The organism is Pseudomonas sp. SG20052 (assembly GCF_031766055.1).
Taxonomy (GTDB): Bacteria; Pseudomonadota; Gammaproteobacteria; order Pseudomonadales; family Pseudomonadaceae; genus Aquipseudomonas; species Aquipseudomonas mandelii.
On sequence record NZ_CP134498.1, the window covers coordinates 5,037,252 to 5,151,836 of the forward strand.

A 114,585-nucleotide genomic window follows, 5' to 3' on the forward strand; every position below is an offset into this window, starting at 1 on the left:
TGACGCCTTTGTTTGAGAGCAAGATTGGGCCTGGCCCGTTTTGTATTGGCCGGCGCTGTATTCGTCCGGATACAGCGGGCAAGCGATTCAGTGATGCTGGAAAAGCTTTGAGTGGGTCCGGTAAAACGCGATATTTCAGTTACGCGAACGTCCGGGTAACTGCTGAAACGCTGATGGCTGCACTTGGAATTACAAAGGAAATCCGTAGCTGGCTGTTATCTCACGGACGCAACGATGTGCAATCGATTCACTACGATCGATACAGCTATCTACCAGAGAAAAAGGCTGCTCTGGAGTTATGGGGTAGATACCTAGACTGTTTGTATGCGGAGAAAGAGTGGGATCAAGGCAAGGTTATTTTGCTCAGCCGAAAGCGGCCTCAGGAGATCACAAAAAGCTGACGCCGTGATTCGACTGACCAACAGGCGCAGTAGTAAAGACCGACAGAGAGCGGCCAGAAGGGGACGATGGCTTAACTGATACCCACCATCTTTTTAGGATAGGATGGCGAAAATTTAATCGCTTCTCCCTCCATACGGTTGTCGGTACGAGTGTGCACTGCGTGCGCAGCACATCCACCTCTGTGTTGCCCTGCTGATCTGGCGCAGAAGATTGAATGGAGTGTTTCAGCGATTGCGAATTAACCACTGTACGTTTACAGGAGGTAGACGATATGAGTTCGGCTCGGCATGACTACCAGCAATTTCTTGCTTGGCTTCACACACCGGACCGCGGGGCCTCTGAAAACACTCGGCGACTTGCGAATCTAGTAGATCAGCACTTCGACGTCGTGGCTGCAAGTTCGCGCACTCAGAGCCGTCGATCGGCGGTATTGTCTGCGTTCGCGAGAGAGTCTTTACTCCAGACAAGCTCGCGCCCAACAGCCGTCGCGGGTACGGGCACTGCTGGCGAGTGGGCATGGAGTTCATTGGACAGTCTTACCGTGGGCCCTTTCCGGGGCTTTCGAGTGCCCGAGACCTTCCATTTCCCTCAGCGAATCACCATGTTTTATGGGCCCAATGGCAGTGGCAAAACAAGCCTTTGCGAGGCGTTAGAATTGGCCCTTTTGGGTTCAGTGGATGAAGCTTCAGCTAAGCGCATTCCACCTCAGCGCTATTTCGCAAACCTTCATGAAAATAGGTATGCCCCACCAGCCCTCGCTTCGCGTGACGCTGAAGGTCAAGTGTCAGCCGTGCAGGCGAACTCAGAGGCGTATCGATTCTGCTTCGTCGAGAAGAATCGCATCGATAATTTTTCGCGCATCGCCGCTAAGACGGCGGGCGAAAAGAAGGACCTGATTGCTTCTCTGTTCGGCATGCAGCAGTTCCATGACTTCGTCGGTAACTTCAACGAGTCGATGGACTCACAGCTCGGTCTGGTTGCAGTCCGGCAGCAGGAACTGGATACGCAACGCGCAGCACTGCAGCGCGATCATGAGACAATAAATGGCGAAATCCTGGCAATCCAGGCGATCGCACAAGATGAGGCGGCCTATGCCGAGGCATTCACCCTCGGTCTATCGTATCAGCAGCTACTTGCCCTTACTGGCAGTGACGCAGCACCAGGCCACCTGCATCAACTCAACGCACAACTGGATGGGCAATCACCCGGTCTTTATGGCGTCAGCAGCAATGCGTTTGTTGAGGCTTACCGTAGCGCGGATCTGGAACAGCAACGACTCGAGGATGTGGACAGAAGACTTGCCGCGAAGACTGGTGAGACCTCATTCCAAAGCCTGTATAACGCGGTCCTGGGATTACAAGCCTTAACACCCGATAACTGTCCCGCGTGCGGCACGCCAATCGATGGTGAGTATCGCGTTACGCGCGATCCCTACGCGCAGGCGCGAGAAGGTCTCGCCCAGCTTCAGGATCTCGCCAACCTGCAGACCGAAAAAAACAACATTCGACGCACATGGGAAGACGCATCCCGCGGCCTTGAAACTCTGCTGACACATTTCGCTCAGCGGCTCGGTGCCGACATCAGCAATCCCGATGAAAGAATCTGTTATCTCGCTTTCCCTGGCGTTGATCATACGGTGCCCTGGTGGCGATCGAGCTATGTAAGCCTGGACGGTACGCCTTCGATGGCTCAGAAAATCGTCAATTTTGCAGACGAATGCGAACGGATCGACATCCAGACAAACCAAGCACTGGCCGCTCGCACGCAAATGGCACAAGAACGCGCTCGCCTGGTTCAAGCGTCACAAGCTGTGACCGGCTTCCAGACCCGGCGGGCCGAAGTAGCCCGGCAAGTCGCGGCAGCTAGGCAGACCATCGCCAATTTCGAAGAAGCGAACGCCTTACTCATCGAGGCGGTGCGGCAAGAAGCTATGCAAATAGTGCTTGGCCAAAGTATTAAAGCGGCATACGACGAATTCTTGAGGCTATTACGGCAGTTCAGGGCCGAGCTACCCGGTACTCTCATAGCGGGACTCAACACTGCAGCATTAGAGATCTACAATGAATTCAATAGACGTGATCACGAGGGAGACAAGCTAGCTGCACTCCACCTCCCCACCAGTGAGGATGACCGCATCGAGCTCGCTTTTTGTGCCGCACCAGAAACAAGGGTCGATGCGCTGCATGTCCTCAGCGAGGGTCACGTTCGTTGCCTGGGTGTCGCAATCCTTCTTGCCAAAGCCCTGCATATTCAAGCGCCAACGATTATCTTTGACGATGCGATCAACGCGATTGATACAGAGCACCGTGAAGGCATCAGAGAGGCGATCTTCCAGAGCGATCGCTTTGCGACAACTCAAATTATCGTCACATGTCATAGCAGTGAATTCATCAAGGACTTACAGAACCACCTCGCTGCAGGCCAATGGACTGCCTACTACTTCATGCCCCATATCGGAGACCATCGACCGCGGGTAAGAGGCAACGAGTACACCTTGAACTATTTAGCTCAGGCTCGTGCAGCCCTAGACATGGGTGACTGGCGAAATGCTCTCGGCGCCTCCAGGCAGGCCCTGGAGATGATTACGGAGAAGATATGGAAGTGGCTGGGCAAGAACGAACTCGGACAGATCACTGTGCCGTTAGCTGGGCGCGGAGCGGAACCTGGGCTGAGAAATCTCTGTGAAGCGTTGAAGAGGCGACTCGAGGACGCACGAACATTTGTGCACCCAGACAAACCCGCCGTCGTACAGTGCCTGAGTGCTGTCATCGGAGTACCGGCGCCATCCAACGTATGGATGTATCTGAACAAAGGGGTCCATGAAGAGGCAGATCGTGATGATTACGATCCGAACCTTGTCCGCACTATTGTGGAAAACCTTGAAATGATGAATCAGCTACAGTTCCGCACGATGTCTAGAGATTTGGCCGCAGTCGCACAAGCGGCGCTCGCTGCTGCAATCGTTACCGAACCGGCTTTAGCCAATCAGAGAAACGAACGACCTGCCCCATAATTACTCAACGTTTTGGATCAGCCACCAGATTTTGCTGATAAGGGCCCTATAACTGTACCTTTCAGTGCGTCTATGGGGTCGAGAATCACATTTATCTGGGGCTTGCCCACTATTGCAATGATCATGAAGCAGTTTTGCTGCGATGTGCACGTAAACGACCTTGCATCGGCAGATGCACGGACTTGCCCACCCATTTGCATTCGACCTGACCAGTCATTTGCGTCGGATTTGACCAGCACGATTCGTGGGCATGATCGGCAGAGAACGGCCATAAGCAGTCAGTAGGGTATGTCCACGAAACCATGGGCGATTCAGTGCTTTCCAACTCGGTGTGACCGAGAAGGATCTGTACTGCTCTGGTGTTTTTCGTTCTCCGATAGATCAATGAAGTCTTGGTCCGACGCATCATATGAACTCCAATGCCTTAGCAATCACTTAGACATTCATGTGAAGAAGGCTTAGTGGCTTTGCTCTCAAGCTTTGAGCGCTCAAAATCGTCGCAATTCGCTCCTGATGCGTATCCGGAAAGTAGATTTTTCCAGACGATCTTGTGATCGCGGTGTACAGCAATGCCAGCTTTTTTGACAGCTCGGTTTTACTTCGCAGGTCAGCAAAATAGTACAGGTCCTCAGAAACTGCCATTCTCGGAAACTCGTAGTTTTTCACTGTAAATACTGTGGCCAACAACGGACGTGACGGTTTTCCATCAGCGAGCTCAGCCAATTTTGCGCATTGGTAAAGCCCGGAAACACCAAATTTGGTACCCACAACTTCAAGCCATTGCTCAACCCTGAGAAAGGCATCGTTCCACCTCATTTCCGCATGCAATTGTTCCCAGCTTCGGAAACGAGCAATCGCCCCGTGGCTCGGACGCTTGTCATGCATGTATAAATCAAGACACCCCTCTAGGAATGGTTCGAACTGATTGGTCCAGTCAATGACCGCAGCACCTTGGCTCAAATCGCGATTGCGAATTAACCAGTCGAAAATACCCCAATCATCGGCCACCAGAATTACTGAGGGTTCAGGAGGGAATGAGCCCGCTCGGTATTCAGCCACCACCGTGTCTTTCGCCTTATCAGCTACAAACGGTAACGCGCTTACGTCTGGGAACTCAGCTAAAAGTGGGTTGATGTAATCGACCAATGCTGGGCCTGCTCGTAACGAAATAGCCATTTCACGATGGCGAATCCTCGCGTTATGGGGCATGTATCGTCCTTGCAGATTTTGGAACTGGTCCCCCAAAGTAATTACAGTTTGAGGTGACCTGTCGAGGATATCGACCATTGGCCCGCTCAAGTCATGGCCTTCGTCGACGATTACAGTATCAATAGATTCAGGTAAATGAAGCCTCGACAAAGCCAGTTGTTTCACGCGGTGGTAGCCACGGACCGGAAGGGGATCCGCCTCTTCTTCAAAGCTTGTCATCTTGAACCAAAGCTTTCCGGCCGCGGCCGCTACTATTTCTTGTTCCGAAGTCGAGAGCCAGCGGACCTGGTCGGAAGGTATATGACTGATGGTGATCCGGGCATCGTTTGAAAAGCAAAATTTGGCGATTATCGACCAGCAAAGAGCCGCCACACGGGCAGCATTACGATTACCGATGGGGCTGATCCCTGCCTTTTCTGCGAGCGCTGAATACGAGAGTGGCAGTCTCGAAATCGCGTCCAGCCGTGTCTCAAGAGTCCTGTTCCCACCCGCCAGAAGTCTGGTAGCCATCCACCTGAATGTGACCGCCCAAACCTGATCCTTGGAAAATCGAGCCCGTATGGGTTTGAGCTTCGCTTCCACATCGGCGAGGAACAGGATTCTACGCTCTGGCATAAGAGCCAATATCTCGTTCAGCACAAAGGACTTCCCAGTGCCCGCGTGAGCTTGGGCATCGATGGAATCCTCCATGTTTGCCCTAATGTTCTGAACCAACCGAAGTTGGTGATCGCTTAGCTTTACTACCAAACCACTGAGGCGAACATGCTCATGTTTGATGGCACCTAATGAACCCGTGTGCTGCTTCGCATAATCGAAATTCCAGGTGCCCTCGGGATGAATGTACTGACGGCGAGCAACCGACTCTTTGTCCATCAGACCGATCTCGACTGCAGATGCTTGGAGAAGTCCCGCTTCAAAATCAACCTGGCTGTAGGCCCCAGCCAAAGCCGATCTCAGCTTATCGGAGTGATGAGTCAGCAGATTTGCAAACACCCGCTCCATTTCCAGAGGCGAGCGCACGGGCAGCTTGGGCAGCTGGAGCACGTAGAGAATCGCCGCTACCTCATAGCGAGACAGACGCACCACATCTGGAGCAGTCCCGATTGAAAGCGCAGCGCTGAGGTTTTCACTGAGAGGCAGGTACCAGCGAGGTTTCTTCATGAAAATCTATATCCCTAAAATTTAGCGCCGAACTTACCAGAGCTTTAGGCTACCCCAAGACGCGTGCGATATAGCAATAATCAACTCGAACAAATGCTTTCGGAGCTGGATGAACGCTCATGGTTCGCTCAAGTGTTGCCGCCGACGCCAAATTGACCCAGTTGCCGAGATATCATTGACCCAGTCAGACTTCTCGCGAACCACTACCTTTACTGGAATTGTGCCGATTTCAAGGTGGGGCAGTCGTACGTCAGCACATGGGTCAATTTGGCATTGGCGTCAACACAGCAGGGCAAGATCGAGCCACAAGTTCTCGAATACGTGCCAAAAAGCTCCTGGCTTGTCTAGCGATAACTTTCGTTCGCCGTCAGCCTGTGGTAACGGACGGCCAAACTGTATAGCGATTCATCGGGAAATGACCGGGGAAAAACAAGCAAGCGCTCCATTGAATTGGGCTCACGCGAACAATGTCACCAGGCAGAGTCCTTATCGACCCAACCATGCTGCTCGAGTTGATTCTGCAAGTCCTCGCCCTTGCAAAAATGGACACTAGGTGCTGCATCAACGCGAATAACATCTGCACCGAATTGAGCCAGTACCAAACCAGCCAACGGCGCCGGCACGAATGCCGAACTTGGATAGCGCTACGTTCTGAAGAAACGGTTAAGGTATGTCTAGTCTCGCACTTGATGATTTGTTACGCACCGGCATACCTGACTGACCCGTGCGTGGCGGGCAAGCAGATAAGCCGGGACGCAAACCTAGCCCAGCTCGCGCTTCAGTTGTTCCCGATCGAGAACCCCCTCCCATCGAGCCACGAATAGTGTTGCAACGCCGTTGCCAATCACGTTAATCAACGCACCACCTTCGGAAATGAATCGGTAGACACCCAGGACAAGGACGAGGCCAGCCGCAGGGATCACGTCGATGGAACCAAGGGTCGCCGCCAAAGTGATAAATGCACCGCCTGTAACACTTGCTGCTCCTTTGGAGGTCAGTAGCAAGATGAGAAGCAGAGTGACCTGGTGGTAGATAGACACATCAATATCGAGAGCCTGCGCGATAAAGATCGCCAACACAGTCATGTTGATACAGCTGCCATCGAGATTGAAGCAGTAACCAGAAGGAACGACCAATCCCACTGTCGACTTTTCACAGCCAAGCTTTTCCAGCTTGCCCATCAACCGTGGCAGTGCGGACTCGGACGACGATGTACCAAGCACAAGGACCAGTTCCTCCCGGATGTACTTCAGAAACTTCCAAAGACTAAAGCCAGCGAGGTGTGCAGCCAGATTGAGCACCACGAATACGAAGACTAGGCCCGTCACGTAATAGCAAATCAGTAGATTGCCATAGGAAGCGAGTGAGCCGATGCCGTATTTTCCAACCGTGAAAGCCATACCACCGAAAGCGCCAAGCGGAGCAACGTACATGACTATTTTCAGCATCCGGAAGAACGCTTGAGCAACTAGATTGATCGTGTCCAACAAAGGCTTGCCGACTGGTCCGAGCAACTGCAGTCCAAATGCGAACAATACAGAGATAAACAGAACTTGAAGAATATCCCCTTCGGTAAAAGCGCCGAAGACAGTTGTCGGAATGATATGAGTCAGGAACCCGACCACGCTCTGATCGTGCGCTGCCTTTGCATAACCCGCGATAGCGTTGCCATCAAGAGTTGACGGATCGATATGCATTCCAACGCCAGGCTTAAAGAGATTCACACCGATAAGGCCAATCACCAGAGCCAACGTGGTCAGAACCTCGAAGTAGACCAACGATTTAAAACCGATCCGGCCGATCTTTTTGAGGTTCTGCATGCTGGCGATACCGCTGACGACGGTGCAGAAGATGATCGGAGCGATAAGCATCTTGATGACTTTAATGAACGTGTCGCCCAAAGGCTTCATCTGCTCACCTAAAGTTGGACTCAGATGGCCCAGTAAGATGCCCAGAAGGATCGCCGCCAATACCTGAACATAAAGGTGGTTGTAAAACGGTTTCCGTTTAGCCAGTTGAAGCTCTGGTAATTCGGACGAAGAGCTGGTTTTTGTTGTCATAGCGCTCTACCTATAAATTAGTTGTTGGTATTGATCTGTGAATTACGACACCACGTTCACAGGCTTCCCTACGGCGAAGCCTTCAACAATTGAAATCAGTGTGCTTTTCAACCGAGCAACGCTACTTTGGCTAGCCCAACCAACGTGTGGAGTTACGATGAGATTCGGCAGATTACTACGCAGGAATGGGTGATCAGCCCGGGGGGGTTCGTTGTCCAGTACGTCTAGTGCCGCACCGCCGAGATGACCACGCTTTAGAGAGTCCAGCACTGCATCCTCATCAACTAGCGCTCCTCGGGCCGTATTGATTAGGAGCGCACCGGACTTCATTTGGGCCAACTGATCAGCAGCAATAAGGTGGCGGGTTTGAGGTGTCAACGGACAATGCAGGGAAATGGCGTCGGCCTGTTCGAGCATCGTGTCGAACGACACATACCCCCGCCGCACGGTAGCGGCACCACGATGCTCCGCAAAGATCACCTTCATATCAAGGGCGCTGGCCAGCCGAGCGACGCGGCTACCAATATCACCACGTCCAACAATTCCGAGCGTGGATCCTTGAACATCGAGGATGGGCGTGCCATGGACGCAGAAATGGTTGGAGGTTGGCCACTGAGTAATCGCAGCCTCCCGGTATTCAACCAAGTGGCGGCGCAGAGCAAACAACGAACCGATGACCGATTCTGCAACACTGACAGCGGAGTACGCCGGGACATTGCAGACGGTAACGCCGAGTTCGCGACATGCTGAGATATCGACACAGTCAAAGCCGGTCGCTGCAACACATATCAGCTTAAGCTGGGGCAATTGCTCCAACTCAACGCGTCCGATTTTAACCTTGTTCGTGATAGCCACATCCGCGTCCGCGAGTGCCTCTACGACTTCCTGCGCATTGGTACTCTCGCGAACAGTCCAGACATCAGCGAACGCTGGCCGCTCAAGAGGAGAGGGCAAGCTCGCGCCATCGAGAAAAACGATGTTCATGGTGTACCTCTTATTGTTCGACAGTGATGCGTGAATCAATCTGCTCGGCAACTTCAATCAGGTTCAAATCCGGGTCCCGGACATACACCGATCGAATCGGGCCCATAGCTCCAGTCCGTTGCACTGGCCCCTCTTCAATCGGCCAACTTTCAGCTTCGAAATGGGCAACAACTCTCTCCAAGCTCGTACTGGCAATGAAGCAGAGATCCAATGCACCAGGCACTGGCAGGTGGGCCTTCGGCTCGAACTCACGGCCACGTACATGTACGTTGATCTTCTGCTCACCAAACTGAAATGCGATCCGATTGGCACCGAAGGTTTCAAGGCGCATACCCATCACACGGATGTAGAAGTCTTTGCAGGCATCCACATCGATGGTGGTGAGCACGAGGTGATCCAGGTGGTCGATCATTTATTTGCTCCCGTAAAAGCCGAGACCACCTGCTTGCTGAGGGTGTGCAGGTGTTCCGGAATCGGATGAAGATCCAGTCGTTTACCTGCCGTCAATATCTGGCTCGGGGTAGGGTGACCAATGAGTCCAGGAAGTTTCGCGGATGCTGCGAGAATCCCATCCAGATTCACTCCAGTGTCATAGCCCATCAGTTGGAGCATGTGCACAAGGTCTTCGGTGCAGACGTTGCCGCTGGCACCCGGTGCGTAAGGACATCCACCAAGCCCCCCCAAAGATGAATCGAACCGGTCAACACCCGCTTGTAATGCGCCCAAGGTATTGGCTAGCGCCATTCCGCGAGTGTTGTGGAAATGCAGCGTGATTTGAAGTTCCGGAAAGCGTTGAATCACAGCTAAAGAAAGCGCCTGCACCTGAGATGGATAAGCCATACCAGTCGTGTCGCAGAGCGTCACGCCACGCACGCCCAGGCTGGCAAATCGGTCCACCCAGCCAAGGACTTCATTGAGAGCGACATCGCCCTGCATGGGGCAGCCGAATACGGTCGACAAAGAAACATTCACTGCCACCGGTCCTTGACCTATGACTGAAATAACCTCTTTGAGTTGTGCGAAAGACTGCTCACGCGTCATGCGCAGGTTTGAACGGTTGTGCGGCTCGCTGACCGACATTACCAAGTTCGCTTCATCCACCCCGCAACCAAGGGCGCGTTCGGCCCCCCGTAAATTCGGTACCAATACGGTGTACTCGACACCCGGTTTGCGAGTGATGCTATGCATCACCTCCTCTGCGTCGCGCAGTGCCGGGATCGCCTTTGGCGAGGTAAAAGAGGTCACCTCAATCTTGGCATAACCGCACTGACTGAGCGCATTAACCATCGCGATCTTGTCAGCGGTATCAATAAAGGTCGCTTCGTTCTGGAAGCCGTCACGGGTCGCGACTTCCTGCATATATAAACGCTTCATCTGTCTGCTCCGTACTTCAAATTATTCCGCGGCTACGCCATTCATCCCGGGTTGGAGCGTCAATACCGTGGGCGGCGAGCACCTCATCGGTATGCTCACCCAAGCTTGGAGCCTTCGAGCGCAGTTGCCCTGGAGTAGACAGAAGCTTGGGGACAATGCCAGGTAATGTGACAGGAGTGCCGTCTTCCAGAGTGCTGGGAAGCAACATGCCGCGAGCCTGATAGTGGGGGTCATTTGCGATATCGGCGGCATCGTAAATTTTCCCTGCAGGAATACGTGCCTCCTTCAGAGCAACCAGCACTTCCTCAAGGGACCGCTCCGCCGTCCAGGTAGAAATTGCAGCGTCAATTCGCGCAACATGGCTTACTCGACCATCGTTCTGTTCAAGTTCCGGATCGTTTGCCAGATCGAGACGATCTATCTTTTCCATCAAGCGACGGTAAATGCTGTCACCGTTCCCGGCGATCAAAGCGAACTTCCCGTCTTTGCAACGGTAGGCGTTCGTCGGAGCAATGCCTGGAAGGCTGCTACCAGCAGGCTGGCGGATTGCCTCGAACACGGAATACTCGGGAATCAGGCTTTCCATCATGTTGAAGACCGACTCATAGAGAGCCACATCAACCTGCTGCCCATCACCGTTGTTTTGTTCACGGTGACGCAAGGCAAGCAACACGCCTATAACACCGTGCAGCGCGGACAATGAGTCACCAATCGATACGCCGACTCGGACCGGTGTACGACCAGGCTCACCCGAAAGGTGGCGTAACCCCCCCATCGCTTCGCCAATCACGCCGAATCCTGGAAGGTCGCGATAAGGACCGCTTTGTCCGTAACCGGAAACGCGGAGCATTACGAGTCGAGGGTTGATTTCGCGCAGGACATCCCAGCCCAAACCCCACTTTTCAAGCGTGCCTGGGCGGAAGTTTTCGATCAGGATATCTGCGTCTTCGACCAAGCGTTTAACCACTTCATGAGCTTCGGTTTGGCGCAAGTCGAGGGTTAAAGAACGCTTGTTACGAGATTGGGCTGCCCACCAAACGGAAGTACCGTTATGGAGCATGCGCCATTTACGGAGAGGATCACCAATGACTGGAGGTTCGATCTTGATAACGTCTGCGCCGAACTCAGCGAGAATTTTGGCTGCAAAGGGGCCCGCGATCAGTTGGCCCATTTCGATAACCTTGATGCCTTGCAATGGAAGGTTCATGGCGTAACCCGCTTTTGTTGTTTGTTATGGTGCAATGATCTCCTCGCTTTCCGTTGATGAAAATTGCGAAATTCTCCAGTACCCTTTCCAAAAGCGAAAGGCTAGGTGCTCGTAATGAACCTTCTTCATGTCGATTTGGTTTCGCTCCGCCTGCTGGTATTTGCAGCGGAAACCCTGAACCTTACTCAGGCGGCCAATCGAGCAAATATGACGCTCTCGACAGCGAGCAAGCGTTTGACGGAGCTTGAGCGAATCACCGAATGCGCCCTATTCGTGCGCTTGCCACGTGGGGTGGAGCTGACCGCCGCCGGTCGCGGAATCGTCGACCATGCGCGTCACATCCTCGACAGCGTGAATCGGATGGCATGTGATGCGAACGACTTCGCAATGGGAGTGCGAGGAAATGTTCGCCTGACCGTAAACACATCCGCAGTAGTTCAGTTCCTGCCGCAAGATCTAGCCATGTACTTAGCGAACAATCCGTTCGTGCGAATCGGCATGGAAGAGGCGTTGAGTGATGACATCGTTGCGGCGGTGCATGATGGTCGTGCGGATATCGGCATTTTTGCAGACAACGTGGCTTCCTATGAGCTAGTCAAACGGGTATACAGACGAGATCAGCTCGTATTGCTCGTACCCGTGAAACACCCTCTTGCAGATTGTCACGAGCTCGCATTGGTAGAGGCGTTAGATCATGACTTTGTCGCGCTAAATCAGGGTAGTTCGCTGCTGCGACGCCTTACTGATGCAGCTGTAGCCAACGGCAAAATGTTGAAGGTTCGGATTCAGGTGAGCAGCTTCGATGGCATCTGCAGGATGATTGAAGCAGGCCTGGGGATAGGTGTGTTGCCGTTAGCTTCAGTGAGAAAGGAATTACTAGGCACTCAACTAGTAGCCATTCCACTGTCTGATGCCTGGGCTCGGCGCACACTATATGTGGGGGTGTCGAACGAGGCGCTGCTGTCGCCAGAAGCGGCCAAGCTTTTTGACTACTTGGCCCGAATGGAGCACGCGGGGGATGAGCCAGACAAGTGACTATGTCAGGTTAGGGTTTTAGGCTTTTGTCTTTGCGGCACGACGAATTGAGGGAAGTGCAAACGTAAAGAGTTCAGAGATCACGAAAACGCCAGTCATGACGAGTAAAACGACCTGATATCAGTAGCTCCTTTCGTCGCACGTCTTGCTTAATGATCAGCGTTTGTCTGGGAGTAAGAAGTCTACCTCGTAGATACCCCCGCGCCGCGCGGACGGCCACTGAGTGTGTGACTGGCCTTAAGTCACTCAACTCCCATGCGAGCCAGCCGTCTTCAAAAATAACTTGCGCAAGTCGCTTGCATGCTAGCGAGGACGAATGGACGCACGGCTTTCACGCGCGCAATTGCGACGGCAATACCGTTATCGTTTTCGTCACCATCTCTATCAGCAAACGCCCCCTAGGTTTTTGAAACCATTTTTTCCATAGCTACAGGCGACCAGAAACCTACCAGCCAGTGCAGGCGAGTGGGTTTCGGACGCCACAACAGCGAGCTAACGAGGACCGGTGGCAGTGAGCGATGATCGTCGGTTAGTTCACGCCGCAAGCGACACGGTCGCCGCCACCACCTAGCGGTTTGGGCATATCCGAATGGTTATCGCTTCCGGCGTGGATCATCAGTGCGTGGCCTTTGATTTCCGAGATACTTTTCAGACGCGGAGCAAGCACCGGATAGTTGGCAATGCCGTCAGCTCTCACGTAGACCGCAGGTAAGTCACCCAGGTGCCCATCGGCGTAAGGCCCAAGATGCTTCCCGGTTTTTTTCGGATCGAAGTGCCCCCCTGCCGCCAGCGCGGCGACTTTGGCACCGTCCTTCACGCCCGCTTCGCAACTGCCGTTTTCGTGCACATGGAAACCATGCACGCCGATCGGAAGAGATTTGAGATTCGGGGTGAACAACAGGCCATAGGGTGTCTCACTGACCGTGATCGTTCCAATCTCTTGTGGCGCTCCGTCCGCGCTCACCAGAGTCATAGGGACATCGAGGGACGCGGCGTTGGCCGCTCCCATCGCGAGAGTGCCGATCAAACCAAACCACAGAGAGCATTTCATAAGCTTTTTCCTGAATAATTATATGTCTGTTTAGGGGGATTAACTAACTTAGGGACTCAAGTGGTTGCGCGCCATCGTCAGTCGTGCATACAAAACTCCCTGATAATAAAGGGGAGCGGCGAGCGGAACACTTAGTTTATACGTACACCTAATGAGAGACGTATTGCTAAAAACAACTTGCCAATAACACTACATCATACTCGCCATATAAGGCACGAATAAACCATAACAATGTAGGTTTTTTGACATCATGGGTTTGCGGATCTCACCCTTTCCATCAAATACCTGACCAACTCTAGATCCGGTATTTGCGCCTGACTTACCTGCACCGTCTGCCTTTGACTCGGTGCTAGACGCATCTGCTGGTCACCGTAGATAAACCCATATCTAATATGTGGATGGTCCTCACAGAACGCCAATAAATCTAGGTCTACTCCGACAGTCAGAGAGGTACTGATCAACACTAGATCGAATGGCTCGCAGCCGTATTCCACCAAGGTTAAAAGATCTTCAATGGAATGCACTGGGGCGATGCGAAAATACCCCAACTGATTCAAAATCCGCTCGATCTTCATTCGATGGAAATGCTGATCGTCGGCGATCAAAATACGTAACGCTTTATTCGACATCTTAGACAATCCCACAATGACATACCAACAAGCATCTCTACACAGCAGATAATCGGCGGAACGCCATTTTTGTGAAGCTGAAGTAGTTTCTCCGGATAGCAACTCAATACGAGTAGCGGGCTACGAACTATCTGTTTATGCTATGCCTTGAATCGCCCCTAGTTTTTTAGACACATATCATTCGAGCTCCACTGAATAACCTATGTGACCTCATCAGATGGAGAGCAACTGTGCTGCACGCAAAGCGCGCGGCGACAATCCATAGCGCTGACGGAAGCGGACGGAAAAGCGCGACGCGGAAGCATAACCGCAGGCTTCAGCTATCTCGCCAATAGGTCGAATAGTAGATTGAAGCCATTGCAGTGCCAGCCCCATTCTCACTTGCTCTAGGATATGACTAAAACTACTGCTCTCATTGGCAAGCCTGCGGCGTAGTGTAGATGCGCTTAAGTGTAGGTGCTCAGCAACACGAGCCACAGTCCAACTGGCAGCTGGATCGAGCATCAATAATTGTTGTACCCGCGCGCCGAGCGGGTCGCGGCGATCAATCAGCAGTGGGCCAGCATACCCGGCGAGGCTGAGGGCCAGCAGCACCCCCTCTCCATAATGGGTGCGCAAGGCTTGCGGTGCATCGGTGGTAAGGCAAGCCAGCAGGTTCTCCCAAGCGTCGGTAGTATGACGATCAAGCGGCACACATAGCTCGGCGCTCGATGCGTGACTTAACCGGGCATGGATTTCCACCCCGTGACGAGCACGGAAACTGCTCAATAACTCTTGCGAAAAGGTGACGGTATCAGCGATGTAGTTCCCTAGCGCACCTGGTTTGTTAGTGACACCTAGCTCACGGCCTGCCGGCATCAGGATCAGGTCCTGAGGGCCGGCACGCATCTCGCGATTATCCCATTGCACCAGCTTTTCGCCTTGCCGAACACGGCATAAGGTGGGTACAAAGATAGGCACCCTATGTATGGCGTGTACATGCCGTGCCTGGATGACGCCAGCCTCTAAGTATTTTTTATAGTGTCTGATCACGGCAAGTCCATTTGTAACCGTTTAGCGTCCGTAGATTGCGGTTAGCTTGGCCTTAGCCAATACATTGGCGTTCAGCATATAACCAACCATCGCGCCGCTGGATTGCTCATCGAGCGGCAGTTTATCAACCTTCAGAGCCCAAACAGTGAACTGGTAATGATGCGGCTTAGCGCCGGCCGGTGGGCAGGCTCCACCAAAACCAGGATGACCGAAATCTGTGCGGCCCTGCGTTGCTCCCGTGGGCAGTTTTCCTGCTGGGCTACCAACACCGGCCTGTAAATCCATGGTAGACGGCGGTAGGTTGACTACCGTCCAGTGCCACCAGCCGCTACCAGTCGGAGCGTCCGGATCGTAGACCGTGATAGCGAAGCTTTTTGTGCCCGGCGGCGCGCCGCTCCAAGAGAGTTGCGGTGACGTATTGTCACCGTCGCAGCCGAATCCTTGGAACACCTGATGCGTAGTAAGCGGTTTGCCATCAGCGATATCGCTACTAGTTAGCGTAAATTCGGCCGCGTTGGCTGCAAAGGCAAGGGGCAATGATAGGGCGATCAGAGAGAGTTTGATTTTCATAATGGCTTTCTTCTTTGGCTTGGAATGAAGAGAGTATAAATTCGAAGAAAACATCTTATCGTGCAGGGATGCTCAAAAATTGTGCGCAAATGCTCATAGACATAACTCCCTACGGAGCACTAAGCTGCGCTGAATAGGTTTGCTACGTTTCCCACCCGACCTGCCTATTAATCTTAGAGGGTCGCTGTTAAATTATTGGAACTTACAGTCTACGGCTCACTCAACCATTACTGATAGTTTGCCAGTAAAGTCTGTCATTGCTCAAGATGCCCTACTTTTAAAGCAGCAGAAGCTATGTATTTTTCCAGCAACGGACTTCAGGAATGCATCGCTGCTCACGGAGTTCAATTGATAGCGCATCTACCCAAATACCTAGGACGACTCGACTATAAGCGTTTCAATTTACGAAAAATTTAAAAGTTTGCACAAGTAGCAAATTTAGAAACTTCTTGGCAGTTGAAGAATATGCTCAGCCACATATGACAGAATCAGATTGGTGGAAATGGGGGCAACTTGATATAAGCGAGTTTCCCGGAATTTTCGCTCGACATCATATTCGCAAGCGAAGCCAAATCCACCATGTGTTTGCAGACAGGCGTTAGCAGCTGCCCAGGACGCCTTAGCAGCGAGATATTTGGCCATATTTGCACTGGCACCAGCATTCTGACCGCTGTCATATTCGTAGCATGCACGCCAGCGCATCAAGTCCGCCGCTTCAATTTCAATATGCGACTCCGCTATTGGGAATTGCACACCTTGGTTTTGCCCGATTGCACGCCCGAAGACAACACGATCACGAGCATAAGTGCTGGCCTTTTCCACAAACCAGCGCCCATCACCGATGCACTCGGCAGCTATAAGCGTACGCTCAGCGTTCAAACCGTCCAGAATGTATCGGAAACCCTTCCCTTCTTCACCGATTAAACTCTCAGCGGGCAGTTCGAGGTTGTCGAAAAATAGTTCATAGGTCTCGTGATTAACCATATTCGCGATGGGCTGAATGGTCAGTCCCTTGCCAATGGCTTCACGTAAATCAACGAGGAAGATCGACATACCGTCCGATTTCTTTTTAACCTCAGTGAAAGGTGTGGTGCGAGCAAGCAAAATCATTAGATCAGAGTGCTGAACTCGAGAGATCCACACCTTCTGTCCGTTGATCACGTACTTATCACCGCGCTTGACTGCGGAGGTCTTGATCTTGGGGGTATCGGTGCCGGTAGTGGGTTCGGTCACCGCCATCGATTGAAGACGCAATTCGCCTGCTGCGATTTTGGGAAGATAGTACTCCTTCTGCGCCTCACTTCCGTTCCGGAGCAACGTGAACATGTTGTACATCTGACCATGAATTGTTCCGGAGTTACCCCCGCACCTATTCACTTCTTCAAGAATTATAGACGCTTCAGCGAGACCAAGTCCTGAACCACCATATTCAGTTGGAATCATTGCCGCGAGCCAACCAGCATCAGTGAACGCTTTCACAAATGCTTCAGGAAAGCCTTTTTCCTTATCAATTTTTCGCCAATAGGCTACATCAAACTCTCCACAAAGGGCACGAACACCTTCGCGGATAGCGTTTAGTTCTTCATTGGAATTAGGATTCATATTGTGTTCCTAGGCATAAGAATGACCAAATCTGACTTCTGTGGTCTGACAAATTCAGGATTCATCACCTGCACAAAGTTTCGCGCACCCTGGACTATCGATTCGCTCACAGCCGAAGCAGTTCGCTGCCAATAGAGAATGAACACCTCGACAAACAAACTTCCGAAACTTTATATTTAGAATTGCCTATAGAAATGCAGATATATTTAGCATCGTAATCAAAGGCCCGTTTTACGCACCGAATTGATGTTGATCACAGCGGAAATTTTTGATCATGAATTTCTCAACTGGATAATAAAAGCACCCTCGTACGCACTGTCGTGGGCAGGCGCCGAGAGTGAAAACTAGATTGGTTTCAAGTAAGCAGCAGCCAAACACATCTCACTTTACAGATAGAATGGCCTTGGCTTTGATGATCACTGGCAGGTCGATCATGGCCCCGTCAAGCACCGTAACTCCACCTTTGCTTACCTGAGCAGCAACGAGAACTCTACGCGCCCATTCGCATTCTTCATCAGTAGGCTTAAAGGCCTCGTGTACAGGTGCTACTTGGCGAGGATGAATACATAATTTCCCGCCGAAGCCAAAGCGTTTGGCCATTTTTCCGGCGGCCTCAATAGCTGCAAAATCATCCAATGCTGTCGTCACACCATCGATCGGGGATCCAATACCAGCAAGTACCGACGCCAGGGTAATTTGGGCTCTGAATGAATTCAGCTCAACATCTTCACATTGTGTCCCCAAATCGACCTGAAAATCGATGGTGCCGAACATTAGTCGCTGCACTGAACGACTACTAGTGATCTCTTGCATCGACGCAAAACCAGCTGCTGACTCAATCATTGGCAAAAGAACTAGATCAGCATGTCCTAAGGCAGCTATCGCGTTGAGATCACGGCTGTTGCTTGCTTTGGGCACCACCAACCCCGCTACACACGGATGGTGTGCGAACGCAGCGATATCTTGTTCGTACCAATAGGTGTCAGCAGCGTTGACCCTGATATAAACCTGCGAAGATGAACCGATCCAATCCGCGACCAAACTTCGGGCAAGCTCCTTATCCTGCGGAGCTACAGCGTCCTCCAGATCGATGATGACTGCATCGGCCCCAGACTCCACCGCCTTCTGAAATAGTTCAGGTCTATTACCCGGAACAAAGAGATAGCTTCGAGGCAAGCACTTGACATTCTCTGGCACTGACATTTTTCTTCTCCGTTGAGGGCAAAGCTCCTCACATGAATAACCACATCTCAGTCATGAAGTGGCTGTCGATGTATTTGAGGACCTAAGGTGACTGTAAGCTGTTAATTCATATAGAAAAATCATTTACCAACATCTATAGATTCGTGCCTGCCCACTCATTCTTATACCAACTCATTGATACTTAATTTATAGAGCGTGTGCACCCGCACTTCCGATATCAAGAGCGCTATAGATTTCATTGTAAATCTTTCCAATCAAGACCATTAATGAAATCAAGTACCACTTTTTTCAAGGGCCGCTCCAGGCGAACTAAAGCCCGTATTTTCCTCGACAGTTCCATTGCCATCCAGGTATCCATGCTTACGTAAATCAGGCATTAACATAGCCGCTATGAATGTAACGCACGCCAACGCAGCTACGTAATAAAAGAAGTAACTTTCAACTCCCATCGTTCGTAGCGTCAATGCCGTATACTCTGCAGTCCCCCCAAACAATGCATTTCCAATTGCATATGGAAGGCCAACTCCCAACGCCCGAACCGAGGCTGGGTAGAGATCAGCTTTAAGTACTCCCGTGACCGGCGTATAGAAGGCGGCAATGATGAGGCCAGACATAACCAACGCAAATGCAGCATAGGGGCTCGATACCGTTTTAAGTACCGTCAAAATTGGAACAACTAACAAGGCCGCCAATCCGCCAAAAATTAACATGCTTTTTTTAACGCCAATACGGTCTGCTAACATACCGACAAATGGCTGACAGATCATGAAACACACGAGCGCAGAGGTCATGATAAAACTTACAGTACCGGCATCTATCCCCACCGACAGCACCAAAAATTTTTGCATGTAGGTGGTGAACGTATAGTAGTACAACGAACAACCGCCAGTGATGGCGACAGTTAGCATCACTGCTCGCTTATGTTTGAGCAGCGCTTTAATAGACCCCGCCTCTTTACGCTTCATGTCTTTTGCAGAAGCAGTTTCTACCATCGACCGACGTAGATATACAACCACGATAGCGCTTACCGCTCCGATGAAGAAAGGAATTCTCCATCCCCAAGCCTTCAACTCCTCTGGTAATAATGTGTGCTGAAGAGCGGTCACGGTCAGCAGTGCAAGTAATTGGCCTGCAATGATTGTGGCATACTGGAATGAACCGAAGAATGAGCGCCGGCCGGGAGTCGAAATTTCACTAATGTAAGTAGCACCGGTCCCGTACTCAGCTCCGACAGAAAGACCTTGCATCAGCCTAGCTACTAATAGAAGAGCAGGCGCCGCAACACCAATAGTTTCATATGTAGGCATTACCGCGATCATCAAAGATCCACCACACATCATGAAAATTGAAATAATCATTGAAACTTTTCGACCACGCGTGTCAGCAAGATAACCGAATATCCAGCCACCGAGGGGGCGCATGAAAAATCCGACAGCAAAAATCCCAGCAGTCGCTAACAACTGACTACCTTGATCTCCAGACGGAAAGAATAATGACGCGAAATAGATAGACGTATAGGCATAAATAAAAAAATCGTACCACTCGACCAAATTTCCCGAGCAAGCGCCAAGAATTGCACGCACTCTCCCTTTATTTGTCATCGAAGAAACTTCAACAGCACCAGACTTATCAACACCACTTATTTTTGTCATTATAATCTCCACGAGCGAATATATCTGCGGGCGCGTTTAATACGCCAAACCGCTAAGCCGGCGGCAGGCGAATAGGGGCCGCAACATCATTCATATGAACTGTCGACCAAGCCACATCATCAATCTAGGCAAAACATTTTGAGCAAAATACTAGTGCCAGTGAGAGATGCAGATAATTACAACTGCTACTCATTGACACACTTCATATAACACCTTCACGACTACTATCTCAGTACAAGTTGATCCACATCGAGTGTTGCTTGCAACACTCGATGCTTTGGCATTCATTACAACTATTAGGGTGGTGTATAGGCCGAGAAACTAGAAACTTGCGCGTGCCTGCATCGAGACTGCGCCGTCAGGTAAGCTGACCCATAACAGCAAGTCATCACCCTCATGCGCGGCATTTAAAGTCAGCTTCGCGCCAAGTAAGGCTGGTTGAACTCCGCGATAATTAAAGTATTTGATCGGTTTGCCCGCGATTCTCTCGGCATAGCCCGCAAGCAGAGTCGCATTGAGCGGGCCATGTATCACTTGACTCGCGTAGCCTTCAACGTCTCGGCAATAGTCAGCATCGTAGTGAATGCGATGGCCATTGAAGGTTAGTGCTGAATAGCGGAACAAGGTAGTTGAGGTAGGCAAGAACTCACGGGAGTGAATGGCTTCCGGCATGGCGGTAAATGTCTTATTGGAGCCCGGTGGAGTCGCTTCCTTGTAAACAATGTCATGACGTTCCGAGATAGCCACTTCACCAGCATGCGACACCTCATGCTGCACTGTGACAAATACCAATTCACCACTACGGCCTTGCTTGTGCTCTACCGAAACAACACTCGAGCTCCTTTCGACCTTGCCGTCCAGAGGCAACGCTTTCTTGAATTCGAGCTGCCCACCTGCCCACATCCGATTTGGTAGCGGCACTGGCGGCAAGAAACCACCTAGGGCCGGGTGGCCATCACGACCTAACTCCTCAGGCGGTAACCCTTCCAGGAAATACAGCCAATGCCACAGTGGGGGCAACGGATATCCTGAGGTCAAGTCGCTCTGAGGAATGCCCAGCGTCGCAGCCATCAACCGTGCATGGCGCGAAGACAAGACATCATGATCGACGTGGGACTTACCAACCCATTGGCGTAGATGTTGAAGATCAATAATGCTCATATGGATACTCCTTGCTGTTTGACACTAGGTATCGGCAACTGGAATTCTTCGCGCAAACGGTCACTGTGTTCGCCTAAGAGAGGGGCTTTCTCGAAACGTTGTTCATCCCATGGAGCCCGCACGGGGGGAGCGACCATTTCTACTTGACCGGATTCAACGTCCATAGGCCACTTGCGCAGGGCCGGGTGTTCCGCCATCTCAGCTACCGAGCGAACTTGACCGTAAGCGGTATTTGCCTCACTTAGTTTTTGAAGAGCTTGTTCAGCGTTTAACTTGGCGAAGGAAGCATCGATGAGCGCATCCAGTGCTTCTCGGTTATGAACGCGTTCTGTGTTAGATGCAAAGCGGAGGTCAGTAGAAGCACCGGTACCCTCCAGGAAGACCTCGCAGAATTGTTGCCACTCTCGTTCGTTTTGGATGCTTATTACGATGTCTCGTTGATCGCCAGTGGTATATGCGCCATATGGAGCAATCGATGGATGGCGAAGTCCTTGGCGTGTTGGAGCGCCTTTGCCATAAGTCTCGTGTAGATAGGGAATGGTCATCCAGTCCGCAGCTCCATCAAACAGCGATACTGCAATCCCAGAGCCTGTACCGGTTTTCTCACGTAGCTGCAGGGCAGAGAGCACCCCGATTGCAGCGTTCATACCGGCGCCGATGTCGCAAATCGACACACCGATTCGTCCATATCCTTCAGGCGAACCGCTGATGCCGGCCAAGCCACTTTCGCATTGGACCAAAAGGTCATATGCCTTCAAAGAACTGGCCGCGCCACCAGCTCCATAGCCGCTGATGTCACAGGTGATTAGCTGTGGATTCAATTTCCGAAGGTCTGCACTGTCAAATCCAGCGCGAGTGAGAGCACCTGGCGCAAGATTTTGAACAAAGACGTCAGCGCTGGAGATAATGCGCTTCAGCAATGCGGCGTCTTCCGTTTTTTTGAAATCCAACACCAGCGATTCTTTACCTCGGTTGGTCCACAAAAAGTATGAGGAGTTGCCCTTGGCTGCGTCGTCGTAACCCCGTGCAAAATCCCCTTCTGCACGTTCGACCTTGATGACCCTCGCCCCCATCTCAGCCAAGCGGCAAGTGCATAAAGGTGCTGCCAGTGCCTGCTCGATGGAGACGACGGTAATGCCTTGCAGAGGTTTGATGATCGACATTAGGTTTTCCCTTTGACAAATTTCTTACACGAGTATGTGCAAAGAACGGTCAAGGGAGCAGCGAGATTTTACAAAGCCTGTGTTTGTTAAAGGCAAACGCCTGGCCTATTTCATGTAGTGAATTTGAAAAAGCAACCCATGATTTTGCCGTAGACTAACGAAATACTGTATGACTTAACTTATTTAAAGGTTTTTCTAGCCGTCTCTGTGGAGGGAAATCTGGCGCGAGGGACGGAATTTTGTATGAGTCGCCCCGGATTCTCTAGACACCTCGCAAGCTCATTGCGTAACGCTTTTCAAACTCTATCGGTGACAGCTGATTGTTGAAACCATGACGGCGTTTTGCGTTGTAGAACATCTCGATGTAATCGAAGACATCGCTACCCGGGGCGATTCAAAGAACAGTCAGGTGAGTAGCAAGCTTTTACAAAGCCTGTATTTGTTAAAGACAAACGCAAGGTCTATTTTATGAAGTAAACTTGCATAAAAATCTTATAATTTTGCCGGAGACTAACGGAATGCTGTATGACTTAACTGATCTGAAGGTCTTTCTAGCCGTCTCTGAGGAGGGAAATCTGTCGAGAGGGGCGGAACGTTGCAACCTTGCTCCATCGTCGGTCAGTCTGAGAATAAAGAGGCTGGAGGACAGTCTCGGCACGCACCTACTAGTGCGACAATCTCGGGGGGTGAGCCTTACCCCGGCGGGTTACGTTCTAGTAGAGCATGCAAGAAGATGTATAGCGCAGCTGGAACAAATGACGTCTGACCTCCAACCCTTCGCCAGTGGCTTGATCGGACATGTCACATTTTTTGCCAACAACAATGCCATTAGCTCCTATTTACCTGATGACCTTGGCCGCTTTTTCTCTTTGTACCCAAACGTCCGCATCAGCCTCGAAGAACGCTTGAGTCATGACATTATTTCTGCTGTGTCGTCCGGCCGTGCAGATATTGGTGTTGTGGCGATGGAAACGGAGCATCCCGAGCTGGATTTCTTTCCGTACAGACAGGATCAATTGGTACTCCTGGCCCCCCTAAACGGACGGTTCGACGACCGACATTCTGTGAGCTTTGCAGAGTGCCTGGGGCTCCCGTTTATAAGCCTCCAGTCAGGTGCAGCGCTGCATACTTTTTTGATGAATCACGCCAGTGCTCTGGGTGGTCGATTGGATGTGCGTGTCCAGGTTTCTGGCTTCCGAGCGATTGCGAGACTGGTCTCATCAGGTGCAGGAATTGGGGTTGCCCCTCGCTCGGCTTTAGAACCAGCAGACCTAGACCGACTTAAAGTTATCGAAATATTAGAAGGCTGGGCTCGACGGAACTTACAAGTATGTGTGCAGCGCCACCCTCGAGAGCAAAATGTATTTCGTGACCATTTGATAAAAATTCTGTGCCCTCCATGAAAAATGGTCAGCCTATTAACTATTAAATTTTACGCGCTCGCGACGCAAGGTTGGCGGCGGCGTCGAATTGACCCAGTTGCCGAGAAATCACTGACCCAGTTTGATACCTCGCAAACCATTAACTTCATTGGATTTTTACTGATCTAGAGGTGGGTTAGTCTTGCGTCAGCACGTGGTTGAACTCGGCGATGGTGTCAACACATCATCCTGTGGTAACGGACTGCCAGGCTATACACAATCGCCCACTCCATCAGTAGCGCTCTCATGGTGCTACCTATCCTCCTTATACTTAAGAATCAATGGTATTGAGCCTTTTGAGTAGTTCATGCTCACTAAATATTCATCAAGGCCCTTTTTCCCAGGCAGATCTAAGAGGCGAGGATGATCAACAGCGCCCGGAACCCTCCGGGTGTTGGCGCTGATGCGATTTTTACCATACTGTCGGAACTCATTGGCCCGCCCAAATACTCAGCATACGATGGCCTTGCCTAGGATTTCAGAGGCTGCAAATAGGTCAGTGAAAATCAGCAGACTGGACTGCTGTGATCCAGACAGGCCTGCCCAAGAATGGTCTGCACTATCTCGACATCGCCGGTGGCGTCCATACCTTCACCTAATCCGTGCCGATAGCCCTTAGTCTGCTCGCAAGTACACCTCAGGCTCGATGGCACCGCTGGGATACAACACGTCGCCAATCTCCAGCAAGGCCAACTCGATGACACGAATACCGGTGGTGTGCGTGAGCCACAACAGCATCACGTCACGCTCCGGGAGACGTCCGGTGACACTGGCTATACGGATCAGGTGTTTGAATTGTCCAGGGCGAAGGGATGCAGCACGACGAGGATTCATGGGACGGGCTCTCTGTCAGGATTAGTCGCAACAAAGAGAGTTGGCAGCAGACCTCCAGCAAAGCCTACCACCAGCGATTTCGCAGTGTTCACGGAAAATTGGAGAGAACGTTGCTCCTCCCCGCCATTCGCTTCGTCTAGACACTCTCAGCCAACAGGTTTAAATCTTGCCATTCCGAATGCCAGTCACGCTTGGCGAGCTATGCACCGTGCATAGCTATGGGAGGTTTAAGGATCCAGTTTGTCATTCGCTTTAGCTAGTTATGCACCGTGCATAGGTACGTCACCCGCGACATGGATCAGCCCTGGTTTTGTGGCTCGACTCAATCTGACGATTCTGCATCCACTGCTGGCTTCATTGCAGCGGCAACACTTTCAGCCATTTCCACCAACACGTCGACAATGCGTGAGTGCTCCCATGGATCGTTTGGCGCAACAGCGGTTGCGACCACCCTCGGGTTTGCCAGCACGGCCTGCAGAGCATCGAAGTCATTTGCATTCAGGTCTAAGCTGAAGCTCAAGCGTTTAGTCATGATGTAACTCCAAAAGGGGGGTCTGGATGCCGATGGCCATCACTTGACCTAGACGCTCGGCATGATGGGTATAGCTGAAGGCTTCGACTCGGCTGACTACCGAGCGAGGGCCGTCGTCGAAGAATCGATTACGGAGATTGATCAGGTCGATCTCATCAGGGGTATTTTCCAGAAATAGCACAAGATGCCAGCCACCATTTCCTTGCCAACATTTCCCATCAGATAGCGGATGGGGAACGACGTACGCCTTTTTAATCGGCAACACCTGCTGAGCGATAGCTACCAGGAGTACAAAAGGACCAGCGTTTTCGTTGGGAAGCGAAGCGCGAAGCTGTTCAAGCTGGGTCGCGAGATTGGAGATCTCTAAAGCACGCATCTGCTTTGCAAGAGTTTGAATCTGACAGAGGACTTTTTCAGCATTCCGAAACATTAGATCGATCTCCCGCGGCTATAAACTGCTTCATCCTCGTCATGCGAAGACTGGGTTTCTGACTGGGCAACCGGCCTTATTGTCGGTTCTGCCAGAGCAACGGTTTCAATATTCTGCATTTTTCGCTGGACGCTCATCTCTTCGATACGCTTCAGGGCCTCGTTGGGATCTTCTCCAGGTAGCAGACCAATACGCTCACGAACATCCTCAATCTGCGCTCCAGGAAACTGGCCGACGAGTCGAGCGTGACGCTTCACGGTTAAGTTATCGCCGCCTTGGTCACGGTCATAGGCCGTACTGAAATGCTCGATGTGGTATTTCTTGGCCAAGGCAGTAATTGCTCCCTCAGTGTTCGGCCCCGGTTCGCCAGTAGTACCTACGAAAAGGATCCGCTGCCGTTCTTCCAAGCTGGCAAGCTGGTACGCGCTCAGGGTGTCGACGCCCCCCTCAGAAAAGCGAATCTCTGTGGGGGTCAGGCACTTGGGATTGGCCAAGTAGATGCCTTTTTCGGTGTCCTTCGAAAAGCCTTTATGTTCCTTGCGATGTTCTTCGCCCTTAACCCTGGTGATCTCCACACCTCGGTACTCGTAGCCAGAGAACTTGCCTTCAGAGTTGATATGCGGGAAGACGGCAGATCCATATCGGCTCGACTTCCAGCGAGTTTCGGCTAGCACTTCGGCTGAGATTCCTCGCTCGGAGGCGAGATAGTTGTCGCGGCGCGACATAAGTCCAAATGTGCGGTAGGCATCAGTGGTGCCCTTTTTGATCTCTTCTGCTCGGGCCTGCTCTTTGGCTCGTCGCTTGATCTCTCGATCACGATCAATGCGAGCTTGCTCGTCAGCTGATGCGCCGTGACTAGGTAAATCGCCCTTAAAAGCTCGAATGTCCTCCTTCGCCTCAGCGAAGCTACCGCCCTTTACTTCTTGATACAGCTTGAAAATATCGCCGTTGCGGTTCCCGTGGCGGTCATGCCAGACCCAGTTTTCGTCCGGGGCCTGATAGATGTCGTACTTGCCGCCAGCATGACGAAAAACAGCATGCCCCTTGTACGAAGCCTTCTTGTCGTACTCCATCCCGAGGCTATTCGCATACTCCACCAGATCCACATCCCGCTTCATGGCAGCGACTTCGCGAGCGTCGGCAGCTTTGTCGAAATTCATCCTGCGGCGCTCCCTCCGGTCGATTACTTCGGCACCAGGAATCTTCCGTCGCACTCCACCAATAGCTTGTCGATCAGCGAGTGCATCACCAGGCAATACACCCTCACGTCGCCCTCCGGCACTTGCTGCCAAATTGCATGAGGACAGCGTGCGCAAACCGTCGCCGGCGGCTCGTCCTGAAGGGCGTTCAAAGTTGCCGATCGGACGTGCGAACTCTTCTGCGTTTGCGGCAGTATCGCCGTCTGCACCGGCACGGCGCTTGAAACGGCCGAGGCTTCCGGCAACGGATTGGGATCGGGGAATTCCATCACCGGAGGCAGTAGCTCTTCCGTCGAATCTTGGGTAACGGCCGAGGGTGGCAGAGGGGGGAGATCCGGCAGAATCATTTCGTCGGACATAGCTAACCTCCAGGGGCACGGGCTTTATGATTTTCAGTTTTGGTGTGAACAGCGCCGGCTGAATTGCCTTGAGGTTCTGAACCAGGTCGGGGCGGTTTTCAGCGGGTACAGATGTGCCTGGATTTTTCCAGACAGGTACGGAAACACCGATCGGCGGATTATTGGGGGCGATAACAGCGACGGATGCTTTCTTAATGGGCCAGGCCTGGCCATCCTCTCGAAGATCAACAATGCCCCGTCCAAACGCATTTGCGAGAGCAATCTCATCGTCGACCGGAGGTAGTACCTGGACAGATCTCACCCTTGGCTCAGAGGCCAGGGTGTGCTCGGAAAACTGGAACCGTTCGGAGCTCCCCTGCAGGCGCTCCAGAACCGAGAGAGTCTGGGCCTTGAGAGCAAGGGACTGGCCTGTCTGAATGGTTGAGCGGATCGCTTCGCGAACCTGAGGCATTAGGTCGAGGGCATTTTGCTTATAGCGATACTGCTCGGTCGCCTTCTTAAAATCGGCCCAGTTCACCTCATTCAGGTAAACCTTGGCCCCATAAATGCCCCGGGTATAGGAGACATAGAGGGACTGGAGCGAAGCCATTTGGCTTGGCAGGTAGAACGTTTGCGAGACGGTCATACACTGAGCTTTTGTCGAAGTCATGGCATAACCATGCTGTAGCGCATGGTACTCACTCGTGAGGATTTTGACGGTCTTCCCATCGTCGCGGGCGACCGTAAACTCCATATCATCGATCCGCTCGCCGTCGATATCCCGGGTGACTTTTCGAAAAGCGAGAACGGTTCCCAGATCACCGTTAAAGATCGGCTGGCTCTCAGCATCCTTGGCGTTTTCGCGCAATAGCAAGCGATCGCCAATGCCCACGTCAAGGGAGAGTAACTGGCCCCCAAGAACCTCTGTTTCGATCGTTACCCTGCTCGCAGGATCAAGGGAAAGTTCGCCGCGAGCGAACCGCTCCTCTCGAACCTTGTCATTCAGCGACCGGACCTGCTCATTGGTATCGGCCAAGATCAGCACGTCCTTCCAGCCAAGCTCACGGACAATTCCATCTTTACCGGGCTGACCATTTTTCATATCGGCGAGCGCTTCCTGGACTAGCTGGTCAGCTTCGTTCACCCCATCCCGGAAGATTCGCAGCTGATCCTTTGCATCCATCATCGCAATTGCTTCCGCCGACTTGCCTTCGTAGAAGGCCTGCGCGATCGGTCGGAACTCGGGAACCTGACGGGCAATTGTCTCGATCCGGGCTACGCGGTCTTCAACGGCATCGTGCATCAGCCCGAATAGGCTCGCCGTTGCGACTGCTCCATGCTGGTTCCTATCGCCTGCACAGAGCAGACGGGCGCCCGCCTGATGACATGCAACAACCAGGCTGTGCATCGTGTAGGTGTCGAGCATCCCGGCTTCGTCGCAAACGATAATGTCGCCCGATCGGATCAGGCTAGAAGCCTTGTGCTGCTTACCAGTCGACTTGGCTGCAAGTGCTTCCTGGTGCTTGATTAAGAGCGAATGGACTGTCTGCGATTGGATGCCGGTCGATGCCTGAAGCTCGGTCGCCTGCTTATTACCAGGTGCCACGCCCATGATCCGGCGCCCTTCGGCTTTGAAGGCATCGTTGTAAGCTCGAAACATCGGAGCCAGAGTCGCGGACTTACCCACCCCGGCCGCACCCTTGAGGAAGCTGAACTGTCCTACGTCGGTCAGCGCATACAGGGCGTTACGCTGTTCGTCAGTAAGCGAAAATGGCTTTTCTCCGGGCTTCTGCTTGTTATGTTTCTCAGCTTCGTAGCGGGCGATAACTTCATCCACGCTAGCGCGATCAAGCTTCCATCGCGGGTCGTTCATTCCGGCATAGACGGCTTTGAGGCAGTCAGCCTCAAGCAAAATCATCTCTTTGGTGGTGTAGCGTTTGCCCGGCACACGCCCCTTTTCATCGGGCTGCTGCGGGATTTCGACCAACCCGAGCTGCTTGAATAGCTGGTCTTTCCTCTGAGCAATCGCGCTAATCCCTCCCCTCCCAACTGTAAGTTGAGCTGCCACGACATCAATGGAATGTTCCTCGACAACCGACTCGCCGCGAAAAAGCATCTGCTGGACTTCAAGTAGAGTCGGCGCCTTACGTTCCTCCTCTGTCGAGGCATGAAGCTCTATGGTCGGGATTGATTCCCGCCAATGCAGGTCGAGCCCTTCACCAAGTGCAACGTCTTTGCCATCGCGGCTACGCATGGCGACCGCTTGGGTAGCCCCCTGACCAGAAACGGCCAGGTTCTTCTTCTCCGCACTAATCTGCTGGCTTCGCTTCGAGAATTCCTCAACCGTCTGGCGAGAAACACTGCGATCGTTGAGACGCAGGCCGTGACCAGCCCAGTCCACCACAGTGGCAGACGCCAGTTGCGGCAGACGCTCCTGGATTCGCTGGAAGAAAGACACATCAACTACCGCGCCGAATTCGCGCTGGGTTTTGTATAGGTGGCCGGCATCCAGAGTGGTGAACTTGCCACCCGGGAGCATCACGAAATTGGGACGCTCGACATGCGCGTGAATCTGCGGATCGGGGAATTCCGCGCCCGGAGTGCGGCGGGCAGTACAATGCAGATAAGTCAGCGCGACAGATTCGCCGCGGACGGACTCAGCGCCCTGGGCCTTCTCACGACCGCGGATGCGCCCATTATCATGCTCATACTGAATGGCGTCGTCGACGGCCTGCATCCAGCACTCCTGAATGACGCGCCGCGTGTCTTCATCGGCTTTCGCCCAGTAGAGGGAAAGGCTCTTTTGCATCGACACACAGGAGGAGAAACCGAGTACCTGGTCCTTGTCCTTCTCCTTTTTTTGCTCTGCTGCCTGGGTATCCGCCTCATTAAGACTGAGCCGATCCCTCGTTGACTTACCCTCTTTCCTGTCGCGGGCCAAGACTTCGGCTCGGGCGATAGATTCATCGATTTGCTTCTGACGGCTATCACCTAGAAAACATTCACCTGTGCGCGGATTGATACCCCGGAACAGCGCTAGGTAGTCACCATCCTGAGGGCGATCGCCTAGGCCAAGGTGCTTGCCAAGAGGGCCGGACACATTAGAGGCGAGCGTGTCATTGCCGGACTTATGGTAGTAGTCCTCGCGTCCGGTGCCCTGCTCACTCGATTCGACCTCGCCAACAACCCGGGCAATTTCAGCGTCTACACGGGCCAGCTCCTCGGCCATCACCTCATTGGCCAAGCCTCGGTCAGCCCCCAGGGCGATACGCTTATCCTGGAGCGCCTTTAGTTCCTTCAACTTCTTTTCGAAGTAGCTGGCTTTTGCAGCGAAATTCCCGGCTGTCGTTTTGGCGTTCGAAATCCCGTAGTGACTCATCGCTCAGACATCTCCAAGCCTGTCTGCTCGGCAATCAGTCGATCCAGGACCATCGGCACGAGCCGATCAAGGATCGGCTCAACAGTGCCGGCCAAGAGGTGCGGCCGACGCTCCGCCTGGCTCGCCAAAACCGCCAGCACAACATCCGGGAGAGCAGAGCCCAGAAGGGAAGAAACGGATTGAGTAATAGCACCGGCCATTGAGGCCACTACTGCGCCATCGAGCAAAACGGGAACTGCGCGCGATGGGTTACTCCGGAACTGCTGCGCCTCGACAAAGCCTACGATCTCCTCCGCCGTCCGAACGGATAGGAGGGCATCGAGTACGCGGCCTTGGGTAATTCCAAGGCAAACAGCAACCCGCTCCAAACGCTCAGCCGCGGCTTGCTCCATGTACTGAGTCGAAGATTTCGCCCCCGCCTTCTTACGTGCCATTCCTTTTCCCTTCTGAGAGCTTTTCTCATTGAGCCGATTGAAGACGGCGTACCTTGCTTTTGCTTTTCTGGCTTTGCCGGCTGAAAGCCTTGCGCAGCAAGACTTTCGGTTTAACGCGAAGCACCCGAAGGGTGCAGACGTGTTATCAAAACGCTTTTATATACAAGCATCTCGCAGCTCTTTGTGCAAGTTTTGCTTGACTCGCATTAGTTTGCAACTATTCTAGACCTCAAGCGACTGACGTTTGCATCTTGTTTGCAACAAACAGCCACTTTATGGCGAGCCCTTTGGTAGAGTTAACAATCAGTTTTCAACAAACTCAGAAACCTAAGGGGATCGCCATGTATGACCGACGCACAGACGCAGAGCGCGCCCGTGATGAGCAAGACGAGCTGGAGTGGATCCGGATGCAGCAGCAGGAGGCCGATCGGAAAACAGCGGCTTTGAAAGCCGAGCTGGAGCGTATGAAGGCTGCCGCCGAATCTGGTAGCGGCCAGAAGAACGTAAGAGGGAGTGTCACTAAGGCCTTATTGCCACGAATCGAAATCTTGCGTGAGGCAACCCGCCTGGGTACTCCGATTACACAGCAACAAGAAATGCTGGAAAGGGCAGGAATCGTTGTCAGCTACAACAGCCTGCGCAAATTCATCCAGAAATTTCTGGCCCGCGAGTATCGAGAGTTCTTGGCAAACGTCCGCACGACAGGTGCCGACCCTGATTTCGGACGGGAGCTACACCCTGACGTGATAAGCAAGAACACCCCTGATGTGGGTCTAACGCCTCCAGCAAAGGCTGAGAGAAACACGAAAGAAGTCAAACCTGCCGAATCGTCAGCAAAGAAACCACCTCTTACCCCTGGTGATCTCCGAGCGATGACAGAGCAACTTGACCCAGATAAGTACCGGACCGACGAGTAGTCGGGACAATAACGAAAGGAAGAGAAAAATGCGCGTAGCACTCGTCAACCTTGGCGGCAACCAAGGCAAGACAACCCTCGCAGTAAACCTGTTCGCGCCGCGTATGCCGGAAGCGAAGATCTTGGCAGTAGAAACGATCAACGCCGCGGGTGGTGATCTGGGCGCTGCCGTTGAGCAGTTGAAGGGCGAGCAGTTCGCCCGGATCTATGCGGAACTTGCTTCCGCCGACGATTTGATCCTGGATGTTGGCGCATCGAACATCGAAGACTTTCTGGTCGGCCTTTCCCGTTTCGAGGATGGCCACGATGAAATCGATCTGTTCGTCATCCCCTGCACTTCTGATACCAAGGAACGCACTGAGGCCATGAAAACGGCCCACATGCTCAGCGCTCTTGGTGTTCCTCCGGAAAAAATTCAGTTCGTGTTCAACCGCGTCGTTGATGGCGTCGAGGCTGAGTTTGCGGATGTGCTGAACTTCGCGAAGAAAAGCGGTGTGGCTTTTGCCAATCCGGCATGCGTTGTCCCTGAGTCGGAGCTTTTCGCCCTGCTCTCGGATAAGAAAATGAACATCGTCCAAGCACTGAGTGATATCACCGATTACAAGGCCGAGTTGAAGGCAGCAACTCGCTCCGACGACAAGAAGGCTTGGCGTCGTGCCATGGACATGCTGGCCATCACCAAGCAGTCCAAATCGATGGATCGACAGTTGCAGCATGTTTTCGAACTGCTGACTTCGACGGTAGAGGCCTGACGATGAGCGCGCGCCCGATGAATGTCAGCGAAGCTGCTCTCACACGGGAGCAACTGATGCTGCGCGAGCTCTTCCGCGATCACTTTGAGTTGGCTGATCGTTTCGAGGCAACAGCAAATCAGATGGCAGCCGTCGATCGATCCCTGCACGGTTCTGGCGAGCAGCAGGGAATTGCCGAGCTGCTGCTCAATGCTGCAGAAAATATCCGTGGCGCCGCATCATCGATCGACACCATGAACTTGGATGGCTTCTCGCGAGCGCTCGACTCCCTCAGCCGGCAGATCGCCGGTCTACCAGGTCGTTTGCTCAAGCCGGCCGATGAGATCGACTTCCGAGCTTCACTGCGCGAGGGGATTGCTCAGGTGCTAGCTGGGGCGATCATCGAGGCCAAGCTTCAAGTTGAGCAGGAAGCGGTTGAGGTCTCCATCAATGACCTAGCTGGGCGCGTTAAAGCGGCGATGGCGCAGCTAGGCGAGAGTTCAGCGAACTACTTCGCAGAGCGTAACCAACTGCGTGGCCAACTCGACACAGAGAAAGTTAAATCGACTGCACTGACAGAGCGACTGACGTACTTCGAACAGAACAAAGACAACGCCTTTCGCCAGATGACCGCCGACTTTGCCGCCGCGAATCAGCGAGCGGGTAAGGCTCGCTTGATCGACTTTTGCTCAGGCCTGGTGATCGGCGTCGTCGTTTCGCTCAGCGCCCTGGTGCCGATGGCCAGCCAATACCTCAACCAACAAACCCACACCAGCCAACAGCGCTAACGCGCAACCACTACTACTGACGGAGAAGTCGCATGACCAACCATAGCGATGACGGGGATTTTCGTGCCCGAAAAAAGAAGGTGAGCCTGCTCGGCAGTGACGCGGAGGCTTTTATCCGTGCACGACACGAGGAGCGAGAAGAGTTCAAACGCCTTGAGGGGCGAGACCTCGATGGCCTGGACACACTGGCCAAGGATCCGCGCATGGAGGCGCTGCATAAGCAACATCAGCAGAGGGACGACGCTCCAGCATCCCACGATGAGCAGCGCAAAGATGCCCAAGAGGTAGTCCAGGAGGAGCAAAAAAAATTGACTGATCAGCAGGTCAACCAGGAAAAACAGGGCGAACACGCCGGGAGATCAATGTGATGGATAACAGAACCCTCATTGCAGCATCGGCACTGGTCGCAGCGTTCACGGGCCAGGCGAGCGCTTGCCCTCTTGAAGATTGCCTGCCTGGATTGAGCGAGCCTCAGTTTCACTCTCGTGACCAAGACATGCTCGGTTTGTATGACCTGAAGCAGTCCGGACAAGCGGCAATGCACGTTGGGTTAATCGCCGCTGATTTCAGAATCGCGCTACTCGAAACGGAGAACCGCGCTCTTCGTGTCGCTCTGGCAACTGGCACTCCACCGGACAACAGCAGCCTCAGGTTTTATCCGAGCCTGAACAGCTTTCTGGACGCAATGAAATCGGACCTGATTCAGATGGAAACAACTGGGCGGATGCCGCAATTGCGTCATTTTGAGCAACGGGTCCGCAATGCGGACACCCGAGCAAAAATTGCTGATGCATCACGGGCGCTGACAATCGAGAGCGCTCAAATTGCTGCGGCGGCGAACGCAACTAAGCAAGCGAAGTGAAAGGGTGGCTCACCTGAGCGGCAACTCAGGTGAGCCGGTTTCGCGGAAGGAAAAACCCACGAAAGGAAGAAATTGTATGGTAACGCAATTCCGTAATTACATGGAAAATCTGCTTCTCTGGTTCACAGATCCTGAGGCAGCCAAACGCGCCTGGCGCGAGCGGCGCACCACGGCGCTCCGTACGGCACTGGCACCACAACTCAGCACCGATACTTTCGGCTGGCCGATTGAGCAAATCATTCATGATGATGTGATCGACCCCATCCCCGCCGATCGTGCGGCGATCACGCGTCGAGCGTATTACGGCCGTGCGGCGTATCACTCCGGCGCTCGTTTGCAGAAGCGCATGCGCGCTCGCAACTTCGTAATCAGCATAGTGTCGTTCCTGGTGGTATGCGCCACAGCCTACCTACTCGGTCGCAACGGTTCCAGCCTCGCCTGGCAGTGGGGTTCGACAGCTGCCGGTGCCTGCATGGTCATCGCTGGCATTTACCTCTTCGGTTGCGCTCGTGGGCTAACGGCTGATAGCTGGCGTCTCATTCTTCCTGCCGGCCCGTTGCTCACCGAGGAGGAGATCGAGGACGTTAAAGAGTTCGGCGCTCGAGTACTGCTGCGTGTGACACCACCCCAAACGCCTTCTGACCTGGTGGGCTCGTACCGGGCTTGGACTTATGATCGTGACGGCAACCCGGTCGACGGCCAGATTGTTCCTGACGATCTGTCGGTTTCATATCTGCGCAAAGCGGCGGTCGATGAGTCGGTCCCGATGGCTGTTGCGGGGATTGCGTTCTCTATGGCCGGCGCGTTCGTGGCCACCGACTCAATTAGCTGGTTCTTCGCCCCCATTGTTGCGGGTGCCGCTGCTGTGTGGTCGCTCCTTTCGATTTTCGATTTGAGCTCAATTGCAAAAACTCGCGCTGCTGCAGCTCGTGAAGCGCTAGCCGTCAGCGCATACCCGAAGCTTATCGAGCAGGAAGGAAAGTCTAAATTTTCGGACTTTGATCGCGCTCTTGACGAACAGATTAAACGAGCCATTTCGGAACAATCGCCGTTCATCCAGCTGGGCATCTCAACCGATTTGTTTGCCGAACGCCGTGATCCATTCAGCCCGGCAAAAGCCGGCGTGCCGTTCGGAATGACTGTCGCAGACCTATCCACTCACCTGTTAATTGTGGGCCTCACAGGTACGGGTAAAACGGCGGCTTGCATTCGCCCCGTTGTCTGGCAATGGCAAGCAGCGAAAGCTGGAGGTCTGCTTGTACTCGATGGCAAAGGTCAACTGCCGACTGAGTTGGTGGATCTCCCGGGCTTCCAAGTAATCAGCCCAGGCAATGCCTCGTTCAACGCTATCCAGAATCTGCGCCCAGATGAAGTTGCCGACACACTGTTCAAGTTGTTTTCGTCGGACAAAGGCAATGCTGGCGACGTGTCCGGCAACGAATGGGAGCAGTTCGCACGAGAGTTGCTGCGCAGCGCCGCAAAAGTTCTGGCCCTACTGAATGCTCTTGAGCCGACAGAGTGGCCCTGGACGCTGGGTTCGATCTACGCACTCGCGTTCGAGCCTGGTAGCCGTGAGCGTGCAAAGGTAATTATTGAAGAAGGCAGTGCCTGTGGCCACCTTATGCCGGGGCATGTGCGACGTGCCTACAATGGTTTCATGGTGCGCCACATTGAAAAAGCCGATGAGACTCGATCGAGCATCGAACTCAACCTTGAAACCTGGCTCGGTACTCTGATCAACGACCAAGATCTGGGTGCGTGGGCTGATACCGAGGAAGGCATCGAGATCGAGGACTGCCTTTACGGCGCGATGTTGGGGCTGGCTCTGCCAGATACTCAAACTGGCGTTGCCATCTCTGCCCTGGCCAAGCGCCGCTTTTACTCGGCGATCAAACGCCGCGGCGATGGCTGGAAAGCTGATGGCCAGACAGCTGTCTTGCTGGTTGTCGATGAGGCTCAGGACCTGGTGTCACATGAAGAATTGGCGATTTTACCCAAGGCTCGCAGCCTCGGTCTCTGCGCGGTCTACTCGACTCAGGGCCTAGATGGGCTCCAGGTCGCGCTGAAAGATGAACAGGCCACCATCATGCTTCTCGACCAGTTCCGTTCAATTGTGAGCGCGCAGATCGGCTCTGACATGACTCTCGCTTATGTGTCGAAACGAATTGGAGCCTCGCCCCGGGTTGTATTCTCTGAAGTCGCCGCTAATTCCACTGATCCGGTTGCTATGGCGAACTCGTACGGCGTAAACGCTGGTGGCTATTCGGCTGGCACCTTAGCCGCCCGCGCGCAAACCTCGGACGAAATGCTGAAACTCAGCAGGTCCTATGGTCACGTTGGCCAGGCCATTCAAACCATGTCCGAACTTGCCAAGAAGTTCGGTGCCGAGCAGGCTTGGCAGCAACTCCCAGCAGTAATTCGTCGCGAGCGCCCTGCAGGCAGCGTCAAGATCGGCGAAATCCCTCTCGTCGCCGTCGAAGAGATCCACTCTCTCACCATGAATAAATTCACCGCTCTGGCAGCGATCAATCGCTGCGGGACCATCCGCCGTTCCCAGATCCGCCTGATCCCAATGTTTCAGTTTCCGACGGAGGAGAAAGCAGCATGAACAACCAATCCACTCATCTGCTGGCCCAGCACGGTGAACTCCTTCAAGTCGGATCCGTAACGACGGCAAGCGCACAAGGTGTTAAATCGGGGCTGGTCCTGAAGGCAATGGGGGCTGCAATCATGTGCATCGTAGTTGCTGCCGGCGCAGGCCATTTCACCCAAAGTATTCGTGAGGAGGCCGCTCGCGTTGCTGCAGCGGAAAAGGCTGCAGCAGCTCACCAGACGGAAGAAGCGCGAATTGCCGCAGCGCAGGTTGCCGGTCTGAAGAAGCGTCTGACCGCAATGCAAACGCAGATCAGCACGCAACGGGATAACCTGCTCACCGACCTCCAAGGAATTATCGTCGCGGGGGAAAAACACTCTGATATTGCCGAAATGCTTCGCCGCTATCCAGCGCCGTACAAGCCTCTTCAGGCCATCGATCCGGCAATGTTTGAAAGTTTCCTGGTGACCGACCGCCAAAGCTGGGTTGCCACAGGGACCAGTCCCCAGCTTGAGCAGCACTATCAATCTGAGCTGGCGAAGCTGAAACGGGCCGATGAATACTTGAAGAACTTCGAGCAGGCTGTGAACCTGATCGACCGCGGCCAACCGTTGCCTGCCTGGATGGGGTATGAACGCTTTGCCATTGGTCCCAAGGCAGAGCCTCGGGAGGTGGAAGCCCCCGTCGCCCCGGCGCCCGAACAGCCTCGCTCTACACCAAGTGTCCCTATTGCTCCCGAACCGGTCATGCCGCTAGACACTCCAGCGGCACAGAAACGGGTGCCGGCGGCGAAGCCGCGCACAGCGGTAACCGGCGAGCCAGGAAAGGTTCAAGTGCTGGATTGGTAACCTGGTCGGCTCGCGCCTAAAAGGATCCCGGCCTCGGCCGGATTCTTTATGCCCGCTTCGCGGGCGGAGCCCAAAAGGGAAAACGGTGTGCGCCGGGGCGGGACATTTCCCTGCACACCAGGGATGTTACTTGCTTCTGGGCCTCGCCTCGATCACCTACCCTTATGTTCCCTTGCATTACGACCGCCATTGCACGAGACTTCTCACAACAACTAACCCTCATGACCGGTGTGGCTTGACCATCTGGTTGGAGGGGGGAAAAGCCGGCGCTAGCCGGTTTTTTCGTATCTGGAGTACGAGAAATGCTGGAAACGCCTGAGCTAGAGCTTCTGTGCATCGCATCTACATGGCGAACTTTGTCACGGGGAATGAAGGCTTTGAAGGATTGCTGGTAAATTCGGCGCCAGAAACGAAAAAACCACCGTAAGGTGGGTTCTTCGTTAAGCACTTTCATATGTCCGCGGGTGGAGGCTTTCGCCCTCGTTTCCCTCGGCTAGTGGATTCAATCTAAGGATATTCGCGGTTGTCGTCAATGCTTGCTCAACCTATCGCGCCTCGATTGCGAATCTGCTCAGTAGCTGGGCCATTTGCTCCTGGTACTCGCTGTACTCGTCCAGGAGCACTGGGTCGCCGGCTAACCCTGGTAAATAATCAGGCCCGTACTCAGCCGCAAGAGCACCTTGAAGCATCCAGTCCAGATACAAGGGGCGCAGCACCCTCTCAGCCAGCCCTGGTTTGCCGTGCGCCCAATAGAATTGATGCTCGGGGGTAGAGACGAAAGCGCAGCCTTTCGCCCATGCAACATAGTCAACTTCCCAGTAAATTCCGATCGCATCAAGGTGGATCGCGAACCAAAGTGAACCACTGGGTTCTTTCGATACCTTGGCTCTCCAGGATTGCGGGTAGGCGTTGCAGGCCAGGCCGGCGAACGCAGAGCCTGGATAGTAGGCCATACGATCATGCCCGATCTGCAGGACGGGAACGGAGTTAATGATGTGATCGAGTAGCAGATCATTCAGGTGAGGTTTCATGACTTGGATGCTACCGACCTACCCTCCTCGCCTCAATTCCAGCAGGTTTGAAAATTATCAATAAAATACGTTATCACCAATTAAGGAAGCCCTTTATGCCGTTAGGAATTAGCACCGGATTCGATCAGCGCTACGACTGCAGAACGTGTGACGTGACCGATATGGATTGGCATGATGATTTTGATCGCCGCACCTGGCGCTGCAGCACCTGCCATGAACCGATTTGGATTCACATGGCGAACGAGGCCGGGGATACACAATTGGTGGAGCGTCATCCTGCTTGCGAACTCATCGCCGGTGACTACATCGTCCTGGAGCATGACATCTCACTGGGATTGTTTGAGGTGAAGGCTTCTCAACCGGCAATGGGCAAGGGAAACAAATGGTATTTAGGCATTGAGCAGAACGGCCATCACCGCCCTCCGCGTGACCAGTACTACAACTGCATGCCGAGAGGGTAGCTTGCGCTTGCTGGGGATCATGTCGTGACAGCAACGTGTGGGGATCAAACCATACGGAGCTTCCTATGTACGATCCCAATATTTGCCTGGACTGCGGCCTGCCCATCGAGCCTGTGGAATGGAGCGAGGATCTCTCCGGTATCGGTGATGACTGCACCAACTGGGTGACCTTTGTAGACGATGAAGTGTGCCAGTGCGCCGCCGAGGATAACGATGACTGACCTGATGAATAAGCCTAGCGGCGACCTGCAGGTCGCCGGCGAACGGCGCCTCACCGCTGCCCAGTTTCAGCTTTCTACGGAGCAGGAGCCGATGGAAGAATTCGAGCCGATCCGCGATTTTTTCCAGCGTCGCCAAGCCAAACATCTGAGTGAGCGTGCGTCGACGGTGCAAATAGTGACTGAGCGCGCCGCAGCCTACCGCGGCCATTTTGTTTTTCCAGGCATCGACACCTTTGCCGGCATCGAGGTCGATGGCCAGCGTGTCGGTTATGTCGACTACGGCATCAACCCGCTGGGCGACCGGCTCTATATCAACAAGATTGAAATCGAGGACCAGCATCAACGTGGGGGAGTGGGTCTATCCGTGATGTGGTTACTTTGGCGCACGCATCAGGTGCCCTTGGTGCCTATTCAAGAGTTCTGGAGTTCAAAGGGATTTTGGTCCAAGGCTCGCCAGCGGTTGGCAGCAGCAGGCGCACTGATCGAGCCTGAACTCCATACGGGTGATCTGGAGCAAGCCCAACAGCGCTGGCAGCATCGGATTCTCGAGCTTCCACACGAACGGCAGATCCGCGAGATGATGGCCTCGCCGAAGTGGCCCGAGATCGAGGCGGGATTCAACGCGAGGCAAGTGTTATGAGCTGGGGGCATGCCAACATCAGCACCACGCGCATATACGATCGGCGAGCTTCCAGACCGGAAGATTCGCCGACATATAAAGTGCAGTATTAGGCACCGCCCCCCTGTGGGGACTGTGGCGGTCGGAATGGAGTGATCGCCCTGCTGATAGATCCAGTCAGCATCTGCCGGGTACTCATAGACAGTCCCCCCATAATCCCCTGCATAGAGTTCTCGTAAGGATTTAAACCAGGTTCAGACAGACTAATCATGTTGAGCACGCTACGCGGGAATGAAGTGATCAGTTGAGCGCTGGTGACAACTACGTTCCATGACAGCAGGATGATCACTACGACCATCAGCAAGCCGCCGATCAGGATGCCGCCGAGGCTTTCCAGCGGACGCCCGACATCGGCGACACCAGGATCAAACATCCCCCAAAGTCCCATAGCCATCGCTTGGACCATTGCCAGGCCGACAGCGCTAATCACAATCGCTGCTGCCAGGCCACCCACGGCCAAAGCAGGATAGAGGAAGATGAAGATGAAGGCGTTCCACCCTTTGGCCGACAATTGAGAGGTGTGTTCTTCGCCTTTCGGGGCGGCCATGCCAGCCGACCAGAGCGTCACTCCGAAAAAGGTCGTAGCAACGGCTACGAGCCAGCTGATTGCCCCCATCAGTCCATAGATAGCAAACAATAGAGGCATCACGTAGCCAAGCAACCCGCCGGAGACAATCATTACTCCTCCGATTGCTTTTGGCAGCGTCCCATCAGTGATTGAGTTAAGACCGGGGATGTATTTCGCGATCGTCCCTCCCGCAAAAAATCCAATGCCAGTGCCAACGAGCGAGCGTCCCCAGGACGCAATGTTGTGGATATTCTGGTTCGAGGGCCCGGTCGTGGACTTGAGGATGTCGAGCGAAAAAACTCTAGCCAGCAGCGACTTTTCAGCACCAACATTTCCAGGTTGAATCTGTGCCAGGGCTTCACTTTCGACCAATTTTGAGAGCGAGTCGCCCGGAGTCATCGCTGAAAGCGTGGATTTTGGCATCATCTGTGCAGTCGCGCCCTCTGCGTAGCTAGCAGCACGTGAGAAGTCGCTCGCTGCGCGCAACACGAAAGTGCCGCCGAGCATCCAACCCCAGTTCTTTACTTCGTCAAAATACGCTTCACTACGAGCAGCCTGGTCAGTTGCAATCGTGGTGCTGATGGTTTGCTCAACAATGGTTTTGTACCAGTCTGCGGACTGACTAGCCCATGTGATACTTTCCTCAAAAAACGTCTTCGCATCCCCTGCCCCCACAGTCCCGTCTCGAGCCAAAATCGCCTGCTGGACGGCATGCTCGACCAGACCGATCCAGATCTGACGCTGAGCCGAGGCTATACCGACCTCGATAGAGGCGGCATTGTTTTTCTTGACCTGTTCATACTCATCACTGCAGGTCATTGACGACAACCAACCGGATTGGCAAAACCACCCCTCGGTTTCCATCTCCCCCTCGACCGTGCCAGTAACCGCGTCGGGCTCGATCAATCGCTGGACACCCATGCTGACAGCACGGGCCAATTCGTCGCTCGGAGGGATTAACGGTATCTGTAAAGATCGGCCCGCGTTTGCGATATACACGCCTGCAGCAGCGGCTTCAGTCGAGCCCGCAGCTGGATACTTACCGCTGTAAACCTGATTCCATTTTATTTTTAAAGCCTCATTCGCAAGGTCACGACTCGATAGCGAATTTAATTGATCGTTCGGATCTCTGAATATTTTCAGACCAGCGAGTTGGACCGCTGAGATTTTCCAACTGTTTAGCATGTCCAAAGCGACTTTCGCGTCGACTTCAACTCGGAATTTCGGATCACTAAATAGATTATGGCGATGCATCAGTTCAAATGCATTGTGTTGCATCGTGTCGCCGAATTCGGCCGCAGATTTGGAGACACCGGCGACAAGAGCGTGTCCTGGCGTCAAAGTGATCTGAATCCCGCCGGCACTAGAGACAGGAATAACCGGTGCAATTAGAGTCAAGGCGAAAATCACCCGCAGCGGGTAGAAAAAAGCCTCGTTCCCATCTTTTGCACCGAAAAAATTCCCGTTGTTTTTGAGTCGGAAAATTCCGAGAAATATAGCCCAGGCCGCGAGGGCGCCGAACATGGCTAGGCCGAGTGTTGAAAAAGCGGATGCAAATATCGTCAGTGGTGTTACGTCCTGAGCACCTATTCCAGGGAGTTCTGCCGCATCAAATATCCAACGACCGAAAAGCCATGTCAGTACAAGTGCGGAGAAACTATTCATTCGATAGCCCTCACCCGCACACAGTAATCATTAGGGAGCACTCGCCCTATCAACAATGACGGACGTTTAAAAATCTCTCGCAAAAATCGCAACGGGTGTGGTGCGCTTTGCGTATAAGCCATATGAATGCGGTAGGCATTCTGAAAAAGCAACATCAGCACCATATTCAGAAAAACACCATTAGCGAAAAGAAGAATTTTGCCCTGCCCCCAGCTTGCGACAAAATAAGCAAGCACAGCCGCCACACTAAGAACCAGTACAAAATTGACAAAAATAAGCGACTTATAAGCCCGCCGCAGTGACTCATTCGTAACTTGACTCTTCAAACAAATGTCATCCCACAAAAGCTCATCATCAAGCTCTGCGAGATGGCGAGTAGCTTTCGCCTGTATCCGTACTTCACTGACCCAATGGTAAATATTTTTAATAAAATAAATCGGAAGAGTAGCGGCATTTTTAAGCTCACGACCAGCATTGACAGTCTGACGGTAACCACTCAGGTAACCAAACGCCGTTTTAATCTTACTCATGATTACTACTCCCCATATAAACAGGAGGAATTGGAGTTTCTGGAGCCTTGATTTGCATCGTGCTTTCGCTTCTATCAAGCTGCGGTATTTCACGAGCCGGCAAGACCAAACCGAAATAAACAATTAGAAAAACGCCGATAGCTCTTGGAATCTTTACGCTTGCCTCTTTAAACATAGTTCCCGCCCTCCGTCGAAAGAATTTCCTCTACAGTTCCAGCAAGGGCTGAAATAATATAGCCGTCATGCATGCATGATTCTGGCAACTCACATGCTTTAACCTGTATCTCTCGCAGTATTGCGAGAACCTTTTTTAGCTGCTCATACGACATAACCAAAGCCTCTTCATGTTCACACACATAATTCTATGTCCCTAAAGCTCAGCCATCTAATTGATTGTTCACAAACATGAAAATGCTTTTGCAATTACATAAGAATAAATTGGATGGCTATTAGCTTGATTTTCAGAACACAAAGAAAACCCATCATAGAGCCAACCTATATGCCAGCAAAAAGCCCCAATGAAGGGGCTTCTGAACAAGCACCTAAATCAATAATGTCGAAGTATTTGCGCAACCCCCGCAAAAAACTCTTCGGGATGGTTGGAATGTGTCTCTATATCATTTTCCGAAACATACGCTGACCACTTGCCATTTTCATATACAAATTTAAAAGCGTCTGTCCCAGCAGTTTGGCGGCTGTAACCGCCGACATTGTCTATCGGACGCACCTTCTGAACGCCATTTATCAGCAGTGACATATATCCGGTGTCGCGATTGCCTGGCTCATTCCAGAAAGTGAGTTGAATACTTTCTGCCTTCGGTCGCCCTACAGCTTTATCCAAGTATCGAGAGGTCTTTTCGCTGTACACAGCATCAGCCGTCGCAGTTGCCGGCATGACCTTATTCATTTTAGGTTCGCCACAGCCGACAAGTGCAGCCAAAACCATGGTGACAACGATGATGCTCAGCTTTTTCATAATCAGATTCCCTCAATCTAATGTGCCAGGATCTCGTCCTGCTGTAACAGCGGGCGGTATCGAGACCTGGCAAAGGAGCCAGACGTAGATTCGTTACTGCGTCCGCTCCATAGCCACCGGCTGCAGCGGCGCCTTCAGCTTGATCTCCACACGACGGTTCTGCGCCCTCCCCTGCTCCGAGCTGTTGCTTGCGATCGGCTGCGACGGACCGGCACCGAACACCTGAATGCGATTCTTATCAATGCCCTGGCTCATCAGGTGCTTACCGACGCTAATAGCGCGCCTCTGGCTCAGCTCGATGTTGCTAGAGTTGCTACCGACACTATCGGTGTGGCCAGTGACCTCAATGTTGTTTTCTCCGTACTGCTTGAAGGAACCAGAAAGTTTGTCTAGATTAAATTGGGCAGCAGGAGACAGTTCGGTCGAGCCATTAGCGAACGTGATCGCACCAGGCATCACCAGCTTGATGCCATCGCCTTGGCGCTGTACGTCGATGCCAGTGCCAGCAGTCGCTTTGCGGAGTTCAGCCTCTTGACGGTCGGCGTACACGCCGTAACCTGCGCCGGCCAAGCCACCGATACCAGCGCCAATAAGTGCGCCTTTACCACGGTTGTCCTTGTTGATCAGCGCCCCTGCTGCGGCTCCTGCGATAGTGCCGATGGAGCCCCAGGTCAGGGTCTGGTTGCGGGAACCATCCTGATCCTGCAACCCAGTACCAGCGCAGCCAGTGAGAGAGAAGAGAATGCTGGTAACCAGCACGGAGGTAATAGCTTTTTGCATGTCGAGGCCTCTAATTGTTAGTCGTAGAATGGAGAAAGTGCGTCCGAGCCAGTTGATAGAGTCAACCGGATATATACGAATAACAGCGAGCACCCGACCGGGCTATTTTAGTTATTGCCTCCCTACCCCTATCGCTGCTCGGGGGTAGTTTGGTACGCAGCGATTAACTGCTACTTACTTTCTAAGTATAATTATCTACCAGCACTACCGCGCATACAAGTAACAACCGCCAACTTCTTCATCATAAATATATATCACAAGACCAAAAGCCATATATAATTAACGACAACAAATAGCCGCTGCAGACCAACGATGAAAACTTTCGAAAGAGACAGCTCGCTTGATCTAATTAAGTGGATCGCACTATTTACGATGATCATCGATCACACCTGGTTCGTGCTACCAAATGAAATCCAGGAAAATCTGTCCTCGATGCGGATTATCGGTCGACTTGCATACCCCTTATTCTGTCTCGCAATTGCGGCAAATGTTGTCCGGCAGCCAATCAGTTGTCCAGTCGGATTGAAATATCTGAGTGGGATATTACTATTCGCCATCCTAAGCCAATGGCCGTATTCGAGATATTTCGATAATGGGAATTTAAACATTCTGTTCGTCATAGCACTTGGGCTAGTTATCGCTCAGGCGATGCATCATCGAACTCCCGGACTGATCTTATGCGGGATCCTAGCCCTGATGACCACAGTCGCGCTCCGTCCGATACTGAGCTACGGCCTAACTGGAGTGTTGTTACCTACTGCACTAGTAATCGCGCTTCAGGCACGGAAGCTAGAGATTAAAATCGTAAGTTGGTCCCTATCCGCTCTCCTCGCCGCTATCGCAAATGTCGGCAGCTCGATTTTGCTGTTGCCTGATCTGCCCACGATGGATCATGCGGTAATCATCGCAGCCGCATTGGCACCAGTGCTCGGACTGACTCTGCTGCAGGTCCAGGTGCCACCGTTACGCTCCGTCAAAGGATGGCTCTACCCAGTTTATCCGATCCACTTACTACTTCTCAGCTCCCTATCAATATCGTTCTGATGCCACCTAGCAAGCGCTTGGACGTTGAGGCTTCACTAGATCGCGCGGTATCTCTTCGCCCTTCGCCTGCCACTTCACAGTCTCCAGGATGCGTGTCGATGCTTGAACTAACTTCCTTCCCTTCCGGGGTCTCAAGCGCCTCAGGCGCTTGATCAAAGATTGGGCATGCCGCCTCGCAGGCGCGCAGATACCCCGAGGATAAGCACTCTTATGGGTCGATAGCGAATACGAAAAAATCGTGCGCTAAGCGTGCGGCCTGCAGGTTGAGTCCATAGAGCTTGAAGCCTTGAGGGAATGCCAATCAAAAAGAAGGGGTCAGCATTTTCAAGGTCGCGGCCGATTCCCAGAAAAAGCCACAGGGTCAGTGTCCGAAAGAAGTCCGGAACCGGCCCAAAACGTAATGAGAGGAAAATCGGGAGCCAGAAACGGCGAATCCCTCTCTAGGAGGGATTCTCAGCCATCGATTGCGTACGTTCGACGGGGCAGGTCGTTCTTGCGTCGCGCTAGGCGAACTGCTTTCGCAGTAACGGGGTGCGATCCTTTCGGATCCCTGTAACCACCCTGTGGTACACGACTAAGTCGCAAGTTAATTATGCAAGGATCTACAAGCGTCCAAAAGGCCCATTGATCATTTTTGTTCATCATGCTTCACGCTGAATAATGGCCCTTGCCTTGTTCAAAGCTCGCAGCCACGAACTTCAACTCATAGGCCAGAGTCGCTGGCCTAGTCGACTCACACAGCGTCTCAACCTGACAGGCCGCACGCTTAGCGTTCGATTTTATCCAAATTCTTTTGGCTTCCCTTCATAGTCTCCAAGCTGCACGCCGATACTCGAACTCACTTCTTTCCCTTCTAGGGGGCATTTCGGGTTCATAGCTATTCTCTCGGCGCTTGAGTGTTTGCACAATCTATAATCCAATGTTTGACGTCGCCTGGATTGTTTCTGACCTGTGGTGCAGGGCGCAGCTCTGCCGGGGTCGAGAGGGGCAGAGCCCCCGGCATCCTTGTCTACCCCCACTTCCCGCGAGTTGCTTTTCAAAGCCCACGTCAAAGGGGCGGTTACCTGATGGGCACCATAATTAACATCCAAGGTTGCGCTGGTAGGGGCCGCGGAATAATTGCATTCGCGTCCTTGATCGCTGGTGCCAGCGACGATTTGTGATTGCATGCAAGGGGATTTAGCCGCGCCCAGGACGGCTATGATCTGCGGCCGCGAGACTTCATCCAGGACGTGGCCATAGTTGGCCACCGTCTGCCGGGAGAGACCCGCAAAGCTGGCTATCGAGGCTTGAGTCAGCTTTTCACCGCGCTCCTGGAGTCCTCTGTACGCCGCTCGGATCTTCGATTCGGTAGCCTTATGCCGCAATTCGTGGGTGCGCCTGGCTGCGAGGCTCTGACGCTCGTTTAGTGGTAACGACTTGTCGAGTTCCATCGCCCCCCGGCAACACCTGGCGCTGCCCTCGTAGCGCGTCCACGTCCAACGTGCGACGGATCTGACCGTCGCTCTTACTGAGGACAGCATTAAGTCCTGGGTAAAGCCATTCCTAGCGAACTTGTTATGGTTGTGAGCGAAGGCTTCCAGTCGCCGTGTGAACGTGGCAAGCGTCCCGCGCTCGCGCTCCTGGTTCACGATGCTGTAAGCGAAATAGCGAAGCTGTTCAAACAGGATGCAGTGTCTGGAGTGCGGGAGGTCTTCCAGCTGTGGCCCCGTCTTCCAGGGCGAAACCTCCAGCTCCACATAATCGGCCAGTTCGCCTAGCTCGTAGACGTGGTTATGCAACTCTGAGGTCGACCACCACGGATGCCCTGGAGTCTTGGCGACTGGGCCGCTGTTGTAATCGGTATCGGCCTTTAAGCGCAGGGCAAAGGCGGTATAGACCGCCTTCATGTACTGAATCGGCTTGTCTCGGGCGTTCTCAGTCGTGCAGACCGGGGGAATGGCGTAGAAAAGGTGTGAATGGCCATTATTCCTGTTCCGCACGATCAGGTTCGGCGGCGGTAGACCTTCGTCGTCCCAGGCAAGTGAATTAATGTGATCGAGGTCGAAGATCAGCCAAGACACCATCCCTGGACGATTGATCTGCATGTATGGATAGCGAATGGCGTGCTCGCGGGGGCGAACTCGCGCGGCGGTTTTGTTGTCGCTACAACGAGCCTGATAAGGGGCTTCCATCAACACGCGATTGAACACACCGCCCGGCTCAAAGAATCGGGATGGAGATGTATCGATAAGTGAAGATGTGCCAATACCATGAACTATTGCCGCCATCGACCACCGCCTGATCGGCGGTGAACGCGCACGCAGAATTGATGCTTGCAGATCTGCAAAGGCATATACATACTGTGTTCACCGATTGCGTTCCGCAGGTTTCCGCCAAGAAATCAGCTGCTGAACGTAATTAAGGAAAGGCCCGCCTCGTGCGGGCTTTTTTATGCCCGTTTTTGCGAGGCGTGACGCTGCTGCGCGTAGAACTCACAAATATCTGCGAGGTTCCACCGAATTGCGCGACCGAAATGCAACGGCTGTGGAAAGGCGGGATCGTTTTTCGATAGTCGATAAAGCGTTGATCGTGAAATCTTAAAGATCTCGCAAACCTGCTCGGTAGTTTGAATTTGCATCGCATATGTCTCGTTGTCGAAGCCTGTGACGCTGATCATTCGCGACACGAGCTGACACGTCAATCCATCGAAAATCGGCCCTAACTTCCTGTTTTTCGAGTCGTTTTTCTATCGCAATTGCATCTGAATATATTTATGCGGCACCACAGAGAGGTGCCCACAATCAAAACGACAGATCAGAATTAAAACAACTAAAAATATAACCAATTGATCTAGTTAAATTTAGATTTGCATCGCTTTTGAGCATCAGGTTTTGCAAGTCAGTAGAGTCCCCAAAAGCGATCCGCCCGCAAGGGGATACAATCTCGGAAAAACTGCTATTTGATGTATTTACAAAATTTGGGGGCGATCGATACATCGTCCAACGCGCACTGTTTGAGCCCGCAGGAAGCCCTGACTCTCTGCTCCCCAAAAGCAAATATCAGTATGGCCTCAGTGAATCGATTCCTTGCTCCCACTCTCCCCAACTGGTCACCGTTTTGGCCAATTCGATCATCTGTTCAATGTCTACACCACGCTTCATGCAATCCGCCACCTGCCTATCAAGCCAAGCTCCTTTCATGTTGGGTAAGCGCTTATTCAAAATTCCAGCAAGGTACGCCCGTCGAGGTATTAACGTGCCCTGTTTGGCAACCATCCGCTTCGACACCTGCTCGATGATTTCCCCATCTGCTATTGCTTCCGGCTTCTTTGCCCAATCCGCGAGTTCCTGCAGTAATGCCGGGGCGCCATATCGTTGGGTTTGCTTCAAGACCTTGTCTTTTCCGACCTCATTGAGCACTTGGCCGGCGAGCGCCAACACTTGGTTGTATGCCAATTCCACCGTATTCGCACTAGCAGCCAGAGAGACAGCATCCTTGTTCGATTGGGCAAGCCGCCCGACGCTAGCGAGAACGTAGATCAAGTCGGCCGGGGAAAGGTCGGGCATGGCCGCAGCTAAGCCAGCCAAATGCATCCGGATGGGCTCTGGTAATCCTTCGCCTTCAATCCGTCGCTGGAAATCGAAGGTTACGGACGACGTGCGTGGCGGCGAGGTCGTATTTGCAGCATTTGGAAAGAATCCCCATTCCCTAAGGATGGCCAAGGCTTGGCTTTGGGAGACAGCTTCAAGCTTATCCAACTCAACTTGAAGGCAGCCTTCCAAATTTAGAGCCAGGACACGGGGTTGTTGCTCGTCTTCAAATGGTTGCACGGCCTCGTCCTCGAGAGCGTTCTCGCACACGAGTTTGGCTATCAAAGCTTTCGGCAGCTGATCTAGGACAGTGCTACCCCAAATGTTGTAGAGGAGCATGCTCGACGGTTCAAAGTGGAATGCCTCCAATAAGTACGCATCCAGTGAAGGATCTTGGTCATACCCAACGGCGGAACTCAGATAGACGCGCGCCCTAAGCTCACCAGGTGGAAGGAGTTCCAAAACCTCTTTAAATCTCATATCCAGAAAATGGCGAGGATCTGGCCAAGTGTCAGGGCCATATGGGAGATTGAAGATGCTCAGGTAGCTCTCGCGCAGTTGTGCCAAATTGAAGCTCAGATGTTTTCCTAGCGCCTGCAAGGCCAATGCTGCATTTTCACCACTGCCTTCATTGATCGCAGCAACGAGCAGAACCTCTGGAAAAGCGCGTGCTGCTACTCCTAAGCCTTCAGGCAGAGTGTCAATGAGACTCAAGTCGTCGAACTCGACTGCAGCACTGGCAACGGTGGGCGTTAGATCTTCGTGGTCTTTATAACGACGACAAAGTTCGGTCAAGGCTCGAATGGCTGACTTTTTGTCCTTTAATCGGGCTGCCGCGTTGAACGCCGGTGCCAGGATCGGACTGCGCTCGATGTTGAGTTTGGACAGAGCATCAGCAATTTTTTCTTTCTGCGCCGGATCGTGGTATTTCCGGTAATCACTCAGCAGTTCACATAAAGCCAATACGTCGACCCAGGCTGGAGCTTTGGCACGGAGTACCTGCATGGCAGTGCTGCAAACTTCATCCGCTGCTGCACTGCCATCAGAAGTATCACGGCGTCGGTCCAGCGCCAGATGGAACGCGCCGGCGAGAACATTTACGTCCCGACGAGTGAGTTCAGGAAGCGCCGCTAGGTGATCTATCAATCTTCTGATGAGATCAATTCGATCAAACCGTTGCGTCTCGCTGGTATTTCGGTAATAGCTGTTGCTGTAATCGATAATAGCGCGAAGCTGTACCACCCTGCCGGCCCCGGTTGCATCTGCCAGGTCCAGGCCAAGAGCATGAATCGAATCTTTGTCGTTTGAAAGCTGCATGGAGTAGGCGAGCTTCTCAAGGACCTTGCGGTCCGCGTTCGGAATCTGACGATACAAGGCGATAGCCTCTTCAAACTTGTCGAGCAGCAAGCAGTTATCGGCCTCTACTTCCAAGCCCTCCCCGGCGACGCGGGCTTGCACTTCAAGCTCTGCAAAGCTATCCATCGTCAGTGGGGCGGACAAGCTCAAGATTTGGGGAGATTCTTGCTCAGACATTGAACACTACCTTGTGATTCGTAACGGATGGACAGAGCCCGTTCGCCAAGATAATGGGCCGAATGGGCAGTCGGCAGCATAGTATCGTCGATCACCTCTACATGATGGACGATCCGTGCGGGGCAGAATTGTCGACCGATGACCTTTCTGGAGCAAAGGATGCCATAACACAAGCTTCCTGCTTATGAGGGATTGACCGGCCTGAATCGAACATGCACGAGAGCAACGTCGATTGAGATAGAAAACAAGCACCTCATAAAAATAGCCGAGCAAGCAAAGTAAAAAACTTCGCGATTGACGACAGGACGGAAGTGAATCGCTCGAATGCTTTAGACACATCCATGACTGCTGCTAGCAATAGCCTCTCGCCACGAACGGCAGTTGTCGACCCTAAGCTGCCCTTGATGTCTGTTTGTTGTCGTCATATGTTACGGGCATTCATGGAGGATTCTGACTGATGGCACGCGTGGGTTTGATACTGACACCCGGATTTGCGGACTGGGAATATGCTTTCATCGCTGGTACGGCGTCCCCGTTTTACGGGATCGACGTCAGGTTTTTCGCTCCTACTACGGGGCAGTTTCGTTCGCAGGGTGGATTAGCTGTAACGGTCGATAGCAGCTTGCAACAATGTCTGGACTGGAAACCGGACGTTGTCGTCGTCATTGGAGGAATGGTCTGGGAAAGTGCAGAAGCCCCGGATATTCGAGACTTTCTTCATGCCAGTCGTTCAAGTGGAGCAACCATTGCCGGTATCTGTGGAGGAACGCTGTCACTTGCGAGGGCCGGGCTTCTAGACACGGTTCCTCATACCTCGAACAGCGCTGACTTCTTACAGAATGCCGTCAGTTATGAAGGCTGCACGCTTTACCGAAGCAGCTCAATAGCGGTGATGGCAGACCGCATCATTACTGCTCCAGGCACCGCCCCCGTTAGCTTCACCTGCGCAGTGTTTGAAGGTGCCGGGCTATCTTCAGAGAGCATTTCTCAGTTCAGGTCAATGTTGGCAGCGGAACATGGGTGATCGCGTCGTCCCGGCATGTCGGGCACATTCTCAGGAGATAATTGATGAGCGCTGGCGATGTACCTGTGGGGCAAAGACGAAAAGGGGACAGATTTATTTTTCTAAAAATAAATCTGTCCCCTTTTTTTTCCTTTCCGGTCCCCCGTGTCTGCGAGCTAAAGCCATTTCTTAGCGTCCGAGTGAGGGCGGCCCATAGAGCTCGGTTTCCCAGTCTTCAAGAGGCGGCGTTACTTTGAAAGAAGGGTCGCAGTATGACCTTAAGTAGTCAGTCGCTCTCCTTTGGGCGTAGGTGAAATTGAGCACGTTGTCTTCGCTGTCCATCTCTATTACGTTCGCGAATATCGCGAAGACCATCTCAATTTCACTCGGCTCAGATCCATAAATGTCGAGGTACTCTACGTTTTCAAGCATGTAGTGGCTTCCACTTGCCATGAAGTACGCAAATGTTCGGAGTGCTACACTGAAATCATTACTTAGCTTCTTCATGTACATTTTCTTTTAGTAAATATTCTGGATTTAACTGCTTCATAATCAAGCATCTGCTTTTTTGCCGTTTTATTGTGGTCGAGACAGGCCCGAACCGATCCAAAGCGGCCCTTCGCGAAAAGCAGCTAATAGCCATTTCATCGAGATGTGCAGCAAATGCCCAGTAGTAGACAGAGTGCGCTCAGGTGGATTCGTCATTGTTTTTGGAGGTTCTGGCATCAGGACGGTGCAGCCCCGCTGTGTCCCGCCAGTACAATGTTTCTTCGAGCTGGAAGCTTATCAGGAAGAGGGATGAGCACGTCTGAGCGATGGATTGCGCTATTTTGTCCAGATCGTCCATAGCAGACTGCCCCTCCGGCTCGGGGCCTTTGATTCTGATGGTACAACGCATAGCAACACGGAAGTCGATGCCCTTCGTATCCTCGGAGTAAATTGTTGAGTCCGTGATTACGCCATCGGTACTCAACGTTAGTCCCGAGATAAAGGTAGCTTCCAAACTGTCGCCAACTACGTTGATTTCCCAGGCATCAGCATCGTTTAAGGCTTTCCTCAATGTCGGGGCTGTGAGTGCATTATCCGCTTCCAGGTACAGATCAAGACTCATTTGAAACCCTTCTTCCTGCGTGAACATTTGCTCAAAAGTTTTTGAGTACGATTGTCGCGGCAGTGTATTGGTCAGCGGTTCGAATGTCTGCTCCTGGCCGTTGTCTGCCAGTCACGACCGGCTGCTCCTGGTCGACATCTGCCCGCCATGATGGGCGGCAAATGGACAGACGCTGACGTTCGCCGGAATCTGCTGGCCCTTTATTACATGAGGTCTCACCCCAGCGACGCTTTACAACAGAGCCCGGCCATCCTGATAGAATCGTTCAGGTTATAGATAACACCCTTCTGAGAAATGGTATGAATACAGAATTGATGGAAGATGAGATGCGCCGGGCGCTATTCGGTGATACTGAGGCTTCTGCGCCGGCAATTAACTCAGACGTGCAGGACACAGTCCCGGATGTTGTGATCATGCAACCGGTGAAGGCAGCGAAGAAAAAGACAGTCTCAAAAGGCTTCACACCTAGATTGAGAGTCACGCTCCGTGTGGGAAATGAATTTGAAGGTGAGATGCACGAAATGATACATGAGGCAGATACGCTGAGCTCTCTAGTTGCAGAACAAGAAGCTACTAAGACGGCCAGAAAAAAATTCAGATTTGTGGAAGTGGTCTCGGTCAAGTCGATGTAAGTGGGTACTCTCACTTAGCTCGGAAATTCAGATATGGGAGACGTCATTACCTAAACCTATAATCAAGTACACGTTGCTCGGATGAGCTGGTATGCGCATTGTTGACGATAAACGCGGTACGTTTCTGGAGTTCGCCGCGTCGAATACTTTCACCGGACAACCTGTTGATTCCTAACCTTTACTCATTATGTGCGCGAACCTTCGGTACTTGGGGACTTCCGTGCCTCGTAGTTGCCCGCGGCTCGGTGGATTTCGGACGTCACACTCAACAGTGTTTGAGACAGCTCCAGTAAATAAACGTCATCGGTCCCTTCTTCCGAGCCTGATGCTTTCTCTTTTCGGGTAAACCATATATGCATGGCTTTCAGACAAGGCACATGCTTCCCAACGTAGCGAGCTAGCTGCTCACCTTCGCGATAAAAAAAGATAATGCTGAATGCCAGCAACAGAGAGTACAACCCTGTGCTGACGAAAAACCAGCTGGTATGACCTGATTCCGGTAGATAACCAATCAGACACAACGCCCCTAAGGAAACGAGAATCGAAGCGCATACGACCAGCGACTTGATGATGCCCCAGACTAAAAAGGACAAACTTGCATTCATCAGCATTGGGGATTTCGCATTACCTGATAGTCCGCTGAGGATGTAACACGCGAACTGAGGAACCATAATCAAACTGGCAACGCCTGTCACAATCAAGAAATCCTTTTCAATGTCGAGCATGAAGCCGATGAAACTATTAAGCCAAGCGCCATATTCACCGATGAATTGACCATCTTTAATAGCGCCTGCGCTAATCGCTATCCAGGCCACACCAAACGTGATCATTACGGTCAATGAAGATAAGTACCACACCACCCGAATATCGCTGCCATTTTTTTCGCGTAGCAGATAGGTAATTCCCGCGATAGTGCCGATAAGAAACGTTATAAGGAAAAAAGCTTTGAACATTAGATCTGACCTCCGTGGATTGTGGCGCAATGATATCACTCAATTGAGGGGTAAATCGAACCGAGCCTCCGACAATGTAACAACGGCGCTAACGTAGTAGACCTGACCATCGTTCGGCCATTTAGATGTGCCTACGACTTTGAAGGCGATCCAGGAGTTGAGTTTTTCAAACGATTGGTAATATAGACGATAGATGTTGCAGCGAACTCTAGAAAAAACTCTGCTTCTGCCTTCGAAAGAGCTGACTCGACGGTGCCGCCGTGCCTAACGAAATCTTTATTACTCGCATAGCCATAGGCTTGGGTGATCAAGCGCCCAATATCTGCGTCGAGATTTGCTTGCTTAATGATCTTGCCGAGCGTTCCGTTTGGCTCGTTCAGCAGCACCATGAGGCTTGACTCAACAGAGCTGATTGACTCCTTTATGGAGTTTTCGAAGTCAGGCGTTGCTGAATAAATGAAATTCTTCGCTTTTAGCCATTGCGCACGGATTGGCGTCAACTCATCAGCCAACGCTTCATTTGCCTTACTCCAATTCCTGGATGACGGAGCGTGTCGTTGTATCCGCTTGAGGTCGAGCAAAATGTCGGCGTAGAGCTCCTGCACGTAAACGCGTCGGTTAGCGTAGGTGCTCATTTCCTGGAGCTTGCAAAATGCCATGAAGACTTCGAGCGATTTGTGCGGGTTAGGATTCGCATATTTCGCGTCCTCTAGATCAATTGTCACCTCCGCATAGAGTTCCCGGTATTCGGCAGGCTGAGCAGAGGTTCGGCCATCGGTGGCATACGCGATCATTAACGTCTGTAATTCTATGACCTTTGCACCCAGTTCAATCGCCCGCTTGCTATCCATGAATTACTCCTAGCTTCTTGCTGAACACATTACCTCCAGCTTAGCGACGCCTTCGAAATGTGTGGGAACTGGAGTTTTACCTGTATTGAGTGACACATCCGAGCGTCTTTGTTTGGCCGGAAGCAGTCTCCGCTAGGCCTGCGCCATCACGTCACACATAGGGCTAGGTTCTCGGAGTTTCCTATTTTGGTAGTGGCCCACATGCTTCAATAAGTTTGCCATCAGTGCGGCTATCGATGGCACCATCTACCCCGATGTAGACATCGGTGTTCGGCCACTTCGGTTTAACCCGGATGCAGTGCGATTTTCCACCGTTGTTCCAATCGAACTCCATAAAAAATTGGTTGTTCGGGAAGATATGCCCCGCCCCACCAGTGGCTTCACCTGGGTAGATCTCACCCTTTGAGATGTCGTGCTGAACATTCAAAATGTAACCGAGACGCCCCTGTCCCTTGTCAGAGAAATGGAAGCTCACTTGGGGTGTGGCGACATACCAAAAGACGATTGGGGCGAGTAGTAGCGCCACCACCCAGTGCCAGAAATGCCGTTTCAGTTTATTTGCAGACGTGGTCACGTGTGCCATCTCCCCAGCTTGAACGTGGTAGTGCTAAAACTTCGTCCATGAGCATTTTCGCCGTAATCCCGCCGTTTGGGTGCTGCTTGTACAGTTTGACTCCAATACTGATAGAGACTCGGTCGCCTATGTCGTCCCAAGCCCGCATCCCTTCGATGTCTGCTGAGCGGTGAGGCCCTTTTCGTTCGTCCCACTTCTGAACTTTCCGAATGGAGTCTGATGCAATCTGCTCAAGCCCAGCGCCGTCCAGAAGAACGCCTTCAGAAAGGCCACCAACGCGCCCTACGTAGCCATAGTGGATGTTCGACCAGATATCGTAGAAGTAGTCCACCTGACCTTGCTTTTGCCAAGGCCCGCCGAACTGTTGCCCAATCGTCACCTTGTGGTCCCATGGCCGATTTTGACCAACTCGCTCTGCCCATAGGGCCATGGCAGCAGTGTTACCAAGCTCCATTGCCTGGAAATTAGGGGGGGAAAGGCGTGCATACCAAGGGAGCTTTTGAAATTTTGCATTTTCCGCTGCCGCGTCAAAGCTAAATAGCTTCTTCATTTTCAGTACGGATGGGTGTGTGATGTTGCGGTTCATTTCCCCGGCTATATAGCTGGCCACCTGCTCCATCATGTCAGGGTCTTTGCAAATGACGGTGGCTTTCGGTCCAGGCCTTGCCTCTGGCTGTTTCGGGGCGGCTTTGGGGTCTACCAGAGCGTTTGCGGCAACCGCTTTCTCTTTCAACTTTGGGTCAGCGAGCAATGTGGCCATTTTCTCATCATCCACAGTGCCATCTGGACGGAACGCTCCGAGTGCCATGAAGTTGATGATGGTTGCACCACCAGCATCGCCCATGACAAAACCGCCACCAACATCGCCTGACCCAGTAATGATCGTTCCGCCGTGGCTGGTTGGGCTGCCTAAGTGGGCCATAGGGCGCCCGTTCACTTGAATTGATGGGAACCCTGTAGTGATTACGGCTCCACAGCCACAGGTATCGCCAACACGAGCAGATCCCATGAAGTTAATGTTTACATCGCCACTGGCGGAAGCAATCGGGGTGGTGGCGTGACCGGGCATTGGGCAGACATGCTTGTCACCCAATCGAGCGGAGGGAGTCATTCGTCATCCTTGTCGTGCAATAAAAAAGCCTTCGTGTGGAGGCTAAAAGCGTTTTGTAGGCTCCGGGAGATTACCGCACCGCGCGGGGGCGAGTCTGTAAGAAAAGTCTGAATTTAGATCCTCGACCGGCCGGTTTTGGCCGATTTCAGCCTGCCGCCACCACAGGTGGCATTCATCATACTTTCGAAGCGCGCGAGTCAAATCCGACGCAAGGGGATCGGTTGAAATGTGCAATGACTTTTCAATTGGGATGCAATTACACAGGTAAAGAGAACGGCCAAGGCATCAGTTTCGGAAATAGGCCAGAAGAATCCAATTCCCCTGGAAAGTTGATAACTCAATACCGAGCGCTCAGAGAAGTGGGGACCAAAGTGGGGACTGGAGAGAAAACCCTATCGAGGGAGCTATCGAGAAACCTAGCTAACTACCTGATTATTATGGTGTCCCAGGGCAGGTTCGAACTGCCAACCTTCCCCTTAGGAGGGGGATGCTCTATCCAATTGAGCTACTGAGACACAGATCGCCCCGCTGGGATGCGGTGCGATAGACGGCGAGCATGTTAACGGCCAGGCCTGCTTTTGTCATGTCGTCCGTAGGGCTTTTTAAGTGTAGGCAGCAGCCCCTTGTCATCGTGGCTTAATTTACCGTGCAAATTGCATCCTCTCAAAATGCCATCATTGCAATTTGCAACGACGGCCTCTTTAAGTAATAAGTTAATTCTTTGTTTTTAAAGGATTTAATTGCCGTTAGACTCTTGGCACGCGGGCTGCTTTAGCTGTTCTCACGAACAACCGAGGTTAGCCTCATGAACAGCGTCCTTTTACTCTCGAATGCAATCGCTCTTACCGTCCTGCTGGGTGGTCATTTTGCCGCCGAGAGCGGCGCTGAGCAGGTCGCGCATCGGATGCCGCATTACCTCCAGCTGCAAAAAGCCCCGCAATTGGCGGTCATGAACGATCAGCGCGGCTTTGTTGGCCAGGACGTAAGCCAGCAAAATTATCTTCCGGTGTCTCAGACTTCGGAACGCTTGGTATTTTGAATCACCCTATCAGGAGCACAGCAATGTCCAAATCAGCCGCAGGATTTTTGATCCTTGCCTTACTGAGCGGCATTCTTCATCTGTCATTGGTCCCGGACACGGTTGCCACCGTACCCCTGATCGCCTGCGGCGTTTTCGGCGCGTTATTCGTGCTGGCACTGATTATCGGACGCAAAATCAAATTCGATCCGGTTCTGCGCTGACGTTCAGCAATTTCAGAAGATTGGCGACGGTGACGGCAATCTCGCCAGAGTTGTCGAGTCGATAGATCTGCGAATCACCGAGAGGATCCTCCGCTGTAAATAACCTGTTGCGGCGCAATCTGGCTTCAATTTCTGCAAGGCTCTCACGGCCTCGCTTCATCAGTCGCTCGCGTAATACCTCATCCTGGACCGTCAACAGCACCGGCAACAATGTGGGGTAGCGTTGCAGTGCCTCGGCCAGGTGGCCACGAGAGCCATTGACCAAGACATGACGACCTTCTTCCAGCCAATGGTCGATCTGGACCGGAATGCCGTAATCCAGGCCATGAGCGTGCCACGACAGCGCAAAGTCACCCTTGTCGCGGCGTTGTTCGAACTCCTCGCGAGAGACTCCGACGGCATCTTCGCCTACGGATTCAGCCGAACGCGTAATGACCCGTCGTACCACTTCGCCGTTTATCGAGCGTAAAGGTTGTCGAGCCGCTTCGATGAGGCTGTCTTTGCCGGATCCGGAAGGCCCCATCAAGTAAATCAGCCTGCCATCCATCCTGAATCCCCCTCCTGTGCGGGTCTGCCACTAGTAAATCGGCCATTTGCCACTATCCTGTATAAGGTAAGGACCAAGGATCGAATCCGCGTAGCATGCACCTTCAGGCGTCTTCGGGCATCACCTGACGGGAAGAGCACGCGGTCAGAGATACGGGCAGGGACCAAAGTTTTCTAACCAGTCCACATTTTCGATAAAGGTGCTGGCATAACGCCTTTACCCAGCTCAATATTTGTCACAGAATTGACGCCAATGATCTGGCTGCTTTGAGGCATGATGCGAGCCTCTATCAATTCAGGTTGAACATTTGGCCAGAGAGCTTGTCCTATCAGACATCCTGCGGCCAATCCCGAGAACCGCTCCCCTGAACTAACCGGTTAAATATATGCGCCCATTGAAACAGGCAATTTATTCCAGCCGTACGGCTGACAAGTTCGTCGTACGTCTGCCAGACGGAATGCGTGAACGCATTGCCGAGGTGGCTCGCAATCATCATCGCAGCATGAACTCCGAAATCATTGCGCGCCTTGAGCAGAGTCTTATTCAGGAAGGTGCACTGGGCGAAGAGTTGAGCATGCGCCTGGACAGCCCGGAGCTGTCATTGCACGAACGTGAACTGCTGCAACGCTTCCGCCAACTCTCCCACCGTCAGCAAAATGCTCTTGTTTCGCTGATTGCCCATGACGCCGAAATGGCCGCAGACGCTTCCTGATTCGACCCGAAAGCCAAGCCAGCATAATCGCTGGCTTTTTTTTGCCTGAAATTCGGCCATAAAAAACCCGCCGAATTGGCGGGTTTCTTAAAGCAGGTCAGTCAGAGCAGGAAAATCGTCGCCAGCCCGAGGAAGATGAAGAACCCGCCGCTGTCAGTCATGGCAGTGATCATAACGCTGGCACCCATCGCCGGATCGCGCCCAAGCCGCGCCAGAGTCATTGGGATCAAGACCCCCATCAACGCCGCCAGCAACAAGTTAAGCGTCATGGCGGCGGTCATCACCACCCCGAGGGACCAACTGCCATAAAGCAGATAGGCCACAACGCCAATCACGCCACCCCAGACCAGGCCATTGATCAAACCGACGGCCAGCTCCTTGCGCATCAATCGCGAGGTATTGCCGGTGCTCACCTGGTCCAGCGCCATGGCTCGAACGATCATGGTGATAGTCTGGTTGCCCGAGTTGCCACCGATACCGGCCACGATCGGCATCAATGCCGCCAGTGCCACCAGTTTTTCGATGGAGCCCTCAAACAGGCCGATCACCCGGGATGCGATAAACGCGGTGATCAGGTTGACCGCCAGCCAGGCCCAACGGTTGCGCAGGGATTTCCAGACCGAAGCGAAGATATCTTCTTCTTCGCGCAGACCCGCCATGTTGAGTACTTCGTTTTCGCTCTCTTCACGGATCAGGTCGACCATTTCATCGATGGTCAGACGGCCGATCAGCTTGCCGTTCTTGTCGACCACAGGCGCCGAGATCAAGTCGTAACGTTCGAACGCCTGAGCGGCGTCGTAGGCATCTTCGTCCGGGTGAAAACTCACCGGGTCGCTGGCCATGACTTCCGAAACCTGCTTTTCCGGATCGTTGACCAGCAAACGCTTGATCGGCAGCACGCCCTTGAGCACGCCGTCGTAGTCGACCACAAACAGTTTGTCGGTGTGGCCCGGCAGCTCCTTGAGACGCCGCAGGTAACGCAGCACGACTTCGAGACTGACATCCTCACGGATGGTCACCATCTCGAAGTCCATCAGCGCACCGACTTGCTCCTCGTCATAGGACAACGCGGAGCGGACGCGCTCACGCTGTTGACCATCGAGGGTTTCCATCAGCTCGTGGACAACGTCTCGCGGCAGCTCGGAAGCCAGGTCAGCAAGTTCGTCGGCGTCCATGTCCTTGGCCGCAGCCAGGAGCTCGTGATCGTCCATGTCGGCGATCAGGGTTTCACGAACCGAGTCGGATACTTCGAGGAGAATGTCGCCGTCGCGATCCGCCTTGACCAATTGCCAAAGCGTCAGACGATCGTCCAGCGGCAAGGCTTCAAGGATGTAGGCAACGTCGGCGGAGTGCAGATCATCGAGCTTGCGTTGCAGCTCGACGAGGTTTTGCCGGTGTACCAGGTTCTCGACCCGGTCGTGATGCGGACCTTCCTGGCGATGAGTCAGGTCTTCGACCACCCGCTGGCGCTGCAGCAGCTCAACGACTTGAGCGAGGCGGTCCTGCAAGCTTTCCTGCGTTTTCTTTACTTCTACTTCAGACATAGGCGAACTCCACTCCCAGCAGCGGGGCACGCCGGAAGGATCAATCAGTCAATTCATGATTGGAAAAACGGGATACTGAGTAACTACTGGGTAAGTCCATGGAGGTATTCCACAAGCCCCGGCGGGGCTGACGGGCGCAATGATACACCGCCCGACGGTTTTAAACGTCAAAAAATCATGGCTGAAACAAGCGGTTGCAAGACAAAGCTGAGTGCAGTCCTGATCTCTCCAACTGCGACGACTCATTCTGAAAAGAAAACACACCCTCATCGAAAAATGTAGCGGCTACCCTGACATGGACCGTCATGGAGGACGTTTAATGCCATCGATTGCCTTTTATTTTTTACTGCTTGCCCTGCTCTGCCTTTCACCCCGGTTGCAGGCAACCATCCTTCACCGTTGCGAAGCACCCGACGGTCGCCTCACCTTCACAACCCTGAGTTGCGCGGAGGGTGAAAGCTTCTCGCAGCAAGAGGTGCGCACTTTCACGCCCGGCAATGCGATAGCGCTCATGCCTGAGGCTGACGTTCGGGAGACACCCTCGACGAAAACCGGAAGGAAGGAGCCAACCATTGTCGGCCAGACTGAGGACAAGTGCGCAAACCTGATAACCGCCAAGGAACGTCGCGAAGCAATCATCAATCAACGGATAGTCGCGGGCATGACACAACAGGACGTCGAGAGCGCTCTGGGCAAGCCGGACAAGATCAGTATCAGGAATTCCGCAACAAGCTACCGCTACGAACTCAAGCGAGGTCGCAGCGCACATGTGGAGTTCGACGAGAAAGGATGTACAAAGGGAAAAGCCAAATCCCGGACGGCAAAAAGCCCGCGTTAAACGCGGGCTTTTTGGTGTTTGGTGCACTCGACAGGATTCGAACCTGTGACCGCTCGGTTCGTAGCCGAGTACTCTATCCAGCTGAGCTACGAGTGCATTTGTGTTTTTATACCAGATCACAACTGGTTGGAGCCAAGTCATTTGCATTACTGCAAACAACCCTTAAATGGTGCACTCGACAGGATTCGAACCTGTGACCGCTCGGTTCGTAGCCGAGTACTCTATCCAGCTGAGCTACGAGTGCATTTGTTGCCGCGCATTATAGGCCGTCTAATCTCTATGTAAAGCACTTTTTCTAGTAATTTCAAACACTTACCGAAAAAGCCAGATTACAACGTACTACGCAAATAATGGCGGAGAACGGGGGATTCGAACCCCCGACACCCTTTTGAGGTGTACTCCCTTAGCAGGGGAGCGCCTTCGGCCACTCGGCCAGCTCTCCGCAACACGGGGCGTATATTAACCAGCTTCTTCCCCGTTTGCAAACATAAAAAACGATAAAAATTAATGGCTTGGTTCGTCGTCCTTCTCTTTCTTGATCCGCAAGTAAATTTCCTCACGGTGAACCGCAACCTCTTTAGGTGCGTTAACGCCAATACGCACTTGATTTCCTTTGACGCCGAGCACGGTCACGGTGATTTCGCCATCACCAATAATCAGGCTTTCTGCGCACCGACGAGTCAGAATCAGCATACCTTTCTCCTCACGCATTTCATTTCAGGGACAACAGTCTGCAAAAAAAAGGCACTCGACCTACAACCGGAAAACGATCGCAGCCCTACATGCCTGAGTATTGACCAGCGCGAGCAAAAGAACAGTTCCTGGGTCGCGCCATTCAAAAAAGACAAAGGGCGCGGTCAGACCGCGCCCTTTGGAAAACGCATCACTCGCCCGTTCGGGCCGGTGCGTCCAGTTCGAAAGCTGTGTGCAGAGCGCGCACAGCCAGTTCCAGATACTTCTCTTCGATCACAACGGAGACTTTGATTTCCGACGTCGAGATCATCTGGATGTTGATGCTTTCTTTCGCCAGGGATTCGAACATGCGGCTGGCCACGCCTGCGTGAGAACGCATGCCGACGCCGACGATCGAGACCTTGGCGATCTTGATGTCACCGACCACTTCACGGGCACCGATCTCGCGAGCGGTGTTTTCCAGCACGGTTTGTGCGGCCTGGAAGTCATTGCGGTGCACGGTGAAGGTGAAGTCGGTGGTGTTATCGTGCGCAACGTTCTGCACGATCATGTCGACTTCGATGTTCGCGGCACTGATCGGGCCGAGAATCTTGAATGCAACGCCCGGGGTGTCTGGCACGCCACGGATGGTCAGCTTGGCTTCATCGCGATTGAAAGCGATGCCGGAAATGATCGGCTGTTCCATGGTTTCCTCTTCATCAATAGTAATGAGGGTGCCCGGACCCTCCTTGAAGCTGTGCAGTACGCGCAGCGGAACGTTGTACTTGCCGGCGAATTCCACCGCACGGATCTGCAACACCTTGGAACCGAGGCTGGCCATTTCCAGCATCTCTTCGAAGGTAATCTTGTCCAGGCGCTGGGCCACGGACACCACACGCGGGTCGGTGGTGTAGACGCCATCGACATCGGTGTAGATCTGGCATTCGTCGGCCTTCAAGGCCGCCGCCAGCGCCACGCCGGTGGTGTCGGAACCGCCACGACCGAGGGTGGTGATGTTGCCATGCTCGTCGACGCCCTGGAAACCGGCGACAACTACCACACGACCTGCCTTCAGATCACCGCGAATCTTCTGGTCATCAATCTGCAAGATACGCGCTTTATTGTGCGCACTGTCCGTCAGAATCCGCACCTGGTTGCCGGTGTAAGACACCGCAGGCACGCCGCGCTTGATCAGCGCCATGGCCAACAGTGCAATCGTCACCTGCTCGCCCGTGGAAACGATCACATCCAGCTCACGCGGAACCGGTTGGCCATCACCACTGATTTGCTTGGCCAGATCGATCAGACGGTTGGTTTCGCCGCTCATTGCCGACAGGACAACCACCAGGTCATCGCCGGCATCGCGGAATTTCTTAACCTTGTCGGCGACCTGCTCGATTCTCTCGACAGTGCCGACTGAGGTGCCTCCAAATTTCTGTACGATCAAAGCCATTTCAAAGCCGCCTCTGCCCATGAAGGGCGCCCAAATAATCACTCAAACAGCGTTCCCGCCCGCCACTAGACGACGGGCCGGACACCCTGCCTTATAAACCCTGCTCTACAAATGGAACCGTCAGGGCCAGTGCCGCGTCCAGTGCACCAGCGTCAGTACCACCGCCTTGCGCCATGTCTGGACGACCACCGCCCTTCCCGCCCACTGCCGCAGCGGCTTGCTTCATCAAATCACCGGCTTTGAGTTGGCCAGTCAGGTCTTTGGTTACGCCTGCAACCAGAACGACCTTTTCCTCATGGACACTGCCGAGCAGGATCACTGCGCGGCCGAGTTTGTTTTTCAGCTGATCGACGAGCGCCAGCAGCGCCTTGGCGTCCTGACCGTCCAGACGCACGGCCAGCACTTTCACGCCTTTGACGTCCAGGGCAGAAGCCGACAGATCGTCGCCCGCCGCGCTGGCCGCCTTGGCCTGCAACTGCTCGAGTTGCTTCTCCAGCAGACGGTTGCGCTCCAGCACAGCCGACAGCTTGTCGATCAGGTTATCGCGGCTGCCCTTGACCAGGTTGGCCGCTTCCTTGAGTTGTTCTTCTGCAGCGTTCAAGTAAGCCAGTGCCGCAGCACCGGTGACTGCCTCGATACGACGCACGCCCGACGCAACACCGCCTTCGCTGATGATTTTCAGCAGGCCGATGTCACCGGTACGGTTGGCGTGGATGCCACCGCACAGCTCGACGGAGAAATCACCGCCCATGCTCAGCACGCGCACGTTGTCGCCGTACTTCTCGCCAAACAGCGCCATGGCGCCTTTTTTCTTGGCGGTTTCGATGTCGGTTTCTTCGGTTTCAACGGCGGAGTTCTTGCGAATCTCGGCGTTGACGATGTCTTCCAGGGCCTTCAGTTGCTCAGGCTTGATGGCTTCGAAGTGGCTGAAGTCAAAGCGCAGGCGCTGACTGTCGACCAACGAGCCTTTCTGCTGAACGTGATCGCCCAGCACTTTACGCAACGCCGCATGCAGCAAGTGAGTGGCCGAGTGGTTCAGCGAAGTGGCGTGGCGCACCTCGGCTTCAACGTGGGTTTCAACCGGCGAACCGATGATCAGGCTGCCCGATGCCAACACACCGTGGTGCAGAAATGCGCCGCCGGTCTTGGTGGTGTCACGCACGTCGAAGCGGCCACCACTCGATTGCAGATAACCGCAATCGCCGATCTGGCCGCCGGACTCAGCGTAGAACGGGGTCTGATTGAGAACGACCACGCCTTCTTCGCCTTCACTCAGTACGTCGACCGCCTGGCCTTCTTTATAGAGGCCAACAACTTTCGCCGAACCGCTGGTGGCTTTGTAACCGGTGAATTCGGTGGCCACATCAACCTTGACCAGGCTGTTGTAGTCCATGCCGAAGGAACTGGCGGAACGGGCACGGACGCGCTGGGCTTCCATTTCGCGTTCGAAGCCTGCTTCGTCGATGGTCAAGTTGCGCTCGCGAGCGATGTCGCCCGTCAGGTCCATCGGGAAGCCGTAGGTGTCGTAGAGCTTGAACACCACATCGCCCGGCACCACGTCGCCTTTCAGTTCAGCCAGATCCTGCTCAAGGATTTTCAGGCCCTGCTCCAGGGTCTTGGCGAACTGCTCTTCTTCGGCTTTCAGGACGCGTTCGATGTGTGCCTGTTGGGCCTTCAGCTCAGGGAAGGCTTCGCCCATCTCGGCAACCAGGGCCGCTACGATCTGGTAGAAGAAGCTGCCTTTGGCGCCCAGTTTGTTGCCGTGACGGCAGGCGCGACGGACGATCCGGCGCAGCACATAACCCCGGCCTTCGTTGGACGGCAGCACGCCGTCGGCAATCAGGAAACCGCACGAACGAATGTGGTCAGCCACGACTTTCAGGGAAGCCTGAGCGTCGTTGGTGCAGCCGATAGCCTTGGCCGATGCGCTCAGCAAACTCTGGAACAGGTCGATTTCATAGTTCGAGTGAACGTGCTGCAGCACGGCACTGATCCGCTCCAGGCCCATGCCGGTGTCGACCGACGGCGCTGGCAGCGGGTGCAACACGCCATCGGCGGTGCGGTTGAACTGCATGAACACGTTGTTCCAGATCTCGATGTAACGGTCGCCATCTTCTTCCGGCGAGCCCGGCGGGCCGCCCCAGATGTCAGCGCCGTGATCGTAGAAAATCTCGGTGCAAGGACCGCACGGGCCAGTATCGCCCATGGTCCAGAAGTTATCGGAAGCGTATGGCGCGCCCTTGTTGTCGCCGATGCGGACCATGCGCTCGGCCGGAACACCGATCTCCTTGGTCCAGATGTCATAGGCCTCGTCATCGCTGGCGTAGACGGTGACCCAGAGCTTTTCCTTCGGCAGGTTCAGCCACTGCTCGGAGGTCAGGAAGTTCCAGGCGTAGGTGATCGCATCGCGCTTGAAGTAATCACCGAAGCTGAAGTTGCCCAGCATTTCGAAGAAGGTGTGGTGACGGGCGGTATAACCGACGTTTTCCAGGTCGTTGTGCTTGCCGCCGGCGCGCACGCATTTCTGGCTGGAGACAGCGCGGGTGTACGCGCGCTTTTCCTGGCCCAGGAAGCAGTCCTTGAACTGGTTCATCCCCGCGTTAGTGAACAGCAGGGTTGGGTCGTTGCCCGGAATCAAAGAGCTGGAGGCTACACGGGTGTGGCCTTGCTCTTCGAAGAAGCGAAGGAAGGCTTCACGGATTTCTGCGCTTTTCATTAGGTTCTTCCACGGAGGCTGCGGCCAAAGGCCTGTGCGAAACGTCAACAGACGAAGCGACGGCAAAGGGCCGCATTATATCGGCCCAGCGCGCGGGGTACAGCGTGTTTATACGATAGAAACGGTCAATTGGACCGCCAAGGCGATCAGTTGCGAGAAAACTCGACGAATGTCGCGACGACCTGCTCGATTTGAGCGCGGTCAACGTCCATGTGCGTGACCATCCGCAGGCGTCCGGCAGCGCTCAGCTTAATGCCACGTTCGGCCGCAAAGGCCTTGATCGCCTCGGCCTTGTCGCCCATGTTCACGTAAACCATGTTGGTCTGCACCGGCTCGACTTCGTAACCGGCCTTTTGCAGTCCGTCGGCAAGAAACTGCGCATTGGCGTGATCGTCGGCCAGACGCTGAACGTTGTTATCCAGCGCATAAAGCCCCGCCGCGGCCAAAAGACCGGCCTGGCGCATGCCACCACCGACCATCTTGCGCAGGCGACGCGCCTTGCCGATCAACTCTGCCGAACCGCACAACACCGACCCGATCGGCGCGCCCAGGCCTTTGGACAGGCAGACCGAAACCGAATCGAAGTGCTGTGTGATCTCGCGGGCATCAACACCCAACTTGACGGCCGCGTTGTAAAGCCGAGCGCCGTCCAGGTGCAGCTGCAACCCATGTTCACGGGTAAGACTGCGTGCCCGGGCGAGATACTCCAGCGGCAGGACTTTGCCCTGCATGGTGTTTTCCAGCGCCAGCAACCGTGTACGAGCGAAATGGAAGTCGTCCGGTTTGATCGCGGCGACGACGTGCGCCAGGTCCAGCGAGCCGTCAGCCTGCACTTCCAGCGGCTGCGGCTGGATCGAGCCAAGCACCGCCGCGCCGCCACCTTCGTACTTATACGTGTGCGCCTGCTGGCCGACGATGTATTCATCACCCCGTTCGCAATGAGCCATCAGGCCCAGCAGATTGCTCATAGTGCCCGTCGGCACGAACAACGCAGCGGCAAAACCCAACCGTTTTGCCAGTTCCGCTTCCAGGCGGTTGACCGTCGGATCTTCGCCATAGACGTCGTCACCGGTGGGCGCACTGGCCATCGCGTCGAGCATTCCGGCGGTCGGTTGGGTAACGGTGTCGCTGCGAAGATCGATAACGCTCATGAATCTGGCCTCGGTAAGCAGGGGAAAATCCCTTTCAGGTAGGAATTACTGCGGTCATGACAACGATTAATCAACCCCAAGCGAAGGAAAAGACCCGTCAAGTGAGCGAAAAAGTCGATAGCAATCATCAGATAGCAGCAATGCACAGGCAGGAAATATGTGTTAAAAAAGCTGCGCCGCCAAACAATCTGGCGGCAAAACGTTCTCAGGGCGGGGTGCAACTCCCCACCGGCGGTAATTGCGCGCAATGCGCATAGCCCGCGAGCGCTTGGTGACAGACACGGCTTCGGTGGTGTCTGGCGGCAAGGTCAGCAGACCCGGTGTGATCCCGGGGCCGACGGTCATAGTCCGGATGAAGAGAGAACGGGATTGGCGCCAAAGGGCCGTCCGCAGGCATTCGTGCGAGCGTGCGTACCCTTAAATCCCATTCGATTCATATGCCCTGTTTTTTACATAAACAGGAGTCAGAACATGCAACCCACCGCAATCGATAGCAAAAGCAAAAACCATCAGGGCGAGCGCGTTGCGTTCATCCAGGCCTGCTGGCACAAGGAAATCGTCGACCAGAGCCGTAAGGGCTTCGTTGCCGAAATGATTGCCCAGGGTTATCAGGAATCGGAGATCGATTTCTTCGAAGTCGGCGGCGCCTTTGAGATTCCACTGCACGCCAAGCTGCTGGCCAAGTCCGGCCGTTATGCCGGCATCGTCGCGGCGGGCCTGGTGGTCGACGGCGGCATCTACCGTCACGAATTCGTCGCCCAGTCGGTGATAAGCGGCCTGATGCAGGTTCAGCTGGAGACTGAAGTGCCGGTGTTCTCGGTGGTTTTAACCCCGCACCACTTCCATGCCGGCGAAGAGCATCAGAAGTTCTTCTTCGAGCATTTCGTGCATAAAGGCCAGGAAGCGGCGAAGACCTGTGCCGATACGCTGTACAAGATGCGAGCGTTGCGTCGCAGCGAGCCTCGCGCGGTCGCCGTCTAAACCCCGAGCCAGCCCCCGTAGGAGCGAGGCTTGCCCGCGAAGGCGATTTCACAATCAACATTGATGTTGAATTTAAAATCGCTTTCGCGGGCAAGCCTCGCTCCTACAGGGGACTACTGTGTCTGTTATGCCAGGTTTTCGCCGGTGGCGGGCACGATCAGGATGCCGGCGCGCAGGCCGTTTTTGACCTTGGGGTTCGGGAAGATGATCCGGGCGCCCTTCTCTTCGATGATCCAGCGGGTCTGGGCGATGTCTTCGGCCAGCACGTAACCCACGTCCAACTCCGAAAAGTTCTCGATGTCCGCCGGCAGGTTCAGGCGGAAGCTATCGCTGTGCTTGATGATTTCCCGCGCCACGCTGAACAACTGCAAACCGTCCAGGCCTTCGTCGGTCACCGCAGGCTCGGTGCCTTCGATAATCTGCTGGAGGCGGGTTTCAAGCAGCGAGACGTTCACACCGTCGTTCTGCCCAAACGGCCGCGCCTTGCCCAGCTCAAGAGTGAAAGACTCGGCAGCGAGCTTGTCGTAGGTGTAAGAGCTGAACACAATCGACGGCTTGTTCTGCAACAGCACCGCTTCCATACCGGCAGCACGCAAACGGGCCAGCTCGAGGCGTGAATGCTGGCGCCCCTCTTTCCAGGGATACAACGCGAACTGCTCGATTTTCGAACCACGAATCGCGGTGTGCAGGTCGTAATGCAGGCGGCTGCGATCCGGCAGGCTGAAGAAACTCGCCGCCAGCCGCTCCAGTTCACAGGCGCGCAGGGCTTCGGAGCCGCTGGTTTGTTCGTGACGGCCGTTGAACAGCCGATTGACGTCCTGCTCGACGAAGCGCTCGCCTTTGCGAATCGCTTCCGGGTTGCCGAACAGGAACAGAATGCGTGCGCGCGGTTTCAAGTCGCCGCGCGCGATGTCATGCAACAGGCGATCGAGCAACTCGATCGGCGCTGTTTCGTTGCCATGGATACCCGCTGACAGCAGCAGGTCCATGCCATTGTCGCGCGCCTCAGGCGGCCGGACTTCCAGCGCACCTTCGCTCAACCAGCGCATGCGCACGCCTTCGACAGTCAGTTGAGTCTTCTCCGCCGGTTCGCGGCCGGCGAGGGTCAGTTCAAGCAGTTTGCCGAGGGCGAGCATAGAGCGATTTCCTTAGTGGTCGTGTGCGCAATCCGGGCCGTGCACGTGGTCTTCGTCGCCGACTTCAGCCGGTTCCATTTCCAGTTGCAGACTTACCAGATTAGTCGCCAATGGGCGCAGCAGCAGGTTTGCGTATTCGGCATCACCTTCTTCAACGTCCACGCCGATCAGCAGCTGGCCGCGGCCGTCCTGCTGGATCCACAGCTCTTTGCCTTGCCACAGGACCGCGACGCGGGTGCAGGACGTTTCCAGTTGCGTGCCGTCGGTGTCTTCAAGGATCAGCTGCAGGGTATCGCTCATGTTTTTTACGCTCTCGACGTTCAATTGATCTGGAAAGGATAAACCGCGCCCAGTTTAAGGATTTGCGTCAGTTCATCCAGTGCCGTCCGGCACTCAAGCAGCAATTGCGGGTCCGCCAGGTCGGTTTCGGCCATGCGGTCACGGTAGTGCTTGTCGACCCATTCGGTCAGCGTGCCGTACAACGGTGCCGTCATGATAACCCCTGGATTGACCGCCGCCAGTTCGGTTTCATTCAGTGCGACACGCAACCGCAGGCAAGCCGGGCCACCGCCGTTCTGCATACTTTGTTTCAGATCGAAAACCTTCACTTCGCGGATCAGGCCGCCGGAGCTGGTCAAACCTTGCAGGTACTGCCAGACGCGTTCATTGCCACGGCACTCTTCCGGCACGATCAACAGCATCGAACCGTCAGGGCGGGTCAGCAGTTGGCTATTGAACAGGTAGGAACGAACGGCGTCTTCAACGGTAACGGCAGAACGCGGGACGCAAATTGACTGGAATGTCCCACCGACTTTTGCGAGTTTGCCCTGCAGTTCAGCGAGCATCTGCTCGGTGTCGAGGAACGCGTCCTCGTGATAGAACAGCACCTCGCCGTTACCTACCGCGATCACGTCGTTGTGGAACACGCCCTGATCGATCACCGATGGGTTCTGCTGGGCGAAGACCACGCCGTCATCGCTCAAGCCGTGCAGGCGAGCAACGGCTTGCGAGGCTTCAAGCGTCTGGCGCGCCGGGTACTTCTGGGGAGCCGGGTAGCGGGTGTCGAATGCGCTGCGACCGAACACGAAGAACTCGACGCCGGCTTCACCGTATTCACGGCAGAAACGGGTGTGGTTGGCCGCACCTTCGTCGCCGAACTGCGCCACCGCCGGCAAGGCGGCGTGGTGAGCAAAGTGTTTCTGGTCAGCGAACATCGCCCCCAGCACGCGGCTGGTGGTCGGGTGTTCGATGCTGCGGTGGTATTTGCAGTTGAGGTTGGCAGCGGTGAAATGCACGCGGCCATCCGCAGTATCGGCACTCGGGCTGACCGTGGCGGCGTTGGCCACCCACATGCTCGACGCCGAGCAACTGGCGACCAGCAAGGGCATCGCATCTTTGGCGGCTTTCTCGATCACTTGCGCGTCGGTGCCGCTGAAGCCCAGACGGCGCAGGGCCGCAACGTCAGGACGTTCCTGAGGGGCCAGAACGCCTTGCTGAAAGCCCATTTCCATCAGCGCTTTCATTTTCGCCAGGCCTTGCAGCGCGGCTTCCTTCGGGTTCGAAGACTGCTGGCTGTTGCTCTGGGACGCGACGTTGCCGTAGGACAAACCGCCGTAGTTATGGGTCGGCCCCACTAGACCGTCAAAATTGACTTCATAGGATTTCATCAGCGAGGCTCCACGAGAATCTGTTGTTATGGCTTCAGTAACTATTCAGTAAGACCGCGTCGCGGCCATCGCCAGCAAGCTGGCTCCCACAGTGATGGGGTCGTACACAAAATGTGTGAACACCACCGAACCTGTGGGAGCCAGCCTGCGGGCGATGGGCATCACGCCATCTTCACGCCAGGTGTAAGCGATGCAGGCAACACCAGGTTCGGCGTTTCCAGCGAGGCCACCGGGTACGCGCAGTAATCTGCGGCGTAGTAGGCGCTGGCGCGGTGGTTGCCCGAAGCGCCGACGCCGCCGAATGGCGCGCTGCTCGCGGCCCCGGTCAGCTGCTTGTTCCAGTTGACGATACCGGCACGGCTTTCCAGCCAGAACTGCTGATAACGCGCTTCGGAATCCGACAGCAAACCAGCCGCCAGCCCATAGTCCGTGTCGTTGGCTTCAGCAATCGCCGCTTCAAAATCAGCGTAGCGGATCACTTGCAGCAACGGGCCGAACAGCTCCTCGTCAGGACGATCGGCGACAGCCGTCACGTCCAGGATGCCCGGTGTCAGCAACGCGGCTTGCGCCTGAGGCTGAGTCATTTCCAGCAGCGCCACGGCGCCATTGGCCAGCAGATGCTCTTGCGCATCCATCAGCGCTTTCGCCGCGCCGAGGGAAATCACCGAGCCCATGAACGGCGCCGGTTGCTGGTCAAACGCACCGACTTCAATCGTCGAACTGACCGCCACCAGACGCGCCAGCAACGTGTCGCCCCAGGCGCCCTGCGGTACCAGCAAGCGACGGGCACAGGTGCAACGCTGGCCGGCGGAAATGAATGCCGACTGGATGATGGTGTAAACGGCAGCATCGAGGTCTGCGACCTGATCCACCACCAGCGGGTTGTTACCGCCCATCTCCAGGGCGAGGATCTTGTCCGGACGACCGGCGAATTGCTGGTGCAGGTGATTGCCGGTGCGGCTCGAACCGGTGAAGAACAGACCGTCGATGCCCGGGTTCGCCGCCAGGGCGATACCGGTTTCGCGCGCGCCTTGCAGCAGGTTCAACACACCCGCCGGCAGACCGGCTTCGATCCAGCACTTAACCGTCAGTTCGGCGACTTTCGGCGTCAGTTCGCTGGGCTTGAACAGCACGCTGTTACCGGCCAGCAGTGCCGGCACGATGTGACCGTTCGGCAAATGCCCCGGGAAGTTGTAAGGCCCGAACACCGCCACCACGCCGTGTGGCTTGTGGCGCAACACGGCGGTGGCGTCGCCCAGCGGACCGCTCTTCTCGCCGGTACGCTCGCGGTAGCTCTGCACCGAGATCGCAATCTTGTTGACCATGCTGGTCACTTCCGTTGCTGCTTCCCACAACGGCTTGCCGGTTTCCTCACCAATGGTGCGGGCCAGTTCGTCAGCGTGGTTTTTCAGCGCGGCGGCAAAGGCTTCAAGCACGGTAATGCGCTCGTCCAGGGTGCGACGGGCCCAGCCCGGAAACGCCTGACGAGCAGCCTGCACGGCCGACTCAACCTGAGCGGCGGTCGCGCCTTCGCCGGTCCACAGCACTTGCTGGGTCACCGGGTTCAGCGACTGGAAGGCTTCGCCCTGACCGGCCAGCCATTCACCTGCAATGTATAGCGAATTCATTATTTCGACTCCCTGGCAGCAGACAACGGAACGGCGCGCACTTGATCACCGGCGTTGAGTTGAAGACGTTTGGCGGTCAGCGGATCAACGACCAACGTACCGGCGGCGAAGCGTGCTGGCGCGGCAGTGATGCGGCAGTCTTCGCGCTTGCGGTTGTGAATCAGGAACGGAGTAGCGTCATCACCCGGCGTGCCGATGGCCAACACCAGTGCCTGGCTGTCGCGCACGGCGCGGATCTTACCGGTTTCGCACTCGACCGCAGGGCCGGCGTCGAAGATGTCGACGTAGCCTTGGTAGCTGAAACCTTCGCTCTTGAGCATGGCCAGCGCCGGCTCGGTGTCCGGGTGAACCTGACCGATGACGTTGCGCGCGTCTGGCGACAGAAAGCAGGTGTACAGCGGAAATTTCGGCATCAGTTCGGCGATGAACGCCTTGTTGCCCACGCCAGTCAGGTAATCAGCCTGGCTGAATTCCATCTTGAAGAAGTGACGGCCCAGGCTTTCCCAGAATGGCGAGCGCCCGGCTTCGTCGGACACGCCGCGCATCTCGGCAATGATCTTGTTGCCAAACAGCTGCGGGAACTCGGCGATGAACAGCATCCGCGCCTTGGCCAGCATGCGGCCGTTGAGGCCCGTGCGGTAATCGGCGTGGAGGAACAGCGAGCACAACTCAGAGTTGCCGGTCAGGTCGTTGGCCAGGAACAGCGTCGGGATCTCGCGATAGATGTTCAGCTCTTGCGAAGCGCTGACCGTCAGGCCGACCCGGAAGTTGTACCAAGGCTCACGCAGGCCGACAGCGCCGGCGATGGCGGAAATGCCCACCACGCGGCCGTCATCGTCTTCGAGCACGAACAGGTAGTCTGCATCGCCCCGCCCGGCTTCACCGCGAAAGGTCTTCTCGGCCCAGCCGACCCGATGGGCCAGACGTTCTTCGTTGGCCGGCAAGGTGGTCAGGCCAGTGCCGGTGCTGCGGGCCAGGTCGATCAGAGCGGGTAAATCGCTGCTGCGTACAGGACGAACGATCATGCTATCTCCTCAAACGGGCCGCTTGCGCCACCCGCGAAACTTCGCTGCTTTCTAAACACTCAAGCAGTCGTTAAACCGCCACCAGGCGCACGCTCGCACCCTCACCGACGCCCAGGGCTTCGGCCGCTTCCAGATCCAGGGTCACGGGTTTGCCCGGCGCGTAATCGAGCTCAAGCAATACAGCGCGGTAATCCTGCAACTGGGCGTTGGCCACCAGGTACTGACGACCGACACCTTTGACCGCCTCGCCGATTTTCACCGGCACCACACGGCTCTGCGCGATCGAACGGATCCCGGAGACGCGGGCATGCAACGTCGGGCCGCCGTCGAAAATGTCGATGTAGTGATCGGTCTCGAAGCCTTCGCGCATCAGGATGTCGAAGGTGATCTGGGCTCGCGGATGCACCTGGCCCATCGCTTCTTGAGCGGTGTCCGGCAGCAAAGGCACGTAGATCGGGTAATGCGGCATCAGTTCGGCGAGGAAGGTCCGGCTCTTCAGGCCGCACAGACGCTCGGCTTCGGCGTAGTTGAGGTCGAAGAAGTTGCGACCGATGGCGTCCCAGAACGGCGAATCGCCATTTTCGTCGCTGTAACCGACGATCTCGGTCACCACGGAATCGGCAAAGCGCTCCGGATGGCTGGCAACGAACAGCAGACGACCACGGGAGTTGAGCTCGGCCCAAGGCGAACCCACCAACTCGCGCTGCACGTAGAAACTGGTCAGCAAGCTGTTGCCGGTCAGGTCGTGGCACTGCGAGAGCACGTGAATCTTGTTATGAATCTTCAGCTCGCGGGAGGCGTGCACGAAGGTTTCATTGCGAAAGCTGTAGAACGGCTCGGAGTAACCGGCGGAGGCAACGATTGCAGAGCAACCGACTAATTTGCCGGTGGTCGAGTCTTCGAGGACGAAGAAATAGCTTTCTTCGCCGTTGAAGCTGACTTCCGCGGAAAACGAGGCTTCGCTTGCGGCGATCTTGTCGCTCAGGCGTTCAACGTCATCCGGCAAGGAAGTGACACCAATCGGGCTGTCCGCAGCCAGACGCTGTACCTCGCCCAGATCAGCCATTTGCGCGGGGCGCATCACCAGCATGGTGTCACTCCTTTCTCGTAACTCTTTTGGGGGAAATAAGCCGAACCCTTGCAGGAGCGAGGCTTGCCCGCGAAAGCGGTGTGTCAGCCAATAACAAGGTGTCTGACACGCCGCTTTCGCGGGCAAGCCTTGCTCCTACAGAAGAGCGGGTCCGGCATAAAAATTGGGTTCGACACCTGAAATGTCAGGCGCCGAAGGGTCTATCAGGCTTGCGTCAACTTGGCCACAGCGCGTTCGAAGCGGTCCAGGCCCTCGTCGATGTCTGCGTCTTCAACCACCAGGCTTGGGGCAAAACGCACCACGTCGGGGCCGGCTTGCAGAATCATCAGGCCTTCACGCTCGGCGGCGTTGAAGACGTCTTTGGCCTTGCCTTTCCAGGCGTCGCTCAGTACACAACCGATCAACAGGCCCATGCCGCGGACCTTGGTGAAAATGCCGTACTTCTCACCGATCTGCTCAAGGCGTGCCTTGAACTTGGCATGCTTGGCCTTGACGCCGGCCAGCACTTCAGGGGTGTTGACCACGTCGATCACCGCTTCCCCGACCGCGCACGCCAGCGGGTTGCCGCCGTAAGTGGTGCCGTGGGTGCCGACGACCAAATGCTTGGCCAGGTCTTCGGTGGTCAGCATCGCCGCGATCGGGAAACCGCCGCCCAGGCTCTTGGCGCTGGTCAGGATGTCCGGGACCACGCCGTAATGCTGATAGGCGAACAGGTGGCCGGTGCGCCCCATGCCGGTCTGCACTTCGTCGAAGATCAGCAGCGCGTTGTGCGCGGTGCACAGATCGCGAGCGCCTTGCAGGTACTCAAGCTCAGCCGGGATCACACCGCTCTCGCCCTGGATCGGTTCCAGAACCACGGCGCAGGTCTTGTCGGAAATGGCGGCTTTCAGCGCAGCCAGATCGTTGTACGGCACGTGGGTGATACCGGTGATCTTCGGACCGAAACCATCGGAATACTTGGACTGGCCACCGACGTTCACGGTGAACAGGGTACGGCCGTGGAAGCTGTTGAGCGCGGCGATGATTTCGTACTTCTCGCTGCCGAACCGATCAAAACCGACGCGACGGGCCAGCTTGAAGGCGGCCTCGTTGGCTTCGGCGCCGGAGTTGCAGAAGAAAGCACGCTCGGCAAAGGTGGCGTTGACCAGCTTATGCGCCAGGCGCAAGGCCGGCTCATTGGTGAACACGTTGGACACGTGCCACAGCTTGTTCGCCTGCTCGGTCAAGGCACTGACCAGCGCCGGGTGCGCATGGCCCAATACGTTAACGGCAATCCCGCCAGCGAAGTCGATCAGCTCGCGGCCAGACTGGTCCCAGACATGGGAACCGGCACCACGCACTGGAATGAATGCGGCAGGCGCGTAGTTGGGAACCATTACCTGGTCGAAATCGGCGCGTTCTACCGCAGCGTGCTCAACGGACATCGGAGTCTCCTGAAGAGGAACGCTCGCCGGAAACTGGCGAGCGATGGGGGGATTGTAAGGACAGTTTTCAGCCCGGCCTTGCCGCCAAGCGACAACTTCTTATAGCGCAAACCCCGGTTTCAGCCGGGTTTACGGCAATGCGACATATAGGGTCGCAAAGGCGCAGTTTAAACCGCCGGCACAGGTTATAGGCAGGCTTGTCGAGCGGTGCGGTAAATATGTACCGCACCCGCCCCGCCATCGTCTGTTTTGCTGGCGACTCATCCAAACGCTAAGGGAATAGCGCATGAGTCGACACGAAAACGATCGCCCTTCAAATGTCGGTGGCAATGAATCCGCCACGCACCCGGACGATCACTACCATCATCTGTTCAATAACCTGCCGGCCTGGGTATTGGAAGCCTCGCCCGCGACACGCGATGCCCTCAAAACCGCCTCGCTTGCCGCGCCGCACTGGCACGGCACCGCGACATCCCTGCAACACCAGTCGCTGAAAAAGCTCAGCCAGGAACATTGGACCCAGCGAAATCGTCTGGACTCAACGCTGTCGAGGCTGCAAAGCGCACGCGCCTTCGCCGAAGCGTTGCTAAGCGCGGCCTTGAAAACCCGGTTTGATCTGGAACTGGACGTTAAAACCACCTTCCTGCGCCTGTACATTCCACAAGCCGTGCCCTGGTTCGGGATCAAGACGGGCGCTGCGCGCACCTGGACCGTGTCGCTACTCGACGCCGCCCTGCATAACTTTCAGGCATCGGAAATGGCGGCTGATGCTTACGAGCCCGCCTCGACGTTCATTACCGAACCATCGCCCGCAGGGCAGTTCGATACGCTGCCGGCGGTCAAACAGAAACTGACCATCGCTGCCTTTGTGAGGCTGTGCCGGGAACTGGACATTGGCGCCCGCTACACCACGTACCTCAAAGACAATCTTGGGCTGACCAACCCGGTGGCCGGCGCGGTGCTAAAAGCGAAGGTGATCGGCTCGCATAAAACGGCACTCAAAGCCGCGCTACAAATGGCTCAAATCCGCAAGGATATTCCGGAGGATGCCTATCACTCGATCCTGCGCCTTGTGGAAGGTCGTTCCGGGGCGCGACTCAATGGCCAGCCGCTGTACGGTCATGACCTGACCCTCATGTCCTCCTCCCTGACCGGGATTGTCGTTTTCGCGCCGAGCCTGGAGCGCGCGCGCAAGGGAACACGGATCATTGCCTACATTCCCGACGATCCCGAGCACCCGCTCAAGGAGTACCCGAACACCCTGGCGTTCATGACCGAACTGACCCGCAAGCTACGCGCCCCGGCCTACCAGACGTTCTTCAGCCGCTTCGTCGAGCATAAGGAAAGGGGCCCTTTTTTTGCTGATCTCAACCGCCGCCTCCAGCGCGTGACCTGGCATCAACACAAGCGTGGCGACCCACTGCCGAGCTGGCGCGAAACGCCCATCGACAGGCCTAACCTGCGGTTTTCAATGACGCCGTTCAGCGCGGACCTGTGGAACCATCTCTATCAGCGACAACTGAACAAGATCCTCAACGACGCCAGCACGCTGGCCGTCTCCACCGCCTCTGCCGACCGAAACGCGCGCTGGGCTTTGTGGGATGCCGTCAGCAAAGTAGCTTCGACGCTGCTTGAAATCGCAACATTCGTGGCATTGCCGTTCGTCCCGTTTCTTGGCGAAATAATGCTGGGTTATATGGCTTACCAGTTACTCGACGAAACCTTCGAAGGCATCGTAGACCTGGCCGAAGGACTGAAAACAGAGGCGGTCGGGCATTTGATTACACTCGCTGAAACAGTGGTTGAGGTGGGCACATTCGCGGTGGGTGGTGCGATCGCTGCCGGCGCCTTCAGCCGTTTGCTTTCGCGCGAAGCGGTCGCGCTGGTCGACCCGCTCAAACCCGTCGCAACGCCGAAAGGAAAAACCCGCTACTGGAAGCCGGATCTGACCCCTTACGAACAGGCACAGCGTTTGCCCGAAGGCGCCAAACCCGATCAGCTTGGCCTCTATCGCCACGGGGGCAAGACGCTGCTGCCTCTGGAAGGAAAACTGTATGCCGTGAAACCCGATGGCACCTCCAACGCGTTTCAGATTGAGCACCCGACCCGCGCCGATGCTTATCAGCCTTCTTTACTGCACAATCACCACGGCGCCTGGCACACCGAGCTGGAACAACCGCTGGAGTGGGATCGGGAAACGGTCATGCGTCGAATCGGCCAGGGTGTCGAGTCGTTCAGCAACGCCGAGCGCGAGCAGATCCTGCGGGTCAGCGGTTTCCACGACAACGCCGTGCGCGAAATGCATGTCGAACATTACCGCCCGCCTTCGCTGCTGACCGACACGATCAAGCGTTTCAAGATCAACCGGGACATCGACACCTTTATCGAGCAGATCGGCAGTGATCAACCCGAGCACTATCGAAAGGCTGATTCGACCCTGCAACATCAACTGCTGAGTGGCTACGACGGCTGGCCTGTCGACAGGCCAATGCCGACAGCGCAAGCCCAAACTTCAGCCTTCAGACAACGGACCGCAGAACTGGCCCGGGATTACCGCAAATCGCTGTTCGATCTGCGTTATCGCGCGTTGGAAAAAACCGATGACCTGCGGGTTCAGCGGCTGATCGATGATGTGCGGGGGTTACCTACCGATATCGCCGAGGAACTAGTGAGCAATGCGTCCGGCACGGAACTGAAACAGCTGCACAACGGCCGCACGCCCCAGCGTCTCAAGGACGCCGCGCTCAAAGCCATGGAGGCCGTGCGTGCCATCCGAGCCTCTGAAGGTTTTTATTCCGAAGCGCTGGACACCACCGACACCCACCGACTGGCCTTGCAAAGCCTGAACTCACTGCCCGATTTACCAGCCGGGTTGCGTATCGAAGTGCGGGACTACTCGGCCGAGGGGGCTTTGCGCGACAGCATTGGCCAACCCGATGCGCCCCTACAAAAAATACTGGTTCGCGCTGAAGACGGGACTTACCACGTACACCAAGACCCGGATTCGTCGCCGGAGGATTTTTATCAGGCTTTGTTTCGGGCGCTGCCGGATGCGCAACGCAACAAGTTGAACCCTTCGATCACAGATGCCCAGGTTCTTAAACAACGCATCGCCGAACACGCACTGGAGCAACCGGCCTTACGCAGGCTGTTTGCAAAAAATCCCCATCGGAAACCGTTCTATGACCCGACCACCATGCGCCTGCCCGGTGGTACCGAGGGCTACAGTCGAATCCCCCGCGAGACACCGACGCTCAACGACCGGGTTCGCGAGGTTTACCCCAACCTGCCTCAGGAAGAAATGCAGTCCATTGTCCAGACACTGCAACTTCATCCCGATGGTGCTCGCGTAGAACTTTCACGCTTGAGGAGGGAGTTGGCCCGACTGCATCAGGACCTGCGCGCCTGGGTCAGTGATTCCCCCACAACCCATCCTGAAACCGGAAGCCCGCTCAGCGAACTGGATCAACAAGCCGAGCGAAACAACCGCCGGTTGCTGGCCCAGGAAATCCAGCGCAGCTGGCGTCGACAGTCCGACCGGGATTTCGACACACCGGAGGGGGTGACCCAATATGTGCTCAGGTTTGCAGAGCCGATCCTCGGCGACTTGCCGTCGTTGACTGCCGATTTCAGTCATGTGTCGCAGCTGTCCCTGGAAGGCACCCGCAGCGCACAGGCCATTCCCGCGTTTCTACGAGGTTTCAGTGGGCTGCGCCGCCTGGAATTGCGCCGCTTTTCCCTGAACACCCTCCCCGACGCCATCAGCCAAATGCCCGACCTTCACGCCTTGGTCTTGAGCGATTGCGGCATCCGGGTCGACGCCGACACGTGGTCGAAGCTGGCGTCAATGAAGCAACTGGCCATGCTCGACCTGTACAAAAATCCGTTTGAAACCTTGCCGCATATCGACACGATGAGCGAGCTGGCGCACCTGGACCTGAGCGACACCCGCCAGACAGGGATTGCGGCCAGCCTTCTGCAACACCCGAAGCTTCAAACTCTCCTGCTGATGAACAACCACATCAGCGAGTTGCCTGCCGGGTTATTCGAGAGTTCGCTTTACGACAAGCGCGGCCTGCACCTCACCGACAACCCACTGTCGAACAGCGCGCGAGAATTGATCAAGCAACACCACTTCGAAACCGCCTACGACATGGGCGTCTATGCACCCGAAGCCGACATCGATCGGGTCAAGACGCTGTACCCCAGCATGGAAATCGAGCAGGCGAGCGAGTTCGTCTACGAATTGCCGGGGACTCTGGAGGATGGCCGCAGCTATTTGACGCGCCTTGAACAAGAGCTCACCCAGCTGAAAAACGATTTGTCCGCGTGGACCGCCGATGTTCCGCAGCAGCACCCGGTGACGGGCGAGCCGTTCAGTGACGAGCAACTCGTTGCCGAGCAAACGAACCGCGACGAATTCAAGCAAGCGCTCGAGAAGTGCTGGCAGCGCGAGTCGGAACTGGATGAGTTCAACGAAGCACTTGAGCCGACGTTCGAACTCAGGGTCCGTCCGGTCATCAATGGCGAACTGCCGACCTTGAGTGCGGACTTCAGCCATGTTTCCGCGCTTGAGGTTGACAGTGCCGAGGGCGCAACACGCCTGGGGCGTTTCCTTGAGTCCTTTCTCAACCTCAAAAGCCTGCGGCTACGCGAGTGTGACCTGGGTGACATTCCCGATTCGGTGTTCAAGATGGGACGCCTGCGCTCGCTGTCGCTCCCCGATTGCCGGGTCAGCCTTTCAGCGGAGTCGGCAAGTGCATTGGCGGGAATGGAGCAGCTTGATTACCTCGACCTGAGCTTTAACCCGTTGGGGCGCACGCCGGATCTAAGCCAAATGCCCGACTTGTCGACCGTGCTGCTCAACGACACCGGCATCACTGACATACCCGACGGCCTGCTTCAGCTGGCGGATCTCGACTGGGCTGACCTGAGCATGAATGCAATAACCGAGGTGCCCAGCGACCTGCTGGAATTGCCGGTGGAAATTGCTGAAAACATCACCTTGAGAGGCAATCCGTTTTCCCAGGAAAGCCTCGCGCGACTGGTCCGCTTCTTTGAACTGACCCGTGCGGATTTTGGCGTGGAGGAGGTCATCAACCGAGGGGAAATACAGGTGTCGACCTCAGAGGGTTCCGAGATCGACGAGTAACATCAGCCGCGCTCCGACGGCACCGACGACAACTCGAATGGACTGCTGCTGCGCCGCTGGTTGCGATCTTCCCGCGGCGTGGCACCGAAGAAGTTGCGGTAGGCGCTGGAGAAATGCGGCCCCGATGAGAAGCCACAGGATAGGCCGATCTGAATGATCGACTTGCTGGTTTGCATCAACATCTGCCGGGCCTTGTTCAGGCGCAGTTCCAGGTAGTACTGGCTCGGCACACGGTTGAGGTATTGCTTGAAGATCCGCTCCAGTTGTCGACGGGACACGCACACGTGCTGGGCGATTTCGTCGGTGGTCAGCGGCTCTTCGATGTTGGCTTCCATCAGCAACACCGCTTGGGTGAGCTTCGGATGGCTGGAACCGAGGCGGTTCTGCAGCGGGATGCGCTGGCGTTCGCCGCCCTCGCGGATACGCTCGACTACCAGTTCTTCCGACACAGCGCCGGCCAGTTCGGCGCCGTGATCACGGGCCAGCACGGCCAGCAACAGATCGAGCACCGACAAGCCGCCACACGCGGTCAGTCGATCACGATCCCAATCGAACAGATGGCTGGTGGCGATCACTTTAGGGAAGCGTTCGGCGAAATCGTCCTGCCAGCGCCAATGCACGGCAGCGCGGTAACCGTCGAGCAAACCCAATTGCGCCAACGGGTAGACACCGGCAGACAAACCACCAATCACGCAACCGGCACGCACCAGTTGTTTCAGCGAACTGCTGAGCGCCGGCGCGAGGGTGGTCGGCGGCTCATCGGCGAGCAGAAACAGCTTCTGGAAGTTTTCGAGCTTGCCGGCCCACGGCTCACCCGGCAGTTGCCAGGCGCCTTCGGTCGGCGGTTCGGCCTGCAAAAACGACAATTCGTAGACAACATCCGGATGCACACGCTGGGCAACACGCAAGGCCTCCTCAGCCAGCGCAAGCGTCAGTGCTTTAGTGCTGGGCCAAATCAGGAAACCAATTCGATGGGCAGTCATGGCGGGCAATCCGAAACGAAAACAGTGATGAAGGCATGGGCCAATGCTAGCCCGTAAATGAACGCAAATCTCGAAACCTGCAGCATTCCCCTGTTGGAGCGAGGCTTGCCCGCGAGAACGGTGGTTCAGTCAACATGATTGCTGTCTGAACCACCGCATTCGCGGGCAAGCCCCGCTCCTGCAGGGATTGGGACCAGCCTTTAGGTTGCGAAGCATGCACTATCCCGGTGCGCAACGGGAGTTCGGTTTACTTCAGGCTGCCCGACAGGAATTGCTGCAAGCGTTCAGACTGTGGATTGACCAGCACTTCACGCGGGTTGCCGCTTTCTTCAACGATACCTTTGTGCAGGAACACCAGCTGATTCGACACTTCACGGGCGAAGCCCATTTCGTGCGTCACCACGACCATGGTCCGGCCTTCCAGCGCCAGGGCCTGCATCACTTTCAGTACGTCGCCGACCAGTTCCGGGTCGAGGGCCGAGGTCGGTTCGTCGAACAGCATCACCTCAGGCTCCATCGCCAGCGCACGGGCAATCGCCACGCGCTGCTGCTCGCCGCCGGACATGTGGCCCGGGTAAGCGTCTTTACGATGGGCCACGCCGACCTTGTTCAGGTAGTGCTCGGCTTTTTCGCGGGCCTCGGCCTTGGACATGCCCAGCACGTGAACCGGCGCTTCCATGATGTTTTCCAGCGCGGTCATGTGCGACCACAGGTTGAAATGCTGGAACACCATCGACAGGCGCGAGCGCATGCGTTGCAGCTGTTTCGGGTCAGCCGCTTTCAGCGCGCCGTCCTTGTTCGCCACCAGTTTCAGCTCTTCGTTGTTGAGCAGAATCTTGCCCGCGTGCGGCTGCTCGAGCAGGTTGATGCAGCGCAGAAAAGTACTTTTGCCAGAGCCACTGGAGCCGATGATGCTGATCACATCACCAGCCGCCGCTTTCAGGGACACGCCCTTGAGCACTTCGTGACTGCCATAGCGTTTATGCAGGTCTTGGACTTCAAGTTTGTACATGCGGTCGGTTCTCACAAAAACAGTCAGTCAGTCGTTGAGCAAGCGCCCGTGACGCAGCGCTTCGCGCCCCGCCACCTTGGCCAGCCAGAAACCGGGTTGGGCATAACGCAGCCGTTCAATGGCAAACAGCACCCCGGACGTACCAGCACACACCGTGCTGACCCGATCCGATAACGGATCGATCACTTCGAAAATCTCGTCACCGGCTTCGATCCACTCACCGGGTTTACGCAAAAAGCTGATCACACCCGGGTGCGGCGCGAACAGCAACTCGGTGCCCTCGAACGGCATGCCTTCGCACGCCTCTTGCGCAGGCTTGGGCCATTCGCCGCTGATCAAGCCTTGCTCGGCGAGGAACGCCAGAATGCCTTCGGCATAAGCCTCGGCGTCCGCGCGACCGGTATCAGCCTGACCACCCAGTTCGATGGTCGTCGCCAGACAGGCCAGCGGAATCTGCGCATCCGGGAACTGACGCGACAAACGCAGCCACGGCAGCGAGCACGCCTCGTCAAAGGAACTGCCGCCGGAATCTTCCGCCAGCAGCCCCACTTTCACATTCAGGTGCGCGGCGAGCGAACGCCATTGCGGCCAGTGTTGCGGCAAGGCGTACATGTGCAGCGCCGCTTCGGCATCGCAATGCAAATCCAGCACGACATCAGCGGTGCACGCGTGGCTGAGCAAGATGCGCTGCATGCCTTGCAACTGACTCGCCGCCGGAGGCAATGCCGCCAGTGCGTCGCTCATGGCTTGGCGGATCAAACGGATATTGGCGTGCGGATCATCACCCAGGTGCCCGTCCAGCTCAGCGGCCACTGGCGCGCTCAGCTCGACGAAATCGCGGTTGAAATTCTTGCCGCTGCCCGCTTCGAAACGACCTTGATGGCTGCCTTGCAACAGTTGACCGAGGCCCAGTGGATTGGCCACCGGCACCAGCTCGATCACGCCGTTAAGCAGGCCTTGGGCTTCGAGTTCGGCCAGGCGCTTTTTCAGCTCCCAGGCCGTGCGCATTCCCGGCAGTTCATCGGCGTGGAGGCTGGCCTGGATGTAGGCCTTGCGCTCGCCACTGCCGAAGCGGAACACCGAGATCTGGCGCTCGCTGCCCAGGTGGTTCCACGGCAATACGTGATCGATGCGTTCCATATCAGTGCTTCCGCGGGGCCAGATAGCCCAGCCAGCGGCGCTCGGCCAGTTTGAACAGCTTCACCAGAATGAAGGTCAGGCACAGATAGAACACGCCGGCCGTGATGTACGCTTCGAACGGCAAGTAGTACTGAGCGTTGACCGTGCGCGCGGCACCGGTGATGTCGATCAGGGTCACGATGGACGCCAGACTGGTGGTCTGCAGCATCATGATCACTTCGTTGCTGTACTGCGGCAGCGCCCGGCGCAGAGCCGATGGCAGCAGGATGCGCTTGTACATTTTGTAGCGCGACATGCCCATGGCCTTGGCCGCTTCGATCTCGCCGTTCGGCGTGGCGCGCAGGCTGCCGGCGATGATTTCGGCGGTGTAGGCGCTGGTGTTGATCGCAAAGGCCAGGCACGCACAGAACGTTGCACTGGACAGCCACGGCCACAAGAAGCTTTCACGTACCGCTTCGAACTGCGCCAGACCGTAGTAGATCAAGAACAGCTGCACCAGCATCGGCGTGCCGCGGATCACGTAGGTGTAGAGCCAGGCCGTCATGTTGACGACGGCGTTCTTGGAAACGCGCATCAAGCCAAGCGGCAACGCACACAGCAGGCCGAAAAACAGCGACAGCGCGAGCAATTTGAGGGTGGTCACCAGGCCGCCGAAGTACAGCGGCAAGGCCTCCCAAATGACGTTGTAGTCGAAGATCATAGATCAGCCGCCCTTACGCCTACCGAGTAGCGCTTCTCAAGGTGACGCAATGCCAGCAACGAGACACTGGTAATCACCAGGTACATCGCCGCCACTGCGAGGAAGAAGGTGAAAGGCTCGCGGGTGGCGTCTGCCGCCTGCTTGGCCTTGAACATCATGTCTTGCAGACCCACCACCGAAATCAGCGCAGTGGCCTTGGTCAGTACCAGCCAGTTGTTGGTGAAGCCCGGAATGGCCAGACGGATCATCTGCGGCACCAAAACCCGGAAGAACACCTGGAAACTGCTCATGCCGTAGGCCATGCCGGCTTCTGCCTGACCTTTGGGGATCGCCATGAAGGCGCCGCGGAAGGTTTCCGACAGGTACGCACCGAAGATGAAGCCCAAGGTGCCGATACCGGCGGCCAGCGGGTTCAGGTCGATGTAGTCGTCAAAGCCGAGCATCGGCGCCACGCGGTTGAGCAGGTCTTGACCACCGTAGAAAATCAACAGGATCAGTACCAGATCGGGAATACCGCGGATCACCGTGGAATACAGGTCGCCCAGCCAGGCCAGCCAGCGAACCGGCGACAGACGCAATGCAACGCCGATCAGGCCCAGAAAGATGGCCAGGACCATGGAGGACAAGGCGAGCTGAAGCGTCAGCCATGCGCCATCGAGGATGACAGCCCCGTAGCCTTTCAACATGATTCAGGTCCTCGAATGTTGGGATGAAAAAATGGCGCAAACCTCAGAGATCCTGTTGCTTGCGCCATTTCGGACTTGTCGCCGGGACGTGTTACTTGCCGTAGATGTCGAAGGCGAAGTATTTGTCCTGGATTTGCTTGTACTTGCCGTTCTCGCGAATGGCAGCGATCGCGGTGTTGATCTTGTCTTTCAGCGCGTCGCCCTTGCGAACCGCGATACCCACGCCGTCGCCGAAGTATTTGACGTCGGTGAAGGCCGGGCCAACGAAGGCGAAACCTTTGCCAGCGTCGGTTTTCAGGAAACCGTCATCGAGCAGCGTAGCGTCTGCCACGGTGCCGTCGAGGCGGCCAGCGGCCACGTCGAGATAGATTTCGTTCTGCGAACCGTAAGGCTTGATCTCGGCACCCAGCGGGGCCAGGACTTCGCGGGCGAAACGCTCGTGGATCGAACCACGTTGCACGCCGATGTTTTTGCCCTTGAGCTCAGTCAGGCCGTCGCTGACTTGAGTGCCGGCCTTCATGACCAGGCGCGCCGGGGTGTTGTAGTACTTGTTGGTGAAGTCCACGGATTTCTTGCGGTCTTCAGTGATCGACATGGACGACAGGATCGCGTCGATCTTGCGCACTTTGAGCGCCGGGATCAGACCGTCGAACTCTTGCTCGACCCAAGTGCACTTGACCTTCATCTCTTCGCACAGAGCGTTGCCGATGTCGTAGTCAAAACCAACAATGCTGCCGTCCGGTGCTTTGGAAGCAAACGGAGGGTAAGCCGCTTCGATACCGATTTTCAGAGGTTTTTCATCAGCGAAAGTCGGCAGGGACAGCACGGACAGTGCCAGGGCGCCAAGCAGCACGAGTTTCTTCATCTTGGGACTCCATCGGTAAAGGGCTAAAACGGCAGAGTGAGCGACAGCCCAATATGCGAATGAGTGGAACCGCAAAGCGGTGCTGCGTCGTAGGAACCGCGCGCTTTTTTCAACGCGAGCCACAACGAGCGAGTGATCGGCATTCTAACGACAGGCCCGAAGCCGATATTTCTTCAATGCGACAACTAATTACAGATGCACCGAGAAAGCCGCTTGAGCGCGTTGACAGCCCTGCAAATTCATGCAAGAGCAAAAGACAGTGAACCGATCACTGCTGCAAATTGCGGGCCTATTATTGGCAAACCCTTCTAATCCGGCAAGCGCAGCGTTGTGTCTTATTTTTTAGCCGGGCTGGAGAGGCCCGGGAGTGGGGGTTGGCGTTTCCCAATGCCCCGCATCGGAGCGCGCGGTTACACATTCAGTTACTTGAAGGGTGGAGGGTAACAGTGGGAAAGCGCCTACAAGTGAAGTCGATAATTATTGGCCGTTGTTTATTGAGTGCCTGACAGATCGCCATCGCTAGCAGGCTAGCTCCCACAGGGATCTCCAGGGGATTCGCAATTTGAAACGAGCGCAGTTCCCTCTGTGGGAGCTAGCCTGCTAGCGATGAGGCCCGACCGGCCAACACAAAAACCTCAGACAAAAAAAGCCCCATCCGGCACAACACCGGATGGGGCTTTTACTGACTCAGAGATGTCGGTTAAGCGACATTCATGATCTTGTGCTCATCAATCAAATGCTGCACCACACCCGGGTCCGCCAGGGTGGAGATATCACCCAACCCATCGTATTCGGCAGTCGCAATCTTGCGCAGGATCCGGCGCATGATCTTGCCCGAACGGGTTTTCGGCAGCCCCGGTGCCCACTGGATCACGTCCGGCGAAGCAATCGGACCGATCTCTTTACGCACCCAGTTTTTCAGTTCCAGACGCAGTTGCTCGCTTGGCTCTTCACCCGCGATCAACGTGACGTAGACATAAATGCCCTGCCCCTTGATGTCGTGCGGCACACCGACCACGGCCGCTTCGGCAACTTTCGGGTGCGCAACCATCGCGCTTTCGATCTCGGCGGTACCCATGCGGTGGCCGGACACGTTGAGTACGTCGTCCACACGCCCGGTGATCCAGTAGTAACCGTCTTCATCGCGACGTGCGCCGTCACCGGTGAAGTACATGCCACGGAAGGTCTTGAAGTAGGTGTCGACGAAGCGGTCATGGTCGCCGTACAGCGTGCGCGCCTGGCCTGGCCACGAATCGAGAATCACCAGGTTGCCCTCGGCCACGCCTTCGATGATGTTGCCCAGGTTGTCGACCAACGCTGGCACCACACCGAAGAACGGACGTGCCGCCGAACCCGGCTTGAGGGCGTGGGCGCCCGGCAGCGGGCTCATCATGTTGCCGCCGGTTTCGGTCTGCCACCAGGTGTCGACGATCGGGCAACGGGACTTGCCCACATTCTTGTAGTACCAGTCCCAGGCTTCCGGGTTGATCGGCTCACCCACCGAACCGAGCAGGCGCAAACTGCTGCCATCAGCACCTTCAACAGCGGCTTGACCCGACGCCATCATCGCGCGGATCGCGGTCGGTGCGGTGTAGAGGATGTTGACCTTGTGCTTGTCGACGATCTTCGCCACCCGGGTGATGTCCGGGTAGTTCGGCACGCCTTCGAACAGCAGCGTGGTCGCGCCGTTGGCCAATGGGCCATAGACGATATAGCTGTGGCCAGTGACCCAGCCGACGTCGGCGGTGCACCAGTAAACTTCGCCCGGGCGGTAGTCGAACACGCGCTCGTGGGTCATGGCGGCGTACAGCAGGTAACCGCCGGTGGTGTGCTGCACGCCCTTCGGCTTGCCAGTCGAACCGGAGGTGTAAAGGATGAACAGCGCTTCTTCAGCGCCCATCTCTTTCGGCGCGCAGACACTGCCCGCCACTTTCATCAGGTCTTCGTACCAGATGTCGCGATGCTGGTTCCACTTGATGTTGCCACCGGTGCGCTTGCACACGATGACTTTCTGGATGCTGCTGGTTTCCGGGTTGGTCAGCGCGTCATCGACGTTGGTCTTGAGCGGGATCTTCTTGCCGGCACGAATGCCTTCGTCAGCGGTGATGACCACTTTGGATTTGCAGTCGATGATGCGACCGGCCAGGGCTTCCGGCGAGAAACCACCGAACACCACCGAGTGAATCGCGCCGATCCGGGTGCAGGCCAGCATGGCGACCACGGCTTCGGGGATCATCGGCATATAGATAGTCACCACGTCGCCGCGATGCACATCCTGGCCGCGCAAGGCGTTGGCGAACTTGCAGACTTGTTCGTGCAGCTCGCGGTAGGTGATGTTACGGCTTTCGGCCGGGTCATCCCCTTCCCAAATAATCGCGACTTGATCGCCGCGCTCGGCCAGATGACGGTCGAGGCAGTTGTAGGAAACGTTGAGGGTGCCGTCGGCGAACCATTTGATGTCGACATGGTGATCGTCGAAGGAGGTCTGCTTCACCGTGGTGAAAGGCTTGATCCAGTCGAGGCGCTTGGCTTGCTCGCGCCAGAAGCCGTCCGGGTTGACGACCGACTGCTGGTACATGGCTTTGTAGGTTGCCTCGTCAGTCAGCGTATTGGCCAGAACCTCGGGACGAACGGGATACAGAGAAGCCGCACTCATCTTTCTTACCTCGGTGGAATAGTTGTTTTTGTATGGCCCCAGTTGTAGCCGGGCCGGGCCTATAGAACCATTCGACGATGGTAGTAACAAGCCCCTACAAATTACCGTGATAAGCCTGGAATGCGCCGCTAAAAGCACACCAAACCCCCGTGGGAGCGAGGCTTGCCCGCGAAGAACGATAACGCGGCCCACCAGAAAACCACATCACCGAGATCGCCAATTGTTCGGTTTTTACCACCTTAATCGGTGATTGTTACGAAATCTGTCAAAGGTGTTTATCAAAACCCCACCTATATGAATGCCCCCCCCACGCCTAAAATCAGCCCGCCAACAAGGCAACGTGATTAACCAAGTTGCAGCCCCCACGAAGGCCGTTAATCCAAGACTCTTTAATCAAGCTCCACACGCAACCCCAAAAAGGTTGCGTGACCCCATTCGACCTCTAAAAGGTAAATCTGAAATGAAAGCTTTATTAGTTCTGGCCCTCAGCAGCCTGTGCGCAACCGCCATGGCAGACGAGGTCCCGACTGATGTCGCACAGCAGAAACCCGCCATCGAGGAATACACTTACTCGACTCACCTGGACATCGCCAAAGTTATCTCCATGAGTGAAGTTCCTAATGTGTGCGAAGTTGTTCCGGTGAAAATGGAATACGACGACTCCCAAGGTCAACGCCACATCCTGCGCTACAGCATCATGGGCAACGGCTGCACTAACGGCTGATCACCCGCCCGCCTCATAACGGTTCGACCCATCCGCCCCGCCCTTTCAAGGCTGATGCAGCGCCGAACCGTACATATCGATTAATACGATTATTTTAAGCATTTATTTGCGCTTTTTAATCAAATTAGTTGGCGTAGCATTCACTCCATACCCAAGGCACAAAACGCCAACGAACCTGGAGCACTACCATGAAAACCAAACTGATCCTCGCCCTGACCCTTTCTGTTCTGGCCGCCAACACCTTCGCTGCTGACGGTTTCGACCGCACTGTCGCTTCTGACGGCTACGACCGTACCGGTACGGCTTCCTTTGCCGCCGATGGTGCCGATCACGTCGGTGCAGCCAAACTGGCTTCGGATGGCTTTGATCACACCGGCGCCGCCAAAGTCGCCGCTGACGGCTTTGATCACACCGGTGCGGCCAAACTCGCTGCCGATGGCGCCGATCACGTCGGTGCGGCACGCCTGAGCTGATCATCGAGCGTGACTTTACAGCCCGGCTTCGGTCGGGCTTAGTTGTGCCTTGAACCACCGAAAACCGATTCAAAACACAACATGTAGTGAAAAACCGGTTTTTTTGCCTATTTTTTGAACAAAAAAGTAGCGCATCAAAATTTATGAAAAAAAATCTTAACCCGCGATCTCCAGCCAAAGCCCTGTAAACCCTCGCTCCGACCGAAAAACCCGCCTTCTCGACCGCTCCATGCGCGGATTCGCCCCACCACGGCCGCAAAAATTTCCCTATAATGCCGGCTTAAACGGGCCTGCAATATTCCCTTACAGGGATAACAGCCAGTCTGAAGCCCACGCCGACGTCCTCACCGATTTCTGCGCCCCTCAGAGGCTCTCGGAACCCCGTAAAAATTTATGTTTATTTGCCTGCGTGTACCGCTGCAAAAAACGCTATCCAACGCGGCCAGTACGGCCGTGTGAAAAATAACCAATCAGTTTTCACACGGGCATCTGGCCCTCACGCAGGAGACGACACGTCATGCTGAGCTGGGACGAATTCGACAAAGAAGACAGCGGCGAGACCGTGGTAAAAGGCGCCAACGCCGGCCACGCGACTGAAGCCAACATGGACCGACTCGACACCGCTGGTGGTGTCGCCGCTCAAGAAGCTCGCGCCGTTACCGCGAACGACTCTGCCGCCATCGCCCGTGCCAAAGCAGCCCTGGACAACCTCGACATCGCCGAAGGCCTCGCCGAACTCGAAGGCGCCTCCGCCCGTGTCGCCGTCGACGAAAAGCGCATGATCAACTGCCGCGCCGACCTCAACCAACTCGTACCGTTCAAGTACGACTGGGCCTGGCAGAAATACCTGGACGGCTGCGCAAACCACTGGATGCCGCAAGAAGTCAACATGACCGCCGACATCGCCCTCTGGAAAGACCCGGAAGGCCTGACCGACGACGAGCGCCGCATCGTGATGCGCAACCTCGGCTTCTTCTCCACCGCCGACTCCCTGGTTGCCAACAACCTGGTCTTGGCCGTGTACCGCCTGATCACCAACCCGGAATGCCGCCAGTACATCCTGCGCCAGGCTTTCGAGGAAGCGATCCACACCCACGCCTACCAGTACTGCATCGAATCGTTGGCCATGGATGAAGGCGAGATCTTCAACATGTACCACGAGATCCCATCGGTCGCGAAAAAAGCCACTTGGGGCCTCAAATACACCCGTTCGATCTCCGATCCGAAGTTCGAAACCGGCACCGTCGAAACCGACAAAGAACTGCTGCGCAACCTGATCGCCTACTACTGCGTTCTGGAAGGCATCTTCTTCTACTGCGGCTTCACCCAGATCCTCTCCATGGGCCGCCGCAACAAAATGACCGGCGTCGCCGAGCAGTTCCAGTACATCCTGCGCGACGAATCCATGCACCTGAACTTCGGCATCGACGTGATCAACCAGATCAAAATCGAAAACCCACACCTGTGGGATGCCGAGATGAAGGAAGAAGCTTCGCAGATGATTCTGCAGGGCACTCAGCTGGAGATCGAATACGCTCGCGACACCATGCCTCGCGGCGTGTTGGGCATGAACGCGGCGATGATGGAGGACTACCTGAAGTTCATCGCTAACCGTCGTTTGAGCCAGATTGGTTTGAAGGAAGAGTACCCAGGGACGACTAACCCGTTCCCTTGGATGAGCGAGATTATGGACTTGAAGAAAGAGAAGAATTTCTTTGAGACGCGGGTTATTGAGTATCAGACTGGTGGGGCTTTGAGCTGGGATTGATTTTTAGCTTAGAGGTCCAAATCAACAGTACAAAAAAGCCCTGAACATGTTCAGGGCTTTTTTATGAATTAGAAGAAAGTGGCCTCACTCCTAAGTGTGTGCAGCACTCACAAATGACTACCGCTCCTACCACATTCAACACTTCCTCCAATTGGCGCCAATATTTCTTGTGGTAGGTAGTACAAGCGAATCGTAAACAATTAACGCGGAGGAGCTATTGACCACTTCCAAACAGCAAGCTAGCAGATTAATAAACCTGTTTCAACTCTTTTTTCTCAAGTGCATTTAATAGATCAATCTCCTTCCAGTTTACAAACCAAAACTCATTAACATCTACCATCCCGAAATACTCATCGGCTTGTGCATTCGTTAACATACCGCCACCTGTCACCTTATAAAAATCTCTTAGCCACTTCTTTTTTATTTTTACATCTATGTATGGACATGTCACAGAATCCAAAAACAATGACACTTTTTCGGCATTCACTTGAAGATCAGAAAGATCAGACAGCCGCACATTAATCTCGTCGACCACACTTTGTCTAACACCATCATATTGTTTAAAATTTTTAATATAAAACAGACACGCAACAAGATAAAAATACGACCGATCCCTGCTAAATATCCGACCAACCAAAACAGATGGTAACAAATACTCCTCACCAAGATCACTTATAGCTAGAATAACATTCAACTCTTCGAGAAGAATGAAATTATTGATCTCGACACTAACCTCACCAAGCTCGCTCAACAGCAACTCAAGCGCAAGCTCAAATATCCTTTGCTTAACTGTATGCTCATATGGACCAAGCATTTTCTCAGAAAAGCGAGACATCAATATTATTGAAGCACAAATCTTATAGGAGGAACTTACGGACGGCGAAACAGAATAAAAAAAGAACATAACCTCTAAAAAAACCAAAAGTACATCGCGATATTGATTCTGCATTTCATTGTCACGCATTGGTGACTGAACATTAATAACTCTTTTAACTCGTTCGAAAAAAGCAGAAATCAAGTAAGAAGAAACATCATCATAATCAACAGCGTTCGACGAGCACGTAGATTTAATAGCATCAATAAAGCTTCGAATTAAATTTTCCCGCCTATATATTTCTTTAGGCTTCAATACTGCATCACCATCTTCAGCGCTCAAAAACCTATCACAAAACTCATTAACCTTTACATTAACATCACGTATAACCCTTGACTTTGCGGTAAAAAATGGGCGTAGATACTCCACTGATTTTGAGCTATTTACGTGCAAATTATAAGAAGCCAAGCAATCCGCATACACTTTATAAACACGTTTTGTCACAGAATCACGTGACGCAAATATGAAAACATCATCAACGTAACGCTTAACAGAGTAATCTACACCATATACAAGAGGCACTGACGCTGTAGCCAGTCTAGCTTGAGCACTACAATCGATATCTTGAAAAATCACCTCAGCAAATATCCTGCTTATCTCAGGACCGATTAAAATGCCATTTGTTTCATTGTAGTTTGCAGCCTGCATCAACGAATCGAAGGTTTGCCCAAATGTTGATGACACTCCAAGCTTAGATTTGACATACTGCTTCTCCTTCGCGGCCCAACTTATGGAATGCGTATAGATACTATCAAAGCATTTTGACACATCCATAGTTAACAGAACTGAAAACTTTTTCTCCAAACTCAAAAAAAGCCTAGAGTTAAAAAACTTATAGAGCCTATCGAAACCAGCATAAGAATAAAAAGAGGAGCTATGTTTAATTACGCTGTCAGAGACAACCTCATTAACACTGCCCCTTTTGTATTTACTGACATTTTCCCAAGAGTTTTTATAGTAAAACACTCCTACAACTTTTTGCGGGCACCTGATAGAAAACTTACTCTTCGAACAATAATGTATTATTAATTTTTCATTCCGCTCATAAAACCTCATCATTTGCAATTGAGAAATGGGGTGCACTACGGATAAACGTCTAAAATCAATAGAATTCTTTCTTATTTTATAATGATAAGGAATTGTAAACTGCTTCTTTCTCCCATCGCCCTCTACCAACTTAGAATACAAATATCGAGACACATCCGTTATTCCACCCCGAGCAACACAACGAAAATAGAAACCATCATTCGCAAAAATCAGCGGTGTTTCGTAAGGTATAGTTTCTGTAACCAAGACTCTATAATAGTCACTTTTCTTAACCTTTTTAACTTTACTGTTAAGCATAAGCCCAGCACCCCTGTATGAGCTTCATATTTTCCCGGGAGAAATGCATGAAAACTTTACGTTTGTATCCCCTCAAGAAGCTAAACTTTAGCAAAATCCTTCTCTGAGCAAGCGTAGTATTGCAAAAAAACTCCTCAAACAACTTTCCACTGCTCGAAAGTACTGCTTTCCTCAAGTACGAATCAAGATCAAGCAAAGCCTTAGAAACATCGACATCAACTCGATGATAATTATAATATATCCCAGCCAGTCTTTTTCTATCTCTATCAACATCAAGAATGCTAAAGTTTGAAGTGAGAAACTTAAACCGTAGGACCAGGAGAGAAAAGTCTTTATTCTTCACATAATCCAGTAACGCCTTGGAAATTCTGGTCTTTATTTTTTTTACCTTTGAATCAGCTATATCTAAAAACACTTCTCTGAAGTGCTGCCCCTTTTTCAGATCAGGATTATTAAAAGGCTCAAAAATAGAAAATTTATATCCTAAATACTCAAAACTGAATAAACTTTGCGAAAGTAAAGCTTTCCTAGGAGATACGTCAGTACTCAAACTTTTAATCATTTGTTTTTTTTGATTAAGGATTAATCCTGTTGGTAACTTTTCTTTTATGACATCTATAAACCCTTTTTCATCCTCCAGCCCACTGGTGACAAGAATAATATCATCTACATATCTGGAGTAGAAAAAAACCTCACTCTCAGACTCTATTTCCTTATCGAAGTCCTTCATCAACAACTCAGTTATTGTCGCACTTAAAGCCAACCCTCTAGGAACACCCGGCCATCCAGCCCGGTCATGCCCGTCTATTAAACCACCAATTATTTTTTTTGTTGCCGGACTTACATCATGCCTCAAAATTATCTTATTGAAGATATCGTCTTTTGAAAAAGACTCATAAAAACTTTTTACATCCAGTCGGTATATACGATAAGAGACACCTTCCGAAAGCAAGTTTTTGACATTAGCTACGATAGAGTCCCTAACATTACTCTTAAGACCCGAGATCACTCGGATATTCCTGTTAGTCTTCCTCAATATCAACTCATCATGAAACTTTGCAGTACGGTATACGTTTCTTCCTCGAATAACTGTGTAAGTCAAAGGAGAGTACAAAGAAAAGTCACCAGCAACACTAATAACGGAGTTCAACACAATTCCATTTTTGTATATTGGATCCCTCAGCCTCTTATGCTTATTAAAATCGCTTTTTCTTAGTTCTTTAGTAAAAGTCACATAATTAAAAGAGTGATCGTACATTTCTCCTCCCTGAGCCAAGGGTTACATCGATTAACGATCGTCTAATGCCTTCACAGATTCACTAATACAACAAAAAACAAAAGATGCAAGCTTGACCTTCAAGCTGTTCCTACCTAATCTGCCACTGAGCCTAAGAAACTCAGAAACCAGAGCGGTTCTCCGCACCCGACAGCCATGCGGCTTTTTTTCGCCAGCGGTTTCTCGACGCCGGTGAAAAAATCCCCGTTATGTCGGGAGTGGGCGAATACAAGACCCGCAAGGGAAATATGTCCGGCCCGTCTCTGGTGGGTTTCTTAGCTCCCGACACCTATAACGAATGCCCTAAGAAAGCAGCCAGAGGTAAATGGATATGCCCAAATGTCTGACCTTCCCTAGGAAGGCAATTTGTCACTCCCGCTACGCCAGCCCAACCCTATCATTTCGGGAGGCTTGCCATGTCTGATCCTTACATCCCCACCGTCTTCATTCGTCAAAACCTCGAACTTCACGCCCTCCTCCTAGAAAACCAGCCATGGTTCTGCGCCCGCGATATTGGTCGACTGATGGGTTTCCACCTGAACGATCGCGTAGTCAGCAAACTGGATGAAGATCAACGGCACACGTTGCTGATCGACTACCACGGGCAAACAGAAAAACGATTGATGCTCAGCGAGTCCGGCGTCTATGCGCTGCTGGTCTATCACTACGCACCTGGGAATCGCTTGTTGCGCGAGTGGCTGACTCATCAAGTGGTGCCGGCGTTGCGCGACGCGGGGCCGTCGAAGAATGCGGATCGACCGATGTTGAGTTTGTTGGATTGGCCGGAGATGTCGTTGAGTCTGTTGCATTGGCAGGATGAAGGTTGGATTCGGCTGCGGGACATGCCTTATCTGTTGCTCAATCGCACACGGCGGCGGGTGCCGGTGGTTAAGCCTTGGTGGCGGAAGGTTCTGGAGGCGTTTCAGTCTTCGAAGCATTCGGTTGGCTAGCCTTTGTAGGATCAACTGAAAGAAGCGTCGGTCTTTTCTGTAGGAATTTTCGTAGACAGTCGTGATGGCCACTCAGTATCGTCCGAGGGTATTCAGCCCTCGGCGATTGTATGGACACGGAAAAGAGCAACAGCGATTGGACTGACATTGAGATTCAGGCAGCGGTAGACGCCTATCTCAGCATGCTGTCCCGCGAGCAGAGTGGTCAGAAAGTCGTTAAGACTGAGGAGAACCGCACCCTGCGTGAGGGAGCCTTAGCCGGTCGGACCAAAGGGTCGGTTGAGTTTCGGATGCAGAACATCTCTACCGTGTTGGTAGAACTGGGTCGAGATCGCATCGAGGGATACAAACCTGCCAAGAATGTCGGCGCAAATGTTGCGCGAAGCCTCCGAGAAGCGCTCAACGCTCCAAGTACTTTGACGCCTGAGGATTTTGCCCCGACAGCGGACGAGGCAACGCTGGAGCTGCGAGCTGCCAAACTTGAGCGACAACCGATTAAAGACGTGCCGAAAGGGATTGAAAGACCAGAGCAGACTCAGTCCAGCGGAAAGTCTTATGTTCGCGATCCTGAGGTGAGAGCTTGGGTTCGCCAGCAGGCTGAAGGTAAATGCGAAGGCTGTGGCGAGCCTGCTCCGTTTGAAAAGAATGGCAGGCCGTTTCTTGAGGTCCATCACGTTAAGCATTTAGCGCAGGAAGGTTCGGATCGTCCGAGCAATGCTGTGGCGCTGTGCCCGAATTGTCATCGACGTTGTCACCATTCGGGTGACCGGGATGAGTTCACTGCTTCGCTTTATGACAGAGTCAAGCGGTTGAGACGTGAAGAATTGGGCTAAATGAGATTCGTGGCGAGGGAGCTTGCTCCCGCTCGACTGCGAAGCAGTCGCCCAGCAAACAACTTCATCTGTCTGATGCACCGCGCTTGCCAGGTTTGGGTCTGCTGCGCAGCCCAGCGGGAGCAAGCTCCCTCGCCACAGTTAGTGTGTTGCTATTGAGTCAGCGCTAGGTAGATAGACTGAGTTGATGTTTCGAATCGCGAGCAGGCTCACCCCTACAAGGTTTGGTGGGTTGCCCCAGATTTTGCGGTGTGTTGAAAACATTCAGTGCAACCCGCCCCGCCTCCCGCTATTAATACCCTTCCCCCCTCAAGGACCCGAGCCCGCCATGAAATTCGACCTCGCCTACTGCCTCAGCCTCGACGACAAGCTGTCGATCTATGACGTGCGCGATCTCAATTTCGACGAAACCATGGATTTCGATTCCGCCAAGGAACACTTCCAATGCCCCAACGACGCCTGTCGTTTGGCCTTCGATGCGGCGAATGTACTGACGACGTTCAACGCCAAAAACGTGAACTACGTTCGCACCCCGCACTTCAAGAACACGCCCAGCACCCGGCATGTGGCGGATTGTCCTTATGTCAGTCTCAAGGCGTCGGCGTCAGGTGTGGACGCGGACGGTGCGGAAACGGATGACAGTCGCGAGGAGCATTTCCCGTCGGAGTTGTTGCTGACTCGGCGTGAGTATGTGCGTAAGCCATCGAACCCGGCGGTGGCGGCGGATGTGGTGCGGGACGATCCGACGCCAACCACTGAGGCTAGCAATACAGAACACCCGAGCCGTGAAACAGCGCCGGACAAGACCAGTGTCTTCGCCCATCCGGTGGAATGTTTTGTGTCGAACTTCGAAGACAAGGACCTGCTCAAGCGCATGCCGCTGAAGATTGGCGAGCACACGGCGCCTTATGGGTCGTTCTTCAAGAAGATCGAATACCTGACGGACAACAAGGGGCTGATTTACTGGGGCAAGATCAAGGAGATCAAGGATTACACGCAGAGCTTTCGCATCGATTTCGAGCAGAAGGTCTGGTTCAAGCAGGCGGACGAGGCGAAGAAGAAGCCGTATTCAGTCAACGTTTACCTGAGCAAGAAGTTGATCGAGAACTACCGCAAGCGCAAAGCGTTTCTCGAAGAGATCAAGCATGCCATCGACAGTGAAGCGGAGTTGTATTGCTTCTTTTATGGCGTCACGCCGGAGTTGAAGCAGGTGCCAAGCAAGAAAAACCCCGAGCAGACGTTCGGGGTGTTCAGTGCGAATATCGAGAACCTGGATCACTTTATTATTCGTGAGGCGCCGGGGTTATCGGGTACGCAATCAGGGCAGCTGTAGCGCAACGCCGCCGGGGTGTTGCTTGATCAGGCTATACGGCAGGACACCCCAGCCCACATTTCCACACACAGCGGCCACGTGAGGAAAGGACGGATCTAACTTGATCCCCTGCTCGGTGAAATACCAGGAAGGAAAACTCCAGCGGTCCTCGTCATCGTAGTCGCAGTCGTCATCCCCTTCTGGCGTGACCGTCATTTGATTGGGATAGAGATTAAGCAATTGCGCCACCAGCCACGGCGCCAGCTCTTTGCCGCGGTAATCAGAATAGGCACTGAATGACTCAGACGAAGAAATGTAGGCGTCGTAGTTTTCCTCGTAGTGCAGCGGCTTTCCCTGTCCCACCCACAGCACGTCATCAAGCGTCAGAGATTGGCCCGTTTTAGCATCGAGGTTGAGTGAGTCATTGACCTGATCCGGGTAAGCACCGCCACAGAAGTACTCGGTTGAGACACGGACGCTCATGACGTTCGGCGTCATCCACAGAGGCTGACTCGTCTGTGCGTAGTAGGCGTCAGCGTAGTTAGCGAAGCATCCGTAATACCCCACAACCTCCTGCCACAAACGGCCCATCAATTGCTGATTGATACGCTTACGCTCCTCAGCGTTGTAGCCCGAAACCACTTCAAACAGCTCGGCTTTGGATTGTGGGTCGCGCCACCATTGCAGCGTGTAACCCATGAAGGTTTCAGTCTTGCCTTGTGTAAGCTTCATACCCTGCAAACGCAGGTATTCATAAGGCGCCTTGTCGTGAAGTCTGGCGAGATAGGGCAAGGTGTCAGCGGGAATCTGAGGAAGGTTCGCTGGCTGCAGGTCAATCTTCAAGACTTTGCCTTTAGGGCTAGTCCATTCTCCGGACCAGCCGCTGGACTTTGGTTGTAAGCGAATTGTCGGAAAAGGTTTGTGCTCTCCATAACGCTGGTCACCCTCTTCCAGCACAAGTGCTTTTCCTTCCTTTGAGCCACTAAGCACCAAGTCCTTGCGGTACTTTTGGTAAAAGTAACGACCCTCACTGCCATCGGCGCTCACCTCCAGCACAATCGGCATTTTTCCCAGAGTCCCGGTATAGACCTGCCTGCCGCTGTCGGCCCACAACATCGTAGAAAACGTGGAGCACACCAATACGACAATGCCAGCAAGACGAAACAGTCCTTTAAACATCAAATCATCCTTGAATGCAGCGAGTATTGGCTCGCAAGAAAGAGCGGCGGATTATGGCGAACCCGTGTTCGAGAATCGATAAAAAGCTAACGTGATGACGATCAGTTCAGGCACATGCTGACCATCACCAACACCAGCAACCCCACATAGACCCGCGCATGCACCCGATCCGGAATCCGCCCGATCCAAGGCGTAGCCAACCGAATCCCCACCAACGATCCCATCGTCAACACTCCAAACGCCAGCAGATCCACATAGCCGACAAACCACGACCCAAGATCAAACTCGGTGAACCCCGCCATCGCCATGTAAGTCAGCGTCCCGGCCAACGCCACCGGCAGGCTTAACGGATTAGCCATGGACGTCGCCTGACTCATGCTCAACCCGCACCGTCGCAACAACGGCACGGTCATGACGCTGCCGCCCACGCCAAGAAACGTCGCGATAACGCCGATTCCTGCGCCGCCACCCGACACTTCTGCCCTCCCCAATCGTCGTGGGATTGTGGTGTCGGACGCTGTCAGAAAACCACGTCGGAACAGGCAATCCACAATGGTCACGCCCAGGTACGCGATGAAGGCATAACGAATCACCTCGCCACTCACCCACATCGCGGCGAGCGCTCCGAGGATTGCGCCCAGGCCGATGAACCCGCCCAGCGGCCACAGATAATGACGAATGAGATTACCGGCGCGACGGTGTTTGCCGGTGGCGATCAGTGCGTTGACGATCATCACGCAGGTCGAAGTCGCCACGGCAATGTGCATTGCCGATTGGCTGACGGGGTCATCGGCACCATGGCTAGCCATGAGCATGCGATAAAGCAATGGCACCACAACGAAGCCGCCGCCAAAGCCGAACAACACCGCAGTGACGCCAGTCACGCACCCGAAAAATGCCAGCAGGAGATAAAACATTGCGCGCCGTCCGTTGGTTGAGAGCGGTCGACAATAGAGCGATGCGCCTTGGCCTGCTTCAGCAAGTCAGCCAATAATGTTCGCGTTTACGCCAACTGTTGGAAAACGCTCAATGCGCAATGTTTCGATCAATCTGCTGGATGACACACCGCGCTCGGTGGTGGCGGTCGGTACGGATTATTCCCACGGTCATGTGTTGCCCCGTCATACGCATCGGCGGGCACAACTGCTGTACGGCGCGACGGGGGTGATGCAGGTCAGCACGCACGATGGCAATTGGGTGGTGCCGCCGCAGCGGGCGGTGTGGATTCCGGCGGGGGTGGCGCATGAGGTGCTGATGCTGGGGGTGAGCACGCGCAGTTTGTACATCGAACCTGATGCGGTTGATTTGGGGGATCGTTGCCAGGTGATCAGTGTGTCGCCGTTGATGCGGCACTTGTTGATGGAGGCGGTGGAGATCCCGCTGGTGTACGACGAGGCCGGGCGCGATGGCGCGCTGATCGACTTGCTGTTGCATGAACTGGCGCGCAGTGCTCACTTGCCGTTGCACATTCCGTTACCGGTCGATGCGCGGTTGCTAGGGTTGTGCCAAGGCTTTTTGCAGCGGCCCGACGCGCATCAATCGCCGCAGCAATGGGCCGATCAATTGCACATCAGCTTGCGCACGTTCAATCGGCTGTTCCGTCAGCAGACAGGGCTGAGTTTCAGCCAATGGCGCCAGCGGGCCTGCGTGGTGCTGGCCCTGGCGCGGTTGGCGGCGGGGACGCCGGTGACGCGCATTGCGCTGGATTTCGGTTATGACAGCCCGGCGGCATTCTCGACCATGTTTCGCCGCGTATTGGGGCAGGCACCGTCCGTCTGGATGGAGGGGGCGACATAGAAAAAATCAAAAAATGAGTTTGATCCGGGCGCAAAACAACTGTACAAAACAACAGTACTTTTTGGATTAGCACTCTCGAGCCCGGAGAACACCATGGCCTCTCTTGCGATGAAAATCACCCTGGAACGTATCGCCCTTTTCCAATTCACCCCGGCCCACTGTGCCCAGGCCCGAGCGATGCTGGGTTGGAGCGTGGAAGAGCTCTCGGAGGAATCCGGTGTCTCCGTGGACGCCATTGTGCGATTCGAGGCCGAACGCGATGTGCTGGATGTCACCCGGCTGGCGTTGGCGTATCGGTTTGAATCGGAAGGCCTGGTGTTCTTCCCGGGATTTGCGCCAGGTCGGGGGATGAATGTGAGAGGGTCGACGCCTGATCCGGTGGGTCGGGCGGACTACGCGATGGTTGAGTGAGGAGTCAGCAGATGAATGGAATCGATGAATGCGACAGGCTTGGTCATCCGCCTTTGGGTGCTGCCGATGCGGGGGAAATGAGGGCCAAGGCCGAATACCTGATGAAGATCGGCATGCTGCTCGACACCGGTCAGTTGGGCAAGCTGGAAGCGGCGCAGAGGCTTGGACTGTCAGCGGGGGAAATGGATGAAATTCTCGACGGGAATGTTTGCGACCTGACGGTGGCTAAGATCGCGGGCCGCTCCATGGCGAGCGGCCCGACGGCAGAGGATCAGGCGTTCTGAGGCGTGACTGGTTCGCCCTTTCAGGAAGGCTCATGGCTTGCCTCGCTGGTCGAGCAGCCACGGCCTTTAACGCCCACCATCACCTGCCTTGGTCTTGGACCTTACTGCTCCCGAAACGCCGGATTCTGACGCTCTAACGACGCTTGTTCATAGCTGTAAGCCAGCGCCAGCAGTTGGGGTTCACTCCAGCGCTGGCCGAAAAAGAACACAGACGTTGGCAGTTCATCGCTGTTCATGCCCGACGGGACGGTAATGGCTGGGTAGCCAGCGACTGCGGCACTGAATTGCGAGTAGCCATCGGCATCGGCGAACATCGCATCCAGATTATGTTCAGCCATTTGCTCATCAATGGCAGCCTTGAAGCTGGCACTGAGCACGCCGAACATCTCGGTTGCCTGCGCGTGGGTCATGTCCAGTTGGTTGATGTCGTTCAGCATTTGCTGCCCGTAGCCTTCGGCACCCGGATTCAGCTCGTTGAAATCGATCAACTGTTGAAGCGTTTGAATCGGCAACCCTGAGCGGCTGGCCAGGTACTCGGGCAGTTCATGTTTCATGCCTGCCATGAGGGTGTTGAAGTAGCCATCGATATCCGGCAGTCGGACGCTCAACGGCACCAGGGTAGCGCCTTGCTCTTCCAGTGTGGCCAATGCCATCAGGAATTCAAAACCGGGTCGAAGCACAGTGCCGTTGGTGCCGACGTACTCGGTCGGATAACCGATTCTTTTGCCTTGCAGTGCATCCGTGTTGAGCAGCGCGGTGTAGTCAACGCCCACTGGCGCATCGCTGGTGACAGGGTCACGGGCGTCAATGCCTTGCAGGGCGTTGAACATCAGCGCGGCGTCACGAACGGTGCGCGTCAGGGTACCCGGCGTATCTTGCAGACGGGTGATGGGAATGATGCCCGATCGGCTGAACAGACCCAGCGTAGGCTTGACGCCCACCACGCCATTGGCCGAAGCAGGGCACGCGATGGAACCGTTGGTTTCGGTCCCCATGGCCAACGGTGCGAAACCGGCGGCAACACCGGCGGCTGAACCCGAGCTGGAACCACAGATTTCACCATTTAACACGTGGGGGTTTTTACCCTGGCCACCTCGGCCACTCCAACCGTGGGGCAAGCCCATTTCCCGGACGTAAGCCCATTCGCTCATGTTGGTTTTGCCGAGAATGACGGCACCTGCGTCACGCAGCTGTTGGACCACAAACGCGTCGTTCGCAGCAGGCTGGCCGACCATGGCCAAAGAACCCGCGCTCGTTTGCATCTGGTCCGCCGTGTCGATGTTGTCCTTGAGCAGAACAGGAATGCCGTGCAGCGGACCACGCACTTTTCCGTCCTGACGCTCCTGGTCCAAAGCGGTGGCAATGTCGATGGCCTGTGGGTTGAGCTCGATAATCGCGTTGATCGTCGGCCCTTGCTTGTCCAGCGTGTGGATGCGCGCCTGCAAATACTCCACCAGTGTGACTGAGGTGAGTTCGTTGCGCGCCATCCGCTCGGTAAGCTCGCTGACGCTCGCATATTCGAGCGACTGGGCAGTGACGGAGGCGTTGCTGTCTGCGAATGCAGGTCCGGTGACCGATAGCAGAATGATCTGCGCCAGCGCCGTCATGCGGCTTTTTAAAACGTCCTTCATTTACAGCATCCTTGATATGGCTAATCGCGGGTGAGTCATTTCACCCGCCGCACAGCCTACCGAAACCGTAGGAAACGGCTGTCAGTCACAAGGAGCTGTCAATGTAGGAAACATCATCCAGACTTGTAGCCGCTACAAGCCAAACGCCCTTCTTCCTTCACTGTACTTTCCATTTCCGACCACCATGCGGCCCCTCGCTGTGGGTACATGACGTTGAACGCCTCGCCCATTTGCGGCGTGGTGATCGACACATTGCGTTCCCAGGCCAAGGCGAGGATCCGGTCGAAGGGCTCGAACCAGGCGTGCATCGACAAATCGAAAGTGCCGTTGTGGATGGGCAGTAACCAGCGGCCCTTGAGGTCGATGTGCGCTTGCAGGGTTTCTTCCGGCTGCATGTGAATGTGCGGCCACTCGACGTTGTAGGCGCCGGTTTCCATGAGGGTCAGATCAAACGGGCCGTGCTGTTCGCCGATGCGTTTGAAGCCATCGAAATAACCGCTGTCGCCGCTGAAGAAGATCCGCGTGTCGCCATCGATCATCACCCACGAGGCCCAGAGCGTGCTGTTGCCATCGAACAGGCCGCGCCCGGAAAAGTGCTGCGACGGTGTGGCGATGAACTGGATGCCATCGACTTCCGTGCCCTGCCACCAATCGAGTTGGCGCACTTTGCTGGCATCGACGCCCCACTTGACCAGGGTGTCGCCTACGCCCAGTGGGGTCAGGAAGTAGTTGGCCTTGTCCGCCAGTGTGAGCACCGTTTGATAATCGAGGTGGTCGTAGTGGTCATGTGACAGGATCACCGCCGCTATCGGCGGCAAGTCATCGAGGCTGATCGGTGGCTGGTGGAAACGCTTGGGGCCGGCCCATTGCACGGGTGAAGCGCGCTCGGCGAAGACCGGGTCGGTGATCCAGAATTTGTCCCGCAGTTTCAGCAGTACGGTGGAGTGGCCGAGGCGATAGACGCTGTGGTTGGGCGCGGCGATCAACGCGGCGTGGCTCAGGGATTGCACCGGGACGGGCGCAGTTGGGCGAGTGTCGCGCGGTTTGTTGAAAATCATGTTCCACATGATGCGCAGCATTTTTCGCACGCCTTCACGTTGCACAGGCACATGATTCTGGAACAGTCCTTGTGCCTGACGGGAAGCTTCGGGTGTGGAGGCATTGTCCGCAGGGGAAATTGAGTCGGCCATGTCTGAGTAACTCCAGAAAAACCGCAAAGCGCGGATTTCACGGTGGGACGATAATTGGCCAAAGCACGCACGCATCAGCCGGAGATTCTAGTATTCACTGCACAGGATTAACGAAACATTACACTGCACAGTGTAGTTTCTAGGTTGCATCAAAGCGGATCACAAGTAAACTGCCGAGTGTAATTCTTCTCTGCCGACTGCCGAAGCGTACTTATGACAGCTCCACAGCGCCTCACCGACCGAAAACGCGAAGCCATCATCCAGGCGGCGATTGCCGAATTCCGTGCCAACGGTTTCGACATCACCAGCATGGACAAGATCGCCGCCACCGCTGGGGTGTCGAAGCGCACGGTGTACAACCACTTCCCCAGCAAGGAAGAATTGTTCGCCGAAATCCTCAATCAACTGTGGGCGCGGGTGACCGCCGAACAGGAAACGTCCTACCGCCCTGACTTGCCTCTGCGCGAGCAAATGCGCCTGATGTTGCAGGCGAAATTGCAGATGCTGGGCGATGAAAACTTTCTCGACCTGGCGCGGGTGGCGATCGCCGCCACCATCCATTCTCCCGAGCGCGCGCAGAACATGGTGGCCCGGATGGGCGAGCGTGAAGAAGGCCTGACTGTGTGGATCCGCGCCGCCCAGGCGGACGGTCGGTTGAAGCCGGTCGCCCCCGAATTTGCCGCGCAGCAGATCCAGGGGATGCTTAAATCCTTTGCGTTCTGGCCGCAGATTTCCATGGGGCTGCCCCCGCTGTCAGATGAGATGCAACGCACCGTGGTGGAGTCAGCACTGGACATGTTCCTGGCCTGTTATCAGCGCTGAATCGAGCTGCCATAAATGACAATCTCTGCCGTAAGACCGATCACGGGGGGCGCTGAATAAAACGCGGCAATGTGTTTCAAAATGAAAATGGCGCTGGGGCTATAGTGAACGTCAGTCCCAGCGCCACGCAGAGATCATCATGACCACGCCGACCCACGAAACCAAACCCGCCGCTGCCGTCGACCATCTGCGCTTTCACCGCCCCCATGCTCACTTGGAGCCAACGTTCGGCAGCGACAAGTTCGCCCTGCGCGCCGAGGCCTTTGCACGGTTCTTCGGCACGCCGACCTTCTTGGGCGCCCAGACGCTGATCGTGGCGATCTGGATCTGCCTTAACGTCTCTGGCGTGACCCAGTTCGACGTTTATCCGTTCATCCTGCTCAACCTGGCGTTCAGCCTGCAGGCGGCGTATGCCGCTCCCCTGATCCTGTTGGCCCAGACCCGTCAGGCGGCGCGGGACAAAGCCCAGACCGATGCCGATGCCCTGCACCGCGAATCCATCGCCGTGGCCAACAGCGAACGCCAGGCACAAGCGGCGCAGAACACCGCGCAACTGCTCGAACTGCTTGAACTGAACACCCGGCTTACGGAAATGACCAAGAACCTGACCGAACGCATTGAAAGCCTGACCTCGGAAATGCATCAGCATGTAGTGAATGATCATCCGAAGAATTAGCACCCGGTCACGGCAGTCGAAGCGCCCGCCCCAGCTCATCGAACAACGTCACCACCGAGCGCAACGCGCGGCAGTCCGGACGGGTCAGCAACCAGAGCGCAGTGTCGTAACCGTGCAGCGGGCCAGTCAGTGGTTGCAGTTCATCACCGATCAAAAAGTCCGGTAACGCCGCAACGCCCAGCCCGGCACGCACCAACTCGGTCACCGACAGCATGCTGTTGCAGCGATAACCAGGCGTGACGCCGGGCAGTTGCTGGCGCCGCCATGCCACGGTGGGGTGGTCGGGAAGGAAGTCATCCGGCGCGATCCAGGTCAGCGAGGCCAGGTCTTCAGGATCGACTGATTTCAGGTACGCCGCACTGGCACAGACCCGATAGGAAATATCCGCCAGACGTCGACCAACCAGATGCTCGGGCGGTGCGCGAGTCAGGCGCAAGGCGATATCGGCATCCCGACGGCTGAGGTTGGCGAAGTCGTTGGAGGTGCTCAGTTCGAGGGTCAGCGCCGGGTAGGACGGCATGAACTGCGCCAGCGCCGGCAGCAGCAACCCTTGCAGGACAGAATCGGTGCAGGTCAGCCGCACCGTGCCGCTGATGACTTCACCGCCCTGCTCCACGCCAATGCGCGCCGCGTCCAGCGCTTGTTCCGCGCGCTCGGCTTGCTCGGCCAGGGTCTGGGCGAGTGTGGTCGGCAGGTAACCGGCGCGGCTTTTTTCGAACAGTTGCTGGCCCAGCGCGGCTTCCAGTCGGCGAACCGCGCGAAACACCGTCGACACGTCGACCTTCAATAACGCCGATGCCCGGGCCAGAGAGCCGCCGCGCACCAAGGCGAGGATCAGCGCCAGGTCTGGATAGTCGAGTCGATAGTGCGTCGCTGCATTGATCACTTGGGATAACGCCAATATTGAATGCGTGAGCGCCAATCTATAGTGGGTGCCAGGAATCAACAAGCGTCGAGATCACTCATGGAAAACACCGCCCTGCGCATCGCCTTGATCGGTGACTACGACCCACAGGTCACCGCCCACCAAGCCATTCCCGTGGCGCTCGGCATGGCTGCCGAACACCTGAACGTGGATGTGCAATTTCAGTGGCTGGCCACCGATCACATAAACGCCGCCACCCCGTTACACCACTTCGACGGCTTCTGGTGCGTGCCCGCCAGCCCTTACCGCGACATGGACGGCGCGTTGCGGGCGATCCGTTTTGCCCGTGAGCAGCAGCGACCGTTCCTCGGCACCTGCGGCGGTTTTCAACACGCGGTGCTTGAGTTCGCTCGGAACGTATTGGGTTGGGAAGACGCCGAGCACGGCGAAACCCATCCCGGTGCAGCACGCGCATTACTCACGCCGCTGACCTGCTCATTGGTGGAAGCAACGGACAGCATTCGCTTGGTTGAAAGCTCGTTGATCGCCAACGTGTACGAAAGCGCCGAGATCGTTGAGGGATATCGCTGCCGCTATGGCGTGAACCCGGCGTTCGAGTGTGAGTTATTGAGCCAACAGTTGTGCGCCGTTGGCCATGACTCGACCGGCGACCTGCGGGCGGTGGAGCTCCAGGGTCATCCGTTTTTCGTCGCCACCCTGTTCCAGCCCGAACGCGCCGCGCTCAACGGCACGCTACCGCCGCTGGCCCGGGCGTTGATCGAAGCCTGCAAAAGGCAACAGCCATGATTGCCGATACGCCATCAGCGCCGTACTACGCGGTGATTTTTACCTCGCTGCGCACCGACGGTGATCAAGGCTACGCCGAGGCTGCCGAACGCATGCTGGAACTGGCCCGTGAGCAGCCGGGGTTTCTCGGTGTTGAGTCGGCTCGGGGTGAGGATGGGTTGGGGATTACGGTGTCGTACTGGGCCAGCGAGGCGGCGATTCTGGCGTGGAAACATCATCCTGAGCACCGTGCGATCCGTGAGCGGGGGCGGTCGACGTGGTATTCGACGTGTCATACGCGGGTGTGCAAGGTTGAGCGGGCGTATGGGTTCAAGGCCGTAAAATGATGCGGTGTTCTTCTGGCCGCCTTCGCGGGCAAGCCTCGCGCCTACAGGTTGTCGGTGCCCTCTGTAGGAGCGAGGCTTGCCCGCGAAGAGGCCAGTCCAGACACAGCAAAACTTCAGCCCCGAACCAGACTCCGCACCGCCGAAATCTCCGGCACTTCCCGCCGATTCATGTACACCCGCAACGGCTCGGTCACATTGATCCGGTCATCAATATTCTGATCCAGCAACAATTGAATCAACTCACGCTTGAGCGTCATGGCCTGCCCAGGCCCCGGCGCCCAGACAAATTCACTGGTGGGAATGATCCCGTCATCCGCCACGTCCATACCAAACGAGTCTTCGCTGAAACGCACAATGTAGTGGCCAGTTTTGCGATTGAGGCCGACGAAGCCTTTGAGTTGGTCGGCGGCCTGGCAGATAAGCTCGGAAGTGATGCGCATATAAACCTCACAAAAGGTCGTTAACGACCGGTGAACGATGGTTTACACGCAAGGACAAGCATTCGGATTTCCCTCTGCCGGGGAAACGCCGGGGCCAAGAGTACTGCAAAGAAGCGCACAAAAGCGCTGAAAAAATCTGCTTTAAACACGTTTATGTCGGTCTGGCGATAGCGCTGGCGGCGCTCAGTTGTTAAAAGAGACGTCTTTGAAAATTCAACGCGAAAGGACCTCGACCATGCCTGTTACCTTCACCAAAAGCGCCCTGCTGCTGAGCATGCTGCTGGGCTTCGGCCAGGCACAGGCCGCCAACGAGCCCAGCCCGACTGCACTGGCCACCCGTTTGGGCATCCCGCACCCGGCGGTGATCGCCCACCGCGGCGCATCCTACGATGCACCGGAATCCACGGCGGCGTCTTACAGACTGGCCCGTGATCTGGGCGCCGATTACCTGGAACTGGACCTGCAACGCAGCAAGGACGGCGTGCTGTTCGCCCTGCACGACGACAACCTGCAACGCACCACCGACGTTGCCACCAAATTCCCCGATCGCAAGGACAGCCCGGCCAACGCGTTCACCCTCGCCGAACTGAAAACCCTGGATGCCGGCAGCTGGTTCAACGCCGCGTACCCGGATCGCGCACGTCCGTCCTTCGTCGGCCTGAAGATCCTGACCCTCGACGAAATCATCGACATCGCCCAGGGCAATCCGCTGCACAAACCCGGCCTGTACATCGAAACCAAAGAACCAAAGCAATTCCCCGGCCTCGAACGCGACCTCAAGGACAAATTGCAGGATCGCGGCTGGCTGAGCCCGGCCGGTTCCAAACTGGCGAAAAGCAATCTGGCGGTCGGCCAGGGCAAGGGCAAGGTCGTGCTGCAAACCTTCGAGAAGAGCAGCCTCGAACTGCTTGAGAAGGAAATGCCGCAAGTGCCGAAGATCCTGCTGCTGTGGGTCGGCGAAGGCAGTATCGAGCCTAAGTCCAAAGTGACGTTTGCCGAGTCCGGCGACAAGGACAAGGCCACCTACTACGCCAAACAGGAACCGAAAGACAAAGCCGAATTCCAGCAATGGGTCGAGTACGCCAAGGCCCAGGGTGCGATCGGCACCGGTCCTTCGGCCGCGTTGACCAAGGGTGGCGATCAGAGCTATTCGGACCTGGTGAAACCGTGGATGAACCAGTACACCCACGATCAAGGCCTGCTGGTGCACGCCTACACCATCGACGAAGCGGTTGATTACCAGAAAGTCATGGACGCCGGCGTCGATGGCATCTTCACCAACCGCGCCAGTGAATTGCTGAAGTTCTACAAGCGCCCGGCGGCCGGGACGGTGGCGCAGTTGCTGCAGAACAACGGGTACTGATCGCCAGCTGACACGACACCGCGTCGTCTTCTTCGCGGGCAAGTCGGATTGCCGCATCACTCGCTCCTACGGGTTTTGAGTCGATCACAAATAATGCGACCGCCCCAAATCCCGTAGGAGCGAGTGATGCGGCAATCCGATTTGCTCGCGAAATCTTCCAAACGACACGGTGATTGGAATTAAGGGTGAATTAAGTTGCCACAGTTAATCTGGACTCACTTAAACAGATCACCCCAAGGAATGAACCCATGAAAACCCTGACTGCCCTGTTCACCGCTGCTGCCCTGACCCTCACCGCTGGCTTGGCTCAGGCTGACGTTCGTGTCGACCAGATCCCTGAGCTGGTCAAGAGCGGCAAGATCAAGCCACTGGAAGAAATGAACCAGGAGGCACTGAAACGGCACCCAGGCGCGATCATCACCGACACGGATCTGGACAACCACTTCAACAACTACGAGTACGAAGTGGAACTGAAAACCGCTGACGGCAAAGAATTCGACGTGGACTTCGATGCCACCACCGGCAAAGTCCTGAGCGACAAACAAGACACCTGATACCCGTATAAAACAAAGCCGCACGATCTTCGGATCGTGCGGCTTTTTTGCATGCCGGATTCGCATAATCAACACGCGCCAACTCGGCGGTAGCCCGCTAGAATCCCTCAACGGTGATTACACAGAGATGGATTGAGATGGGGCAAACAGCGGCAGCAGACATCGCCACGATCGGCCGGATCAGCGCGGTGCCGGCGATTCTCCAGGTGATCCGTGAATTGACGGGGCTGCGCTTCGCTGCGGTGGCCCGCGTTACCGAAGACTCATGGACCGCTTGCGCCGTACTCGATCAGCTGGACTTCGGCTTGCAGGTCGGCGGCGAGCTGGAGGTGGTCACCACCTTGTGCCACGAAATTCGCCAGGCGCATCAGTCGGTGGTGATCGACAAGGCCAGTGAAGACCCGCTTTACCGCGATCACCACACGCCTCGCCTCTATCAATTCGAAAGCTATATTTCGGTGCCGATCTTTCGGCCCGACGGACGCTTTTTCGGCACCATCTGCGCCCTTGATCCCAATCCTGCATCGCTCAAATCCAGCACGATCCAGAGCACCATGGAATCCTTTGCGCGAATGCTGGCGTTGCAGATCGAGGCGGAAGAGAACCTGCAAAAAACCGAAGCGGCATTGATGGCGGAACGCAAAAACACCGCGTTGCGCGAACAGTTCATCGCCGTGCTCGGCCATGACCTGCGCAACCCGTTGTTCGCGATCAGCGCCGGCGCCGAAATGCTCTTGCGCAAGCTTCCCGACCCGGCGAATCAGCAACGGGCCCGGCACATTCTGACCAGTGCCCGGCGCGCGACCCGACTGGTCGATGATGTGCTGGATTTCGCTCGTGGTTCGTTGGGCAGTGGTATTCCGGTGGACATCGCACCGTGCCCGGACCTGGGCGACGCCTTGCGGCACGTGATTTCAGAAGTCCAGAACATCTATCCCCAACGCACCCTTCGCATGTCCATTGGCGAGCTGCACGGTATTCAGTGCGATCGCGAGCGGGTCGCGCAATTGCTTTCCAATCTGGTGGCGAACGCCGTTGCCCACGGCGATCCCGAGGGCTCGGTAGACGTGAGCGCGCAGATCCACGACGGGCAGTTCGTGCTGAGCGTGACGAATCAGGGGCTCATCGCCGAGGACGCGTTGCCCCATCTGTTTCGCCCCTACGCGCGACCGGCCCGCGGAACACCGCAGACCGGTCTCGGGTTGGGGTTGTACATCGCCAGTCAGATTGCGCAGTCCCATGGTGGAAAGCTGGAAGTGCGCTCGACAACGAAGGAAGGCACGCAGTTTGTTTTCAGCTTTCCGGTGCAGACAGTTCCGGGAAAAGCTTAAGTCGCAGCAATGACGTTGAAGTTAGAAACGGGCGATACAGCGACATTTCCAGAGTCGTCGGCTAGCGTGTAATTCGCCTTCACGGGACCAAGCTTAATGAACTGTTTTTCAATGTAAAAGTGCACACCTGCCACCTCTTCAACCACCGTGATTGTATGCGTGAACACCGACACGTCATTCCAGATCACTTCAAGCTTGTCCCCTTTTTTGTAGTTCTGGTTGCCTTCGACTAGCGCCCGCAAACCATTTTCGCCTACCGGTTCGGTGAGTTCGCCATCGTCAACCCCTTCTACTTTCAAACGACTTAATTGCAGATCCATAGACATAAAAACGCTCCTTGTGAATACAGCAGCGCCACTGCGCTGACAGCGTTATCAAACGCTCGTGCACGGCAATCGTCTACTGTAAGAACTAACAGGTGCCCCGTAAAACCGAACCAAAATGCCAGGCACCCGACCAGCGGCGTAACCCTTATGGATCCGAGAGCGACGGGCGTACCGACTCGGTAACCGATCTGATACGCCGCCGTTTCCGTTACGCGCTCAGACGCGCCGTCACTTCATTCAACTGCCCCGACAACCCATGCAAATGACGGCCGGCCGCTTCGGTGCGCTGCACGTTGTCCAGGTTGGTGCTGGCGATGCTGGTGATTTCAGTGAGGTTGCGTGAAATGTCCTCGGCCACCGAGGTCTGTTCTTCGGCGGCGGTGGCGATCTGGCGGTTCATGTCGCGGATGGCTTCCACGGCATGGGTGATCCGCTCCAGCATGGCGCCGGCCTGGGTCACTTGCTCGACGCTTTCCTCACTGCGCGACTGGCCGCTTTCAATCGCCTGAGCCGCGTCCACCGCACCGGTTTGCACGGTCTGGATGATCTGGTTGATCTCGATGATCGATGCCGCCGTGCGCTGGGCCAGGCTGCGCACTTCATCGGCCACCACCGCAAAACCGCGTCCGGCTTCACCGGCACGGGCCGCTTCGATGGCCGCGTTGAGCGCCAGCAGGTTGGTTTGTTCGGCGATACCGCGAATCACTTCGAGCACCTTGCCGATGCGTCCGCTGTCCGTTTCCAGTTGGCGGATGACCGTGGCGGTGTTGGCGATTTCGCCGCGCATCCGGGTGATGGTGTGAATGGTGCCCTGCATGACTTTTTCGCCGTGTTGGGCGGACTGGTCGGCATCGTCGGCGGCGCGTGCGGCATCGGCGGCGTGACGGGCGACTTCCTGTGC

103 protein-coding genes, 4 tRNA genes, 5 pseudogenes and 1 riboswitch (2 of these 113 running past the window's edge) are annotated in these 114,585 nt (G+C 54.9%); of the genes and pseudogenes, 41 read left to right on the forward strand and 71 right to left on the reverse strand.

Annotated features, from left to right (window positions below):
* Both RHP74_RS23135 and RHP74_RS23140 read left to right on the forward strand, forming a co-directional pair.
* Positions 1-401 carry the end of a hypothetical protein gene (locus RHP74_RS23135; protein WP_311096362.1) on the forward strand. 553 nt of this gene lie to the left of the window's left edge, so only the last 401 of its 954 coding nucleotides appear in the window; the start codon falls outside the window, past its left edge; the stop codon is at positions 399-401.
* Positions 402-673: 272 nt separating this feature from the next.
* Positions 674-3,415 (forward strand): AAA family ATPase, encoded by a 2,742-nt coding sequence (locus RHP74_RS23140; RefSeq protein ID WP_311096363.1) that lies wholly within the window; start codon positions 674-676, stop codon positions 3,413-3,415.
* Positions 3,416-3,728: 313 nt separating this feature from the next.
* Here the strand turns inward: RHP74_RS23140 and RHP74_RS23145 are convergent.
* The 7 genes and pseudogenes from RHP74_RS23145 to RHP74_RS23175 form a co-directional block, all read right to left on the reverse strand.
* Positions 3,729-3,833: pseudogene (locus RHP74_RS23145) on the reverse strand (integrase); the annotation flags it as partial.
* 17 nt (positions 3,834-3,850) lie between these two features.
* A complete protein-coding gene (locus tag RHP74_RS23150) occupies positions 3,851-5,785 on the reverse strand; it encodes a hypothetical protein (RefSeq protein WP_311096365.1) in 1,935 nt (644 codons plus the stop codon).
* A 761-nt stretch (positions 5,786-6,546) separates the two neighbouring features.
* Positions 6,547-7,845, reverse strand: coding sequence for a C4-dicarboxylate transporter DctA (gene dctA, locus RHP74_RS23155; protein ID WP_311096366.1), 1,299 nt, complete (start codon positions 7,843-7,845; stop codon positions 6,547-6,549).
* Between the two features lie 42 nt (positions 7,846-7,887).
* Positions 7,888-8,829: a D-2-hydroxyacid dehydrogenase gene (locus RHP74_RS23160; RefSeq protein ID WP_311096367.1), complete on the reverse strand. Its 942-nt coding sequence runs from the start codon at positions 8,827-8,829 to the stop codon at positions 7,888-7,890.
* A 10-nt stretch (positions 8,830-8,839) separates the two neighbouring features.
* A complete protein-coding gene (locus RHP74_RS23165) occupies positions 8,840-9,241 on the reverse strand; it encodes a VOC family protein (protein WP_311096368.1) in 402 nt (133 codons plus the stop codon).
* Positions 9,238-10,203: a hydroxymethylglutaryl-CoA lyase gene (locus RHP74_RS23170; protein ID WP_311096369.1), complete on the reverse strand. Its 966-nt coding sequence runs from the start codon at positions 10,201-10,203 to the stop codon at positions 9,238-9,240. The genes RHP74_RS23165 and RHP74_RS23170 overlap by 4 nt, the downstream gene beginning before the upstream one ends.
* Positions 10,204-10,219: 16 nt before the next feature.
* A complete protein-coding gene (locus RHP74_RS23175) occupies positions 10,220-11,410 on the reverse strand; it encodes a CoA transferase (RefSeq protein ID WP_311096370.1) in 1,191 nt (396 codons plus the stop codon).
* Positions 11,411-11,524: 114 nt separating this feature from the next.
* Here RHP74_RS23175 and RHP74_RS23180 point away from each other — a divergent pair, with 114 nt between their 5' ends.
* Positions 11,525-12,445, forward strand: coding sequence for a LysR family transcriptional regulator (locus tag RHP74_RS23180; RefSeq protein ID WP_311096371.1), 921 nt, complete (start codon positions 11,525-11,527; stop codon positions 12,443-12,445).
* Between the two features lie 529 nt (positions 12,446-12,974).
* On the opposite strand, the gene sodC is transcribed toward RHP74_RS23180, so the two are convergent.
* The 10 genes and pseudogenes from sodC to RHP74_RS23230 form a co-directional block, all read right to left on the reverse strand.
* Positions 12,975-13,496, reverse strand: a complete 522-nt coding sequence (sodC, locus tag RHP74_RS23185; RefSeq protein ID WP_311096372.1) for a superoxide dismutase [Cu-Zn] SodC — start codon at positions 13,494-13,496, stop codon at positions 12,975-12,977.
* A 248-nt stretch (positions 13,497-13,744) separates the two neighbouring features.
* Entirely contained in the window at positions 13,745-14,125 is a 381-nt protein-coding gene (locus RHP74_RS23190) for a chemotaxis protein CheY (RefSeq protein WP_311096373.1), read from the reverse strand.
* A 213-nt stretch (positions 14,126-14,338) separates the two neighbouring features.
* On the reverse strand, positions 14,339-15,034 hold the full coding sequence (locus tag RHP74_RS23195) for a helix-turn-helix transcriptional regulator (protein WP_409201917.1): 696 nt from the start codon (positions 15,032-15,034) through the stop codon (positions 14,339-14,341).
* A 144-nt stretch (positions 15,035-15,178) separates the two neighbouring features.
* Positions 15,179-15,727, reverse strand: coding sequence for a kinase inhibitor (locus tag RHP74_RS23200; protein ID WP_311096374.1), 549 nt, complete (start codon positions 15,725-15,727; stop codon positions 15,179-15,181).
* A gap of 438 nt (positions 15,728-16,165) precedes the next feature.
* Positions 16,166-17,329: an acyl-CoA dehydrogenase family protein gene (locus RHP74_RS23205; RefSeq protein ID WP_311096375.1), complete on the reverse strand. Its 1,164-nt coding sequence runs from the start codon at positions 17,327-17,329 to the stop codon at positions 16,166-16,168.
* Positions 17,330-17,710: 381 nt separating this feature from the next.
* Positions 17,711-18,532 (reverse strand): CoA ester lyase, encoded by an 822-nt coding sequence (locus tag RHP74_RS23210; protein WP_311096376.1) that lies wholly within the window; start codon positions 18,530-18,532, stop codon positions 17,711-17,713.
* Between the two features lie 272 nt (positions 18,533-18,804).
* Positions 18,805-20,184: an MFS family transporter gene (locus RHP74_RS23215; protein WP_409201918.1), complete on the reverse strand. Its 1,380-nt coding sequence runs from the start codon at positions 20,182-20,184 to the stop codon at positions 18,805-18,807.
* 321 nt (positions 20,185-20,505) lie between these two features.
* The gene (locus tag RHP74_RS23220; protein WP_311096377.1) at positions 20,506-21,345 is read right to left on the reverse strand and encodes a MaoC family dehydratase N-terminal domain-containing protein; all 840 of its coding nucleotides are present in this window, start codon (positions 21,343-21,345) and stop codon (positions 20,506-20,508) included.
* Entirely contained in the window at positions 21,342-22,508 is a 1,167-nt protein-coding gene (locus tag RHP74_RS23225) for a CaiB/BaiF CoA-transferase family protein (RefSeq protein ID WP_311096378.1), read from the reverse strand. Before RHP74_RS23225 ends, RHP74_RS23220 begins: the two co-directional genes overlap by 4 nt.
* Positions 22,509-22,770: 262 nt before the next feature.
* Positions 22,771-22,890, reverse strand: a pseudogene (locus tag RHP74_RS23230) (IS3 family transposase); the annotation flags it as partial.
* Between the two features lie 136 nt (positions 22,891-23,026).
* Between RHP74_RS23230 and RHP74_RS23235 the strand changes: the two are divergent.
* Both RHP74_RS23235 and RHP74_RS23240 read left to right on the forward strand, forming a co-directional pair.
* Positions 23,027-23,155, forward strand: a pseudogene (locus RHP74_RS23235) (LysR family transcriptional regulator); the annotation flags it as partial.
* Positions 23,156-23,263: 108 nt separating this feature from the next.
* Complete coding sequence (locus tag RHP74_RS23240) at positions 23,264-23,911, forward strand: LysR substrate-binding domain-containing protein (RefSeq protein ID WP_311100542.1); 648 nt, start codon at positions 23,264-23,266, stop codon at positions 23,909-23,911.
* Positions 23,912-24,547: 636 nt separating this feature from the next.
* Here RHP74_RS23240 and RHP74_RS23245 read toward each other — a convergent pair.
* The 5 genes and pseudogenes from RHP74_RS23245 to RHP74_RS23265 form a co-directional block, all read right to left on the reverse strand.
* Positions 24,548-24,763: pseudogene (locus RHP74_RS23245) on the reverse strand (site-specific integrase); the annotation flags it as partial.
* 322 nt (positions 24,764-25,085) lie between these two features.
* Positions 25,086-25,295 (reverse strand): hypothetical protein, encoded by a 210-nt coding sequence (locus RHP74_RS23250; RefSeq protein WP_311096379.1) that lies wholly within the window; start codon positions 25,293-25,295, stop codon positions 25,086-25,088.
* On the reverse strand, positions 25,288-25,725 hold the full coding sequence (locus tag RHP74_RS23255) for a hypothetical protein (RefSeq protein ID WP_311096380.1): 438 nt from the start codon (positions 25,723-25,725) through the stop codon (positions 25,288-25,290). Before RHP74_RS23255 ends, RHP74_RS23250 begins: the two co-directional genes overlap by 8 nt.
* On the reverse strand, positions 25,725-30,641 hold the full coding sequence (locus tag RHP74_RS23260; RefSeq protein WP_311096381.1) for an AAA family ATPase: 4,917 nt from the start codon (positions 30,639-30,641) through the stop codon (positions 25,725-25,727). The genes RHP74_RS23255 and RHP74_RS23260 overlap by 1 nt, the downstream gene beginning before the upstream one ends.
* On the reverse strand, positions 30,638-31,075 hold the full coding sequence (locus RHP74_RS23265; protein ID WP_311096383.1) for a hypothetical protein: 438 nt from the start codon (positions 31,073-31,075) through the stop codon (positions 30,638-30,640). Before RHP74_RS23265 ends, RHP74_RS23260 begins: the two co-directional genes overlap by 4 nt.
* A gap of 341 nt (positions 31,076-31,416) precedes the next feature.
* On the opposite strand from RHP74_RS23265, the gene RHP74_RS23270 reads away from it, so the two are divergent.
* The 7 genes from RHP74_RS23270 (at position 31,417) to RHP74_RS23300 (ending at position 37,813) form a co-directional block, all read left to right on the forward strand.
* Positions 31,417-31,992, forward strand: coding sequence for a hypothetical protein (locus tag RHP74_RS23270; protein WP_311096384.1), 576 nt, complete (start codon positions 31,417-31,419; stop codon positions 31,990-31,992).
* Between the two features lie 28 nt (positions 31,993-32,020).
* Positions 32,021-32,743, forward strand: coding sequence for a StbB family protein (gene stbB / locus RHP74_RS23275; protein ID WP_311096385.1), 723 nt, complete (start codon positions 32,021-32,023; stop codon positions 32,741-32,743).
* A gap of 2 nt (positions 32,744-32,745) precedes the next feature.
* Positions 32,746-33,510, forward strand: a complete 765-nt coding sequence (locus RHP74_RS23280; RefSeq protein ID WP_311096386.1) for a hypothetical protein — start codon at positions 32,746-32,748, stop codon at positions 33,508-33,510.
* A 32-nt stretch (positions 33,511-33,542) separates the two neighbouring features.
* A complete protein-coding gene (locus RHP74_RS23285) occupies positions 33,543-33,878 on the forward strand; it encodes a hypothetical protein (protein ID WP_311096387.1) in 336 nt (111 codons plus the stop codon).
* On the forward strand, positions 33,878-34,372 hold the full coding sequence (locus RHP74_RS23290) for a hypothetical protein (RefSeq protein ID WP_311096388.1): 495 nt from the start codon (positions 33,878-33,880) through the stop codon (positions 34,370-34,372). The genes RHP74_RS23285 and RHP74_RS23290 overlap by 1 nt, the downstream gene beginning before the upstream one ends.
* A gap of 76 nt (positions 34,373-34,448) precedes the next feature.
* Positions 34,449-36,980 (forward strand): TraM recognition domain-containing protein, encoded by a 2,532-nt coding sequence (locus RHP74_RS23295; RefSeq protein ID WP_311096389.1) that lies wholly within the window; start codon positions 34,449-34,451, stop codon positions 36,978-36,980.
* Positions 36,977-37,813 carry a hypothetical protein gene (locus RHP74_RS23300; protein WP_311096390.1) on the forward strand — a complete coding sequence of 279 codons (837 nt, stop codon included), beginning with the start codon at positions 36,977-36,979 and terminating at the stop codon, positions 37,811-37,813. The genes RHP74_RS23295 and RHP74_RS23300 overlap by 4 nt, the downstream gene beginning before the upstream one ends.
* A 545-nt stretch (positions 37,814-38,358) precedes the next feature.
* Here the strand turns inward: RHP74_RS23300 and RHP74_RS23305 are convergent.
* On the reverse strand, positions 38,359-38,844 hold the full coding sequence (locus RHP74_RS23305) for a hypothetical protein (RefSeq protein ID WP_311096391.1): 486 nt from the start codon (positions 38,842-38,844) through the stop codon (positions 38,359-38,361).
* Positions 38,845-38,939: 95 nt separating this feature from the next.
* Here RHP74_RS23305 and RHP74_RS23310 point away from each other — a divergent pair, with 95 nt between their 5' ends.
* The 4 genes and pseudogenes from RHP74_RS23310 to RHP74_RS23325 form a co-directional block, all read left to right on the forward strand.
* A complete protein-coding gene (locus tag RHP74_RS23310; RefSeq protein WP_311096392.1) occupies positions 38,940-39,305 on the forward strand; it encodes a hypothetical protein in 366 nt (121 codons plus the stop codon).
* A 65-nt stretch (positions 39,306-39,370) separates the two neighbouring features.
* Complete coding sequence (locus tag RHP74_RS23315) at positions 39,371-39,526, forward strand: hypothetical protein (RefSeq protein WP_311096393.1); 156 nt, start codon at positions 39,371-39,373, stop codon at positions 39,524-39,526.
* Entirely contained in the window at positions 39,519-40,166 is a 648-nt protein-coding gene (locus tag RHP74_RS23320) for an N-acetyltransferase (protein ID WP_311096394.1), read from the forward strand. Before RHP74_RS23315 ends, RHP74_RS23320 begins: the two co-directional genes overlap by 8 nt.
* Positions 40,154-40,258 (forward strand): annotated as a pseudogene (locus tag RHP74_RS23325) (integrase); the annotation flags it as partial. The gene RHP74_RS23320 and the pseudogene RHP74_RS23325, both read left to right, overlap by 13 nt.
* Here RHP74_RS23325 and RHP74_RS23330 read toward each other — a convergent pair.
* The 5 genes from RHP74_RS23330 to RHP74_RS23350 form a co-directional block, all read right to left on the reverse strand.
* On the reverse strand, positions 40,255-42,438 hold the full coding sequence (locus RHP74_RS23330; RefSeq protein WP_311096395.1) for a hypothetical protein: 2,184 nt from the start codon (positions 42,436-42,438) through the stop codon (positions 40,255-40,257). The pseudogene RHP74_RS23325 and the gene RHP74_RS23330 overlap by 4 nt on opposite strands.
* Complete coding sequence (locus RHP74_RS23335; protein WP_311096396.1) at positions 42,435-42,968, reverse strand: hypothetical protein; 534 nt, start codon at positions 42,966-42,968, stop codon at positions 42,435-42,437. The genes RHP74_RS23330 and RHP74_RS23335 overlap by 4 nt, the downstream gene beginning before the upstream one ends.
* On the reverse strand, positions 42,961-43,143 hold the full coding sequence (locus tag RHP74_RS23340) for a hypothetical protein (protein WP_311096397.1): 183 nt from the start codon (positions 43,141-43,143) through the stop codon (positions 42,961-42,963). The genes RHP74_RS23335 and RHP74_RS23340 overlap by 8 nt, the downstream gene beginning before the upstream one ends.
* 372 nt (positions 43,144-43,515) lie before the next feature.
* Positions 43,516-43,944: a hypothetical protein gene (locus tag RHP74_RS23345; RefSeq protein ID WP_311096398.1), complete on the reverse strand. Its 429-nt coding sequence runs from the start codon at positions 43,942-43,944 to the stop codon at positions 43,516-43,518.
* Between the two features lie 93 nt (positions 43,945-44,037).
* The gene (locus RHP74_RS23350) at positions 44,038-44,724 is read right to left on the reverse strand and encodes an OmpA family protein (protein WP_311096399.1); all 687 of its coding nucleotides are present in this window, start codon (positions 44,722-44,724) and stop codon (positions 44,038-44,040) included.
* A gap of 372 nt (positions 44,725-45,096) precedes the next feature.
* On the opposite strand from RHP74_RS23350, the gene RHP74_RS23355 reads away from it, so the two are divergent.
* Positions 45,097-45,768 carry a TraX family protein gene (locus RHP74_RS23355; protein WP_311100544.1) on the forward strand — a complete coding sequence of 224 codons (672 nt, stop codon included), beginning with the start codon at positions 45,097-45,099 and terminating at the stop codon, positions 45,766-45,768.
* Between the two features lie 779 nt (positions 45,769-46,547).
* On the opposite strand, the gene RHP74_RS23360 is transcribed toward RHP74_RS23355, so the two are convergent.
* The 3 genes from RHP74_RS23360 to RHP74_RS23365 all read right to left on the reverse strand — a co-directional run bounded on the left by RHP74_RS23360 (position 46,548) and on the right by RHP74_RS23365 (position 50,873).
* Positions 46,548-48,038: a replication initiation protein gene (locus RHP74_RS23360; RefSeq protein WP_311096400.1), complete on the reverse strand. Its 1,491-nt coding sequence runs from the start codon at positions 48,036-48,038 to the stop codon at positions 46,548-46,550.
* A 161-nt stretch (positions 48,039-48,199) separates the two neighbouring features.
* A complete protein-coding gene (locus RHP74_RS31465; protein ID WP_201228144.1) occupies positions 48,200-48,427 on the reverse strand; it encodes a helix-turn-helix domain-containing protein in 228 nt (75 codons plus the stop codon).
* A 382-nt stretch (positions 48,428-48,809) separates the two neighbouring features.
* Positions 48,810-50,873 carry a hypothetical protein gene (locus tag RHP74_RS23365; protein ID WP_311096401.1) on the reverse strand — a complete coding sequence of 688 codons (2,064 nt, stop codon included), beginning with the start codon at positions 50,871-50,873 and terminating at the stop codon, positions 48,810-48,812.
* 457 nt (positions 50,874-51,330) lie between these two features.
* Here RHP74_RS23365 and RHP74_RS23370 point away from each other — a divergent pair, with 457 nt between their 5' ends.
* Positions 51,331-51,897 (forward strand): DJ-1/PfpI family protein, encoded by a 567-nt coding sequence (locus tag RHP74_RS23370; protein WP_311096402.1) that lies wholly within the window; start codon positions 51,331-51,333, stop codon positions 51,895-51,897.
* A gap of 168 nt (positions 51,898-52,065) precedes the next feature.
* Here RHP74_RS23370 and RHP74_RS23375 read toward each other — a convergent pair whose 3' ends face one another.
* Both RHP74_RS23375 and RHP74_RS23380 read right to left on the reverse strand, forming a co-directional pair.
* Positions 52,066-52,383: a hypothetical protein gene (locus tag RHP74_RS23375; protein WP_311096403.1), complete on the reverse strand. Its 318-nt coding sequence runs from the start codon at positions 52,381-52,383 to the stop codon at positions 52,066-52,068.
* Positions 52,384-52,564: 181 nt separating this feature from the next.
* Positions 52,565-52,987: a hypothetical protein gene (locus RHP74_RS23380; protein ID WP_059183015.1), complete on the reverse strand. Its 423-nt coding sequence runs from the start codon at positions 52,985-52,987 to the stop codon at positions 52,565-52,567.
* 299 nt (positions 52,988-53,286) lie between these two features.
* On the opposite strand from RHP74_RS23380, the gene RHP74_RS23385 reads away from it, so the two are divergent.
* Positions 53,287-53,619, forward strand: coding sequence for a hypothetical protein (locus tag RHP74_RS23385; protein ID WP_311096404.1), 333 nt, complete (start codon positions 53,287-53,289; stop codon positions 53,617-53,619).
* 185 nt (positions 53,620-53,804) lie between these two features.
* Here the strand turns inward: RHP74_RS23385 and RHP74_RS23390 are convergent, their stop codons facing one another.
* From RHP74_RS23390 to RHP74_RS23410, 5 genes are all read right to left on the reverse strand, one after another.
* Entirely contained in the window at positions 53,805-54,572 is a 768-nt protein-coding gene (locus RHP74_RS23390) for a hypothetical protein (RefSeq protein WP_311096405.1), read from the reverse strand.
* A 131-nt stretch (positions 54,573-54,703) separates the two neighbouring features.
* Positions 54,704-55,423 (reverse strand): hypothetical protein, encoded by a 720-nt coding sequence (locus RHP74_RS23395; protein WP_311096406.1) that lies wholly within the window; start codon positions 55,421-55,423, stop codon positions 54,704-54,706.
* Between the two features lie 181 nt (positions 55,424-55,604).
* Positions 55,605-55,997, reverse strand: a complete 393-nt coding sequence (locus RHP74_RS23400; RefSeq protein ID WP_311096407.1) for a hypothetical protein — start codon at positions 55,995-55,997, stop codon at positions 55,605-55,607.
* The gene (locus RHP74_RS23405) at positions 55,978-57,108 is read right to left on the reverse strand and encodes a polymorphic toxin type 44 domain-containing protein (RefSeq protein WP_311096408.1); all 1,131 of its coding nucleotides are present in this window, start codon (positions 57,106-57,108) and stop codon (positions 55,978-55,980) included. Before RHP74_RS23405 ends, RHP74_RS23400 begins: the two co-directional genes overlap by 20 nt.
* 438 nt (positions 57,109-57,546) lie before the next feature.
* Positions 57,547-57,623, reverse strand: a tRNA-Arg gene (locus tag RHP74_RS23410).
* Between the two features lie 290 nt (positions 57,624-57,913).
* Between RHP74_RS23410 and RHP74_RS23415 the strand changes: the two genes are divergently transcribed.
* On the forward strand, positions 57,914-58,147 hold the full coding sequence (locus tag RHP74_RS23415) for a hypothetical protein (protein ID WP_077749184.1): 234 nt from the start codon (positions 57,914-57,916) through the stop codon (positions 58,145-58,147).
* Between the two features lie 23 nt (positions 58,148-58,170).
* Positions 58,171-58,350, forward strand: a complete 180-nt coding sequence (locus RHP74_RS23420) for a PA3371 family protein (RefSeq protein WP_010457208.1) — start codon at positions 58,171-58,173, stop codon at positions 58,348-58,350.
* Here RHP74_RS23420 and phnN read toward each other — a convergent pair.
* Positions 58,325-58,897, reverse strand: a complete 573-nt coding sequence (gene phnN / locus RHP74_RS23425) for a phosphonate metabolism protein/1,5-bisphosphokinase (PRPP-forming) PhnN (RefSeq protein WP_311096412.1) — start codon at positions 58,895-58,897, stop codon at positions 58,325-58,327. The two genes, RHP74_RS23420 and phnN, sit on opposite strands and share 26 nt — an antisense overlap.
* Positions 58,898-59,282: 385 nt before the next feature.
* Here phnN and RHP74_RS23430 point away from each other — a divergent pair, with 385 nt between their 5' ends.
* Positions 59,283-59,609: an Arc family DNA-binding protein gene (locus RHP74_RS23430; RefSeq protein ID WP_003178899.1), complete on the forward strand. Its 327-nt coding sequence runs from the start codon at positions 59,283-59,285 to the stop codon at positions 59,607-59,609.
* Between the two features lie 101 nt (positions 59,610-59,710).
* Here RHP74_RS23430 and mgtE read toward each other — a convergent pair whose 3' ends face one another.
* Positions 59,711-61,153 carry a magnesium transporter gene (mgtE, locus tag RHP74_RS23435; RefSeq protein ID WP_010457218.1) on the reverse strand — a complete coding sequence of 481 codons (1,443 nt, stop codon included), beginning with the start codon at positions 61,151-61,153 and terminating at the stop codon, positions 59,711-59,713.
* Positions 61,154-61,472: 319 nt separating this feature from the next.
* Here mgtE and RHP74_RS23440 point away from each other — a divergent pair, with 319 nt between their 5' ends.
* A complete protein-coding gene (locus RHP74_RS23440) occupies positions 61,473-61,991 on the forward strand; it encodes a cell envelope protein SmpA (RefSeq protein WP_083375934.1) in 519 nt (172 codons plus the stop codon).
* Between the two features lie 19 nt (positions 61,992-62,010).
* Here RHP74_RS23440 and RHP74_RS23445 read toward each other — a convergent pair.
* The 7 genes from RHP74_RS23445 to ltaE all read right to left on the reverse strand — a co-directional run bounded on the left by RHP74_RS23445 (position 62,011) and on the right by ltaE (position 67,983).
* Positions 62,011-62,087 (reverse strand) — tRNA-Arg (locus RHP74_RS23445).
* A 71-nt stretch (positions 62,088-62,158) separates the two neighbouring features.
* Positions 62,159-62,235: transfer RNA gene (locus RHP74_RS23450), tRNA-Arg, on the reverse strand.
* Positions 62,236-62,342: 107 nt separating this feature from the next.
* A tRNA-Ser gene (locus RHP74_RS23455) sits at positions 62,343-62,433 on the reverse strand.
* 62 nt (positions 62,434-62,495) lie between these two features.
* The gene (gene csrA, locus RHP74_RS23460) at positions 62,496-62,684 is read right to left on the reverse strand and encodes a carbon storage regulator CsrA (RefSeq protein WP_003178872.1); all 189 of its coding nucleotides are present in this window, start codon (positions 62,682-62,684) and stop codon (positions 62,496-62,498) included.
* 190 nt (positions 62,685-62,874) lie between these two features.
* A complete protein-coding gene (locus RHP74_RS23465) occupies positions 62,875-64,116 on the reverse strand; it encodes an aspartate kinase (protein ID WP_008033100.1) in 1,242 nt (413 codons plus the stop codon).
* A gap of 91 nt (positions 64,117-64,207) precedes the next feature.
* The gene (alaS, locus tag RHP74_RS23470) at positions 64,208-66,832 is read right to left on the reverse strand and encodes an alanine--tRNA ligase (protein ID WP_010457228.1); all 2,625 of its coding nucleotides are present in this window, start codon (positions 66,830-66,832) and stop codon (positions 64,208-64,210) included.
* A gap of 146 nt (positions 66,833-66,978) precedes the next feature.
* A complete protein-coding gene (gene ltaE, locus RHP74_RS23475) occupies positions 66,979-67,983 on the reverse strand; it encodes a low-specificity L-threonine aldolase (RefSeq protein ID WP_010457230.1) in 1,005 nt (334 codons plus the stop codon).
* A gap of 197 nt (positions 67,984-68,180) precedes the next feature.
* A riboswitch (FMN riboswitch) is annotated at positions 68,181-68,352 on the forward strand.
* 102 nt (positions 68,353-68,454) lie between these two features.
* Here ltaE and RHP74_RS23480 point away from each other — a divergent pair.
* A complete protein-coding gene (locus tag RHP74_RS23480) occupies positions 68,455-68,964 on the forward strand; it encodes a 6,7-dimethyl-8-ribityllumazine synthase (protein WP_311096427.1) in 510 nt (169 codons plus the stop codon).
* 125 nt (positions 68,965-69,089) lie between these two features.
* On the opposite strand, the gene astE is transcribed toward RHP74_RS23480, so the two are convergent.
* The 7 genes from astE to RHP74_RS23515 form a co-directional block, all read right to left on the reverse strand.
* A complete protein-coding gene (gene astE, locus RHP74_RS23485; RefSeq protein ID WP_311096428.1) occupies positions 69,090-70,100 on the reverse strand; it encodes a succinylglutamate desuccinylase in 1,011 nt (336 codons plus the stop codon).
* 12 nt (positions 70,101-70,112) lie between these two features.
* A complete protein-coding gene (locus tag RHP74_RS23490) occupies positions 70,113-70,400 on the reverse strand; it encodes a hypothetical protein (RefSeq protein WP_010457234.1) in 288 nt (95 codons plus the stop codon).
* Between the two features lie 20 nt (positions 70,401-70,420).
* On the reverse strand, positions 70,421-71,767 hold the full coding sequence (astB, locus tag RHP74_RS23495; protein ID WP_077749181.1) for an N-succinylarginine dihydrolase: 1,347 nt from the start codon (positions 71,765-71,767) through the stop codon (positions 70,421-70,423).
* Positions 71,768-71,928: 161 nt separating this feature from the next.
* A complete protein-coding gene (astD, locus tag RHP74_RS23500; RefSeq protein WP_167362295.1) occupies positions 71,929-73,398 on the reverse strand; it encodes a succinylglutamate-semialdehyde dehydrogenase in 1,470 nt (489 codons plus the stop codon).
* On the reverse strand, positions 73,395-74,420 hold the full coding sequence (gene astA / locus RHP74_RS23505; RefSeq protein WP_010457241.1) for an arginine N-succinyltransferase: 1,026 nt from the start codon (positions 74,418-74,420) through the stop codon (positions 73,395-73,397). The genes astD and astA overlap by 4 nt, the downstream gene beginning before the upstream one ends.
* A gap of 70 nt (positions 74,421-74,490) precedes the next feature.
* The gene (gene aruF / locus RHP74_RS23510) at positions 74,491-75,510 is read right to left on the reverse strand and encodes an arginine/ornithine succinyltransferase subunit alpha (RefSeq protein ID WP_010457242.1); all 1,020 of its coding nucleotides are present in this window, start codon (positions 75,508-75,510) and stop codon (positions 74,491-74,493) included.
* A gap of 203 nt (positions 75,511-75,713) precedes the next feature.
* Positions 75,714-76,934, reverse strand: coding sequence for an aspartate aminotransferase family protein (locus tag RHP74_RS23515; RefSeq protein WP_010457244.1), 1,221 nt, complete (start codon positions 76,932-76,934; stop codon positions 75,714-75,716).
* Between the two features lie 286 nt (positions 76,935-77,220).
* Here RHP74_RS23515 and RHP74_RS23520 point away from each other — a divergent pair, with 286 nt between their 5' ends.
* Positions 77,221-82,086 carry a dermonecrotic toxin domain-containing protein gene (locus tag RHP74_RS23520; RefSeq protein ID WP_311096429.1) on the forward strand — a complete coding sequence of 1,622 codons (4,866 nt, stop codon included), beginning with the start codon at positions 77,221-77,223 and terminating at the stop codon, positions 82,084-82,086.
* 2 nt (positions 82,087-82,088) lie between these two features.
* Here RHP74_RS23520 and RHP74_RS23525 read toward each other — a convergent pair whose 3' ends face one another.
* The 7 genes from RHP74_RS23525 to acs form a co-directional block, all read right to left on the reverse strand.
* Positions 82,089-83,069 (reverse strand): GlxA family transcriptional regulator, encoded by a 981-nt coding sequence (locus RHP74_RS23525; protein WP_010457247.1) that lies wholly within the window; start codon positions 83,067-83,069, stop codon positions 82,089-82,091.
* A 247-nt stretch (positions 83,070-83,316) separates the two neighbouring features.
* The gene (locus RHP74_RS23530; RefSeq protein ID WP_010457249.1) at positions 83,317-84,081 is read right to left on the reverse strand and encodes an ABC transporter ATP-binding protein; all 765 of its coding nucleotides are present in this window, start codon (positions 84,079-84,081) and stop codon (positions 83,317-83,319) included.
* 27 nt (positions 84,082-84,108) lie between these two features.
* On the reverse strand, positions 84,109-85,221 hold the full coding sequence (locus RHP74_RS23535; protein WP_154501420.1) for a M14 family metallopeptidase: 1,113 nt from the start codon (positions 85,219-85,221) through the stop codon (positions 84,109-84,111).
* Position 85,222: 1 nt separating this feature from the next.
* Complete coding sequence (locus RHP74_RS23540; protein ID WP_010457252.1) at positions 85,223-85,921, reverse strand: ABC transporter permease; 699 nt, start codon at positions 85,919-85,921, stop codon at positions 85,223-85,225.
* The gene (locus tag RHP74_RS23545; protein ID WP_010457254.1) at positions 85,918-86,607 is read right to left on the reverse strand and encodes an ABC transporter permease; all 690 of its coding nucleotides are present in this window, start codon (positions 86,605-86,607) and stop codon (positions 85,918-85,920) included. Before RHP74_RS23545 ends, RHP74_RS23540 begins: the two co-directional genes overlap by 4 nt.
* A 91-nt stretch (positions 86,608-86,698) precedes the next feature.
* A complete protein-coding gene (locus RHP74_RS23550) occupies positions 86,699-87,472 on the reverse strand; it encodes an ABC transporter substrate-binding protein (RefSeq protein WP_102595633.1) in 774 nt (257 codons plus the stop codon).
* 700 nt (positions 87,473-88,172) lie between these two features.
* The gene (acs, locus tag RHP74_RS23555; RefSeq protein WP_200666836.1) at positions 88,173-90,128 is read right to left on the reverse strand and encodes an acetate--CoA ligase; all 1,956 of its coding nucleotides are present in this window, start codon (positions 90,126-90,128) and stop codon (positions 88,173-88,175) included.
* A 460-nt stretch (positions 90,129-90,588) separates the two neighbouring features.
* Here acs and RHP74_RS23560 point away from each other — a divergent pair, with 460 nt between their 5' ends.
* The 3 genes from RHP74_RS23560 (at position 90,589) to RHP74_RS23570 (ending at position 93,093) form a co-directional block, all read left to right on the forward strand.
* Positions 90,589-90,852 carry a DUF2790 domain-containing protein gene (locus tag RHP74_RS23560; protein WP_010457261.1) on the forward strand — a complete coding sequence of 88 codons (264 nt, stop codon included), beginning with the start codon at positions 90,589-90,591 and terminating at the stop codon, positions 90,850-90,852.
* 188 nt (positions 90,853-91,040) lie between these two features.
* Complete coding sequence (locus RHP74_RS23565; protein ID WP_077748655.1) at positions 91,041-91,325, forward strand: hypothetical protein; 285 nt, start codon at positions 91,041-91,043, stop codon at positions 91,323-91,325.
* A 517-nt stretch (positions 91,326-91,842) separates the two neighbouring features.
* Positions 91,843-93,093, forward strand: a complete 1,251-nt coding sequence (locus RHP74_RS23570) for a ribonucleotide-diphosphate reductase subunit beta (RefSeq protein ID WP_017340233.1) — start codon at positions 91,843-91,845, stop codon at positions 93,091-93,093.
* A 247-nt stretch (positions 93,094-93,340) separates the two neighbouring features.
* Here the strand turns inward: RHP74_RS23570 and drt3b are convergent, their stop codons facing one another.
* Both drt3b and drt3a read right to left on the reverse strand, forming a co-directional pair.
* Complete coding sequence (gene drt3b / locus RHP74_RS23575) at positions 93,341-95,311, reverse strand: antiviral reverse transcriptase Drt3b (RefSeq protein WP_311096430.1); 1,971 nt, start codon at positions 95,309-95,311, stop codon at positions 93,341-93,343.
* Positions 95,304-96,569: an antiviral reverse transcriptase Drt3a gene (gene drt3a / locus RHP74_RS23580; protein WP_311096431.1), complete on the reverse strand. Its 1,266-nt coding sequence runs from the start codon at positions 96,567-96,569 to the stop codon at positions 95,304-95,306. The genes drt3b and drt3a overlap by 8 nt, the downstream gene beginning before the upstream one ends.
* 434 nt (positions 96,570-97,003) lie before the next feature.
* On the opposite strand from drt3a, the gene RHP74_RS23585 reads away from it, so the two are divergent.
* The 3 genes from RHP74_RS23585 (at position 97,004) to RHP74_RS23595 (ending at position 99,703) form a co-directional block, all read left to right on the forward strand.
* Positions 97,004-97,537: a Bro-N domain-containing protein gene (locus tag RHP74_RS23585; RefSeq protein ID WP_311096432.1), complete on the forward strand. Its 534-nt coding sequence runs from the start codon at positions 97,004-97,006 to the stop codon at positions 97,535-97,537.
* Between the two features lie 110 nt (positions 97,538-97,647).
* Positions 97,648-98,370 (forward strand): HNH endonuclease, encoded by a 723-nt coding sequence (locus RHP74_RS23590; protein WP_311096433.1) that lies wholly within the window; start codon positions 97,648-97,650, stop codon positions 98,368-98,370.
* A 328-nt stretch (positions 98,371-98,698) separates the two neighbouring features.
* A complete protein-coding gene (locus RHP74_RS23595) occupies positions 98,699-99,703 on the forward strand; it encodes a hypothetical protein (RefSeq protein WP_311096434.1) in 1,005 nt (334 codons plus the stop codon).
* Here RHP74_RS23595 and RHP74_RS23600 read toward each other — a convergent pair.
* A complete protein-coding gene (locus RHP74_RS23600) occupies positions 99,689-100,861 on the reverse strand; it encodes a hypothetical protein (RefSeq protein WP_027923910.1) in 1,173 nt (390 codons plus the stop codon). The genes RHP74_RS23595 and RHP74_RS23600 overlap by 15 nt on opposite strands.
* A gap of 101 nt (positions 100,862-100,962) precedes the next feature.
* Positions 100,963-101,778 carry a sulfite exporter TauE/SafE family protein gene (locus tag RHP74_RS23605; protein WP_311096435.1) on the reverse strand — a complete coding sequence of 272 codons (816 nt, stop codon included), beginning with the start codon at positions 101,776-101,778 and terminating at the stop codon, positions 100,963-100,965.
* 112 nt (positions 101,779-101,890) lie between these two features.
* Here RHP74_RS23605 and RHP74_RS23610 point away from each other — a divergent pair, with 112 nt between their 5' ends.
* The 3 genes from RHP74_RS23610 (at position 101,891) to RHP74_RS23620 (ending at position 103,353) form a co-directional block, all read left to right on the forward strand.
* Positions 101,891-102,658 carry a helix-turn-helix transcriptional regulator gene (locus tag RHP74_RS23610; RefSeq protein ID WP_311096436.1) on the forward strand — a complete coding sequence of 256 codons (768 nt, stop codon included), beginning with the start codon at positions 101,891-101,893 and terminating at the stop codon, positions 102,656-102,658.
* A gap of 93 nt (positions 102,659-102,751) precedes the next feature.
* Entirely contained in the window at positions 102,752-103,069 is a 318-nt protein-coding gene (locus tag RHP74_RS23615; RefSeq protein WP_010457271.1) for a helix-turn-helix transcriptional regulator, read from the forward strand.
* An 11-nt stretch (positions 103,070-103,080) separates the two neighbouring features.
* Positions 103,081-103,353 (forward strand): hypothetical protein, encoded by a 273-nt coding sequence (locus tag RHP74_RS23620; protein WP_311096437.1) that lies wholly within the window; start codon positions 103,081-103,083, stop codon positions 103,351-103,353.
* Positions 103,354-103,454: 101 nt separating this feature from the next.
* Here the strand turns inward: RHP74_RS23620 and RHP74_RS23625 are convergent, their stop codons facing one another.
* Together RHP74_RS23625 and RHP74_RS23630 are read right to left on the reverse strand one after the other, a co-directional pair.
* Complete coding sequence (locus RHP74_RS23625; RefSeq protein ID WP_311096438.1) at positions 103,455-104,984, reverse strand: amidase family protein; 1,530 nt, start codon at positions 104,982-104,984, stop codon at positions 103,455-103,457.
* Positions 104,985-105,097: 113 nt separating this feature from the next.
* The gene (locus RHP74_RS23630) at positions 105,098-106,174 is read right to left on the reverse strand and encodes an MBL fold metallo-hydrolase (RefSeq protein WP_010457274.1); all 1,077 of its coding nucleotides are present in this window, start codon (positions 106,172-106,174) and stop codon (positions 105,098-105,100) included.
* A 213-nt stretch (positions 106,175-106,387) separates the two neighbouring features.
* Here RHP74_RS23630 and RHP74_RS23635 point away from each other — a divergent pair, with 213 nt between their 5' ends.
* Both RHP74_RS23635 and RHP74_RS23640 read left to right on the forward strand, forming a co-directional pair.
* Complete coding sequence (locus RHP74_RS23635) at positions 106,388-106,996, forward strand: TetR/AcrR family transcriptional regulator (protein WP_010457275.1); 609 nt, start codon at positions 106,388-106,390, stop codon at positions 106,994-106,996.
* Positions 106,997-107,135: 139 nt separating this feature from the next.
* On the forward strand, positions 107,136-107,672 hold the full coding sequence (locus tag RHP74_RS23640) for a DUF1003 domain-containing protein (RefSeq protein ID WP_311096439.1): 537 nt from the start codon (positions 107,136-107,138) through the stop codon (positions 107,670-107,672).
* A gap of 7 nt (positions 107,673-107,679) precedes the next feature.
* On the opposite strand, the gene RHP74_RS23645 is transcribed toward RHP74_RS23640, so the two are convergent.
* Positions 107,680-108,621, reverse strand: coding sequence for a LysR family transcriptional regulator (locus RHP74_RS23645; RefSeq protein ID WP_154912424.1), 942 nt, complete (start codon positions 108,619-108,621; stop codon positions 107,680-107,682).
* Positions 108,622-108,636: 15 nt separating this feature from the next.
* Between RHP74_RS23645 and RHP74_RS23650 the strand changes: the two genes are divergently transcribed.
* Positions 108,637-109,344 carry a CTP synthase gene (locus RHP74_RS23650; RefSeq protein WP_311096440.1) on the forward strand — a complete coding sequence of 236 codons (708 nt, stop codon included), beginning with the start codon at positions 108,637-108,639 and terminating at the stop codon, positions 109,342-109,344.
* Positions 109,341-109,670, forward strand: coding sequence for an antibiotic biosynthesis monooxygenase (locus tag RHP74_RS23655; protein WP_077748667.1), 330 nt, complete (start codon positions 109,341-109,343; stop codon positions 109,668-109,670). Before RHP74_RS23650 ends, RHP74_RS23655 begins: the two co-directional genes overlap by 4 nt.
* Before the next feature lie 113 nt (positions 109,671-109,783).
* Here RHP74_RS23655 and RHP74_RS23660 read toward each other — a convergent pair whose 3' ends face one another.
* A complete protein-coding gene (locus RHP74_RS23660; protein ID WP_010457284.1) occupies positions 109,784-110,110 on the reverse strand; it encodes a DUF2025 family protein in 327 nt (108 codons plus the stop codon).
* A gap of 235 nt (positions 110,111-110,345) precedes the next feature.
* Between RHP74_RS23660 and RHP74_RS23665 the strand changes: the two genes are divergently transcribed.
* From RHP74_RS23665 to RHP74_RS23675, 3 genes are all read left to right on the forward strand, one after another.
* Positions 110,346-111,473 (forward strand): glycerophosphodiester phosphodiesterase, encoded by a 1,128-nt coding sequence (locus RHP74_RS23665; protein WP_304816980.1) that lies wholly within the window; start codon positions 110,346-110,348, stop codon positions 111,471-111,473.
* A gap of 248 nt (positions 111,474-111,721) precedes the next feature.
* Positions 111,722-112,027, forward strand: coding sequence for a PepSY domain-containing protein (locus RHP74_RS23670; RefSeq protein ID WP_154912421.1), 306 nt, complete (start codon positions 111,722-111,724; stop codon positions 112,025-112,027).
* Positions 112,028-112,164: 137 nt separating this feature from the next.
* Entirely contained in the window at positions 112,165-113,358 is a 1,194-nt protein-coding gene (locus RHP74_RS23675) for a GAF domain-containing sensor histidine kinase (RefSeq protein ID WP_010457290.1), read from the forward strand.
* Here RHP74_RS23675 and RHP74_RS23680 read toward each other — a convergent pair.
* Together RHP74_RS23680 and RHP74_RS23685 are read right to left on the reverse strand one after the other, a co-directional pair.
* Entirely contained in the window at positions 113,355-113,684 is a 330-nt protein-coding gene (locus RHP74_RS23680) for a hypothetical protein (protein ID WP_083375911.1), read from the reverse strand. The two genes, RHP74_RS23675 and RHP74_RS23680, sit on opposite strands and share 4 nt — an antisense overlap.
* A gap of 208 nt (positions 113,685-113,892) precedes the next feature.
* On the reverse strand, positions 113,893-114,585 hold the 3' portion of the coding sequence (locus RHP74_RS23685) for a methyl-accepting chemotaxis protein (protein ID WP_311096442.1). Its footprint extends 930 nt past the window's final position; the window shows 693 of its 1,623 coding nt (coding positions 931-1,623); the start codon falls outside the window, past its right edge; its stop codon occupies positions 113,893-113,895.

What these genes read in the sequence shown, in the direction of transcription:
- RHP74_RS23345 (WP_311096398.1), bottom strand. Translation starts at nt 43,944, where the DNA reads ATGAAAAAGCTGAGCATCATCGTTGTCACCATGGTTTTGGCTGCACTT.
- RHP74_RS23650 (WP_311096440.1), top strand. Translation starts at nt 108,637, where the DNA reads ATGGAAAACACCGCCCTGCGCATCGCCTTGATCGGTGACTACGACCCA.
- acs (WP_200666836.1), bottom strand. Translation starts at nt 90,128, where the DNA reads ATGAGTGCGGCTTCTCTGTATCCCGTTCGTCCCGAGGTTCTGGCCAAT.
- RHP74_RS23310 (WP_311096392.1), top strand. Translation starts at nt 38,940, where the DNA reads ATGCCGTTAGGAATTAGCACCGGATTCGATCAGCGCTACGACTGCAGA.
- RHP74_RS23395 (WP_311096406.1), bottom strand. Translation starts at nt 55,423, where the DNA reads ATGGATAGCAAGCGGGCGATTGAACTGGGTGCAAAGGTCATAGAATTA.
- RHP74_RS23465 (WP_008033100.1), bottom strand. Translation starts at nt 64,116, where the DNA reads ATGGCTTTGATCGTACAGAAATTTGGAGGCACCTCAGTCGGCACTGTC.
- RHP74_RS23250 (WP_311096379.1), bottom strand. Translation starts at nt 25,295, where the DNA reads ATGACTAAACGCTTGAGCTTCAGCTTAGACCTGAATGCAAATGACTTC.
- RHP74_RS23270 (WP_311096384.1), top strand. Translation starts at nt 31,417, where the DNA reads ATGTATGACCGACGCACAGACGCAGAGCGCGCCCGTGATGAGCAAGAC.
- mgtE (WP_010457218.1), bottom strand. Translation starts at nt 61,153, where the DNA reads ATGTCTGAAGTAGAAGTAAAGAAAACGCAGGAAAGCTTGCAGGACCGC.
- astE (WP_311096428.1), bottom strand. Translation starts at nt 70,100, where the DNA reads ATGCTCGCCCTCGGCAAACTGCTTGAACTGACCCTCGCCGGCCGCGAA.
- RHP74_RS23665 (WP_304816980.1), top strand. Translation starts at nt 110,346, where the DNA reads ATGCCTGTTACCTTCACCAAAAGCGCCCTGCTGCTGAGCATGCTGCTG.
- RHP74_RS23675 (WP_010457290.1), top strand. Translation starts at nt 112,165, where the DNA reads ATGGGGCAAACAGCGGCAGCAGACATCGCCACGATCGGCCGGATCAGC.
- RHP74_RS23655 (WP_077748667.1), top strand. Translation starts at nt 109,341, where the DNA reads ATGATTGCCGATACGCCATCAGCGCCGTACTACGCGGTGATTTTTACC.
- RHP74_RS23330 (WP_311096395.1), bottom strand. Translation starts at nt 42,438, where the DNA reads ATGAATAGTTTCTCCGCACTTGTACTGACATGGCTTTTCGGTCGTTGG.
- RHP74_RS23620 (WP_311096437.1), top strand. Translation starts at nt 103,081, where the DNA reads ATGAATGGAATCGATGAATGCGACAGGCTTGGTCATCCGCCTTTGGGT.
- RHP74_RS23305 (WP_311096391.1), bottom strand. Translation starts at nt 38,844, where the DNA reads ATGAAACCTCACCTGAATGATCTGCTACTCGATCACATCATTAACTCC.
- RHP74_RS23525 (WP_010457247.1), bottom strand. Translation starts at nt 83,069, where the DNA reads ATGACTGCCCATCGAATTGGTTTCCTGATTTGGCCCAGCACTAAAGCA.
- RHP74_RS23335 (WP_311096396.1), bottom strand. Translation starts at nt 42,968, where the DNA reads ATGAGTAAGATTAAAACGGCGTTTGGTTACCTGAGTGGTTACCGTCAG.
- RHP74_RS23610 (WP_311096436.1), top strand. Translation starts at nt 101,891, where the DNA reads ATGCGCAATGTTTCGATCAATCTGCTGGATGACACACCGCGCTCGGTG.
- RHP74_RS23520 (WP_311096429.1), top strand. Translation starts at nt 77,221, where the DNA reads ATGAGTCGACACGAAAACGATCGCCCTTCAAATGTCGGTGGCAATGAA.
- RHP74_RS23405 (WP_311096408.1), bottom strand. Translation starts at nt 57,108, where the DNA reads ATGACTCCCTCCGCTCGATTGGGTGACAAGCATGTCTGCCCAATGCCC.
- RHP74_RS23320 (WP_311096394.1), top strand. Translation starts at nt 39,519, where the DNA reads ATGACTGACCTGATGAATAAGCCTAGCGGCGACCTGCAGGTCGCCGGC.
- RHP74_RS23140 (WP_311096363.1), top strand. Translation starts at nt 674, where the DNA reads ATGAGTTCGGCTCGGCATGACTACCAGCAATTTCTTGCTTGGCTTCAC.
- RHP74_RS23150 (WP_311096365.1), bottom strand. Translation starts at nt 5,785, where the DNA reads ATGAAGAAACCTCGCTGGTACCTGCCTCTCAGTGAAAACCTCAGCGCT.
- RHP74_RS23370 (WP_311096402.1), top strand. Translation starts at nt 51,331, where the DNA reads ATGGCACGCGTGGGTTTGATACTGACACCCGGATTTGCGGACTGGGAA.
- RHP74_RS23180 (WP_311096371.1), top strand. Translation starts at nt 11,525, where the DNA reads ATGAACCTTCTTCATGTCGATTTGGTTTCGCTCCGCCTGCTGGTATTT.
- RHP74_RS23540 (WP_010457252.1), bottom strand. Translation starts at nt 85,921, where the DNA reads ATGATCTTCGACTACAACGTCATTTGGGAGGCCTTGCCGCTGTACTTC.
- RHP74_RS23175 (WP_311096370.1), bottom strand. Translation starts at nt 11,410, where the DNA reads ATGAACCTTCCATTGCAAGGCATCAAGGTTATCGAAATGGGCCAACTG.
- RHP74_RS23565 (WP_077748655.1), top strand. Translation starts at nt 91,041, where the DNA reads ATGAAAACCAAACTGATCCTCGCCCTGACCCTTTCTGTTCTGGCCGCC.
- RHP74_RS23385 (WP_311096404.1), top strand. Translation starts at nt 53,287, where the DNA reads ATGAATACAGAATTGATGGAAGATGAGATGCGCCGGGCGCTATTCGGT.
- RHP74_RS23640 (WP_311096439.1), top strand. Translation starts at nt 107,136, where the DNA reads ATGACCACGCCGACCCACGAAACCAAACCCGCCGCTGCCGTCGACCAT.
- RHP74_RS23285 (WP_311096387.1), top strand. Translation starts at nt 33,543, where the DNA reads ATGACCAACCATAGCGATGACGGGGATTTTCGTGCCCGAAAAAAGAAG.
- astA (WP_010457241.1), bottom strand. Translation starts at nt 74,420, where the DNA reads ATGATCGTTCGTCCTGTACGCAGCAGCGATTTACCCGCTCTGATCGAC.
- RHP74_RS23630 (WP_010457274.1), bottom strand. Translation starts at nt 106,174, where the DNA reads ATGGCCGACTCAATTTCCCCTGCGGACAATGCCTCCACACCCGAAGCT.
- RHP74_RS23170 (WP_311096369.1), bottom strand. Translation starts at nt 10,203, where the DNA reads ATGAAGCGTTTATATATGCAGGAAGTCGCGACCCGTGACGGCTTCCAG.
- RHP74_RS23265 (WP_311096383.1), bottom strand. Translation starts at nt 31,075, where the DNA reads ATGGCACGTAAGAAGGCGGGGGCGAAATCTTCGACTCAGTACATGGAG.
- RHP74_RS23300 (WP_311096390.1), top strand. Translation starts at nt 36,977, where the DNA reads ATGAACAACCAATCCACTCATCTGCTGGCCCAGCACGGTGAACTCCTT.
- drt3b (WP_311096430.1), bottom strand. Translation starts at nt 95,311, where the DNA reads ATGCTTAACAGTAAAGTTAAAAAGGTTAAGAAAAGTGACTATTATAGA.
- RHP74_RS23225 (WP_311096378.1), bottom strand. Translation starts at nt 22,508, where the DNA reads ATGTCGATCATCAAACCTCTGCAAGGCATTACCGTCGTCTCCATCGAG.
- csrA (WP_003178872.1), bottom strand. Translation starts at nt 62,684, where the DNA reads ATGCTGATTCTGACTCGTCGGTGCGCAGAAAGCCTGATTATTGGTGAT.
- RHP74_RS23380 (WP_059183015.1), bottom strand. Translation starts at nt 52,987, where the DNA reads ATGAGTCTTGATCTGTACCTGGAAGCGGATAATGCACTCACAGCCCCG.
- alaS (WP_010457228.1), bottom strand. Translation starts at nt 66,832, where the DNA reads ATGAAAAGCGCAGAAATCCGTGAAGCCTTCCTTCGCTTCTTCGAAGAG.
- RHP74_RS23165 (WP_311096368.1), bottom strand. Translation starts at nt 9,241, where the DNA reads ATGATCGACCACCTGGATCACCTCGTGCTCACCACCATCGATGTGGAT.
- RHP74_RS23280 (WP_311096386.1), top strand. Translation starts at nt 32,746, where the DNA reads ATGAGCGCGCGCCCGATGAATGTCAGCGAAGCTGCTCTCACACGGGAG.
- RHP74_RS23215 (WP_409201918.1), bottom strand. Translation starts at nt 20,184, where the DNA reads ATGACAAAAATAAGTGGTGTTGATAAGTCTGGTGCTGTTGAAGTTTCT.
- RHP74_RS23350 (WP_311096399.1), bottom strand. Translation starts at nt 44,724, where the DNA reads ATGCAAAAAGCTATTACCTCCGTGCTGGTTACCAGCATTCTCTTCTCT.
- RHP74_RS23360 (WP_311096400.1), bottom strand. Translation starts at nt 48,038, where the DNA reads ATGGCGGCAATAGTTCATGGTATTGGCACATCTTCACTTATCGATACA.
- RHP74_RS23160 (WP_311096367.1), bottom strand. Translation starts at nt 8,829, where the DNA reads ATGAACATCGTTTTTCTCGATGGCGCGAGCTTGCCCTCTCCTCTTGAG.
- RHP74_RS23590 (WP_311096433.1), top strand. Translation starts at nt 97,648, where the DNA reads ATGGACACGGAAAAGAGCAACAGCGATTGGACTGACATTGAGATTCAG.
- RHP74_RS23600 (WP_027923910.1), bottom strand. Translation starts at nt 100,861, where the DNA reads ATGTTTAAAGGACTGTTTCGTCTTGCTGGCATTGTCGTATTGGTGTGC.
- RHP74_RS23660 (WP_010457284.1), bottom strand. Translation starts at nt 110,110, where the DNA reads ATGCGCATCACTTCCGAGCTTATCTGCCAGGCCGCCGACCAACTCAAA.
- dctA (WP_311096366.1), bottom strand. Translation starts at nt 7,845, where the DNA reads ATGACAACAAAAACCAGCTCTTCGTCCGAATTACCAGAGCTTCAACTG.
- RHP74_RS23545 (WP_010457254.1), bottom strand. Translation starts at nt 86,607, where the DNA reads ATGTTGAAAGGCTACGGGGCTGTCATCCTCGATGGCGCATGGCTGACG.
- RHP74_RS23240 (WP_311100542.1), top strand. Translation starts at nt 23,264, where the DNA reads ATGACGTCTGACCTCCAACCCTTCGCCAGTGGCTTGATCGGACATGTC.
- RHP74_RS23625 (WP_311096438.1), bottom strand. Translation starts at nt 104,984, where the DNA reads ATGAAGGACGTTTTAAAAAGCCGCATGACGGCGCTGGCGCAGATCATT.
- RHP74_RS23515 (WP_010457244.1), bottom strand. Translation starts at nt 76,934, where the DNA reads ATGTCCGTTGAGCACGCTGCGGTAGAACGCGCCGATTTCGACCAGGTA.
- RHP74_RS23205 (WP_311096375.1), bottom strand. Translation starts at nt 17,329, where the DNA reads ATGAATCCTAATTCCAATGAAGAACTAAACGCTATCCGCGAAGGTGTT.
- RHP74_RS23550 (WP_102595633.1), bottom strand. Translation starts at nt 87,472, where the DNA reads ATGAAGAAACTCGTGCTGCTTGGCGCCCTGGCACTGTCCGTGCTGTCC.
- RHP74_RS23680 (WP_083375911.1), bottom strand. Translation starts at nt 113,684, where the DNA reads ATGTCTATGGATCTGCAATTAAGTCGTTTGAAAGTAGAAGGGGTTGAC.
- RHP74_RS23535 (WP_154501420.1), bottom strand. Translation starts at nt 85,221, where the DNA reads ATGGAACGCATCGATCACGTATTGCCGTGGAACCACCTGGGCAGCGAG.
- stbB (WP_311096385.1), top strand. Translation starts at nt 32,021, where the DNA reads ATGCGCGTAGCACTCGTCAACCTTGGCGGCAACCAAGGCAAGACAACC.
- RHP74_RS23290 (WP_311096388.1), top strand. Translation starts at nt 33,878, where the DNA reads ATGGATAACAGAACCCTCATTGCAGCATCGGCACTGGTCGCAGCGTTC.
- RHP74_RS23585 (WP_311096432.1), top strand. Translation starts at nt 97,004, where the DNA reads ATGTCTGATCCTTACATCCCCACCGTCTTCATTCGTCAAAACCTCGAA.
- RHP74_RS23190 (WP_311096373.1), bottom strand. Translation starts at nt 14,125, where the DNA reads ATGTCGAATAAAGCGTTACGTATTTTGATCGCCGACGATCAGCATTTC.
- RHP74_RS23390 (WP_311096405.1), bottom strand. Translation starts at nt 54,572, where the DNA reads ATGTTCAAAGCTTTTTTCCTTATAACGTTTCTTATCGGCACTATCGCG.
- drt3a (WP_311096431.1), bottom strand. Translation starts at nt 96,569, where the DNA reads ATGTACGATCACTCTTTTAATTATGTGACTTTTACTAAAGAACTAAGA.
- RHP74_RS23220 (WP_311096377.1), bottom strand. Translation starts at nt 21,345, where the DNA reads ATGAGCATTATTGATCTTCAACATCTACGCCAATGGGTTGGTAAGTCC.
- RHP74_RS23615 (WP_010457271.1), top strand. Translation starts at nt 102,752, where the DNA reads ATGGCCTCTCTTGCGATGAAAATCACCCTGGAACGTATCGCCCTTTTC.
- RHP74_RS23430 (WP_003178899.1), top strand. Translation starts at nt 59,283, where the DNA reads ATGCGCCCATTGAAACAGGCAATTTATTCCAGCCGTACGGCTGACAAG.
- astB (WP_077749181.1), bottom strand. Translation starts at nt 71,767, where the DNA reads ATGAAATCCTATGAAGTCAATTTTGACGGTCTAGTGGGGCCGACCCAT.
- RHP74_RS23365 (WP_311096401.1), bottom strand. Translation starts at nt 50,873, where the DNA reads ATGTCTGAGCAAGAATCTCCCCAAATCTTGAGCTTGTCCGCCCCACTG.
- aruF (WP_010457242.1), bottom strand. Translation starts at nt 75,510, where the DNA reads ATGCTGGTGATGCGCCCCGCGCAAATGGCTGATCTGGGCGAGGTACAG.
- RHP74_RS23375 (WP_311096403.1), bottom strand. Translation starts at nt 52,383, where the DNA reads ATGAAGAAGCTAAGTAATGATTTCAGTGTAGCACTCCGAACATTTGCG.
- RHP74_RS23440 (WP_083375934.1), top strand. Translation starts at nt 61,473, where the DNA reads ATGCCATCGATTGCCTTTTATTTTTTACTGCTTGCCCTGCTCTGCCTT.
- RHP74_RS23635 (WP_010457275.1), top strand. Translation starts at nt 106,388, where the DNA reads ATGACAGCTCCACAGCGCCTCACCGACCGAAAACGCGAAGCCATCATC.
- RHP74_RS23315 (WP_311096393.1), top strand. Translation starts at nt 39,371, where the DNA reads ATGTACGATCCCAATATTTGCCTGGACTGCGGCCTGCCCATCGAGCCT.
- RHP74_RS23420 (WP_010457208.1), top strand. Translation starts at nt 58,171, where the DNA reads ATGTCCAAATCAGCCGCAGGATTTTTGATCCTTGCCTTACTGAGCGGC.
- RHP74_RS23560 (WP_010457261.1), top strand. Translation starts at nt 90,589, where the DNA reads ATGAAAGCTTTATTAGTTCTGGCCCTCAGCAGCCTGTGCGCAACCGCC.
- RHP74_RS23605 (WP_311096435.1), bottom strand. Translation starts at nt 101,778, where the DNA reads ATGTTTTATCTCCTGCTGGCATTTTTCGGGTGCGTGACTGGCGTCACT.
- RHP74_RS23340 (WP_311096397.1), bottom strand. Translation starts at nt 43,143, where the DNA reads ATGTTTAAAGAGGCAAGCGTAAAGATTCCAAGAGCTATCGGCGTTTTT.
- RHP74_RS31465 (WP_201228144.1), bottom strand. Translation starts at nt 48,427, where the DNA reads ATGATCAGCGTCACAGGCTTCGACAACGAGACATATGCGATGCAAATT.
- RHP74_RS23490 (WP_010457234.1), bottom strand. Translation starts at nt 70,400, where the DNA reads ATGAGCGATACCCTGCAGCTGATCCTTGAAGACACCGACGGCACGCAA.
- RHP74_RS23570 (WP_017340233.1), top strand. Translation starts at nt 91,843, where the DNA reads ATGCTGAGCTGGGACGAATTCGACAAAGAAGACAGCGGCGAGACCGTG.
- sodC (WP_311096372.1), bottom strand. Translation starts at nt 13,496, where the DNA reads ATGAAATGCTCTCTGTGGTTTGGTTTGATCGGCACTCTCGCGATGGGA.
- RHP74_RS23260 (WP_311096381.1), bottom strand. Translation starts at nt 30,641, where the DNA reads ATGAGTCACTACGGGATTTCGAACGCCAAAACGACAGCCGGGAATTTC.
- RHP74_RS23530 (WP_010457249.1), bottom strand. Translation starts at nt 84,081, where the DNA reads ATGTACAAACTTGAAGTCCAAGACCTGCATAAACGCTATGGCAGTCAC.
- RHP74_RS23595 (WP_311096434.1), top strand. Translation starts at nt 98,699, where the DNA reads ATGAAATTCGACCTCGCCTACTGCCTCAGCCTCGACGACAAGCTGTCG.
- RHP74_RS23255 (WP_311096380.1), bottom strand. Translation starts at nt 25,725, where the DNA reads ATGTTTCGGAATGCTGAAAAAGTCCTCTGTCAGATTCAAACTCTTGCA.
- RHP74_RS23210 (WP_311096376.1), bottom strand. Translation starts at nt 18,532, where the DNA reads ATGTCAGTGCCAGAGAATGTCAAGTGCTTGCCTCGAAGCTATCTCTTT.
- RHP74_RS23295 (WP_311096389.1), top strand. Translation starts at nt 34,449, where the DNA reads ATGGTAACGCAATTCCGTAATTACATGGAAAATCTGCTTCTCTGGTTC.
- RHP74_RS23200 (WP_311096374.1), bottom strand. Translation starts at nt 15,727, where the DNA reads ATGAAAATCAAACTCTCTCTGATCGCCCTATCATTGCCCCTTGCCTTT.
- RHP74_RS23355 (WP_311100544.1), top strand. Translation starts at nt 45,097, where the DNA reads ATGATCATCGATCACACCTGGTTCGTGCTACCAAATGAAATCCAGGAA.
- RHP74_RS23415 (WP_077749184.1), top strand. Translation starts at nt 57,914, where the DNA reads ATGAACAGCGTCCTTTTACTCTCGAATGCAATCGCTCTTACCGTCCTG.
- phnN (WP_311096412.1), bottom strand. Translation starts at nt 58,897, where the DNA reads ATGGATGGCAGGCTGATTTACTTGATGGGGCCTTCCGGATCCGGCAAA.
- RHP74_RS23480 (WP_311096427.1), top strand. Translation starts at nt 68,455, where the DNA reads ATGCAACCCACCGCAATCGATAGCAAAAGCAAAAACCATCAGGGCGAG.
- RHP74_RS23670 (WP_154912421.1), top strand. Translation starts at nt 111,722, where the DNA reads ATGAAAACCCTGACTGCCCTGTTCACCGCTGCTGCCCTGACCCTCACC.
- ltaE (WP_010457230.1), bottom strand. Translation starts at nt 67,983, where the DNA reads ATGAGCGTTATCGATCTTCGCAGCGACACCGTTACCCAACCGACCGCC.